Here is a 115,343-nt window from a genome sequence, read left to right on the forward strand (position 1 = left end):
TACCAGTATTGGCAGCTTGGATTAAATTGTCGCCGCACATGAATCCGAATAAAGTCCAAGGACCTCCATCCAAGGAGTACTCGCAAAGCAATTGGTCATTTCCTCCACTTAAACAGGCATTAATTGGAGCTGCGCCACCATTATAGCATTCTTTATTTCCGACAGGATTTACTGAGGAAATAGTTGCTTTATACCAACGTTGCATCGGTTACTTATATCTATTGGTCCAAAATTTAAAAATTCGATACATCACCACATGTGCCCATTGGGTCAGGAATTCCTGAAACACAATAACAGCATCCAAAGCCAGTTGCACCCGCTTCTTTAAATGCTCTATTAATTCCAGAAAATGTTTGTACGCTAAATGTAAATGGCCCTGAACATGAATTAACAGAAGTCACACTCCATGGCTGTCCTCCGGTCATAGTTCCGTTTACAGAATTGGCTGCTTCATTAAAGGTTTCCTGGGTTAAAATAATTTGACCAAGTACAATTGAATTTGTAAGTAATAGGCTAACTACTAAAAAGAGGTTCTTCATACGGTTATCCTAAAAAAAGGAGCTTAGAATCAGCTAAGCTCCTTTTGTATTTTACAAATTAATTACTTTGAGTGTATTCGCTTTGTCAGATTCATTCACTGTAAAGTATAGCGCTCCTTTAGGAAGCTCATTTAATGAGATTGAATATCCATTATTTACATTTTTTTGATAAACAATTTTTCCATTAAAGTCGTAGACAATCATTGTGGCAACTGACTCAACTCCTCTTATCACAACTTCATTGTTCACATTAACTAAAGTTAGATCGCCTTTCACATTAAATTGAATTGTTCTTGTTTCTGAGTAAGTATAACTTCCATTATTATCAATACTTTTCAACCTATAATAAGTCAATCCTTGAAGGGGAGATAAGTCATAATATGAATATTTTTTGATATTCGAACTCGTATTATTATTGGCAACAGCACCTAAATAGTCAAAAGATTTGCCGTCTTTACTTTTTTCTATTTCAAACCTATTATGATTATAATCAGCTGTAGTAGCCCAATTTAACATCGCTCCATTGTTATATTTAAGACATTAAATTGCGTCAAAGTAACCGGCAATGCGATGTTTTCAGATGCAACACAAAGGAGAAAATGAATCAAAAGCAATTGTGCTTAACGCAGAAGGGTCACCAGAGTTATATGTAGCAGGATTTACAATATTAAATTTAGTACCATTCCAGTGCCCTATGACCAATGAAGGTCCTGGTGTGAAGTTAACACCTTCAGTACCTACTACCCATTGTAATTGAAGTTTTAAATCTTTTTGCGTTGATGGATCGAGATCTTCGATTTCCCATTGATATTGTATGCATTTAGTAGCATCAACAGGAACCACACCATTTGACCCAAGAGGTTGTACTCTAACAATATAATTGCCAAAAGCAGATGTTGGTGAGGCAATTAAAGTAGCAGGCATATATAATGTGCTTGTTGGCCCAACAGGATGTAATATCGAAGTTCCAGTATTTACATCCATTATTAGACCTCCTGTAGTAGCTGGAATCAAACCTGTATTATCACAAGTACAGAAGTATCTTGATGAATTATTTCCAGCAACTGTTACGGAAGATGATATATAAAATGTAAATCCGTTTGTTCGCACTTGTCCATTAACAAAAGTTAGAGTTCCTAAACCTGTATGAATGCATCTGAAAGTAGATCGATACCGTTAACATTATTAATCTCCATAGTAACAGTGTCGTGATACTCGCTGAAGAGCCAAAAGTAATTGCCTGAGGACCAGTAGTTTTGCTGAAGATAAGCCTGCCTGATCCGTCCTACGTTTCAGTCAATTTGCCATTTAAACAAGATTACCCTTCAAATCAATAGTTCCCTGGCCTGATGCACCGCTAAAACTATATTTGCAAGTTGCACACAGTTCAAAGTTTCCACCGACCGCTAAAGTCATGGCAGAGCCGATCTGTCTTAAATTAAACTATTTGTACTCAATAATTTGAAATCACCATTTATAGTATTCAAATAGCCAGCAAGATTTGTTTCACCAGTCTGGATAGTATTGTTCCAGTAGAAGTTGTAGAAAGCTTGAGAAAGAGTGTTATTCAAACTAGAAGGAGGAAATTTTAAAATCTCGCAATTGGATCCTGTATTCCAAGTACATAAAGGAATGTTGGGATTAATAACATTATGTTGATATTTTCCACCATTCTCAACTACTATAGTTGCACCTGATGAGATAACTATAGGTGTCGTATTTGAATTGATTAATGTTCCCAAAATATCCAAATCCGTGCCTGTGCCTTCATTAAGAGTCAGAGTACCACCAATTACTTCAATTGTTCCTCCAGCATCTATTGTTAAATTATCTAAAGATAGGGTGGAGGTAATATCGAGCTTATTGCCAGTTCTAACATTTATACTGTTATCAAGGAATGTTGGGGCACTGATTGCATTAATCCAATTCATGTTATCCGAAGAGGATTCCCAATTTGCTGGAGTATTCCAATCACCACAAGAAATCGAACGATAATAAGCAACTGGAGCGCTAGTAGTTGTTGCATTTCCTAATAATGGGGAAGCTTTATAACAATTATCAATAGAATTGTATTCATAAATTGCATAATGGTAGGTAGTGCTTGGATTTAGGTTTGAGACAGATACACTGTTTAAAATTCCATTGTATACAACAAAGTTACCAATGCCTATTTCTGGTATCCCCTGTTCCAAAATAGAATTAGCTCCATAAGTATTGCTAAACTAGAGCCACGTGAAATAGCTCTACTAGCTCGAGCAAGAACTAAAACCTTGTTTCCATTACCTCTAGTCCAGTTAACATTCATTGGAGTTGCATTAAATTTGTAGCACTGAATGACATTGCTTGCGTTGATGGTTGCGCACAAAGCGCTACTGCTGTAGGTGTAAATGAAAATCATCGATTGGTTAATGTGATCTTGCCTACACCTTTAGTTTCGAAAATGCCACTCTTATCAAGAACTCTAAATGCTACATTAGTGAAGTAATAGCTGGCACTTGAAACTGAATGGTATCCCAAATGAGCCTGGATCGGTAGTTGCGTGCCATAAAGTTGCCAAACAAATTGCCGTCAGAGCTACCCAAGTGGAAACTGTAGTGAAGTGTTGAACCTACCCATGATACCATTAAACTTTGGCTTTGAAACTAAGACTAAAATGTTCTCCATAACATGCAATTGCTAGTCATTTCAAGTTGAACTGTCGCATGGTTGAAACAAAACTATCCAGCCTGGCGAATTGTTACTGCTGGTGGACTGACAAAAGAATCTCCTCAACTTGAAGCCACCAAAAACTAACCCATTTAAAGTTATAACAGTTTTAAATGATCCACCGTTCCACTACCAGCATACCGGTATTGTATGCAACAATTGCCTCTATTCGACATTTACTCCAGTTCCACAGTCCATCCTGTTGGTCCAAACCTGAGTACCACCAATTCAATGAGTTGAAGTTTTGCATGTATAAGGACTACCATCGGCAAGGGCAATTTGGGCATAACCCGCAAATTTGTTGAAATAAAAAATAAAATTATTAGTAAATTTCTAATCATTTGTAATGTTTTTTAAATTAAGAATAATAAACCAAAGGTAGAAGGTTAATGTGAACTTAATATTAATTGTGGTAGGTCACTTATTATATCATTTGACATACCGATACGCTGCAAATATATTACAAATAATGCGGATGTTTTCTTTTAAATAAATATATAAATACTTGATATATGTATCGTTATGAAATAGGTATGTTTAAAAATTACTAAAAAATTGAATGCAATTTATAACGTTTATCCACGATCCCTGGATATTCTTATCTCGCCTGCTGTGGTCCGATATTCTTGGTATTTCAGCTTACAATCCCAAAAAAAAGAGCATGAGTTGCCCCATGCTCCCTGGAAATTTATAAAAGTAGTTTAAAGATTGATCTTATAATATGAAGTAATGTTTTGATGCTGACCATAGTGTTGATTAACAATGATATACCATTTATATAAACATTGAATAACTTATTTTACTATAAATAAATTTTTGGCAGTTATCAGCGATAGCTGTTTACCACTAGCGTATTTGAATATTGTGCTTTGAAGTACTAAATATATGCCATCATATGTATTTCTAACACTATTCATAAGGCGCTGAATATCAAAACTCTAATTTCTTAAATTTATTTTTATTTGAATTATAGCTATTTACATATTTAAAAATAAAAATTTATACATTAATAATAAATACAATGGGTATATCATTAATTGATAGCTATATTTGCATTATAAATTTATTTAATATGTATCAAAAATTTACAAATATCCTTCAGGACATCAAAGATTTTCTTCCCGGAGGCCCAAATAAAAAATACATAGCATCCTTCCTCTTCCTCTTCATCTGGATGGCTTTATTCGACAAGAACAGATGGGTCACTCAATGGCAACTCCAAAGATCAATCTACAAGTATGAAAGAGAAAAAGACAAGTTGTCAAATGACATCATACGCACCAAACAAATGACAAAGGATGTCAACAGCGATATAGAAAAATTTGGCCGTGAAGAATATTTAATGACCAAAAATGATGAAGATTTGTTTATCATTGCAGTCGAATAACGGTATCTGAAGATCACTTTAAGTTGTTATATCCTCCTATTTGTTGAGATTACTGCTTGATTGTCATTTAGATATTGTCGTAAAAAAAATATCAAATGTCAGTAATAGTTAACAAAGACTCCAAAATCATCGTCCAAGGCTTCACAGGTAAAGAAGGTACTTTCCACGCAGAACAAATGATCATGTACGGCACTCCAGTAGTTGGTGGTGTGACTCCTGGTAAAGGTGGCGAAACTCATCTTGGCAAACCTGTCTTCAATACAGTTCAAGATGCTGTGAATCAAGCTGGTGCAGATACCTCCATTATATTCGTTCCACCGGCTTTTGCAGCCGATGCTATTCAGGAAGCAGCAGAAGCAGGAATCAAAACTATCGTCTGCATCACTGAAGGTATTCCGATCCAGGACATGGTCAAAGTAAAAGAATACATAAAAGATAAAAACGTACGTCTTATAGGACCGAATTGCCCGGGTGTAATTACTCCGGATGAAGCTAAAGTAGGCATCATGCCGGGTTTTGTCTTCAAAAAAGGTCGCATCGGTATTGTTTCAAAATCTGGTACTTTGACTTACGAAGCTGCTGACCAGGTGGTCAAAGCAGGGCTTGGTATTTCTACCGCTATCGGAATTGGTGGTGACCCAATCATCGGAACTTCAACTAAGGAAGCAATCGAATTATTTATGAATGATCCTGAAACAGACGGCATCGTAATGATCGGGGAGATAGGTGGTAGCCTTGAAGCTGAAGCCTCAAAATGGTACAAGGAGCATGGCACTAAACCTGTAGTTGGTTTTATAGCAGGCCAAACTGCTCCAAAAGGTCGTAAAATGGGTCATGCCGGCGCCATCGTAGGTGGTGAGGATGACACTGCAGCAGCTAAAATGAGAATCATGGGGGAGTGTGGAATACATGTAGTAGTTTCTCCGGCTGATATCGGAAAGACGATGGCGGAAGTGATGGCAAAGAAAGTGTAAGTAAGTTTTTACTTTAAAATATATTATTCCCCTTGGTTTGAGATATTGACCAAGGGGAATTTTTTGTTAATATAGCTCATTTATTGGAGGAATTTATTATTGATATGAAGATGTGAAGTATAGAGAGATTGCTTATGGAGTGCTTTGGTTAAAACCAAAGGCGCGTGAACTTTTTTTCTGTCTGAATCACAGATTGTAGTGATTACTCGGATTACACTGATTATTACCAAGACCATTCAGTGAAATCCTTTCATCTTTTAAATCCCGTCATTGTTGGCAGTCAAGTATGATTCTAATAAAATTTTCATATCGGAGACTAAGTTTTCACTCTTCACTTCCATCTTAGCGTCCTTAGCGCTTCTTCCTCACTTTGCGTGAACTTTTTTTCTGTCTGAATCACAGATTATAGTGATTACTCGGATTACACTGATTATTACCAAGACCATTCAGTGAAATACTTTCATCCTTTAAATCCCGTCATTGTTGGCAGTCAAGTATGATTCTAATAAAATTTTCCTAATGGAGACTAAATTTTCACTCTTCACTTCCATCTTAGCTTACTTAGCGCTTCTACCTCACTTTGCGTGAACCCTTTTTTCTGTCTGGATCACAGATTATAGTGATTACTCGGATTACACTGATTATTACCAACACCTTTCAGTGAAATCCTTTCATCCTTTAAGTCCCTGCCTCTGTAGGCAGGCAAGCGTGATTCTGAATAAATTTGCGCGCAAATCTTCGCTTCTCACTTCGCAAACACACCAAAATGCCACAAAATACCACTCGGATCGTGCACAAAACACTCGCTGCCCCAATCCATCCGCTGAATAGGCACAGTGCGCACTTCTTCATATTTGGCAGGAAGATTCAATACAACCAAGTCTTTCCAGAACTGGTCAAGATCTTCTACTTCCATGAAAACCATCGTATTATCTACCCATTCTTTTAAATATGCATTTTGCAAATAAAAGCCAAAATTCCCAATTGTGAATAATGACATATTATGAAATAAAACGACTTCTTCGAAACCAAGATCTTGATAGAAATTGCGTGAAATTTCAAAATTCTTTGATCCGATGAAGGGTCTGATTGCCTTTGCCTTTATATTCATTGTTTGATGTTTGTTGTTTGTTGTTTGTTGTTTGTTGTTTGTTGTGATGCTTGTTGTTGGTTTTTTTAAAATTTACTTCTTTTTAGACGACTTCGCTCTTTGGTTATATTCTAAACATAGATCAAGCCAATATTCAAAGTCGTTTTTCTTGTCAAATCCATCGGAATGGACATAGCAATAGCCCTTCATCGCCTTACCTTTCAAAATCATTGGCTCGAATCCTGGCTTTTCTGCGATTTCTTCTTCTAATACTGGATCATATCGGCACATCAGTTTTTCTCCACTGATATTAATGCACATTTTTTCATTTACCATAAATCCAAGTCCACCAAACATCTTTTTTTCTTCCACATTGATTTCAGGGAAATTACTTAGATATTCTCTTACCATTTCTGCTAGATTATTATCATATGCCATAAATCAATTTTATAAAAATTAATATAGTATTTCTCTTTTGATCAGAGCGATATTTGATGACCTGATTAGCAAAAAAAACTAACCTCAAATTTCTAACCTCCAACTTTTTAGAAAATAATTAAGGCAATTCATGACCTTCAGATGCATTATAAATCTCAAACCATTGCTCCAAACTCATGTTTATATTTAGCGCGTCAACGGCATGTTGCAATCTCTCAAATTTCCCTGAACCGACGATTGGCATGATTCCTGAAGGGTGCTTTAAAAGCCATGCATAAATGACTTTATCTATACTTTCTATTCCTATTTCATGTGCCACTTTATTCAAAGCTTTACCCAACCTTGCTCCCTTATCGCCCACCTTATTCATTATTTCTCCTCCGGCTAGCGGTGACCAAGCCATTGGTCTGATCTTGTTTTTCATGAAATAATCCATGTTGCCATTTTTAAAATGCTCCAAACAAAGTGGAGATATTTCAACTTGATTCGTGACTAGTTTTTCCTCAAGATGTTCATTCAGCATCTCGTATTGAAGCGGATTGAAATTCGAAACACCAAAATTAATTACTTTACCACTTTCTCTAAGCTGCACAAATGCCCTGGCAACTTCCTGTGGGTCGAAAAAAGGAGACGGCCTGTGCAATAAGAGTAGATCGAGATAATCTGTTCCAAAATTTTGTAGAGAATTGTCCACCGATGAGATGATATGTCTAAAGCTGTAATCATACGTTTTCAACTTTCTTTCAGGGTACTTTTCTGAGACAAGCTTGATACCGCATTTTGTTACGATTTGGATCTCTTTTCTCAATGATGGTTTCAGTCCCAATGCCTGACCAAATAGTTTCTCACATCTATAATCGCCATAAATGTCTGCATGATCAATACTTGTAACACCCAATTCTACAGACTTTTCCGTGAAAGCCAATATTTCCTGAGCATTCATATTCCATTCACGCAATCTCCAATGTCCGTGAATAATTGGGGAAAGTTGAAGGTCAGAAGAAAGTTTTACTTTATGCATATTGCTAATTATCTATTATTTTTTTGTGCTCTAATCTTTATTTCTTTGAATATAATTTAAATTCTAAAGTTTAATATTATCATTTTAATCGTGCCGTTAATTTAGTATTAAAATTTTATCTAAATGTTTTCATTTGCTAAACATTATCATCTGAGTTTCATTCAAACTCCAAACTTCTAACTTCAAATTGAGTGAAGCCAATAGTTTTATAGAAATTTATTGTTCTGAAACTTCCGATATATATTTAGCCACATCTACCATCGTTGCAACCCAAATATTTCCTTCATTCTTCTTAAGATATTCCAAAAGTTTTCGATGCTCTTCAAGATCCACATTCAGCGAATGCTCACCACCCACTCCATGAAAAATAAATACAACAAATGATCCTGCTTTCTCTGCATTTTTAACTTGTTCGATCATCTGTTCGGCCGTCGACCCAATGGCAGCAAAAGCATTTACATTCGACAGATCTACTTTATCCATTGCTAAATAACCTGTTTCAACTCCTCGAGCACACACGAATTCTTGTTCAGAATATTTATAAAACAACGTATCTCTGATCATCAAATCACCGCACGGATAGGCAAAAGTGCGTTCTTTTTTACCATCAATCGCTTCCAAAAGAGTGTTACAAACTTTGATCTCGTGTGTTGCACGATATACGGAATATCTAGTCAGGTCATTTTCGCCTTTTGTCCAATCCCTTCCAGGAAGGTCTCCCGCACAGGGATGGTTGAGCGTGTGATTACCGAGTTCGTGGCCTTGAGCGGCTGCAGCGCGCCATTCTATAATGCGATTGGATACATTGGGTGAAGAGCCAATTAAATAGAAAGTCCCCTTGAAATTGTAAGCATTTAATTGCGGAATAACTTTATCGAGATGTACATTAAGTGCGTCATCATATGTGAGGACTACAGCACATTTTTTGCCATTCCAATTAAGGGTGTTTTGTGCTTTACATTGAATACTTGCCAATAATATAACTAGCAATACCATTGTGTCTTTCATAGTTTTTACAATTCTGAAGTACTTAATTTTATTCAAAATTGATCCATTTATCTGCTGATCTTCCGGACTCGACCACCTTATCTATAAACATCATACCCCTTACTCCCTCTTCAATCCCAGGGTAATCTAACCATTCTTCTTTTGGAATTTCTCCATTCATATTCGCATTGATGGTCAAGAAAAAATTTCTGTAGTGATTTGCAAATGCTTCAAGATATCCTTCCGGATGACCGGCAGGCGCACGTGAATTGTGTGATGCAAAGGATGAAACATAAGGAGTTCCGGTTCGGTATATTTCAGCAGCTTTGTCCGGCCGCATTACTTTAAGCGTATTGGCATCTGCTTGTTGCCATTCAATGCCACCCAGCTCTCCATAAACTCGAATCTTTACATTGTTTTCTTCTCCGGCTGCAACTTGTGTGGCAACTAAAACTCCACTTGCCCCATTGTCGAATTTCAATAAAACTGCACCATCATCATCTAACATTCGACCTTCAACAACTGAATTAATGTCTGCACACAATTTTGAAACTTGAAGCCCTGAGACGTATTCAGCAAGATTAAATGCATGTGTTCCGATATCGCCCATTGCTCCGGCTTTTCCACTTTTTGAAGGATCTGTTCTCCAGGCAGCCTGGGCATTTCCTGAATTTTCGAGCGGTGAACTTAACCAGCCTTGTGGATATTCTACATAGATCTTTCTTATTTTTCCAAATATTCCGGAAAGCACCATCCGCCTGCCTTGTTTGACCATTGGATATCCTGTGTAGGTGTGGGTTAATAACAATGATTTCCCTGTAGAATTGACTTTTTCTGCCAATTGTTTCGCTTGTTCGAGATCAAAAGTGACTGGTTTGTCAATGGCAACGTGAAAACCAAGATCGAGCGCCATCATTGCCGGTTCGAAGTGCATATGATTAGGTGTGACAATGCAAATAATATCCGGGCGTTCATTTTCACACTTAGCGGATTCAATTTCAAGCATGTCTTTATAACTCGTATAAATTCTTTCTTCATCCAAAAATAGATCTCTTCCGGATAGCTTAGCATTTTCGGAATCACTACTCAAAGCGCCTGCTACCAACTCGGCTAAACCATCCATATTAAATGCCAACCTGTGGATACTACCAATGAAAGCATTTCTGCCTCCACCGATCATTGCCAATCTTAATTTTCTGTATTGAGCCATAGTTGGTTATATTATTTTGTAAAATTATCATTAATAAATTTAAAATTCTGATATTAAAATCATTACATTTAAACTTCCATCGAATTAATTATACAATTCTAATACTTTTTTAACATAAAATCAATGCAGTCTACCACACGTTTTCAGTTATCCTCCATGATGTTCCTCAATTTTTTTATTTGGGGAATGTGGTTTGTAACCTTGGGTACTTACTTGATTAAAGGGGATATTGGAGCTACGGATGCACAGTCAGGATTGGCATATGGCACACAATGTTTGGGTGCTATCATCGCTCCATTCATTATTGGTTTGATTGCGGATAAATATTTCGCAGCACAAAAGATATTGGCAGTATTACATCTTGTGGGTGCTGGACTATTGTACTTTATTTCTCAAAATTCTGAATTTAGTTCTTTTTATGTTTTACTCCTTATATATATGGTCCTTTACATGCCGACTCTGGCATTGACCAATTCCATTGCATTGCATCAGATCAGTGATGCGGAGAAGCAATTTTCCGGTATCCGTCTTTGGGGCACAATAGGTTGGATCGCCGCAGGGCAAATCGTTGGCTACATGGCCTGGGAAGCTAATCCTGGTAGTCTGGATATTACCTTTCAAGTTGCAGCTGCCACGTCACTTATTCTAGGAGTTTATAGTTTTTTCCTGCCAAATACACCACCTTCTAAGTCTGGTCAAAACGTTAGTATTAGGGAAGTGTTAGGACTCGATGCATTGAAAATCCTTGCGAATAGAAATTATTTAGTATTCTTTATTGCCTCCATTTTAATATGCATTCCATTGGCTTTTTATTATGGTCTTGCAAACCTTTATTTGAATGAAGCAGGAATGATTGGATCTGCTCAGAAAATGAGTTTCGGTCAAATGAGTGAGGCGATTTTTCTATTTCTAATGCCATTATTTTTTCGAAAATTTGGCATTAAACAAATGTTATTAATTGGAATGATAGCCTGGGTCGTAAGATACCTTTGTTTCTCTTATGGCAACATTGATGCTAATCTTTGGATGTTGTATGTTGGGATTATTCTTCATGGCATTTGCTACGATTTTTTCTTCGTTACCGGCAATATTTATACAGATCAGGAGGCAGGGCCAAAGATCCGTTCGTCAGCCCAAGGTTTGATTACGCTTGCTACCTATGGTATCGGGATGTACATTGGTTTTTGGGCTGCAGGCAAAATTTCCGGTGATCATTCAATTCTGGATGCTACCGGAAAAGTTGTTAACCATGACTGGCAGTCAATATGGATGTATCCAACTGTTTTCGCAGCAGTAGTGACAATTTTATTTCTAATATTTTTTAAAAACCCAAAGGCTAAGTTGCCTCAAACAATATAATATGGAAGAAAATAGCAGAAGGTCGATGTTGAAAAAAATGGCTGCGGGAGGATTGGCATTCGCTGCCGCCCCTTCCTTAAATGCATTTGCAAAGTCAGAAAATGAAGCTTATCAGTTAAAAGGAAATATCAACCATTCTGTTTGTCAATGGTGTGTTTCATTTGTAACATTAGAAGAGATGTGTCAATGGATCAACTCAATGAATGTCAAGGCTATCGACCTTATTAAACCACAGGACTGGTCAATGCTCCAAAAGTATGGCATTGAATGTTCCATGTGTTACACAGATGGAAAAATTAGTTTAACAGAAGGGTGGAATCACACGGAAAACCATTCCTGGTTGATTGAAGATTTTAAGCGATCTATTCCACTGGTTGGAGCAGCGAAATACAAGAATCTTATCTGTTTCAGTGGCAATCGAAATGGCATGGACGATGAAACCGGCATGAATAATTGTGTCAAAGGTCTTAAAGAAATCATGAGCCTGGCAGAAAAGAATAATGTCATCATCCAGATGGAATTATTCAATAGTAAGATCGATCACAATGATTATATGGCAGACAAAAGTGCATGGGGTGTCGAATTGTGCAAAAGAATTGATTCTCCAAATTTTAAATTACTTTATGACATCTATCACATGCAGATAAATGAAGGGGATGTGATCAGGACCATAAAGGATAACCATCAATATTTTGGTCATTATCACACAGCCGGTGTTCCGGGTCGTAACGATATAGATGAAACTCAGGAACTATATTATCCTGCAATTATGAAAGCAATTCATGAGACTGGTTTTACAGGTTTTGTCGCCCAGGAATTTATTGCGAAAGGTGGAGACAATGCTACTAAGTTGACTGCCCTTCAGAAAGGAATTGAAATTTGTGATGTTTGAAAAATTTAAAAACTAATAATATTTATGGCTAACAATACATATGATGCCATCGTCATTGGCTCAGGAATTTCAGGCGGCTGGGCTGCGAAAGAACTGACAGAGAAAGGACTTAAAGTGCTGATGATCGAACGTGGAAGAATGCATGAACATATCAAAGATTACGTCAACGCTTCGAAAGATCCATGGGAATATTCTCATAGAGGTCAACGAACTCAGGAAATGATCAAAGACTATCCTGTATTAAAGCGGGATTATCCTTTAAGTGAATCCGTTCTGGGAATGTGGGCTGATGAAAAGGAAAATCCTTATGTGGAAGAAAAAAGATTCGATTGGTACAGAGGTTATCAATTGGGGGGTAGATCTCTTCTATGGGGGCGTCAGAGTTACCGTTGGAATAAATGGGACTTTGAGGCAAATGCCAAAGAAGGTGTTGCTGTGGATTGGCCAATCAGATATGATGATCTTGCTCCATGGTACAGTTACGTAGAAAGATTCGCAGGTATTCAGGGTTCTAAGCAAGGCCTTGACGTCCTTCCTGATAGTGAATTTCTTCCTGCTATCGACATGAATATCGTGGAAAAGGATTTGGCAGCCAAGTTAAAAGATCACTACAAGGGCAATCGTCACATGTTCATAGGTCGCAGTGCCAATATTACTTTGCCAAAACCTGAGCAAAATCGGGTCAATTGTCAATACAGGAATAAATGCTGGCTTGGATGTCCGTATGGCGCATATTTCAGTACACAGTCTGCAACATTACCCGCTGCCAGAGCCACGAATAACCTCACTTTGGAAGTAAATAAGATAGTAAAGCGTCTTATCTATGACAAGGATAAAAAACGAGCTACGGGTGTGGAAGTAATCGATGCTATTGATAACAAAACATATGAATACAATGCAAAAATAATTTTCGTTTGCGCTTCGTCTTTCAATTCTACCTGGATTCTGATGAATTCAGCGACTGATGTATGGCCGGAAGGACTTGGAAGTAGTAGTGGTGAACTGGGGCATAATGTCATGGATCATCATTTTAGACTTGGTGCAGGTGGCGTCGTGGACGGCTACGAAGAATTTTATGAATATGGAAGAAGACCTTCAGGAATTTATATTCCTAGATATCGCAATATATATGATGATAAACGCGACTACCTCAGAGGCTTCGGTTATCAAGGCGGAGCTGGACGTGGCCGCGGTGTAGAAGTCGCAGAAATGTTAGGTGTCAAATACAAAGAAGCCCTTTGTGAACCGGGTCAATGGAGCATGGGTATGACTGCATTTGGAGAAATGTTGCCTGATCATTCCAATACCATCAAACTTGATAAAAACATGAAAGATAAGTGGGGAATGCCGGTGTTGAGTATGAATGTGGAAATTAAGGAAAACGAACTGAAGATGCGAAAAGACATGCTAGAGGATGCAAAAGAAATGCTCGAAGCAAGTGGTGTGAAGGATGTGTATTCATATGATTCTGGGTATGCCGTCGGACAGGGTATTCACGAAATGGGTACAGCGCGCATGGGTCGAGATCCCAAGACTTCTGTGCTAAATGGCAACAATCAGGTCTGGGAAGCACCAAATGTTTTCATCACAGATGGAGCTTGCATGACATCCTCATCTTGTGTGAATCCTTCATTAACCTATATGGCCATGACAGCTAGAGCAGCGGATTTTGCTGTCAAAGAACTTAAAAAAATGAACTTATAACCTTAGATCATGGAAAGAAGAGAATTATTAAAAATAATAGCAACATTTACCGGAGCAGCTATGATAGGTGGTGATCTGATATTGAGTGGATGTAAAAGCGAAGTTTCAACAGACCTCACTTTTTCAGCAAAAAATTTGACTTTGTTAAATGAAATTGGTGAAACTATTTTACCAAAATCTGATACCCCGGGAGCTAAAGATGCCAATGTAGCAGAAGTAATGAAGACTGTGGTGACGGATTGCTACACACCGGAGAGCCAAGCTGCATTTATGCAAGGAATAGCTCAGATGGATAAAGAAAGTCAAAAGAAATTTTCGAAGGATTTTATGTCTTGTACCCCGGAACAAAGAACTGAGCTATTACTAGCTTTGGAAGAAGAAGCTAAAACATACAATGAAGCTCAGAATAAAAAGGACGATCCGCGCAGAGAAGCATTAAAAAAGGAAGATAAAGAATTCAATTTTGTGAGTTCTCCAAAACATTATTATACGATGATGAAGCAGCTGACTTTGTTGGCATTTTTCTCATCAGAAGAAGGAATGACAAAGGCGCTGAGATATTTGCCTATTCCGGGAAAGTTTGATGGTGCTTATAAGTATGTGAAAGGGGAGAAGGCGTTTTGTTCGTAATAGGCGATAGACGCTAGACATTAGATTCTGGAAGATAGACTTTGAATAAACAAGGGAAAATAATCTGCAATTAATTTTAAATAAAATAAAATGTCAAAAGATAGAAGAGGTTTTATAAAAGACATGGTGTTGATAGGTGCTGGGATGGCCATGCTGCCTTCTTGTTCTATTTTTGCAAAATCAGATGGGAGCTTAAGTGGGCTAAATATACCCGGAATTGAAAATTTTGGACTTCAACTCTATACTTTGAGAGATGATCTTCCGAAAGACCCAAAGGCTGTGCTGAAGACTGTAGCCTCCTATGGCTATAAGGAGATCGAAGGTTACGAAGGTGGCATGGGTCTATGGTGGGGAATGAAGAACAATGAGTTGAAACAATATTTAGACTCACTTGGAATGAAGATGGTTTCCTCTCATTGTGACATTAATAAAGATTTTGACAGGAAGGCAGGAGAAGCTGCGGAAGCCGGTTTGAAATATTTAATTGCTCCATGGCTAGGTCCTCAGAAATCCATAGATGATTTCAAGGTATTTGCAGAGAAATTTAATGAGAAAGGTGCTATTTGTAAAAAGAATGGAATCCGATTTGCATATCATAATCATGATTATTCATTCAAAAAGGTAGATGGACTTTTTCCGCAGGACATTATGGTGGAAATGACTGATCCTACACTTGTAGATTTTGAAATGGATATGTATTGGGTGCACGCTGCAGGGCAAGACATTGAAACATGGCTGAAAAAGTATAAAGGCAGATTTAAATTATGCCATATAAAAGACTATAGTAAACAACCGGGTGAGGATAATGGTAAAAACTCAGTAGATCTGGGCCGTGGTGTAATCGATTGGCCAAAAGTTCTTAAAACAGCGCACGAATGTGGTATGGAGCACTACATAGTAGAACAGGAAGCATATCCATTTGGAAGCCCTCTTGAAGCTGTCAAAGCAGATGCAGATTTTATGAAAAAACTGAACTGATAATTAAGTATTTCTGAAAATTCTACATCAAATTACTTTTATTTTAAAAACCGATTAATGGTGTAGAATTTAATTATGAGTACGAGCTATTATTCTTCAATTTTTGTAATTCACTATTGACCTATTTACAAAATTATTTAGGAATAGAAACAGCAATTTCTAATTAATAACGATTGGTTTGGAAGCCCTTTATTCTCCTTTTGTTATTTGTCATCAATTACAATAATTAATGCTAATTATTAGTTTTTTTATTCAGGTTATAGAATAAAGATATTAGTAGCAAAGTGCTAGGTATTAAAGAGAATAATAACAGTTTATTCGCATAAGTCGATAAATTAAATATCTTAATAATAACAGTTAATACAGTGTACCCAATTGAAATTCCCAATAATAAATAAAAACTCGGTTTCATGTTTGTTGATTTTAGAAGTTTAAAAACTAATTAAAGTTAAATGATGAATAAGGTGTGCAATTATTGGAGTTTCAACTCTTGAAAAGTAGCAATTTCTGCGCATTAAAAATAGATAAATTTCGTATAATTTTGATGGAGTATTATAATTTACCATGACCATGTAGGTAAAACTGATGGACGTTTAAATAATTTTCACGAATAAATTCGTGTTAGATGCAAAGCATCATTCGTGCAATTATCTGCGATGCTGCTACGCGGTAGTGGCTAATAGAATTTTTGTTGTGGTATTAGCCTCAACAAAAAGTATAATATTTAGATTTGAATTACTTCTGTATAAACCTTATCCTTTTGATGGAAATTGTCAAATTCATATAGTTTACTTATACTTTAATAATTATCTCATTGACAAAATTATTTATACTGTTCATACACAGCAAAATAAGTAGAGATTGATATTTTTTTAGCCACGACCGCGTAAGCAGCATCGCAGATAATTTCACGAATTTTCACGAATAAATTTGTAGATGCCTAGCATCACAAGTGTTATTAGTGGTAAAAAATAAATATGAAAAAAGCCCTGTCATTCAACAAGGCTTTTTCTATTGTGTCTCAAAACTCCAAACTCCAAACACCGTCAATACCTATCCCAGAAAAACGGAGGCTGTATCCCGAGGGCACGCAGGTAAACATATGCTTGAGCTCTATGATGAATCTCATTGTCGTATGCATATTGGATAGTTCCTAAATTAGTGTTTTCATAAGCACCAAATGCTTTGTCAACTTTCATAAAATGTTCCGGTTCCAATTGTGGCCATATGTGATTAATGTGTTCAGTTATTTCGTCCCATTTTTTCAGCAAAGCAGTTTTACTTTTTTTCTCCATCAATTCTGTCATTACTTGACTTCCTTCTACAGGATTCCAGACTCCGGTTAGAATACCATTCATGCCTTCTTCAGCTATGATCATGATCTCCTCCACCATTTGGGCAAAAGTCCTCATTCCTCCTATTGAATAAGTAAAAAGCTCTTTTTCAGGAAAAGCATAAATTATTTTTCTGGTCAAATTTCTGTGACCCATCCAATTTGATAAAATTGAATCCGTTGAAATGCTTGCTGATTGTTTAGTTTCTAGTAACATTTTATATTATTTTTGATTATTAATAATACAAATGTAAAGCCCCAAAGTGACAGCCCTATGTCAGGGGTGTTTTAAAAGTTTCGATATTTTTCATAATATTCCTGCATAGTTATTTTGTGCGGTTCAAAATGGCCGGTCAAAATGTCAATTTGTTGCATTCTATCAAGGCGAAAAGTCCTGAAATCATTACGCAATCTACACCATGCAATTAGGTACCAACCCATTTTGGAACTTGTAACCAATGCGAATGGCTCGACATCTCTTTGTGTCACAGATTCATTGTCAGAAATATACTTTAATTTAACAGGGTTAAAATTTGTTAATGCTATTTGGATAGAAGAAAGGATATTACTGATGTTAATTTGGTCATTTCTTTCCCATATGAACACTCTGGAAGACAATAATTCTGCTTTATCCTTAGAATCATGCCTTAATACTGCCCTGATTTTATTAATTGCTTCTTTCAGATCATAGACAAATGATTTATCCTTGTTCAGCGAAAGTAATTGTTCTGCTGTGATCAATGCATTGGCTTCCTTTTCAGTAAACATAATAGGTGGCAGACGATATCCTTCTATGATTGAATATCCTCGTCCTTCTTGCGTTATTATTGGTATTCCTGACTTTTCCAGGGCACGGATATCTCTATATATGGTCCTTACACTTACGCCAAACTTTTCTGAAAGCATCGTCGAGGTGATCAATCTTTTTGTTTGTAATTGTGTGATAATGGCTGTTAGTCTTTCAAGACGCGAACTATCAGTTTTAGGCATGGGGGAGGAGGTTAGAAAGTGAGAAGGTTAGTAAGTTAAGAATTGAAAGTTCGATTTCTATCCCGATTTTGAATATAATCCAATACAGCTTGCTTTGAGGTAAGCCAATTTCTTCCTTCTTTGAATGAATCTATCTTACCTTGTCTTGCGAGTAAACTCACATACTCCTGACCATAGGGTATGTGAGGATCCTCGACTATTTGTGAAACCGGAAGGTAATCTTCGTAGGTATTCGTAAGTGAAGCCAGATATATATCCAGACTCCTTTCTAGTGCCTGAAGTACGAGCAAAAGTAATTTGGAATAATCTCCATTATTTGAATTATTTAGTGCGTCATAGTACTTCTTTCTGTCATTCTTGAGGATGATAGCAGGTGGGAAACCGGCTTGCATCAAAAGCAAATTGAAAATAAGACGCGCAGTTCTGCCATTTCCATCAAAAAATGGATGTATCCAAACAAAACGATGGTGAACGATTGCAGCCTTAATAACGATATCAATAGGATACTCATTTACCCAATTGATTAATTCTGTCATTAAATCATCAATCTTCAGAGCATTTGGAGGCACAAAATTAGCCCCTGAAATCCTAACCCCTGATGTCCTGTAGCGCCCGGCGTATTCTTTCTCAATATTCTGGAGTACCACTCCATTCACAATTAATATATCATGGACATTAAGTAAATGATTTTTATCCACTAGGGATTCAATCATCTCAATTGCTACCTGATGATTGACCGCTTCAAAATGCTCTCGTAGTGACTTCCCTTTTATGGTTATTCCTTCTTCAATGATTAATTTGGTTTCTACCAAAGTAAGCGTATTCCCTTCTATACTATTGGAATTATAGGTCCACTCGAGAGTAAGACTCTCCTTGATACTCTTCAAGGCAATAGATGGCAAAGGGCGCAGTCTGTCAAGAGCAATTTTCTTTGATGAAATACGCTCCAACATCTTGTCTAGACCTTCAAAATTATATGGATATTCCTGCCACCTCATTTTTCTTTTTCACAAAGGTAGTCATTTTTATTTAATATCGGATAGGCTAAAAAAATTTACCATCCGATATTTAAATTTTAGAAATCAGATGTCAGATGTCAGATGTCAGATGTAAGTAATCAGTAATCAGTAATCACTGTCTTGTCCAGAAATCAGATGTCAGATGTCAGAGTCTCTTCAATTATTCACCTTTTTAATAAAAGAGATCAAACCAGCCATATATACTTTTTGATCATCATAGAAACACATGTGACTGCCATTGGGGCATAACAAAAACTGGCCTTGCGGAAGCTGTGTGCTCATCCATCGCATATATTCCGGATCCATGGTGTCATGAGTTGCGTCGATGACAACGGTAGGGGTCTTGATGTTTTTTAGTTCTCCACTTACATCCCAATTGGTCAACTTGCCGGAAATTCCAAATTCAGAAGGACCTTGCATGGAAACATAAAGATCCTGATTGATTTTTGCAAAGGATCGATCGATCGGTTCGGGCCAAACCGGTAGTCTGCAAATGTGCTTGTTATAAAAGTGGGGTATGAGTAAACCCATATATTTCGGATTTGAGAAGTCGTTATTTTTTTCAAGAGCTCTAATGGTATCAAGAACTTTTGGATCCATTAATTTGGAAAGTACTTCATCAGCATATTGGCCATATTTTGGCGCGCTGGCCATCATGTTGGAAATGATGAGTCCTTTGATATTTTGCTGGTATTTAAGTGCGTATTGCATCGCGAGGATTCCACCCCAGGAATGGCCCAACAGGTAGAAATTATTTTTATCAAGTTTAAGCGCCTGTCTCACTTGTTCTACTTCTTCGACATACCTCGCCAAATCGTAAAGAGAGGTATCTTTTGGATTGTCAGAATTTCCGCAAGCCAATTGATCATAATATATGAATTCGATATTTTCCTGTGGCAGAAAGTTTTCGAAGCATTCGAAGTATTCATGTGTAGCGCCCGGTCCACCATTGAGAAGGAGAACTTTCATGGTAGGATTATTGCCAAATCTTTTGGTCCAAACTTTGAATATGCCTTTCGGAGTTTCGATAGGAACCATTGTTATTCCGCCATCTTGAATTCCTGTGTCAATTTTTTCGAAATAAGATACAGAGGAAGTGGTTGTATTTTCTTGTGAATTACTTTTACATGTTGTAAAAAAATATCCTACCACAGATAGAATAAAAAAATATCTAAATTTTACTTTCATAGTTAAATTTAGTTATTCCTTTTGTGATAGAACTATTTTTTATAATATTTATTTCAAGAGCATGTCGATCGATTTTTTAAGAAATTTAGTAAATGAGATTTATCCCACTTTTGATTCATTTTACAAGTTTTAATCTTACTTTTAAGCCTTTCACGACCTAATACAAAATGCACTATTTAAAAAAAGCACTAGCGACTGACATCGATTTTATTTACAACCTGGCGCGAGATATCTGGCAACAAACATACGTGGAAACCATCGGTCAGGAGCAGGTAGATTATATGCTTGATTTATTTTATTCCCCTATTGCTTTAAATGCAGGTCTTGAAAATGGTCATCAACTATATTTGATAATTATAGATGGGCAAAGGTCTGGTTATCTTGATATTGAAAATAGAGGACATGATTATTTTATTCACAAGATATATTTGAAGAATCAGGGTCAGCGGAAAGGTCTCGGCTCCAAAGTGCTGGAAGAGATCATTCAGGAACTAGTCCCACCAGGGTCAGATCTTAGATTACATGTGAACAGACAGAATTATAAAGCAATAAATTTTTACTTTAAAAATGGCTTCACTATAGAAGCATTGGGAGATTTTGATATTGGAAATGGTTATTTTATGAACGACTTCGTCATGAAGCTTTCTTAATTTTATAAAATTTATTTAAATTATTTAACATGAAATATTTTTTAAGTTTCGTCTTACTATTATTTATAACTGGAGTTTTCGCTCAAAACGTGATGTCCCCTGAGTTACTTTGGACACTTGGAAGAGTGAATGGCTCTTTCGTGTATAATAATGGCAACTCAATTTGTTATAACGTAACTACTTATGATCTTCAATCCGGCAAGCGAAGTAATTTTATTTCCAGCATGGGTATTGATGGCAAAAGTGTAAAGTCAATTACTCAAGGTGTTCCTGCTGATAATGCTACACTTTTGGCGGATGGTCAGGTTTTATACACCGTAGAAGGCAAGTTGAAATCTACCGGAACTAATGTTCCCGGTGGCCTTGAAAGCGCTGAAGGACCGATATTTTCTTCCAAATCCGGGAATAGTCTTTGGTCACAATCTGTTAAAATTGATAAAACTGCAGCAGATCTGTATCCTGAATATAAATCGAGCACTGCACGTATATACGATGATTTGATATATAGACATTGGACTGAGTGGGAAGATGGAGAATATAATCATATTTTCGTAGGTATCAAACAGGCAGATGGTTCTTACAAAGCTACAGACATCATGGCTAAGGAACCTTTTGATGCGCCCACTAAACCATATGGAGGATCTGATGAGTACACCTTTAATGCTGCAGGAACTACTGTCGCATATGTTTCTATCAAAAAGTCAGGAAAAGAATATGCTCAGAGTACAAATTCTGATATTTACTTCTACGATATCGCCTCCGGCAAGACAACCAATTTTACACTTGGAATGATGGGATATGATAAAAGCCCCTCTTTTGCTCCAAACGGTACACATTTCGCCTGGACTTCTATGCCTCGGGATGGATATGAGGCGGATAAAAATAGTCTTTGGGTTGCTGATTTAAGGTCCGGAAAAAAAGTAAATATTACACAGAATTGGGATGGAACTGTAGAGCAACTGGTTTGGACCGACAAATCAGATAAGATATATTTTGTAGCTCCTATGAATGGCTTAACTTCTTTATTTGAAGCAAAAATTTCCTATGCTAAGGACGGCACTCCCAGTGCAATTATCCGCCAAATTACTAATGACGAACATGATTATAGTGCCATAGTAGGTGTGGCAGCTGATGGCAATATCATTGCACAAAGAACAGATTTTAATCACGCTGTAGAGATTTATTCTGTCAATCCGACTAATGGAAATGCAGTTCAACTGACCCATGTAAACGATGGAATTTACAGTACTATTGGTTTAAGTAAGGTAGAGCGAAGAATCACAAAAGCTACTGATGGAAAGGACTTACTTTCATGGGTAGTTTATCCACCTAATTTTGATCCTGCAAAGAAATATCCCACGTTGCTTTATTGTCAGGGTGGACCTCAAAGTGCTTTGACACAATTCTACTCATTCAGATGGAATTTGCAGCTTATGGCAGCGAATGGATATATAGTTGTGGCTCCAAATAGAAGAGGAATGCCTGGTTTTGGACAGGATTGGAATGAAGCGATTTCTGGTGATTGGGGAGGCCAGCCCATCAGAGATTACCTTTCAGCTATCGATGATATGGCCAAGGAGCCATATGTAGACAATTCCAGGCTTGGTGCTGTAGGAGCTAGTTATGGAGGATATTCTGTTTATATGTTGGCAGGAAAGCATGAGAAGAGGTTTAAAACATTTATCGCTCACTGTGGACTTTTTGATATGCAGAGTTGGTATGGCGCAACGGAGGAACTTTGGTTTGCAAATTTTGACTTGAAAGGTTCATATTGGCAGAAACCTCAACCTAAAGCGTATACAGATTTCAATCCAATGAATTTTGTTGATAAATGGGATACTCCGATTTTAATCTTTGAAGGAGAAAAAGATTTTAGAGTTCCATATACACAAGGTCTTGAGGCTTATCAGGCGGCACAATTAAAGGGGTTGAAGTCGCGTCTAGTGATTTATCCTGATGAAGGACATTGGGTTTCAAAACCACACAATAGTTTGGTGTGGCATCATGAGTTTTTCAGATGGTTAAAAGAAACATTGTAATCATATAAATTGAATATAAAAAGCAGAGCCATTTGGTTCTGCTTTTTACTTTAGTCAACTTATGTTTATAAGTTTTTGCCAAATTAATTTTCATTCTTCCATATTGTACCTCTCGATAAAAAAATTTCTTTGAGTAACCTTCAGGAAATTAATTAATTAAGTAATATTGATCCTTTGAAAAAATGATGTTAAAAAAATGATTTTTGTCATCAGATTCAGCTACCAATTCCCAATGATGGTTTATATCTTTGTAATACTTCTTTTCACCTCCTGCCGAAATGGAGATGTAATCACTACTTGTGTCTGAAATAATAAGGCCTTCCGAAAACATTGTTGCACGCATGTCAATCAAAGTAAAAGGAATCTCCTGAATGAAAATATTATGAGCGTATACATTAGCAAGGAATTTTTTTAAAGCTAAAATGGAATCAAATACATTCAAATTATTAACGGCAGGAGCGGGTTTTAAATGTAATTCTTTGAATAAGATCCTGCCTAGCGTCAGTCCTGGATAAGGAAATGCTAATCCATACACTTGACTACCTCTATGATAAGTGTCTGGAAGTTTCTGATTGCCAAATGCAAAATCCAACATATATACCCATAGACCTGACTCATGTCCCAGCATCCAGATCTTTCTGGTGAGTAAGCTATCTTCTTTTGTTATTTGGATATTTTTGACTGTCCATCCGTCTTGTATAGGTGTATTCTTGAGTACCAATTCTTTGGCTATAGTTCCTCCAGCTACTTGCCAGAGTTCGAGTTGGGCTGGAAGTGTTAATTGGTCAAATTTCTTTATGTAAGTTGCTATATGACCGAGCCATCTTAATTCGCACTTATAGGTTTGGAGATTTTGGGGGGAGAGATCCATTTCTATCAGCCCTTTCACTTTTCGGGCTGCTGTCGGAATCTGTGTATCTATAAGTCTGGTGGATAATTCAGTTAAGTTCTCTGTGGAGAGTAGATCACTTCTTAAGAGGCCTTGCGAGAGTGCAATATTGATAAAATTAATGATGATCTCAGAGCCGGCCTGCATTTTTTTAATGCGCTCTGGATTGAATTTAAAGTCTTTCCAATGATCTAGATCTAAGCCTGTAAGGCTCATATGATCGTAAGTTCCGCATCTTCTAAGTTGAGAATACCCATTTTTAACATGGCTTTTTCTGAAGCAATCTGTTCGGCATTCTTTTTATTATAATCTTCTGCCTCTGCGATAGCTTGTCCTTCTACCATGACAGCTATTCTAAATCGATCTCTTTTATCGGATTTGTATTTCGATACAAGTTCATAGGTTATTTCTTTGCCATTTTTTTGGCACCATTCAAGCAGTTGGCTTTTAAAATTGTCATCTAATAATTCCAATTCATGAATATTAAGGAATTTTCGAAGGAGCTTGACGACAATAAATCTTCTTGTATAAGTATATCCATTTTCAAGATAAATGGCTCCTATCAATGCTTCAAGAGCATTGCCCAACATAGATTTACTTATATGAGTCTTATTCATAATGGTCATGATCTCATCCAATCCCATTTTATAACCTATAGCATCCAGCGTCTTTCTTTTTACGATCTTTGAACGCATCTTAGTTAGAAAACCTTCATCACCATTTGGGTATTTTTTATAAAGATATTCAGCCACAATTCCATTTAAAACTGCGTCGCCAAGAAACTCCAGCCTTTCATTATGCTGTCTGTGACCATTCACTTGAGCGGAGTTTGACTTGTGCATAAATGCAGTAATATATAAATGAAGATGCACGGGTGTGTATCCTAATATGGCTGATATTTTCTCTGAAAAATGTTTGTCCTTTGACAGATATTTATTAAAAAACCGGAATAATCCTTTCACAATACTTGTTTATTCAGTATACTTTTTAAAAATGATCGATGCATTATGGCCTCCAAAGCCAAATGTATTACTCATTACGAAATTTAGTTCTCGGTGTTGTGCTTTGTTAAAGGTAAGGTTTAATTTCGAATCTATCTCAGGATCGTCAGTAAAATGATTAATTGTTGGTGGAACGTACTGATCTCTAATCGCCAGAACGCTTGCTATACCTTCGATAGCACCTGCACCTCCGAGTAAATGCCCGGTCATAGATTTAGTGCTTGAAATATTTAATTTATAAGCATGTTCTCCGAATATCTTCTTAATGGCTGTAGTTTCAGCGATATCACCAAGTGGTGTAGAGGTGCCATGAACATTCACATAATCAATTGTTTCCGGCGATAGGCCAGCATCATTAAGTGCCATCAACATCACATTCTTTGCACCAAGTCCTTCGGGATGAGGTGCTGTGATGTGATAAGCATCAGCTGTAGCTCCGCAACCCATTACTTCCGCATATATTTTAGCTCCGCGCTTTTTCGCAAATTCGTATTCTTCAAAAATCAGACCGCCTCCGCCTTCTCCTAAAACAAAGCCATCCCTGTTTATATCGAATGGTCGTGATGCTGTCTTATATTCATCATTCCTTTCACTTAATGCTTTTGTCGCACTGAATCCTCCCATTCCTGTAGCAGTTATAGCTGCTTCAGATCCACCTGTGACGATTACATCAGCTTTCCCTAAACGGATGTAGTCAAAAGCATTCATCATAGCATGCGTTGAAGAAGCACAAGCAGAAACAGTACAGTAATTAATACCTCTGAAACCATGCTTGATACTGATATAACCTGGAGCTATGTCAGAGATCATCTTTGGGATCATAAAAGGATTGAATCTAGGTGTTCCATTGCCCAGGGCAAATTCTATGATTTCTGCTTCAAGTGAACGCAGACCGCCGATACCTGAACCCCAAATAACTCCGACCCTATCTAAATCCAATTCATTAAAATCAAGCAACTTACTATCAGCCAGCGCTTCATCGGCACATACCATCGCAAACTGCGTAAAGAGGTCCATCCTTCGGGCGTCTTTTCTATCTATAAAATCATCCGGATTGAAGTTTTTTACTTCACAAGCGAATTTGGTTTTGAATAATGAAGCGTCGAAACGGGTAATGATGTCAGCACCACTAACTCCATTTTTTAATCCTTCGTTGTATGCTTCTAAGTTGTTTCCAATCGGTGTAATGGCACCAAGCCCAGTTATTACGACTCTCTTCATAGATAAAATTTTCTTTCTTTATGGAAGTATCTGATTAAAAGCAACTTCATTTTTTGTATAATTCGCAAATATAATAACAAAATTTGCAAATTTCTCTAATGCCAATTGGAAATGCTTTATCAGACAAAAAATCAACTAAAGTTGGGTTATAAAAAAAGCGGAAGAGTTTTCTCTTCCGCTTACAATATAATTTTTTTTCACAAATTATCTTCCTGCTATTCCTACATTATATAATGCTTTGATCTCAGTATCAGAAAGGCTTTTGTTAAATACTCTGATATCATCCATCTGAGCAGTAGCCATTTTAGACCAATCTGGAGCAGCTGGAGCAGCAGTAAAACCTACACCGGTAGTTGCAAAACTTCCTAGCATTGCCTGGCAGGGAGTTCTCATTACCATTGCTGTAGTATTTTCACCTCTATCGCTATAACCACCTACATTCACACCATTTGCAAAAATTTCAATTTTATGTGTAGCGGCTGTAAATCTTACAGTGATAAGCGACCATTTACCGGCACCTTTGAAGAAGCTACCACCATTATCACTAAATACTGCAATGTTATCCTGTCCATTAGTTGAACCATCTTCTTTTAAAGAAGCATAGTTCGTTTTAATTTCTAATGTGTCAGAACCAGCAGCATGGCGTGATGCTTCAGCTCCGACTGAGAAATTACCCCAGAAATCTGTATTATCTGTAGGGAATAGACCAAAATATTGTTGGAATGAACCTACATTCTTTGCATTCAACCACATAGAAACTGAATAATCGCCAAAACCATTTTTTTGATTTAATGCGTCAATTACAGGATATACCACAGCAGCCTGACTAAGTGAGATCGCCTGACCGATCTGTCCTGTAGTATAAGTTACTGTACCATATGTTTTTGTAGAAGCCGTGTTTGAAATAACTTCTTTGTCATTTCCTTCAAAAGTCCAGTGACCTTTCAAGCTCGTAGCAGCAATCTCATCAGAGTTGTTGTATCCATCAATTGCTGGAAGTTTTTCATCATCCTTACATGATGTCAAAGAAAAAGTTATCGCTAGTAAAAATAAAAAAGATAACTTTTTAAGATCGTTAATAATCATTGTTTGTACGTTTTAAAAATTTTGTTAAATTATAAAATAATTTTAGGTTAATAGCTTAATCTGTATTTATTCAAATCGTATAATGGGCAGTAAATATACTGTTTATTTAAAATCTACTTTGAAATAATTTAATATCCATTGTTTTGAGTTAGCTTACCACCACTCAAGGCGATCTGTAAACTAGGTATTGGCAATAATTCATTTTTGCCTGGAATAAAGTTAGGCTTTATAGCTTGCATCACTTGAGCTGCCCTACCTGTTCTAATTAAGTCAAACCATCTGTCATGCTCCATAGCTAATTCAATTCGTCTTTCGTGGTAGACTGTTTCACGCATCGATGGTTGTGAGGAGGCAATAATATCCGCAAGACCCGCTCTTTGACGGATCATATTGATCAACATAGCTGATTCCCCAGAATTACCTAATTCATTTGCAGCTTCGGCAGCCATTAATATAACGTCCGCATACCTTAAAAGATGTATATTTTTTTGTTTACGATCTCTATTTCCCAGGAAAGATTCCACTTCTTTGTTCTCACTATGATATGCTTTATAATTATAACGCGGATTTGCAACGCTATCCTGACTAGGTATGCGGAAGCCATCAAACAATACAGTGCCGACATGCTGAGGACTTTGGTCGATAAAAATAATTGTTGATTCTTTCCTTTTATCGCCTGCTTCATAGTCATTTACTAGATTTTGTGATGGAGAATTAAAACCAAATCCTAGATCCGTCCACCCCTGAAGGCCACCTACCCTTGGACCTTGCCAAACACAATAATTAGGAACACCATAATCTGAATTATTATATACACCAGTTTGTACTTCGAAAATTGCTTCGTTGCTTCTGTCTCCAACTTGACGCCAGATTTCAGAATAATCCGGAAGAAGTGAATAAGAACCGGAACTAATTACCTCCTGACTCAATGTGTATGCTTCCTGCCAATTTTTTCTTGTTAAATAGACTTTAGCCAACATTGCAGTTGCCGTGCCTTTGGTTACACGCCCTACAGGCATCACCCCTTTTATTAGTAGGTTTTCTTTAGCGAAAGTAAGATCCTCAATAATCAATGCATATATCTCGTCCGGAGTTGCTCTGGTTTGGTATACAGGATCATTATTAGCTTCATAGGCATCCAAAGGCACTTTGAGGACTTTTGGCACCCCACCAAACCATCGAACCAAATTAAAATAATAATATCCTCTGAAAAATCTGACTTCTGCCTGATATCTTAATTTCAGATCTTCGTCTAATTTAGCCGTTTCCAGTGCTTTCAATGCCTGATTAGTCTTAGCTATTCCATTAAAGTATCCTGTCCATAATGCAGCTACAAAATTATTAGTTGGTGTGAGATCGAAATCATCCATGTCCTTCAATCCTTTTTGATCACCAGGTGTACTTCCTTTATCTGAATCGTCAGTAATGATAGTTGTGGCAGCGATCATACTGATGCCATTGATATCTCCAATTCCTCCAAAAGCACTGGAAGCATGAAGACTGGCATAGACTCCTGTGACAAGTTTGTCAGCTACGTCAGGGTCAGAATCTGCTGTAGCCTGGCCTTGAACAGGTACGTCAAGGAAATCTTTGGAGCATCCATAATTCAAAACTGAAACTGCAGCAATGAGGAGTAATAGTTTGTATTTTAATATATATTTAAACATGTTTCTTTATTTTAAGCCTTTAATTAAAATGATACATTAATGCCACCACCTATCGTTCTTGAGGTAGGATATGCATTTAACTCAATACCTGATCTTGTCGGATCTCCCGGTAATTCTGCTGTAAAACCTGAATATTTCTTCAAGGTAAAAAGATTTTGGGAAGTGATAAAAACTCTGGCGCTACTCATCTTTAATCTCTCTATCATTTGTTGAGGAAGATTGTAAGAGAGAGAAACGTTATTAATTCTAATAAAATCACCTGACTCAACAAAGTACGTTGATGCCGGTTGATTTCCAGAATTAGCACCCGGTTCATCCTGAATGCCACTACCTCGTGACCACCTGTTGTATGCCACATCTTTTTCAATATTATCTTCAGCTTGTTGTCTGAATGCTTTTTTGCCATTGTACACTTGATTTCCCGCATTTCCATAGAGGTCCAAGCTAAAATCAAAGTTTCTATATGAAACAGTGAAATTCGCTCCATAATAAACTTTAGGTTGATATGATCCTACGAAAACTCTGTCAAGGTCGTCAATTACACCATCTCCATTTGTATCCTGATATTTAAAATCTCCGGCGATTGAAGCAGGTTGAATAGCTTTACCATCAGTAGTGGTGTAGGCAAGCACTTCTTCATCTGTTTGGAAAACGCCTAATACCTGCAATACATAGAAGGAACCAACTTCCTGTCCATTGTCAGTCTTGGTCGTGTATTGTTGACCTGCTCCAATACCTCCATCGAGGATCGGTTGGCCTCCATTAAGTCCGATGACTTTGTTTTTATTAAAGGTCGCATTTCCTCCGATCGAATATGAAAAATTCTTTTTAGCAACACTTCTATAATTAGCTGCTATTTCTAAACCAGTATTTTTTATTGATGCAGCATTAGTAAGCACCAAGCCATCAGCATCACCTACTACTGAAGGCACATTTACATTGATCAATAGATCTTTGGCAGTCTTGGTGTAGTAGCCAATCTCACCTGTAAGTCTGTTTTTGAGAAAGCCAAAATCCAAACCAAAATCTAGTTCTTCAGTAATCTCCCATTTAAGATTCGGATCTTTGATTTGGGTAATTGCGCTTCCCGGCACAGCGAGCCCTCCTCCAAATGGATAGTTTTGATTGGGTTCGAGTGTCACTACAAATGCATCTGTAGGAACGCGGTCATTACCTACTTTTCCCCAACTTGCTCTCAATTTTAAATTGTCAAGATAATTCACGTCTTTGAGAAAAGATTCATTCGTAAGTACCCATCCTGCTCCAACAGATGGAAAGAATCCCCATCTATTATCCTTTGATAATCTGGAACTTCCATCATATCTCATAGTTCCTGTAAATAAAAATCTATCATCAAAATTATAATTTAAACGCGAGAGGTATGCACTACGGGTCCATTTTTCTCCACCGCCACCATTGGTAGAGGTGTTGGCATCACCCGTGCCTATGTACCATAAGTTTTTATCTGCGGGAACGTCTTGTCTAAATGCTCTGATATTTTCGGCGGTATATTCTTCCGCAGTAGAACCAACAAGTAAAGTAAAAGTATGGGCATCAATTTTCTTATTAAAAGTTACAGTATTATCCCAAACCCATCTGAAATAATTGTCTTTAAATACACTAAGATTGCTTTTTGGGTTTAATTGATTACCTCCTGCTGTAAGGAATGTAACTTCATCATTAAGAAATCTATAGTTGTAGTTTTTATCCGAATATGAAACTAATTCTCCTCCCATACTACTTCTTAAGGTAATCCAGTCTAAAGGTTTTACTTCGAGGTAACCGGTTGCCTGTATTCTATTGCCATATGATCTGGCATTATTATTTTCAATATCAAGTATTGGATTTCCAACATTCTGATAGGATGAAGTATTTCCGTATCGTCCATTCTCTTTTGCTTGAATGATTGGAGCTGCGCGATAAGCGTTGTTGTATGCTGTGCCTAAGTTGACCGTTTTATTGTTGATATTGGAAAAGTTAGTGATTATACCAGTTTTGACCATTTTATTGATCTTAAAATCAAGATTTGTACGAAGATTTAACCTTCTGAATTTGTTGTCAATAACGATACCTTGATCTTCAATATAACCACCACTCAGGAAGTAAGTCATCTTATCTGAACCACCTGACAATGATAGTCCATGACTTTGATACCATGCTCCTCTAAGGATCTGATCATACCAATCAGTACTAAATCCTGGATTAGTAACACTATTGCCTGTAGCTTGTCCAACATAGTTAGCATATTCGCTGCTATTGGCCATTTGAACAAGATCAGTTGCATTTTTATATCCTACAGTGGTATTATAATTTATAGTCATGGCACCACTTGCACCTTTTTTGGTGGTAATGATGATGACACCATTTGCACCTCGGGCCCCATATATAGCTGTCGATGAAGCATCTTTGAGGATGTCCATGCTTACGATGTCATTTGTGTTGATATTGCTGATATCATCCGTAAGAATTCCATCCACTACAAACAAAGTAGCCGTGCCGGCAATAGCTGAACTAACACCTCTTACTCTAACGATAGGGCTGCTTCCCGGTTCGCCGCTGCTGATGATCTGAACACCTGCTGCTTTACCTTGTAATGCTTGAGTGGCAGTCAAAACAGGTTGTTTTGCTAATTCAGCACCTTTAACACTGGAAGTTGCCCCAGTGACATCCACTTTCCTTTGAGTACCGTAGCCAACTACCACGACTTCTTCCAATAATTTTGTATCAGCTTTCAGGCCAATATTGTAAGTACTTTCAGCCGTTACAAAGATTGTTTGACTTACAAATCCAACATATGTAATGGTGAATGCATTCTCATCTGGCTCCAGCGATAATTCGTATTTGCCATCTATATCAGTCACGGTTCCTTTTAATGTGGGAACATATGTCTTAATATCAGTCCCTTGTCCTTTGTAAACCATGATGCTCGCTCCAATCACACCGTCATTTGTGCCACTTTCCACGATGCGTCCGGTAACAGTCCGTTGGGCATGAAGGCTAAGAACCAAAACAAAAAAACTAATTGTAAATATTACTTTTCTCACACAATTTAATTTAAGTTGATTATTAATTTATACCAAGAAACATTCCGTGCATTATTACAACATTGTGAGAAGATAAGAAGAAGAAACTCTGAATTAATAATGATGCGACATTAAACAGTAAAAATCACACGTTTTATTACCAGCTCTATCTCCGTTGTAAAGCGACACGCTTTGTTTTATTGATTACAAATTTGGCGATTTTATTTGGAACCTTATTATTTAAATTTCGTTGGAATAAAAATAAAGCATAAAATTATATTATTTGGAAGAAGTCAAAATTGCTAAAATTAAATACTACTTAATAGAATTCGATACAAAATATAAGTTTAATCAGTTTTAATTTGATAATTGTTTCGATAAAGCTATTATTGTGATGAATTTCAGGATTGAGAAAAAAGTAGCCTGTGAATTAATTAGTATGAAATCTTCGTTATCCTAAAGTAGTTAATTTTTACCTTAGAATGAATTTAATATAAATCAAAATTTAGATTTCCGTTTGAAATACTACCTATACATTTCCATTTGTGCCTTAATAACGATTCTTGTCAGTAGCTGCACCACAGCGAATTACTTTAAAATGCGGGAAAGTGATAAGACTTTCAATGCTTCCTTTTGTGACGGTGACTGCAAACCTGAATTTGAAAGATATTGGATTAAATCTAATAGAGTTCGCTACTGCAGCATGGGAAGCGATACACTACCGACAGTACTTTTTATTCATGGCGCTCCTGCCTCAATATCATTCTGGAAGCCCTTTTTTAAAGATAGTGCCTTACTTTCGATGGCAAAAGTAGTAGCAGTTGATAGGCCGGGATATGGATATTCCAGTTTCGGTAAACTATATCTATCTTATTATGCTCAGGCTAAAATGTTGGCTCCGGTAATTAAAAAATATGGTCAAAAAGGCAAATTGATTTTAGTTGGCAGTAGCTATGGTGGTCCATTATGTGCCTTACTTGCTGCTCAATATCCTGACATAGTCGATGGCCTTTTGTTGATATCTTCTTCCATAGCACCCGGAGAAGAGGCGATATGGGATATTGCAAAGGTGATAGATTCTCCTATTGGTGAATTTTTTCCAAAAGTCCTCCAAGTGGCAACTGCAGAGAAGCTCAATCACAAAAGAATGCTGGAAGAAATAGAAGGGGAGTGGAATAAGGTCCGTTGCCCAACTATTATGTTGCATGGCTCCGCTGATGAGTTGATTTATCCCTCCAATGCAAGTTTCGTCTTTAGTCATTTTAAAAAGGCGAAGAAATCTATTTCTATATTGGGCGGCCTTAAACATAACATTGTGGTCACGAAGCCAGCCATCGTAGTTAAAAAGATTGTAGAGTTGCTGGGGAATCCGATGGTTGCGTGTAAGTGAGAGACCCGTCTATCCTTATTAATGTCATATATCGTTAGAAAAGTTTTTTCTCCTTAAGAATAGAAAAATAAATAATGTCTCCAATGTGATATTCTCTTCTTTGAAGATTGATTAAATAGTCTACCCTCGTATTGTCTTGGGATCAAATTCTCTCCTTACAGCTCTTTGTTGAATAATGGAATTTACTGTTAATGGATGATAAAAAAAGCTACGCATCATCATGGAAACGCAGCTTTTTTTTGAAAAAATTATATTCTGTTCTGGCTCTTATTTTGGTTCGACAATTAGAGTATATCTATTCCTATAATTATTTATATCAGAATTAATTTTTAAAATATTGTCATATATTTCATTATTGTTATTTCCGTTTGCATAAATCATCCTCGTTATTCTTTCATCTCTGCATTTTTCATTTTTATTTGAAATAATACCAAGTGAAAATGGACTAAAGGCAAATACACCTGGCTTAGTAGCTATAAGCCCTAAATTAACGTGAATAATGGTTAAGCAACATTCAAATATACCTCTTTAGAGAGTTCGGTTGTGCTTAATTTAATGCTAGGTTTTTTAGGAAAGAAATGATATGCACAGAGAGCAGAAATCGCATTGTTCAAAAATCCTTGCAGAGCTCTATGTCTGGTGTGCTGTATGTTACATTGGTTTTTCAATTCGTCATTGACACATTCTATTAGTGCTCGTTTTCTCAGCAGCACCTTATCGTTATCAGATAAGTTCATAGACTTCATGTTTTTACGTCTTTTAAAGATCAAGTCTACACCATCATTCCATAGGAATTGGGCTAGTTTGTCAGATATATATCCTCTGTCGCCGAAGAGTTTTCCGAAAACTTCTTTTACCATTACGGAGAGAATGTCTTGATTCCTGTCATCTACATTTGCCTTGGACAGGTAGAAGTTCAACAACTCACCTTTGTCATTAATGATCAGGTGAAGTTTAAACCCAAAAACCAGCCCATTGTGCTTTTAGATTTAGTCGCAAAACCTTTGAAAACCTTGTTCTGCTTTTCTTTTATGTGACAAACATTTAAGGTTGTTGAGTCAATAAAGCTAATTCCGGTGCATGCTCCCAAACATCTGTCTTTCAAAAACATCAACAATGGAACAAAAAAGTCGGTTTTGTGTCTGATTAAATCGCTCATATGTAACCAATCCAGGAAACAGATCTCTCCAATGAACTAAAACCAATTCATTATAGTATCTTTAAAATTGGTATAAGAACTCAAATGAAAGCAAATGTAAATCGTCATCTTTTCTGATAGACACAATGATGATTTTCTATTTCTGAATTTCTTATTTCCAGTTGAAATAGCCCTTTGCACTCAATTTCATCAAATCCTTTGCAAAAATCGTCAACAGTAATGAAAATTTCTATAACTTTTGTGCTTATCCATAGGAGAATTATTTGATTTATATCGTTGTTTGTCAGACACTAATATATTAAATATTCTCCTGTTTTTATAATATTTAGCCTTTTTTCTTATCCATTATTCACGTTAAATTAGCAAAATATCTATCCTTTTCATTTTTGAAAATAAAATGTACAATGTTTTTGTCTAAGAGCTCTACACTGTCTTTGTGAGATATAGGGTTTTGTTCACCATCAAATATTATATGATTGAAATATTTTGCACCTGGGAATTGATATGGAAATGAATCTAAAACCAATTCTGCGCATGTAATTTGGGAAACTAATTCAACATCTTGAATTTTGCTATAGTCACCGGTAAATAAATCGCTTTTGGAAACCTCTGAGGTAAAATATATTATGTCACCTACCTTATATTTAAGCAATTCAGATGAAAGGTAAAATACAGAATCTACTGCTTTCACAGGTGTTTCAATACACTCTTTGCAGCAATTAATAAATAGGACCAAAGGGATAAAAAATAGTTTTTTCATTACTGGATGTTGTAACTGGTAAATAAAGCATTTACATTAGCCTGTTGATTATTACTTAATCTGTTTGCATTCTGTCAAGATTAAACTTTTAAAGGGTTATAGAATCCTAAATATAAATGAGAATAAATTTATTAGCATTATGACATAATAGCCGCAAACCAATAGAAACATTCGTATAAAACACAAGTAAGTTCGTCATAGTGTTATATTATTTCTTTTGATTTAATACTACATACCAAAACTAACATGTCTTCTATTTAATAAAGGTTTCTTAAAGAATCTAAAATCATAATTATGGTATAACTCTAAAAAAATACCCTGAATATTGATATTGACCATATGGGGGTTCAATAATATCCGTATATAAATGATAATGGTTATCTGTATTGCCATTTAATATGGAAAAAGTATATCGAGTTTCACAATCAGATCCTTCATTTATCGTAAGTCCTGCTGAAAAAGGAATATAAAAATAAGATCCAGTATCTCTTGGGATTAGTCCTATTTCCACTACATATTCATCACCAAAATTAGCCTCCAAGCGAAATTGACTATATTTCGCTCTGGCAGTTCACCAATATTTATTTGTTTGCCTTGTATAAAAAAAAGCATCAAACTTTTTTGCAGCATAAGGAAAAGTAGTTGAATCAGTATCTTCTAGAAGCCTGCATGTTATTTGAGAACTTAAAGTCTTATGAGACAAATCCGTTCCTAATGGAAAAATCTCATCAATACCTATTCTCGATTCAAAAACCATAGTATCACCTAATTTGTAAGAAACTTTCTCTGGAATAATTGAATATTTAGATTCAAATTCCAAAATTACTATCTTATCGTCCCCTTCACAGTTTTTACATGTGTCACATGTACTTGCAGTAAATACAAAAAAGCAAAATATACCTATACTTTTTATTATTTTCTTTAATCTAATATCCATATTCTTGAAATAATTCAGATACTTGTACTTGTTGATTATTCGCATTCTGTTGCAGTAATCTATTTCTATATAATAAAGGGTCAGTTATATCATTGTTTAAAGCGTTGAATATCTGTGGAATTGTATAATTTGAAACATTATCGGTTATCGGGTCACTTATATTTTGTATTATCCCTTAGGTCATGCATTAATCCTTTTGGTATCCATCGATCCTCATCATCTACCCAATTGGGGTTGAAAGCTTCCATTGCGTAAGGAAGGAACTTTATAAGAATAAAAAAGGGTTTTCAGCCAAATGGCCAAAACCCTTGTCAATACCGTCGGGGTACCAGGATTCGAACCTGGACCCCCGCTCCCAAAGCAGTGCACCCTCAATAATCACAATTATTCACAATTGATCAAAATATTGCTTGTCAATACTTTACAACATTTTATACCTCCAATATTCAACATTCGTAGTCAATATTTATCAATATTGTTTAACCTAATGTTTAACCTAACCATTATATAATGTACCTTTGATAGTATAATATCTATGCAATATGAAACACACAACTATTAAGCCAGTACTTAAAACTTGGGTAAAGCCAGACTCCAACAATGAATTCGGACTCTATTTGAGACTGACCAAGGATAGAAAGACTAGCTATGTCTATTTAGGCATCAAGTGTAATCAAAATTGTGGAATGCCGATAGTGGTAAAGTTAAGAATGAACATGGCAGTCGATGCTCCTTAATTCAATAATAGACCAGAAGATTCAGGAGTACAGAATTAAAGTACTTTCAAATGTTAACTCTAAAACTGACCAGTCAGTATTAGAAATCAAAGCCGATGTCGAATTTGAGTATACTAACACTTCTGTTGGCATATTACTAACTAATAGGATACAGCAACTGCATGAAGCAGGTAAAATGGGTAATAAAGCAGTTTATAATGATTTACTTAAGAGCCTATCCAAGTTTACGCTCTCTAAGAAAAATATTCCTAAATTGGCGACTCTATCATTTATACAAATAGACTATCCTTTCTTAATTGCTTATGAATCATTTTTATACATGCAGAAAAACACAGCGTCAGGAATATCAATAAAAATGAGAACACTTAGAGCCTTATACAACGACGCAATCAAATTGAAGGTAGTTGACAGGGAGAACTATCCATTTACCTCATACAGCATCTCTAAACGTCTCAAATCTGATGCAAAGCATGTAGCCATCACCAAGCTAAAATTGACAAGATCAAAAGCCTCTCCTTAACTCTGCACTCAGCAAAATTTGAAGCTCAACAGTATTTTTTGTTTAGCTACTATGGCTTAGGGATAAACCTAACTGATATTGCGAATTTAAAGTGGTCATCCATCTACGGCAACAAGATTAGCTACATACGACAGAAAACTGGTAAGAGGATCAACTTCCCCATAACAGACAACATTACGTTAATCTTAGAATATTTTAAACCAGTAGGTGCTATTGATGCTACTTCATTCATTTTTCCTATTCTCAACCAAGACATTCACAAAAGTCCTTCACAGATAAAAGATAGGATCAACAAGGTCAATAAAAGGGTGAATAAAGATTTAAGGTTTAGTAATATGTGATATTAATATTAACTTACACTTCATATCATAAGACACTATCTACACTTAAAGGCTGGACAATCTATTCAGCAATCAAAGAGATAATGGGACACGAAGATGAGGACTACACAGGGTTACCTTGATTCTCTCGATGATGAAATATTCACTGAAGCTGCAAATCTACTTTAATGAAAGACTTTAACAATTTTATATTTGAGACTGTGTACGATTTTTGGAGATACTTTTTAGTGAACGGACACCCCATTTCATTTAAGGTTCTTGAAAGCATTGTTGCTGACGGTGATTATAACCTAGATTTGGTAAACAAATACAATAATTTAAAGACAGAGTATGGCAAAGGTTTTAACAATGAACTAGAAACTGAAATTGTGAACAGGAATGTCAGACATTTGATAGAGATTCAAACAAATGACTTTGCTTTATTCGGAGGCATAGATTTTCGAATCATTCTAAATCGATTTTGATCCATCAACCTATAAACAAATTAGCAACGAGTTGCTTTAGACTTGACTACTACTTTTACAACCATGCGGATTTTAATATCCTACCTGCCGAAAATCTTAACAAACTACTTAGAGAGCTTTCATTTACCAAAATAGATTCAAAAGTTATAGTAATTCATGGAATTTATTGAATCCGAATTAAGTATTTTTTAGGCAGGTCCTGGTTAAAAACAATCTAGATTACGTTGACATCATCAATACTTTTCAGGAAGATATATTTACAGCTATCCAGAAGGAAGATATGACGAAGGATGATATCATCCTTAAAGAGTTTGATTATAACCTAGAAGATCTCAACAATGAAAACGACTACCTAAATTATCTTGGGTTGCGTTTAAAATGACGTCAGAATTCTCTGCTAAAAAATAAGGCAGTTTGTATTGTCAAAATTAAAAGCTGCACTCAAAGCCAGAATAGAAGAAAATAACAATGAACCTAGATTCCACCTAATAATTGGATTGATGATAATTGGAACTCAATAGGGTTAGGGAAAGGAATAATCAAAATTGCTTCAGTCGATCATACTATCAGTGAAAAAATGAAAGTTGAAGATTCAATTGATGCGATGCCAACAAATGAGTCTAAATCAAAAGACCTTGCAAATAAGCAAATACAGACAACAAAAGAAAAATATAAACTTCTCAATGAAAACTTGGAAATAAATGGGTTTCGAGGTCTTCGTTTAGTTAATGCCCTATGTGATGAAAATTACAACAAATTAATATTAAAATTTCATTCAAATGACTTGCCATTTAATATTGCCATGCTTAGTTTTTTAGGATTTATCCAACATCTGGACACTGTTTTTAAAGTGAAATCAAAAAGAGATGCAGCGATAGCATCATGGTTCGATACTAAGGACCGCACAGTTAAAGGTAATATTAACGTATTGAATCCCAAATCTACTGAAGATAGAGACCGTTATACATCTCATTCCCACATAACAAAAGTCACTGAATTCTATGCTAGCATAAAATAGGCAAACATCAGGAGTACTCCTACAATAATGCCCTTAAATGACCCTCTCATATTTGTCCATTAATTAATCCATAAAAATTAAAAAAATGGGAAAAATAACTTTTGAGTCTCTGCCAGATCTGGTAAGTGACATGAATCAAAAAATTGACAGACTTGAAAAATTGATCAGTTCTACTATCATATCTAGTGATGATAGCAACCAGGTATTTGATGTAAATCAGGCAGCCAAATTTCTAAACCTCAGTGTAAATGCATTAAGAGGCAAAATACAGTGTAAGGTTATACCTTATTCCAAATCTGGTAGAAGAATATTTTTCATAAGAGCGACGCTAGTAGAGTGGCTTAAGGGAAGATCTGTTCCTACAGTGGCTGAAATTGAGGGTGATGCGAAAGAACATATAGCCATTAGAAAAAAGGGCAGTATAGGTCAAGATGTTAAAATTTCAAATTACAATTTAAATGCCACTACCAATGAAGGATGAGAATAAATCAAACGAAGTAAAATTTAAAGTGGGCACTCAGTATGTACTGAGACAAGAAGAAGAACCACAATCAATTCCTCCTTATCAATTGAAGACATCAAAAGGATGTCACAGAACATATTCAAAAATGCCAGGAAAATAATGATGAGGTAACAGGAGAAGAATTGCTAAACATGGAAGTAGAGAACGAGCCACTGCTAATTGATCCTATGTTACGCACATCAGGCATTGTTTGCTTAGCTGGGAGCTCAGATACTGGCAAGAGTGCCTTTCTAAGATTTATGGCTATTGCAATAGTTGCAGGTAAAGAAGAGTTTATTGGGTTTAGATTAATATCTAGGCACAAATCAGTCCTGTATGTATCCACTGAGGATTTAGCAAAGGATACAAAAAGGCTTCTCCATATTCAGGCTTACAACGTTGATCCTTCGCACCTACAACGCTTACGATTTATCTTTGATTCAGAGAATTTACTAGCAAAAATTGATAAAAGTTTAAGTAGAAAACCTGTGGACCTCGTAATATTGGATTGCTTTTCAGATATATTTGACTATGATTTAAAAGACACTTCTAAAATTAGGGGATTTTTGAAGCCTTACCATCAGCTATCTCAGAAATTTGATTGTTTATTCTTGTTCCTACACCATAATGGAAAAAGAACTGAATTTCTTGATCCAAATAAAAATCACTTATTGGGTGGCCAGGGATTTGAAGCAAAAATGCGACTGGTGATCCAATTTGTAGCTGATCCAAAGAAATCGAATATTCGACACCTGTGTTTAGTCAAAGGCAATTATTTAGCGTCATCTGCTAAAAAAGAAAGCTATGTTTTAGAATTTGATGAAGAGCACTTATGTTTTAAAAATACTGGAGCAAGATTACCCTTTGGTCACATCAATAAGAAAGAAGATTATGAAGCCAAAAGAAAGCTTCATGACATGGTCTTAGAGCTTAAGAATGAAGGAAATACCTATGATCAAATAGCAAATCAATTAGATATGTCTAACAGGTCCGTACCCTACAAATTATTACAAAAGGGTAGAGAGAATGGGTGGAATACTGATGATACTGATGAAGTGGATGAATCTAAAGATGAAATTCAAGAATAAGGATGTTTAAAAAGTTTCTCGTTTCTAACCCCTTACGTATGAAACGAGAAACACTTTTTTATTTATATGATAAGCCTTAAATATGACACAAATAGGAATCGAGTATTGAGTTGCCCATGTGGTAAAAGTAACCAAGATGGAAAGTTCGCACCGTATATCGGATATATAGATAAAGGCTATTGTTTTAGCTGTTCTAAATCATTCTTTCCTGATTTTGTAAAGCCTGAAATAAATGTTTCCATTTCCAATTTATATAGGGATAAGAAACAGGAAACAACAAAAAACTCTCCCTCTTACATACATCCTGACATACTACAACAAAGCCTTAAGCCCAATATAAGCAACAACCTAATTTCTTTCCTGCTTGGTATATTCGATACTGAAATAGTAAGTCAGCTTATTGATAAATACCGCATCGGTACATCTAAGCATTGGGACGGAGCCACAGTCTTCTGGCGATCGATATTGAAGGCAATGTAAGGACTGGTAAAATAATGCTTTATAACGCCAATAAAGGTCGTAGAGAGGATAAAATATCATGGGCTCACAAAGTACTTAAGCTTCCAAACTTTGCTTTACGACAATGCTTGTATGGAGAGCATCTATTACACCTAGATACTAAACCAATTGCAATAGTGGAAAGTGAAAAAACTGCCATTATAGCTAGTGTCTATTTACCTCAATTCACCTGGTTAGCATCAGGTGGTAAAGCTGGGTTAACAAAAGATAAACTCGAAGTTTTGAAAGGTCGTAACGTTAATCTTTATCCTGACAGGAATGTGCTGAAGGCCGTACTTTTTTACCTTAGATGGGTTTCCAAGAACAGGGGTAATATATTATACTATCTCTTGAAACAGATATCTTAAGGCAACTTTATATGGCACTTGTTTATTAAAAGTGGGGAGTTGCTTTAAGTGCTGGCGAATTATGACAAAGTAATAAGATCCATTTTTAATAAAATACATGATAAACTAATGACAAATACTTTGAAATCGATGGACATCATTAATTTTATAACTTTTACCCCCATCTAATATATTTACTAAATATACATTAGTCCTCTTACGTTTACTCATAGAGTTATCCACAAATGTTACAAATACATTAAAATTGCCATTAGATAGTTTGCGAGCCGTATAATCTAAAAATTGTATTTCATCAATACAATTCAAATTGTAATCATTGATATGTGTCTTTGTAAATCTAATCGCATCATCTGTAGTAACAGAATTTTGTACAGGTTCAGGATCTGGTTTGTTTTGAACTAAGTTTAGCTTTAAGGTCTCTAATTCGCTGATTTTTGCTTCAATGATAAGGTCTTTTGTCTTTATGATATCATTCAATGATGCTATAAGTTGATTTTTACTTTCTATCTCGGCCTTAAGCCTTAAAACGTCTGAGTTTAATATAGCATTCTCATTTTCGTAATTTTTACACGGAACACTAATATAATATACAGAAGAGACAAATCGTATTAGGTTTAAATCGCATATATTTAAAATTAAAACAGTAATAAGAAAATAAACCTAATACTTACTGTAAAAGGCATTGATAGGCATCCCAAAATCCTTTCCAGTTGTTAACAGTAAAATATGTATCATTTATTTCTATTCCAATCACATCAAATTTTGATAATATTTTAAGTTCGTCAGTTGTCCTTGAATATCTAAACATCCCTTCATATGAAATCTCTGTTTTACCTTCATTAGAGAAGAGCTCAGTCTTACACAATTCCACTGCACCGCCCCATAAGAGCATCTTAAATACATCACCATTACCCTGAACTAGGTTAATATATCCATAAACCATTCCAGGCTCAGGGAATGAAGCAAAAATTATTAATAAATTATCATTTCTGTCTGCAATTGCTTTATTTACTCTTATTTCCATAGTGAATTCTTGGCAATTTGGGCATTTTAGAAAATTCCCTAATTTAACTATTTGTGACTTTTCAATAGTTCGTTCTGTATTGTATTTTAGATTACATTGACTATAAGCTACTATGGGAAAATATAATACCATTAATAACAATAATGTGGATTTAATGAGGATTTTCATATAGATTATATTTTTAGCTAGATCGTTTCACTTATTTGTGACTTCACAATGCCACAAATATAAAAAAATACAGTTGTTTGCAACTGATTATTTACAATCACTTATTTCTATCTGCTTGATATTATTTTTCCATCATGGGAAAAAGGATGAGGAAATCTGAGATACCACCTATTGTCAAAGAACTTGGTATAAGAATATTAGAAATAATTCGAGATAAAGGCTTAAAGCCAAGGGAGGTTGCTCACAATGCAGATTTAGATATTGAAAATTTACGTAAGTACATTAAAGGTTCTCAAGAAATGAAGATTAGTACTATGGTGAAAATCGCAGATTCTCTTAATGTGACTGTAATAGAACTTTTCACATTTCCAGAAAGTAAATATTAGTGAAGGGACGTATTAAGACAAAGCAGAAATACTCGAGAATCTGACTTTGGTGGGTTTTATGGATAGTACCTAATCCTGTATGTCCAAGTGACTTTAGGAAGGCAAAGATGGAATGGGTGATTAAAAAATAATCCATTTTCATTACAGCTACGACTTTTTATCCAGAGGGAAAGAAGATTGCAGGGTGATGAATTTTTCAATTTTATCTATCAATGAGAATGAGTCTATCACTATTTTATGATAGCTTTTACCGTGCTTTTTACAAATCTTATTTCCTTCCAGAATATGTCTAGTATATCTTCTAAAATGTGGACGAAGCAAAAAAGCATATGTATTGCTAACCTGCGAAAATAAGTACTTTTTATCTGCTAATTGAGCACTTTCAATTTCACTAAACAAGTTTAATATCCTTTCTAGGATAGAAATAATTAATGTGAATTCAGTCGCATATAAATTATGTTGATATGTACAAATGTGATCTTTTAAAGTCGATCTAACAATATGATATGCCATCCTTTTGCTTCGAATCTCTCAATTTCAACTGCACTACCCTTAACACTAGAGGATTTCTTGGTAATAGTTGAGTAATTCATTGATTGTATGTCTTCTCGAACAATTTTTACTTGATCATTAATATAACTGTTTAGGCTTTGGTATTTAAACTGATCACGTATTTCTTCATTAGCCCGAATTTGCGATCTAAAAGCTAAATAAACTAGTACTGCTCCCATAAAGCCAATGATAGGAGATGTTATTCCACCAATAGCATCACCAATATTAGCAGGATTATCAGCTAAGCCAAAAAAGTTTATAAAAGTAGGAAGGCTAAAAATTAAAGGGCAACAAATGTCAAAAGGGTCCAGCTAAAATTATCCACAAACCCCATTTCCTATCATCAGTGTTTTTTTTTTTCTTGACCCATAAATAATATCCATTAGTGGATTTACCTCATACCCCTATTATGAGTTCTTAATAATTTTATTTAAAATGTAAATATAAGAGAAATATTAACTTTTGTCACTAATTTGGTTACATCGTTCTAAAGATATGGTTCCTAAAATAATAATAATAAAGAAATGATAAGAACAGGCGAAAAATTTGATTATTTCAATCATTATATGAACAATTATACTACATTATTACACTTTCAAAAGATTTAGAGTATTTACATCCCACAAATCTAATCTTTATCATGAAGCCTTTTGCATTCAGAATGTTAGATGTTTTATTGGAAAGCTTAAAAATAAATTTTAGTCTAAAATTGCATTCATTTCTGAATCACACAGAGGATAAATGATATTGTAAGCTTCTGGGTCAGTTGATTAATGAATATCCAGAAGCAGAATGGCAGGTAGATATAGAATTAGGAGAGCTAATGGAGCTTAAAAGAAGTGTGTCTATTGTAAGAAGATCAAAAGAATTTAAAACCATTGAATGGTTTAGGAATAAGATTTATGCTCATGTTGATAGTAATTCAGCTAATACAAACCTCAAGACTGACCTGGACACTATTTTACCTCGATTAAATGAGCTTGTGAGAGTTTTGACAATTTTAGGGCGGAAGTTATTTCAAAGATCTTTAAGTTTCACTCTTCTGGAAATGGATAAGGACCACAACATAGTTCAAGATCTGTCTCAATTTTATGAACTTAGAGATTATATTAATAATTTTAGATACGGACCAGAAAAACATGAATCCTTATCAATAGATACTATTTTGAAGTGCTTTGATAAGTATCCTAAATAATCAGATTATTTAACCTAATATTAACCTAAAAAAGGGTTTCAGACTTTCGTCCAAAACCTATGAATAGTAAGGGGTACCAGGATTCGAACCTGGGACCCCCTGCTCCCAAAGCAGGTGCGCTAACCGGACTGCGCTACACCCCGAATGTGTTTTTTTAGTGGAGAATTCTTCTGGAACCCTCCCGATTCCTTCGAATCGGGATACGCTAACCGGAATGTGCTATATCCCCAAAAAATATAAGAGCGGAGAGAGAGGGATTCGAACCCTCGGTACAGTTACCCGTACGTCAGTTTAGCAAACTGGTGGTTTCAGCCACTCACCCATCCCTCCTTTTTTCACTTTCTTTCTAAGCGACTGCAAAGATAGAGCTTAGTTTCTATTTTCCAAGTTCTGTGATGTATTTTCAAAATCTTTTTTTCTAAAATTCTAAAGTCGTTGATTTTGAACCATTTGTGATTTAGAGAATGTCATTTATATTTGTGAAATCCAAAGGACGAACAATTACCTATATCACATCCCTCAAATAAATCGTCTTCTTCATTTTAACACCATCCCTGATCAGGACCATTTTAATTTTCTTTTTTCGGCTACTTGACAATCGTGAATTTAAATCAGATAAAGTAAATATTCTGATTGTGAGACCATTGAATCGATGGATTATATCACCGGGTAGAATTCCGGCATCTTCTGCAGCTGAACCTTTTATGACATCTTTTACCACATATTCATCAAGGTTTGTTCCGGTAGCGATGATGAATAGGCCGCTCCTGTCAACATCCATTTTTTTGTTGGAGGTACTATTTTTCTTAAGATAGAGCTTTTGATTGGAGAAATCAAGTGCCACATTAAAGTGCGATATGAGTGCATTGCCCATGATACCGTGTTTGTCAGACTCATCGATGTTGAGTTTTGAAGAGTCTAGTTTTTGGTAATGGGTAATAACATTATCAAATTTAAAGTCCTCCATAATTATATTATCTATTCTGCCAATATATCCTTCGATTGGTCCGCCTAGCCCCATGCCCATTGCGCCAGTAAGCAATTTATCCGGGATATCCGATTTGGTCAGAAAGTTGGTATATAATAGCAGTCCGATTGATGCGCCTGTATCGAAAAGCAATGTCGTCGGAAATGGAGGCAGAGATAATGTGGTGCTGATTTCTGGGAGCACATATGGTTTGCCTTTGATCCACTTAGACGGAATTTCTTTGAATTTCAACTTTTCCGGGTTGAATTGCTCAATTGCATATATTTTAAGCAGCGACTTGTCATAATCAAGTTCAATGATTTTATTTCTAAACATACTGTTACCAATGATACCGCTGATCTCAATACCAAAGTACTCGTTCAGTTTAAAAATATTTTCATCCAAAACAATGATATCGGATTTTAATACTTGCTTATTTTCTGTTTCAAAATGTATTCCTGAAGCTACTGTTGCATTGATGGGCATTGAAAGATCTGAACCGAAGATCTGAATCGATCTGATAAATTTGAACTGTAGATATTCGGCAATACCTTTTTCAAAGAATAAGCTGTGCTCAGACCCACTGTCATAAATAAATTTTAAGTTGACAGTAGAATTGATCCTGAAATTAAGGATGATAAAATTGTTTTGTATCTCGAAAGGGATAATAAATTCAGGCTTTGCAGATGGTGGGGCTGCATTCGTACTTAGATTTGTGCAAAACAAAAAGAATATGCTCAAAGCCAAATAAGTAACAAAATTAATATTTGTACGCATTCTATTCATGATTGGCAGCACAATATAAGTCTTAATTTTTTCACATAGACTTATGAAAATTATCTTAATCTCATGGATTCAATCCAGATCAATGTATCCTATCTCCTCTCACTGCAAGATCATTCATGATAGTTTCTTCATAATCCAGAAATTCCTGCCATCTGGCTTTCACCACTTCTTTTTCGCCAAAGAGATGAGCAAGGTCCAGAAACATTCTGTAATGACCGGCTTCTGAGACCATGAATCCATGATAAAACTCTTTTAATTCATCATCATCCAAATGTACTGAAAGTACTCTGAATCGTTCACAACTTCTGGCCTCTATCAAAGCAAATATGAGAAGCTTCTCTACTAATTGGCTATGACGGTCGCCCCCATGACGCTCAAATGCTTTAAGTTTATTGACATAATCATCCCTCCTCTGTGGTCCAAGAAGTAATCCTCTTTTTTTTAGCATCGCCAATACCGCTCTGAAATGTCCCCATTCTTCTGTAACTACCGGAGCTAATTCATCCACTACTCTGATCTCTTCAGGATAAGATTGGATCAAAGAGATCATTGAAATAGCAGCTTTTTGCTCGCAGTAAGCATGATCCGTAAGTATTGCCTGCACTGAGATGGCAGCCAAATCTGCCCATCTGGGGTCAGTCGGTAATTTAAGTCCTAACATGCTTTTTTATTGATTGTCCAGACAGCGAATCTGGTTTGAGAAAAAGTCGATATTTGTGACAGAATATTCTTCATATCCAGTGGACCACACGATCTTAATTTTATCCACGAGTGAATTCATCAAGGTCTTTTGATTTTCTCTGGTAACCGGAAAATTGGCTTTATAGACAGTTAGATTGTTGTTGTTATCTACCTGACCCACATCACTTCCATTGCTGAACAATGTAACCGTCTCACCATTGAGCATTTTGACACTCATGAGAGTATTACTATTCAAATAACCATATTCCGCTCTTGCCATCCTGCTGGCCACTGTGATTTTTAATGTTAATATTCTAATGTCCCCTATAAATTCAACAAAATTGGCCTCACAAGTTACATATGATCTACCCTTAAGATAGGTAGCTACTTCCGGGTCTGTGTAATCAAAGAGGATCTCTTTTTGTAAATCAATTCGTTTTTTCTTAGTATATTCATCTGTTCCTGCAAAAATTACGTTGCATTTGTATTCAGGTGGATTCATCATGACATCTACTACTTTGACAGCTTTGGTGTTTGAGCCTTTTTTATTGGAGTCATTTTTTGCTTTTTTGCTTTCTGACTTTTGAGACTGATTTGAATTATTGTCTAAAGGCATCGTTTCAATAACTTGTTCAGAGATTGCATCACTCTGATTCCGTGATTCTTTTAGAGGTTCGGCAGCTTTAAGAAGTATAGAATCACTGTCCTCATAATATCGCCATGAGCCATCATCAAAAACGACAATTAATTCTCCACTTTTATTTTTTTCAACCACTTGTCCGGAGGCTTGCGCCAACATAAAGAAATATAAAATTGAAAGAGATATAAATTTAAAAGCTATAATCTTCATCCTTATTTATTTTTTGCAATGGCAGAAGAAATGGACCATCATATATGTCATGTTAAGTAAAACGCCGGATCTAAAGGGAAATTATCTGAAACACCTTATTATCCATTATCTGGAAACGCAAACATACTAATTTATTAATAAAAGAACATTGACATTTGTGCAGATACAACCTATAAAGACCGGTATGGAGGTCGATAATATCTTCAGAATATTTTTGTCACAAAAAGTCATTACTTTTGAACTTTCGCATTCATAATAAAACCAAGGCACATAGACCATCTCTTCGAAATAGGATTTTTGACCATACGTTTATGGGATCTACTAGATATACTTATAGTAGCATATATTATATTTAAGGTATATAAGTTGCTCAAAGGCAGTCTCGCTATCTATATTTTTGTAGGAGTCATATTTCTCTTTGCTACTTGGAGGTTGGTTACAGTGCTTAAAATGGACCTACTTTCAACTTTACTGGGGCAATTTGTGAGTGTCGGAGTGATCGCGGTGGTCATTATTTTTCAACCCGAGATCAGAAAATTTTTATTAGTAATTGGCAACAATGCTATGAAAGGGAATTTTCCATTTTTCAAACGATTTCTGAATAAAGTCATAAGAACAGAGCAGGAAGAAAATCCTGTCGTGACACAGATCCATAGCGCCATGGTTAGAATGGCCAAGGATAGGACTGGAGCGCTCATCGTCATCGTAGACGATTTGAATTATCCTGGATTGGAGGACAGCGGCATTGATATCAACGCCAATGTAACTAAACAATTGATCCTCAGTATTTTCAATAAGGAATCTCCACTCCATGATGGTGCGATGTTGATTCAGAAAGATAAAATCCTAAAGGCGAGTTGTATTCTTCCGGTTTCTGACAATATTAATGTTCCTCCAAGTGCAGGACTCCGTCACAGGGCAGCCTTAGGTATAAGCGAAATGAGCAGTGCAAGGACTTTTGTCGTTTCTGAAGAAACGGGAAAGATGTCTTACACTGAAAGAGGACGCATAGAAATGAACATCGACGAAGAGAAGATTCTTCAGTATCTTAGGGAGGCAATGGGGTAGGAGGTAACTAATAATGGACAATGAATAATGAACAATGAAAAATTCTGCCAAGTAATGCAGGTTTAAATTAGAAGTAAGAATTTAGAAATTAGAATGATCAGTTGAAACCGGGTATTTGTTGCTATTGATTACTGAAGAAGTTTTCTATCACAGAGGCTATTTAATTCAAAATTATACATACATATAAATTGATAAGAAATACGAAGATTTGAGACTTGTTAGAGAGAAAGAATTTTACTTATCGTTCTTAATTAAAGATTTATAGAAAATTACTTCTAACATAAAAAATTAAGAGAGTTCACGGAGAGATTTTAATCTTCGACTAAAATATGTGCCCATATGTAAGCTTCCCTTTTATAATGATTTCTGATTTCTGATCACTGATATCTAATTCAAAATTCAACATCCAACATTCAACATTTTCCTACGTCTTCTGCTTCTGCTTCTTAGCTGCCGGGAATAAAACATTATTGAGGATCAATCTATAACCCGGGCTATTTGGGTGTAAGTGAAGGTCAGTAGCAGGATCTCCCACCCGATGCTCATAATCTTCAGGATCATGACCTCCGTAAAATGTCCACTGTCCTCTACCATATTCACCATGAATATATTTGGCCTCGCCAAGTGATTTGTTCTCGCCCATGATCAATACATTTGGTTTCACATATTTTCTCATGAAGGCTGTGGTCTGGCCCATGAAGGCCTTAACAGTTCTTGTATGATTCTGTGTAAGCATAGTTGGAATAGCATCGTACTTAGCGGAGAAATCAAATAATGTAAAATAGTCATTCTCCGGCTCTACAGCTCTATTGCGAGGATCAGTATCTATACTTGAAAATTCGTAGATCATTGGATCTGTGACAAGTGTGAAATTTTGAAAAGCGAAACATTTATCAAAATTCAACTTTGACTGAGCAGCTTGATCCTGACCATCCCCATCAAACATTTCACTGCAAATGTCAGTAGTAGAAGCTGCTTGCGCTATGTCATATGAATCTGTAGCACTGCACATAGCAAACATAAATCCGCCGCCACCTACGAATTCTTTGATAGCATCTGTGACTGCAAGCTTCAGCTTGGATACTTTATCAAAACCAAGACTTTTTGCTAAATCTTCCTGCCTCTTTTGGTTTTCTCTATACCATGTAGCTCCGCGAAAATTGGAATAAAACTTACCATATTGTCCCGTGAAATCCTCATGATGTAAGTGGAGCCAATCATATTTGGTCAATTTGCCTTCTATAATCTCCCTATCGTACACTTTATCAAATGGAATCTCTGCATAAGTAAGCACCAATGTCACCGCGTCATCCCAAGGGTTGATCTCTTCACCTCGTTCATTCACAGTAGGAGTGTAAACAGCTATTCTGGGTGCCTTTTCCATCTTTATAGCTTCCATATTATTTTCCGGATCATTGATGGTAGTCAGAATACTGTTGAACGCTGCATCACTTATGACTTTATAACTTACTCCTCTTGCTTTGCATTCTTTCTCAATACTGGTGCTGTTGGGCAATACAAAGCTTCCTCCTTCATAATTTAATAACCACCACGTCTCGGCTCCTTGCTCCAGCACCCAATAATCCAATCCGTAGGCTTTGAGATGGTCTGTTTGATCTTCATTCATAGGAATAAAGATATAAGAAGCAAAAGTTGTTATATTGCTACCAATAAGAAACGATAGAATAATAAAAAGTCTACTTAGAGCCATTATTGAGTATATTAATTATACTGAATGTAACGACACAGACAGCGAATTTGTTCGGTATCACCTCCTAAGTGAATGTTAATTATTTAAAGTCAGTGATCCTTTGTTAAAATAAGGCTTTATTTTTTATAAAGCTTAGTGTAATATTCTTTAGCCATTCTTCCGGATTCAAACTCAGGCGATATTTCCTGCATTGCCCTTGCTACCACTTTGAACCAACCTTTTGGGTCATTATAATATAGAGGAGTAATCTCATCTTTAATTATTTTGAACAGATTATCCATATCAGCTTTGTCCTGTTCCTCTTCGCTCAGCTTCTCATAATCAACAGGAGGCACTACAAAACCATTTTTGCCATGCTCCACAAATTCCGGAATCCAACCATCCCATGTTGAAAGATTGACACATCCATTCATTGCAGCAGTCATCCCACTAGTGCCGGAAGCTTCCTGAGGTATTCTTGGATTGTTTAGCCAAACGTCACTACCTTGTTTCAAAAGTTTAGAGAGCCTCATTTCATAACCGGTCATGATCGCCACATTTGGATAATTGGAGCAAAAGACAACTAAGTCATTAAACATTTGCACAGCGCCTTGGTCCTTTGGATATGGCTTGCCCGCCCAAATAATCTGAACAGGCATCTTGGCATTGCAGATGATTTCTTTAAATTGTTCAATATCTCTTGTGATTAAGTCTGCTCTCTTATAGCCGGCAAATCTTCTTGCCCAGACTATGGTCAGTACGTTTGGATCAAACCATTTACCTGTTTGATCCGCCAGATTGATGAAAAGTCTCTTTTTAAGTTCCTTTTTTCTTGCATCAAATTCCTTAATATTCTTTGAATTTGCAGCATTATTTAGTTTCTCATCAGCCCAATAATTATGATTTTGGGAATTGGTAATGCTGATGATAGGTGCAATATTTTCATATTTGCCCCACATTTCATTGGCTACTTCCCCATGTATTTTACTTACACCATTTGCCATTTTAGCCATTCTAAGGGCGACGAGTGTATGGTCAAATGTTTCACCTTTAATCCCTGAGATTTCTTTCACTTCCTTTAAAGTCAGATCTTGAAAAAAGCTCATTTTAAACAATTGGTCTATGTTATGCTTCTCATTTCCTGCATCTACAGGTGTATGTGTAGTCAGCACCAGTTTTTCACGAACTGATTGAATATTATGATCTTTGGCATAAAGGTAAAAAGCAGCTGAAAGGCCATGCGCTTCATTTAAATGGTATACTTCAGCACCATAATTGATCTCGTCCAGCAATTTCGCTCCACCTACACCAAGGATTATGCTTTGAGCTATTTTCGTTTCAGGATTAGAATCGTAAAGACAATTGGTAATGGTCTTAGATAGGTAATCATTTTCTTTTACATCTGTGGTCAAGAGGAATAATGGTGCACTGCCAAATCTTTCAGGTGGAAGATACATTGCTTTCACCCAAACCGGATGGTCATTGATGGTTATCTGGAATTGAATGCCGGTATCTTGAAGAAAATTATAGGATTTTTGCTGCCACATGACCCCCATTTTATTGTCAGGGTCCCTAACCTGGTCGTAATAACCATATTTCCAAAGGATACCGATACCTATCATATTCTGCTCTAACTCATAAGCACTTCTCATATGCGATCCTGCTAAGAAACCTAGGCCTCCACTAAAAATTTTGAGCGATTGGTCTACAGCAAATTCCATTGAAAAATAAGCGACTTTGGTCGAATAGGCCTTGGCCGGAGTGAATGGAATTGTATAATTTTTAAATAAATTCATAGGTTTTTTCTTTTAAGAAGGCGCAAATTTATAATATATATTTAAATATGGCCTGTAATTTCAATTAATACAGCGAATTAGATAAAAATGAAGCCTATAGCTCCACATGATCTTTTGAAATTTTAAGCTGAAATATTAAATGAATGGCGCATAAAAAGAGTTTATGCTCAAACATATTATTAAAAAAAATATATAATTTTAATAGTAGCCTGAATTACTACTGTCAGTATAAGTACATTTTTATTATATTTGTATTATAAATAGTTCTCATATGAAAAATCTAAGTTTTGTCCTTGTTATTATTTTGATTTCATTTGGCCAACAAATATCTGCTCAGAGAGCAATCAATCCTAAAATTGGATTTAACTATTCAAGACTTGCCGACGAACCTACAGTTGGTAAAACCAAAACAAAAGGAGGTTTCAATATCGGTGCTGATTTTAGATTTGGTGACAGATTTCAATTTGTTCCGGGTATTCATTACGCTACACACGGGCTAGCATTCAGTGGCTCACAAAGCCCCGATATTGACAATAAAATATCAGTCCATTATCTAAAAGTACCTATAGTTGGAAACTTTAATATTTTTAACAGCGATCTATTCAAGTTAAGAGCCTATGGAGGTTTTGTAACAAACTTTGTTTTAAAAGTCGATGCCAACTCATTTATAAATAAAGATAATTTAAGTCCTATTAATGGAGGAATAAGATTGGGCACAGGTATCGACCTGGGTGCATTGACATTTGACCTTAACTATGAGATAGGAATGTTAAAATACTTCGATAAAGGTGCTGTCCCTGCACTCTTGTACCCTAATAATACCTTTAATAATGTACTAACTCTATCGGTAGGGGTGCGCGTGAATAGATAGTTTTAAGCCTCTTTTTAATAAGGATTGAGGAAACAGATCAATTGAATTTTTGGAAGTTCAATTTTATGTCAAGATGTATATATATAACTAAAGTTTCGACGGTATAAATATATTTTAAAAGACATGTTATTACTCAATCTAAGGGAGAAATTTGAAATTAGAAGCTTTCCCGACTAAAGTAGTGACGGCGGGCTTGCCCGACAAAGTACAACGGAGGCGGGGAAACTTCGATTGTTGAGCACAGCAAATGAAACCAGTTAAATAAATCGAAGAAAATCGAAAATTGAATTAACTATTTAGCAACCAATACTTTAGGGCATTGTATATTTTAATAGTTATATATTTATACTATTGATTATTAATGGCATAATCAACCCCGAAACTTAAGTTAAAGATTAAAACTTTATTTTTTTAGCCAGGACCGTATAAGCAGCATCGAAGATAATTGCACGAATAAATTCGTGTTAGATGCAAAGCATCATTCGTGTTATTCGTGGCTAATAATATTTATTTTTGAGCAAATGCACAAATCAGAGTCTAAAAATTAAATCTGGACAACTCATGTTAAAAGTCTGAAATATAAAAAATCAGTCTTAGTTTTATAGAAAATATTAAATAGCAAAAGTTCGGTTTAAAAACGAATATCGATTCGTAAATAATTTCTTTAAAAATACATATTATATTTTTTCAAGATTTGATTTCACACCATCTACAAGAGCTTTCTGTGCATCAATTTCTGATTGTTTTGCTGCTTGATCTTTTGTATTTTGTTCAATCTTAAGCTTAGCATCGGCAATTTTTTCTTCGGCCTTTTTAATGTCTTTTGCAAGACTTTCATTGGTTCTTACCAAATCTTTCAAATTGCCGTTAAGCTTGTCAAGTTTACGTTCTTCTACTTTTAAAGACTCACTGATTTTAAATCTTTCTATTTCTTTTAGAAAGCCAATCATAATGTCTGAACCGGCTTTATATCTTTCCGGATGTGCTGCATTTGAAAGATATGCTCCACCTAGATCAAACCATGATGCAAATATGATGTCATCACCCAATTTTTCAGCCTTCCCATATACATCTACAGTGTTTTCACTGATGGTAGGTAAACTGGCATTGTCAGTATATAACTCACCTGATTTTTTATTGAATTTGGATTTACCTCCAAATTCATCCATATATTTTTTCCAAATTTTCTCAGCATCGTTCTGCGAAACACCTACAAGTGATACTACAAGAGCATTATTATTTCCCTGAGACATGGAACGTAAACCTTCGGAGACCTGACATTGAGCTGCATAAGAGTAAAGAAAAAAGCAAAAGATGGAAATATGTTTCATATTAATTTTAGTTTTAATTGAATGATAATAAGACGCCAACTATGAATCTAAGTAACATCTAGTTGGAAGATCCTTGGCGTAAGAACTCAAAACAAAATTTATCGATCAAATGTTTCCTTCTATTTTATATTGTTCAAATTATAATTAGCAGAACTATTAAATTAATGTTTTATGAGTTGTGATTATTGAGTTTAAATGCCATGAATATTTAAAGATTATTCTTTTACTAATATATCTTATTTACATTTGTTGTCCTAATTAACATCCATGACTGACCGAATTAAGCTTTTGCCTGATGTACTTGCCAACCAGATCGCTGCAGGCGAAGTGGTTCAGCGTCCGGCATCTGTAGTCAAGGAGTTGATGGAAAATGCAATTGATGCAGGAGCTGATAGCATATCATTGATCCTAAAAGATGGTGGAAAATTACTCATAGCCGTTACAGACAACGGGATGGGAATGTCACCAATGGATGCAAGAATGAGTTTTGAGAGACACGCTACTTCCAAGCTATCTTCTGTTTCTGACCTTTTTGCTATCCAGACCATGGGCTTTCGTGGGGAGGCACTGGCATCGATCGCTGCTGTAGCTCAAGTAGAAATGATCACCAAGAGAGCTGAAGACGAAGTAGCCAATAAGATAATAATAGAAGGCAATAAAATCATTTCACAAGAAGCAGTGCAAGCGCCTGTCGGTACTTCAATTGCAATAAAAAATTTATTTTTTAATATTCCGGCCAGAAGAACATTTCTGAAATCCAATGATGTTGAAAAAAAGCATGCTTACGAAGAGTTCAACAGATTGGCATTGTCTCATCCACACATCAAATTTCAACTTGTTCACAATGACGAACTTATACACCACCTGGAGGCTGCTACCCTGAAGTCGAGAGTGGTAAGTGTCTTCAGGAATGATTTGTCGAAAAGACTATTGGCGGTAGAAGAGATCACTGACAAACTTAAAATTTCCGGGCTGGTAGGTACACCTGAGCAAGCCAGAAAAACAAGAGGAGATCAATATCTGTTTGTAAATAACAGATTTATTAAAAGTGCACTGCTAAATCATGCTATTGTTTCAGCTTTTGATAAGATAATATCTTCAGACAGCTTTCCTTTTTATGTGATTTTTCTGCAAATCGATCCTTCTAGCATCGATGTCAATGTGCATCCGACTAAGCAAGAGATTAAATTTGAAGATGAGCACCTGATTTATAATTATTTAAAATCAGCTGTCAAACATACATTGTCATTCAACCTTGTCGCACCCGCTATTGATTTTGAGAAAGACCAGCATCTGGCTTCAGCATGGAATAATACACAACGATCACCGCACGTACCATTGCATGATTCACCATCAAGACCTAAAGAAAATTATAGAATTCCTGGTGATTTTTATAAGGAGAATGCGGGTAGATGGAAAGATCTTTATGAAAATATAAGCATTGACTCTAATCCGTCTCAGCCGTCCAATCAAGCACTAGTATTTAACAGCAGTATTAATGAAACGGAAACAAAAAGTAACCCCTACAAAGATGAGTTTAGCGACCGGACTTATATTCAGCTTCACAAATCTTATATAATTTTTCAAGTAAAATCTGGTCTAATGATCATTGACCAACAGCATGCACATCAGCGTATTTTATTTGAAAGGTACTATTCCAGAACAAATGAAGCTACTGTTTTTACTCAGACAGATTTATTTCCAACTACATTAAAGCTTGATGTTGTAAAGGCTGATATATTAAAAACAATTCTTGATAAGCTAATTAATGTAGGATTTGATATTGAAGTGGTTGAGCAGTCTAATTTTACAATTCACGGCTACCCATCTTTTCTGGAAGAAGGTGTCAATCTTGAGCACTGGTTTGACGAGATCATAGAAACAGTACAAAATGAGATCGAACCTGATATTGATTTTCATCATTTGATGGCGATGACCTATGCTGACAATTATGCCATCAAACGAGGGAGCGAGCTCAAGAACAGGGAGATGCAGGATCTGGTGGATCAGCTATTCGCATGCAAGGATCCAGCCTTTGATCACAAGGGACAAAGGTGCTTTGGCATCTATACCATTAATGAAATAGAAAATTTTTTAAAATTTAAATAGCGTATGTTACAGATCACGAATGTGGTAAAGCAGTTAATCATTCTGAACGTCATTATGTACGTTTTTTGCAATGTTCTTTTTCCAGATTATGGGGCGATGATGAACCTTTATTTTTATACTTCTGAAAATTTTAGATTTTGGCAGCCTCTTTCACACCTCTTTATGCATGCTAATTTTTCCCACCTCTTTTTCAATATGTTTGGTTTGTATTTCTTTGGAACTTTGATCGAATCAGTATGGGGAGAAGGAAAGTTTTTAAAATATTACCTGATCTGCGGAGTGGGTTCATTTTTATTACAGTGGGTATTCTGGTATTTTACAGCGGGAGATTATATTAATATGGTCTCGATGCTCGGTGCTTCAGGAGCTGTCATGGGTTGTCTGATCGGAACGGCTATGGTTTCTCCAAATATGACTGTACAATTATTGTTTCCTCCTATACCTGTAAAGATGAAGTATTTAGCTGCTTTTTACTTTGTAAGTGATCTTGTCATGGGATTTGGACACGTGGGAAATATTGCCAATTTTGGGCATATTGGCGGTGCTTTGACTGGCTTGGCAATCACTTACTATTGGAAATCTCGTGGAGAATTATACAGGTAAGTAACCGTATTTAACAAAATGCATCATCAATATTTATAATCAAAGATGTTCGATTCGGTTTTTAAAGATATAAGATATGAGCTGACCAGAGGGAATACGCTGACAAAGATCATTCTGATTAATTGTGCAGTATTTATTGCTCTGTTATTGGCAAAAATAATAATTACCACTGTCAATGGAGGTGATTCCAATATTTATTATCTTTTTACAAATTGGATTACTCTTCCAACGTCTTTTGGACAATTGATGTACCAGCCATGGAGCCTCTTTACTTATAGTTTTGTTCATGAAGGCCTGTTACATATTCTTTTTAATATGTTGCTTTTGTATTGGTTTGGAGCTATCGCTGGTGACCTTATCGGGGATAGAAGGATATTTCCTATTTACTTCTATGGAGCTTTTTTTGGTGGACTTTTTGCTGTATTATGTTTGTATATTTTTCCTATTGGCAGTATATCAGGATTTATGGTGCCTGGTTCTTCTGCTTCAGTTATGGCGATACTATTTGCTGCTGCCACCTTGGCTCCTGACTATATGATGAGATTGATACTAATAGGTTCTGTGAGGATAAAATACATAGTACTTGTATTGCTTTTCATCAATGTAATTAGTATTTCGGCAAGCACCAATATTGGAAATTCACTTACACATATAGGTGGAGCATTGACAGGATTCCTATTTATATTTATACTAAGGACAGGTAGAGACCCTTCTTGGATATTCCATAGGAAAAATCGAAACACAGTAATCAAAAAGAGAAGAAAAAATGAGAAATCAAAAATAATTAGCATATTTGATACTGTAAAAAAGCATGAACTCAAGGCTCAGTTCAATAAGGATATCAGATCGGAATATCAGCTAGACCTTATCCTCGAGAAAATAAAAAAAACAGGGAAGGAAAGTCTCACACAGGAGGAGCTTAACTTTTTAGAAAAAATTAGTAAATCGTAAGTTGAAGTATTTTAGAAGGATCTTATTGGTTTTGAATATAATAGCCGCTATGGGTCTATTGCTTTCATATTTTGCACCAGTAATCAACCCTTATAAATACTGGCAGTTCGGAATTCTAGGATTGATGTTCCCATTTATGATCTTTATTAATTTGTTTTTCTCTGTTTTTTGGTTGCTCAGGAAACGATGGTTTGCCCTTATATCGTTGCTGGTAATTGCGATGGGTTGGAATGCATTTAGTGGAATCATTGGTCTCAAATTGCCGCAGAGTTCTGATCCTGATGATAAAGCGATCAGAGTAATGTCTTACAATATTAGAGCGCTATCTAAACTTGCCAATTATCCAACAAAAAGCCCAAAGGAAAATAAGGAGAAGTTTGCCTTCTTCATGGAGGAGAATAAATTGCCCCATATTCTTTGTGTGCAGGAATCTACAATGCCTAACATAAAATTCCTTCAATCTTCAATGGCTTATCCATATTATTGCAGATATCCGGGTTATAACAGCAATACAGCCATTCTAAGTGTTTTTCCAATAGATAATAGCGGTGTCGTCAAATTCGACAAAGGAAATGGTGATTGTGTCTGGGCAGATATCAATTTGGATGGGAAGATCATTCGATTTTATAGTGTGCATCTACATTCAAACACTATAAGTATTCAGGCAGACACGTTGATAAAAATAGATAATATTGAAAAGAATAAAACAATAAAAGGTGTCGAAGGAATGTTTCAGAAATATAAATTTGCTACTAGGGTAAGATACGAGCAGGCAAAGAAAATAAAGAAACATATGGAAAGCTCACCCAATCCTGTAGTCATTTGCGGAGATTTTAACGATACGCCTCAGTCTTTCATTTACCATGTTCTTTCTGAAGGTATGAAAGATACTTTTAAAGAACGCGGTATTGGTTTTGGCACTACATGGGCTGGAAATTTACCAGGATTAAAGATTGATTATATACTTGCCGATCCCTCAGTAAACGTGATAAGCCACGATATTTATCGCCGGCAATTTTCTGATCATTATCCAATTACTACTACCTTACTTTTTCAGTAAGATTTAATTATAGATTTCAGCACCCTACACAATTCAATATATCCATGGAAGAAACCACAAGGTTATTAATAGACAAAAGATTGGAAGTGTTCCAGGAGGGACAAATGTTATTGTTCGACAAACCTTTAAATTGGACTTCCTTTGACGTAGTCAATAGAGTAAGAATTGCGTTATGCAGATATTTCGATGTTAGGAAACTAAAAGTTGGGCATGCCGGTACGCTTGATCCACTTGCTACTGGTCTATTGATCATTTGTACAGGTAAATTCACAAAAAGGATTGATGACATTCAGGCTCAGGAAAAGATATATACTGGAACGATCAGAATAGGGGAGACCACTCCTACTTATGATCTTGAAAGTGAGCCGGATACGACTTATCCAATTGATCATATTAATGAAGAAATGATCGAAATTGTGAGGAAGCAATTTTTGGGACCTATCATGCAGCAACCCCCTATTTTCTCTGCAATAAAGAAAGATGGAAAGAGGTCTTATGACCTTGCAAGAAAAGGAATTGATGCCAAGTTAGAGCCAAGAGCAATTACTATTAATAGTTTGAGTTTTGACACTTCAAGTTTTCCCGATTTAGGATTTGAAGTAAATTGTTCAAAGGGGACTTACATACGATCTCTTGCTTATGATATTGGCTTAGCGCTTGGAAGTGGAGCCTATTTAAAATCGCTACACCGTGCAGGTATTGGTTCATATTCTAATGATGATGCCTGGGTATTGCAAGATTTTTTAGATGAGTTTAAGATTAGCCAAATGCCAAAGGATTTGTGAAAGACTTGTCGTCTGATGGCTCAAAGAAATCTGACGGCATTTAGAGCTCGCATATGGCTCAATGACCTTTAATGCATGTCACCAGCGCATTGGCCGCATTTCTAAAATTCTGACCAATAAAAAATTGAATTAAAAATGACCATATAAAGATTTCGGTTGTAGCTTCATTAGTAATTCCTTATCCTATTGTGAGAATAAGACTAAGTCATTATTTCAAGCTATTGTATCATCGAAGAGTTCTTTAGCTTTTATTATAACATAGTGTTAAAAAACACTAACCAAATTATCTATTGAGCTTCACCGATAAATGTCTAATCTTTCGAATCTTTAGGTATAACAGCATATTCAAACGCCTATCTTGCAAATATTATTCGGGTTAAACGAATTTATAATTCTTAATCCTGTATTTATCAATACATTATTGCTCAAGAATTTTTTTATGGAGTATATAAGTTTATGGATTTTGATTTAAGTTAAATTTTATTTTTAAAAACTCATCATATTATTTTAATAATAAGTTAATCTAACTTACCTTCGCATATAGTAATGTGTACAATTTACACATTATAGATTTTATTTTTGGGACAATAAATTTATAAAGCAAAAGTTTAACGTATGAAGCAATGTTTATTTACAATGCTTGCACTTTTTACCTTTTCTTTTCTACAAGGTCAAAGCACTGTCGAAGGTGCAGTTAAAGACAGTAAGGGAGAACCGGTAATCGGAGCAACAGTTTTATTGACAGGTACTAGTCAAGGTACAGTTACAGATTTTGAAGGGAACTACAAACTTGAAGGTTTGACAGGAACGACCGCTTCACTGACTGTTTCTTATGTTGGTTTCCTTTCTCAGGTATTGGTTGTCGACCTTACCGGAAGATCGGTTAATGCAAATTTTACCCTTCAGGAGGATACAAAAGTTCTTGATGAAGTAGTAGTGGTAGCATATGGAACACGGAGAAAGGAAGATCTGACTGGTTCAGTTACCTCAGTGACTACCAAAGACTTTCAAAAAGGAAATATCGTTTCTTCTGATCAGTTATTGGTCGGAAAAGTAGCCGGTCTTCAGGTCACAAGTGGCGGAGGAGCTGCAGGTGGTGGAAGCAAACTTCGAATCAGAAGTGGCGCTTCATTAAATGCCAACAATGATCCTCTTATAGTAATAGATGGCATCCCAGTAGATGGCAATCAGGTTGCAGGATCTGCCAATTTTCTGAATACTATCAATCCAAATGATATTGAATCTATTTCAGTTCTAAAAGATGCCTCAGCCACAGCCTTGTACGGCTCAAGAGCTTCCAATGGTGTGATAATCATCACAACTAAAAAAGGACAAAAAGGAAAGCTTCAATTCAATTTTAACACGCAGGTTTCTCTAGGTACAATTGCTAAAAAAGTGGATGTTTATACTGGAGACGAAATTCGAAAGATTGTTACTGACATTAATAGTCCTATTTACGTGCCTCTTTTAGGCACTGCTAATACTGACTGGCAAGATCAGATTTACCAAAATGCCTTCGGTAATGATAACAACTTAAGTGTAGGAGGAACTGTCGGTAATATTCCTTTCCGTGCATCAGTAGGTTATCTTAATCAGGATGGTATCTTAAAAACAAATAATTTTAAAAGATTATCAGGTAGTTTAAATCTTACACCTTCCTTCTTAGACGATCATTTGAAAGTAAACATAGCAGTGAGAGGCATGCAAACCAAAAACGTTTTCGCAGATGAGGGCGCTATCGGTTCAGCAGTATCGTTTGACCCAACTAAGCCTGTGTATGCAGAAAATAAATTCGGAGGTTATTATGAATGGCTTCAAAACGAAAATACAGCTTCTCCCCTCGCTACTCGTAATCCATTGGCATTATTGGAGTTGAGAGATAATAATTCTACGGTGAACCGTTTCATTGGAAATGTCCAGTTGGATTATAAATTACATTTCTTTCCTGACCTTCATGTACTTGTCAATGCAGGAATGGATAAAGCTGAAGGTAGCGGTAAAGATGTTTTTAGCCCGCTCATGGCTTCTAACTATCTGACAGGTGGTAGGTCTTCAGAATACAAACAAGGAAAGAGTAATACACTATTGGATGTTTCTTTATTTTACGAAAAATCAATAGGTAAAAACTTTACATTTGATTTATTAGGAGGACATAGCTATCAGGATTTTTATACTAATATCAATAATTATCCTTCTTATTCTGTGGCTGGAGATTCACTTATTTTAGGGACGACGCCTACATTTAAGACAGATAAACCACAATACAGATTGGAATCTTATTTCGGTAGGGTCAATCTCTCGTTTTTCAATAAATATTTGTTGACAGCATCCATCAGAAGTGATGCTTCTTCCAAATTCTCAAAAGAAAACAGAGTTGGATACTTCCCGGCTGTCGCTGCAGCTTGGAAACTACGTGAAGAATTCTTCAGCCAATCCAATGTAGTTTCAGACCTGAAACTTAGATTTGGGTACGGAATCACAGGACAGCAGGACATCGGATCGTATTATTCATATCTTCCAACTTATTCAGCAAGTCAAAGTACCGCTCAGTATCAGTTTGGTGATGCATACTACTCATTTTTACGTCCAGGAGCATATGATTCGAATATCAAATGGGAGACTACAGCTACTACTAACCTAGGTTTAGACTTTGGTTTCGCAGATAACAGAATCTCAGGTTCATTGGACTTCTTCCAGAAAAAAACCAAAGATCTGTTGAGCGTAGTTCCAGTTGCACCGGGTTCAAACTTTGACATTTCATTATTGACGAATGTCGGTAATATGGAGATCAAAGGTGTTGAATTTACTTTAAACACAACACCGGTATTACGTCAGGGGCTGATCTGGAATTTAGGATTTAACATTACATATAATGAATCCAAGATCACAAACTTACTTAGAAATCAAGATGCTTCTTTTGAAGGGATCAATGTTTCTAACATCAGTGGTGGTACAGGTAATACAGTAGGTAAATTTGAAGTTGGTTATTCTCCATATACATTCTTTGTATATAAACAAGTATATGATGCTGCTACAGGAGCGCCTATAGAAGGGCTTTATGAAGATAAAAACCGCGATGGTGTTTTAGATGATAAAGACAGATATTTATATACTAAACCTGCTCCGGATGTGTTATTGGGTGTAAGCACTCAGGTTATTTTAAACAGATTTTCTGTCGGACTAGCCGGTCATGCTTCTTTCAATAATTATGTTTATAATAATGTAGGATCAAATACTGGTACACTTAGGAATATCCAAAATCCTCTGAACTTTATCGGTAACGCTTCTACAGATTATAGCGAGACATCCTTTGCAAATAATCAGTTCCTTTCTGATTACTACATTCAGAATGCATCTTTCTTCAGATTGGATAATATTAACTTAGGTTATAACATTGGAAGTATTTTGAAAGATAAAGCATCTTTGAAAATCAATGCGAGCATTCAAAACGTATTTATTATTACAAAGTACAAAGGGCTTGATCCTGAACTATCAGATGATAGAGGAATAGATAACAATATTTACCCTCGACCTAGAGTGTATTCATTCGGCATCAACCTGGATTTTTAATTTTATAAACAACAAAAAATGCAAAAAATTAATTTAAAATATATTTTTTCAGGTTTGTTACTGAGTTTATTAATAGCATCATGTGCTAACAAACTCGACTTGGCTCCGGTCAATGATGTAACACCCGAAAAGGCTTATTCAACAGCTGCCGGATATAAATCTGTTCTAGCAAAGATATATGCTACTTTGTCTATTTCAGGTAATACCGGTCCTGCCGGATCTCCTGATATAGGAGGTGGTCTTGATGAAGGATCACAGGTTGGTTTTATCCGTAACTTTTTCAACCATCAGGAATTGCCTACAGATGAGGCCGTTGTGGCATGGAATGACCAAACGATTAAAGACTTTCACGATTTAAAAGTAACGTCAAGTGATGTTTTCGTCTTGGGCATGTATGCTCGACCGATTTATAACATTACATTGATCAATGAATACTTAAGAGAATCTACTGATGAAAAGGTTTCCGCTAGAGGAATTTCAGGTGCTGAGGCTGCTGATATTGCAAATTCAAGAGCTGAAGCTAGATTTCTTAGAGCATTCAACTATTGGGTGATGATGGATCTTTTTGGGAAGTCCTCCTTTATTACTGAGGAAGATCTTATTGGAACTAACCTTCCAAAAGAAATCAGTAGAGTTGATTTGTTCAATTATATTGAATCAGAACTGAAAGATATTGATAGCAAGTTAGCTCCTGCACATACTATTGAGTATGGTAGAGTAGATCAGGCAGCAGCATGGGCATTGCTCGCCAGAATGTATTTGAATGCAAAGGTATACACAGGAAATGCTAAATATACTGAGGCTATTACTTATAGCCAAAAAGTGATAGATGCAGGATATACCTTACAACCTGGCTATGCTAAATTATTCATGGCTGATAATGATAAACAAAGGAACGAATTTATCTTTGCTATTAATTGTGACGGTCTGAGAACTAAATCTTATGGAAACACTACTTTTCTTGTGCACGCTGCTTGTGGAGATGATGCTTCAGCTTATGGTGTTGGTTCCGGTTGGGGTGGTTACAGAGCTACTAAAGGCCTAGCTAACTTGTTTTCTGATCTATCCGGAGATAGTGATCAGAGAGCATTGTTCACTACATCGGCTTTTGGTACGTCAGAATCTCAGATTGCAATACCTGATATTGGTGATTTTAAAAATGGTCTTCATGTAGCGAAGTTTGTAAATGTTAGATCTGATGGAGGTGTTACTTCTGATCCTTCTAAAGAATTCGTAGATGCTGATTTTGCAGTATTCAGATTGTCTGAAATGTATCTGATATACGCGGAGTCTGTATTAAGAGGTGGCACAGGTGGAGATGCAGGAACTGCACTTCAATATGTCAATAATATCAGATCAAGAGCATATGGAGGCTCGAATGCCGGACAATGGTCATCAAGTGATATGACGCTTCAGTCATTACTTGATGAAAGAGGACGTGAATTATATTGGGAAGGACATAGGAGAACTGACCTGGTCAGATATGATCAATTGACTACCAGTACTTATTTATGGCCCTGGAAAGGAGGTGTTAGTTCAGGTACTGCGGTTGATAGTAAGTTTAATCTTTATCCTATACCAAGTAGCAACCTTTCTGCCAATAAGAATCTTACTCAAAATGCAGGTTATTAATTTTAATTAAAAAATTATCAAATGAAAAATATATTTAATTTTATCTGCCTTGCTTTATTTACAATGGGATTTCTATCCAGTTGTGAAAAAGATGAAGTGAAAGCAGAGTTTTTAGGGGGCACAGCTCCCGTACTCACCAGTTCTACTGATGCAGTAGATATGAGTTTTGCCAATGCCGACAATATTGGTATTAAATTGGATTGGACCAACCCTGATTTTAAATTTAATACAGGAAGGAGTTCACATAATGTGGTTTATAATCTGGAGATCGATACATTAGGAGCTAATTTTACAAATCCTTTTAAACAGACTATCGTATTTCCTGGAGACTTAGGTACAAAGATCAAGGTTTCTGATCTGAATAACTATATGTTGAACCAATTGCAACTTAGACCTGGTCAATCTCATACCCTCGAAATGCGAGTAGTGGCTTCTGTTAATAATGCTACTTTGACAAAATTAGCTTCTAATTCAGTTCAAGCGACAGCAACGCCATACAAAATACCGCCTAAAGTCAATCCTCCATCTACAGGTCAATTGTTTATAACAGGATCTGCAACGCCGGGTAACTGGCAAACTGCAGGAATGCCTGAGACGGTGCCTTTAAATCAGGAATTTACCAAAGTATCAGAGTTTGTCTTCGAATTGACAATGGATGTAGTAGCAGGAGGAAGCTATAAATTAATCGCAACCAGAGGTGATTGGGGTATTCAATATGGAATAGCTATCAAAAATGACCCTAATGCTGTAAATGGTGGTGATTTCAAAGAGAATGGAGAAGATGTACTTGGTCCGGCTACAGCAGGAACATACAAGTTTGTCTATGATTTCCAACGCGGTAAATACACAGTTACTAAAATTTAAACAATCAAATGAACATGAAAAAAATATATAATTTAATTTTCTTGACCGCTTGTCTTGGAATATTTTTTACCTCGTGTAAAAAATTTGATGACCTGGAGACATTCGGTGATGGTAAGGCAGTAGTCCTTACCAGTTCTTCTGCGGATGTGAAGCCACCTGCTTCAGATTCAGATAATGTAGTATTGACTTTGAATTGGACCAATCCAGGTTATGCTACTGCTGAGGCGAATTACAAATTCGTTATTGAGATTGCAGAGAAAGGTCAGGCATTTGCCAATGCAAGCCAAACCACTGTTGTTGGTGCATTTACACGTGCATTTACTGCTCGTGAATTGAATACAATTTTAGCAGGATTTGGTTACTTATATGATGAGACTCACGACATGGAAGTGCGTGTAGTTTCTTCCTATAAGAATAACAATGAGCGTTATTTCTCTAATGTAGCTGATGTAAAGATGACTGCCTATAAAGGCCCTGCGACTTCCATTGATGCTACTACCATGAACATCATTGGTGAGGCAGCACTTGGATGGGACACAGATGTTCCTTTGAATTTTATTGGAAACAAGAAATTTACCGGAGTTGTTGAGCTGAATTATGGTCAGGAGTTCAAATTAAGACGTGATGCAGGTTCTTGGGATATCAATTGGGGTATAGCTGATGGAGTTGCATTTGAATTAGGAGTACCAATGGCATTGAAACTTGGAGGAGCCAACTTCAAAACGTTAGATGGCACAGGTAGAGCAGCATATTTAATTGAAGTGGATATTAATAATAATACTATGACGGTTTATAATGTAGCTACTACAATGAATATCATCGGCGATGGCGCTCTTGGCTGGGATATGGATGTTCCGATGAATAATGATGGCAATGGTAATTTCTCATTGATCACCAATTTGATTGGAGATAAAGAGATCAAATTCAGAATGGTACCAGGTAGCTGGGACGTCAATTGGGGAATTGCAGAAGGTGAAACTTTTGAAGTTGGTAAAGCATTTCAAATAGCTTATAATGGAGGAAATCTAAAAATTCCTACTGATGGTAAGTATCGGGTGGAAATAAATCTTGGGGCTAATACAGCCAAAATTACTGAAAGTAAATTCCCTGAACAACTATACTTAGTTGGAGGAGGTGTTCCTGCAGGTTGGACGCCACCAAATTCTGCACCTTTTATGAAGTTAGCTGACGGAGTGTTTGAAATTTATACTCCTATTACCGCCAATGGTGAATTTAAGTTTCTTCAAGTCCAGGATTGGGCAGGAGACTGGGGTGATGATGGAAGCGGTGGAGTAATCCAAGAAGGTGAAAGTAATGCAAAAGTAACGGATGAAGGCTTCTACAGGATCAATGTGGATTTCACAACCGGAAAATGGACATCATTGAAAATGGACTGGGGAGTAATCGGAAGTGCCAGCCCGGGAGGTTGGGATGATGAAACTGCTATGTCGAAGTTAGGTAATTATTCATGGACATGGACAGGAGACCTTACAGCCGGTGAGATTAAATTCCGCGCTAATCATAACTGGGATTACAACTTCGGTGACAATGATACCAACGGCAGCCTTGAAGGAGGTGGTGCAAACATCCCTGTAGCAGAGGCAGGAAACTATACAATAGTTATGAATTTAGAACCTTTGGGTTACACATATACTGTGATAAAGAATTAATATTTGATTGTTAGTTAAATTATTAGCTAGGTTGTCGTAAGATAGCCTAGCTTTTTTATTTCTTGAAATAAGATTATATTGTTGCTGAAAAGAATACTTTATGAAAGTTTTTAGTGGAATAAATAGCTTTTACTAAAATAACTTTCAATCAAGTAATTCCTTGCTTTGCTTTAGAAAATGTACTATCTCTTAAAGAACTATTACTTTAATAAAGCTAATTCCAAAAAGATTATATATAAATCAAGTTAATTTCTTACTCTAATAAATACATACCAAAGATCGGTCAACTTCATTTTTTTCGGCAATTATTTTGTTGGAATTCTTGCTGTTATGTTGAGCATAGAAATGGCCTTCCAACTAGGTCTCCCATTAAATGAGACGGTATATTATATCGGTCTTTTTCTGGCACCTGTGATTTATTACACCTATGCCTATAAAAGTATCAACGATTCTACACCTATAGCCAATCAAAGGACTAGATGGTTTCGTGAAAATAAGAAACTCGTTCATTGGAGTCAAGTAGGAATGATTATATTATGTATCGGCATATTTTCTTTTCTAATTTTTAAGCATTTCAATGAAATCATTAGATTACCTCTCATTTACTATTCAATAGGCTTTGGTGTGCTCTTTGTTGGCATATTCTATTATGGACTGATTTCAAAGAAATTATTTGGATTTAATTTGAGAAATAGTGGTTGGACAAAAGCTTTTATTATTGGTTTTGTTTGGGCGTGCTGCGCTAATATATTCCCATTAATCATGTTGCGGATCGAAACTGGGCAAGATTATTTCCATACCGATCTGTGGGTTTGGCTATTTATTAAAAATTGGTTGTTTTGCACCGTGAATGCAATCATGTTTGATATCAAGGATTATCCAAGTGATTCAAACTTATACCTTAGAACTTTTGTCGTTTCATTCGGGCTTAGAAGAACAATCTATTTTATTATTGTGCCACTTCTTCTAGCTGGCCTGATTTCTTTTTGTTTTTTTTCCCTTATAAAACAGTTTTCTATCATCCAGTTTTCCTTTAATCTGATCCCATTTTTATTAACTCTTGCCATTGCATTTTCAATGTTGCGAAGGCATAGCATATTTTATTACTTGATTGTCATCGATGGAGTCATTCTAGTCAAAGCCCTATGTGGAATATTGGGGGTATTATTAACCAGATAACATATGAAAGCGAATTACGATAAGATTGCACCAATTTATGACATGCTAAGCAAACTGGTTTTCAATAGGTCTCAATTATTAGGGCAAATAGAACAATTGAAAAACCTTAGTGACAATCAGCATATACTCATATGCGGTGGTGGATCGGGAAAGATTTTGGATGAAATAAGTATTAGAATGCCAAGGGGAATTCAGATTCTATATTTAGACTCTTCTCAGAAAATGATCGAAATCGCCGAGACGCGCAATCGAGGAAGTAATATAATTGAATTTGTTTGTCAGGATATTCTAGATTTCGAAACTGATAAAAGTTTTGACATCATCATTACTTCATTTTTTTTCGACAATTTCCCTGAAAACAAGGCAATCTGCGTATTCACAAAATTGGACAATTTATTGGTAAACAATGGATTGTGGTTTCAAAATGACTTTACACTTTCATCAAATAAAGGGATTTGGTGGAAATCCATTATGTTAAAGATCATGTATTTATTTTTTAATTTGACAAGTAATCTTGGTAATTATAAGCTTGTAGAAATGGAGTCGGTTTTTGATGCACATTCATATGTATTGATAGAAAAAAACTTGTACTTTAAAAATTTTATTGTGAGTCTTACTTATCGTAAAGTTTTACAATGAAATATGAACCACTGAGATTTTGTGTTTAATTTAATTTTTCCACGATCCTATTTTCGAGATCCATTTTATCTTCATAAAATTTGAATTGATAAATTTATAAGGAGTTTTATCAGTAAATTCATCGTTTTATTCCACCATTCTATCGAAAAGGGGAATTATACCTATCTTCATTTTGTTTTTTGCTAAAATATTAATCAAAATCATATCAGAATGAAACGTTCAATTATTGTTATTATCGTTATTGCAGTTATTGCTTTGATCGCCTATTCTTCCTTAAAGGGAGGTTATAATAATATGGTGTCCAAAGATGAAGCTGTCAAATCTCAATGGTCCCAGGTAGAAAATGTTTACCAAAGAAGGTTAGACTTGATCCCAAATCTAGTGAATACTGTAAAAGGTGCAGCAGATTTCGAAAAAAGTACCTTTACGGCTGTTGCAGAGGCAAGGTCTAAGGTTTCACAGATCACAGTAGATCCAAATGACCTGACTCCTGAAAAGATAAAAGAATTTCAATCGGCTCAGGGAGAATTATCTCAAGCATTGGGTAGATTGATGATGGTCACTGAAAACTATCCTGAACTAAAAGCTAACGCCAATTTCCGCGATCTTCAGGTTCAACTGGAAGGCACTGAGAATAGGATCACACAGGAAAGAAGAAAATTCAATGAAGTAACTCAGGACTACAATACTTATGTAAGGAAGTTCCCTAATAACTTGATAGGAGGAATGTTTGGCTTTGGACAAAAAGGGTATTTTGCCGCTGAGGCTGGCGCAAACAAAGCTCCTGAGGTAAAATTCTAAATAAATTATTTGTGCCGGAAATATTTATTTCCGGCATAATTTAAATCACTGCTCATGGCAAACTTGTTTACTGCAGAAGAGGAAAAAATTATTGTAGATCGCATTGCTTATGTTGAAGCTAATTCTACCGGTGAAGTGCGTATTTATATCGAATCTACATGTCCTACGGAAGCCAAAGACCGAACATTAGATCTCTTTGTAAAGTATGGTGTTGATAAAACGGTTCAGCGCAATGGTGTACTTATTTATATAGCTTATGAGTCAAGAGTCTTTTATATATGGGGAGATGAAGGGATTCATGCAATGGCTGGTCAAAACTTATGGGAAGCAATAATTAAGGAAGTAAAAATGCACTTTGCCAAAGGTGAATATGTGTTGGGCCTTTGTCATGCAATTGATGAAATCGGCTTAAAATTAGCAACATTTTTTCCTCGTGGAGAATCGATATTAAACAATGAATTGCCAGACGACATTATTTATGGCAATCAAGATTAAATAAATGAGATTACTTAAATATATTTCAATTTGTCTATTTTTTGTTAGCTCTATTGTAGTAAATGCACAGAGTGATGCTGACCTTTTTCCGGTCCGTCCGGAACCGGCAGTTTATGTGAATGATTTTTCAAACTGGTTGACAAGCGCTGAAAATAATTTGTTGGAACAGCAGCTCAGAGCCATGAATGATACGACGTCGACTCAGATTATAGTCATCATCAAACCTGACATCGGCGACTTTGACAGATCGTCATATGCTATTGAAATTGGAAATAGATGGGGAGTAGGTCAGAAAGATAAAGATAATGGTATTGTCATGTTGATCGTGACAGCCGGGTCTCAAAGAGGCGTGTTTATCAGTACGGGTTATGGCCTTGAAGGTGCATTGACTGATGTCGTGTCTGCCAGAATTGCACGAGATGAAATGGTTCCTTACTTTAAAGAGGGGAGAAACTATGAAGGTATTTCAAGAGGAATAGATGCAGTAAGTGCCGCTGTCCATGGTGAGTATGATGCAGATTCTAGTGGTGAAGGTGGCCCTATCAATCCTTGGCTTGTCATCATAGGTATTTTCATAATAATTATAATTCTTATGACCATATTTGGTAAAGGAAATAATGGAAGGATGCTTACCGGAGATGGTACTTCATCCGGTGGTGGCTTTTGGGGTGGTGGTTTCGGTGGAGGATTTGGTGGAGGTGGTTTTGGCGGTGGTAGTTCATCAGGAGGTGGAGGCTTTGGTGGTGGAAGTTTCGGGGGCGGTAGCTTTGGCGGCGGCGGCGGCGGTGCGAGCTGGTAATTTATAGAATGAATAATGAGTGATGAATAATGAATAATGAGAACAAGCAGAACTTCTAGGTCTTAAATAACGCCTATTTTTAAAGTATTTACTTCGAATAATAACTACTACCCGGTGACTTCCCCTCGTGCTGAGAGGTGCCGGTAGGGAAATAATGAGAGCAGGCGGTACTTCCAGGTCTTAAATGCAGGCGATTATTTATTTGATAATTGATGACTGTTCAAAGTTGAAGATTGAGTCTCTCTACTTCCTTTCTTCAAAATAATATGATTATATTAAATACGTCAAAATATATGAACAACTACCCGGTGACTTCCCCTCGTGCTGATGCTTGCCCGCGTGAATAGGCGGGGGTGCCGGCAGGCGGGGTGAGATTCACATCCCCATAAAATAAATAAACAACCTCTACAAGTGCTGAACAACAATAGCCTCGGGTGAAACCCGGGGATGCAGTAGTCTCTCAATCACCCCTGAATTGGATTGAACTATTTACCTAAAAAACTAATTTGTTTTTAAATCCAAGTGACTTTAGCTGGTGATAGCATATTTCTTTGATTTGCGCGCATTTTATAATTAGCATTGAATTGTAGATTAATAGCTGTCATTTATCAATATATAATGACTTTTTAATACAAATGAAGTTTACTTTAAATATGCTGTTAAAGTAAAACTTCATTGATTTAATTATTTTGTATTTGAATCGACATATCTAGATTAAAAATTTGGCAACAATGGAACTACTCTTCTGATATAGGATTCTCTAGTCTCTAGTCTCTAGTCTCTAGTCTCTAGTCTCTAGTCTCTAGTCTCTAGTCTCTAGTCTCTGACTTCTGACTACTGACCTCTGATTTCTGATTTTATTCGTACTTTTGCACTCAAAATTATATAGGTTTGGAAGAGACGGATTTGAGGATAAATATTGAGAAAAGTCAATGGCTTAAGGCATTTGAGACCATGTGCACAGCTAAAGGGCTAACTGAATTGTACGAAGAACAATTCAAGACTGTCTCTAAATATGTGCACGCTACCTCAAGGGGTCATGAAGCCATACAGATAGCTTGTGGTATGCAATTACTCCCCAACGATTATGTATTTCCTTACTATCGCGATGACGCAATGATGCTTTCTATGGGAGCAACACCGCTTCAGATGATGTTGCAATTAATGGCTAAACGTGATGACCCATTTTCCGGAGGAAGAGCTTATTATTGTCATCCAAGTTTGAAGGATGACGACAAACCAAAGATCCCTCATCAGTCCTCTGCCACTGGTATGCAGGCCATTCCTGCCACTGGTGCCGCAATGGGTATGTGGTATAAAGAAAAACAAGGCATTTATCAAGGTGATATTCCACCTTTGACCGTTTGTTCTCTCGGTGATGCGTCTGTGACGGAAGGGGAGGTTTCGGAGGCTTTCCAAATGGCTGCACTAAAGCAACTTCCTATACTTTTCCTTGTTCAGGATAATGAATGGGATATCTCAGCATACAAAGATGAAGTCCGCACCTGGAATGCAGCGGAATATGTTCAAGGTATAAAAGGATTGGAATCAATTTCTATCGATGGCACTGACTTTGAAAGCTGTTACAACACACTTAGAGATGTAATTTCCAAAATTCGGACTGAGCGCAGACCTTTCTTGGTTCATGCCACCGTTCCATTGCTCAATCATCATACCTCAGGTGTCCGCAAAGAATGGTATCGGGATGACTTGGATGTGCAGGCTTTGAGAGATCCATATCCTAAATTGGTTAAGGCTATACTTGAAAATGGCGTGATGAGTCAGAAAGAATTGTCTGACTTGGAAGAAAGCATAAAAGCTAACTTATTTGTGTCATTTGAAAAAGCTAAAAATGCTGAAGACCCTCGTCCCGAAGACCTTTATACCCATGCATATGCACCTACAGATATTAATGAGGTGCGGGGAGAGCGCTTAGGAACAAATGAAGAACTCAAAAATATGGTGGACTGTGGCATCTTTGCCATCAGGGAATTAATGGAGAGCCATGATGAATGTGTCTTATATGGACAGGATGTGGGAGGAAGATTGGGCGGGGTGTTTCGTGAGGCAGCTACTTTGGCGCAGCAATTCGGCGATCATCGGGTATTTAATACGCCCATTCAGGAAGCATTTATCGTGGGAAGTACTGTCGGAATGTCAGCAGTTGGTCTCAAACCAATTGTTGAGGTGCAATTTGCAGATTATATTTGGCCGGGGTTAAACCAATTATTCACTGAAGTTAGCAGGTCATGTTATCTTACTAATGGCAAATGGCCGGTCAGTATGGTCCTTAGAGTTCCGATAGGTGCTTATGGAAGTGGAGGACCTTATCACTCTAGTAGTGTCGAAACAATTGTTGCAAATATCAGAGGATTAAAAGTGGTATACCCAAGCAATGCCGCCGACTTTAAGGGACTTATGAAAGCTGCTTATTACGATCCTAATCCGGTGGTGATCTTTGAACATAAAGGATTATATTGGGCGAAAGTAGCTGGAACTGAAAATGCAAAATCTATCGAGCCGGATGAGCATTATCTCATTCCGATTGGACAAGCGTCTGTCCTCTTGCCATTAATTGATGCTGTATCGGATCAGCCAAAATTGACCATTGTTTCTTATGGCATGGGCGTTCATTGGGCATGGAATGCTGCAAAGGAATTCGAAGGTCAGATCGAAATTATTGATCTTCGATCTCTGATACCGCTGGATACTGAGACAATATATGAGTCGGTTAAGAAAACGAATAGATGCCTAGTCATCACAGAAGAATCTGTTGATGGTTCTTTTGCTCAAAGCATTGCGGCACGTGTTCAGGAAAACTGTTTCAAATATCTTGAGGCTCCAGTTATGACTATTGGTTCAGAAAATATGCCGGCAATTCCATTGAATGAAACGTTGGAGAATACGATGTTGTTGTCTTCTGATAAAGTTAAGAAGGTAATTGAGGAAATTTTACAGTTCTAATCTGAATTATCTTCTTAAATCCGCGCCGCATCAATACATAAATATCCACCTTCCAAATAAGGTCTAATTTCCTTTTTTCTATTAACGAGATAAGCTTTTCCTTCTTTTGTAATCTTATTGTGGACAGTCGAAAAAACTTTACTCAGTCTATCACGCTGATCTATTGTACACAAAAGACTTGTGTCTTTGGGCAAGCAAGATATTGTAGCAATAGAATTGAGCAAATGTCGAAATATTTGGGGTTCTCTGTCTCGAATCAAAATTGAATGTAGTTGGATGGTTTTTAGTCTCGATCCCGAAGGAGGCAAATAAGGAAAATAGAAAAAACGGGCTAGTAGAAAATTATAAAATGGCCTAATATATTTCAAACGACTTGAATAAGATTTTACAACAGTTTGCTTGATATCAGACATATCCCAGGTGCCACAAATGCCATAAAGTGTGTCCTCTTTAAAAGCCAAATAATAATCGGACAACTTCAGCCCTTCATAATATGGATCCTCACCAATATTACCAAAATCATAAAACGGATGAAAATCATTTTTTCCAACCTGTGACTGCAGTTGCATCATTTGGTGAATATCCTCTTTGGTTGCTTGTCTGACTTTGATTACAGCATTATTAAGCTCCTTTGTCTTCTTCCACCTGAATATGTAGGTATTCAATGTTGCTATTTCATGATAAAAGGGGATAGAACTGCCATCAAACTTTGATCTTCTGTTGATCATATCTATCATTCTGTAATTATCAGAAAAAACTATTGTGAGAGCAGGCATATTGTCCAGATCTGTACAAACTTCATTTACAAATTTTATGATCCTCAGTAAAATTGTTCCTTTTTGATAATTAGGGTGAATCCTCAGATCACAAAAATATGGTACATAGACCACCAGTCCATCTACAATCGATCTTCTTTCACCCACATTAAATACACCAACGACTTGCTCATTGTCCACGCATAGAAATACTTTTGGAACTTCTGTTTGAATTAATGCACCTTTGAAATAGTTGTCTTCCCGCTCAAGACTCAGCACCAGATCTCCCGAAACAGGAATAGCAAATAATGCCTTAATGCCAGCTTCATATGCTTCATGATATGGCAGAATTTTAATCATTTATATCCATTTCTTTAAAAATACATCTAAAAACCCAAATGGAAATAGGATGGGTAACTTCACATCTCCATCCTTAATTTCTTTTTGTTTTTTGTAATAATTTGATAATTCAATTGTCAATCCAGGGCGAAAATATTTTGTAATTAGTGGTTTCAATTGTCCTGTATTTCTACTTTGTTGATAGTATGGATTTTGCAATAAAAATTCTTCCACAATTGATCTAATTTCTTCAACAAATTTTTCAGATGCTGCTTCGACAATTAATTCATATTGAATTTGGTGATCTGCTTTTACAGGATGGAGAAAGAGCCCTGAAACTTCAAATAATTTGTCAGAAATCAATTTATTAAGAAATGGGTATAAATGAATCGCCGATATTTTTTCACCCGTCATGTCCGTAATTTCTGAGGACTTGCCTATGAAATTCAGATATGGCAATTGTTGTTCATTTGCTGTTACACTTACCACATCACCGGTCACATATCTATATAAACCCCCTCCCGTTGTAAGGATCACCTCATAGGATCTCCCCTTAATTAATTCATGACAACAAAATATTTGGCGTGTTTCGACTTCCCTGAATTCATAAAAGTGAGATGTATAACACAATATATTCCCATCATTAAATGGAGTAGTTACAACGCCTTCTGTGGACAAAAGCCCCTTTGCTTGTATTTGGATTCCTTTTGCATATTTTTTTAATTCAGGTATCCAAAGAGCCGACTGAGCCTCGGTCCAGCAGCTGATTAAAATTAGATTCGGAAATAATTCTTTCCACTGAAGTGAAGTCCCTAGGGTAGAAAGGTATGTTTTTCTTTTTCCGATAAATAGTTGTTATTAAATAAAACTTCGCGATTTTTTAATATAAAATTATGCAGCTGAAGAAAATAGTTTGGACTCCAAACAGATATAAAACTGAGGCTTTCATCAGCTAATAAACGGGAGCATAATTCCATATAAAATTCCTCCGATGATGATGCTCTTATATTCTGGGCCGGAACAGACAATACCATTGACATCAATTTTGCCATCCATGGATTTAAATATTCGGTGTCAGATTCTATCCCGATGCGCAACCCACCCGAGGTAATTCCATTCGATTTCAATGGTGGAGAAATGGACCAATAAGCTTTTCCAGAGAATGCTTCAGGATTTAAACGGTGACTTTCTGTCATCCAAACTGCCAAGGCTTTTTGAAATTCGGATCTTAATGAACTTGTATATGGGATGAATTTGCTGGCTGCTGAAGTGCCCGAGGTGGTTTCCATAAACAAAACCTTTTCCTTTGTAAGAATATTGTTTTCGCCAAGTTTAATCCTGTCAATATAAGAATCAAGCATTGAGTAATCCTCAATTATGGGTACTTTTTCACAAAATTGCTCATAAGAATCTATCCATCGAAAATCGTGATCAATACCAAAAGCAGAATTGGTATTTTGACCAATATATTTCATCAATAATTCTTGTTGAATGTGGGATGCGTTTGAAATATTTTGAATAAAGTATTTATGGTCATTTCGCTGGCTACTGAGCCATAATTTATTTACGATTCGGGCAAAATTTATCATGCTAGTTCAAGTGGGTGTTCCATTCCTTTAAGAATATATTCTCTTGCGGTGCGGATGAGATTGTCCGGATGTAAATGAGCGATGCAGACTAGCTCATCTCCTTTATGAAACTCAGGATTGCGTTCAAGAAAAAATCGAACAAATGGGCTGTTCCTTTTCTTGAAAGTTGCATCTGCCAGCTCTGTATTTAATGCACTATGATAATTGTCAAAGCGGATGATGCCCAAGTCTTTTTTCCAGCTATCTCCATAAAGCTTTGTGGAAGTGATATCGGCTATTTCCGCAAGGCAATCATGATTTTCAGCAGGCAGTGGAGAAGGATAATAATGCTTAAAAAACAAGGGCAGATACATAAAAGTCCTATGACCTTTTGATAACAGATACCAGTACCAGTTTTTGTTATTATCTGAGGCTATCAAACGGCCTATCGTATGGCACCAACCCTTCATTAATATTTGAGTACCCCAATGTTGCGGGTCGATAATAGTATCCCCTGAAAAGATAATGTGATGATCATTTCCTCCGGTTCCAGCAGGATCTACTGCATAAGTTGTGAATCCTTGAATACGATCAGACACATCTTTTATTAAGCCGATTAATTGTTTTTTGTCCAGGTCCTCTTGAAATATTTTGGGTGTAACCTCACTGTAATTGGAAGTCATCAATTCATACATCCGATGAGTTTCGTCTTCTTTTAGGTCCTCTTTTTGCACCAGAATATAATATAAATGGTCGTCTTTTATGATCATACTCTCAATTTAAATCTTTTTCCCAATTCATAACATCCTTTTTTAGTTTCTTGTCTATAAAATGATGCGCCAAATCAAAAAGTGGACGAAACATCTTATGTTCATTCATAGCGCGAAACTGGTATTCGAGCAAATCCTCTCTGTACGAAGGGACGTAATGACTAATATTGGTATAAAATACGGAACCGTCCAAGGATATTTTTTCATTGCATAGTTGTTCATTAAGATACCTTACGTGACCGCCCACTTCGCTGCAGCTCATAGTATTATGTTTCCAATATGGTGCAAATGTAAATGGATTTTTCATGGTATGCAGGCCAAACTTCTGCCTGTTTTCAACATTGAGGACAGGCACATCTTCCACTCTCACGCTGAACGTAGCCAGAAAATGAAAATCTGGTTTGGCTTTTTTCATAAATTCATATGTTTCTCTGATTGTCTCGGCTGTTTCTCCCGGAAAGCCAACGATCAATGAAACTAGACTAGTAATATTGTGTTTCCTACACATTTGAATGGCAATCAGATTCTTATCCACTGTACATTGTTTATTCATCGCATCGAGTAGTTCCTGATTACCTGATTCCAAACCTATCTGAAGATGATTCACTCCCGCTTTTTTCATCAATGCTACAACGTCGTCTTCCAACAGATCATCTGCCCTGGCATAACAAGCCCATTTGATGTTGATATTTTTTTCAATTAATAATTCACAAAACTTGATCAGCCGTTTTTTGGGCATCGTAAATAAAGAATCTAAGCAGATGATGGATTTCACACCGTGATCTGAATAATACTGCCAGTCATCTGCCATTTTCTCCGCACTTTTTACCCTGAATTTATTATCATCAAAGAGGTATGGATAGTTGCAAAAGCTGCACCGGTATGGACAACCTCTTACACTTTCATAGTAAATCTCAGTAAAGCTTTTGTTGTGATATTTTTCAGCAACCCGCCAGTCAGGTGTAGGTAAGTTGTCAAGATTTCTGTCAAGAGGTGAACCGCTGAATAAAAAAATGGTATGATCGTTTTTTAATAATTTCCCTTGGGGTGGGCTGGTCAGTTGCTCATAACCGTTGTACATCCAATCTACAAGATGGGGAACTAAAAATTCACCATATCCTATAGCTAAAATATCTACCATCGGATCCCCTGGCCAGCATTTATATAAACTTCCTGTCAATGCTCCTCCCAGAACGATTTTAACATTGTGCTTTTTGATCCTGGTAAGCAAGGGCATGGCTTCGGAAAGATCATGTAATAAAGTACTTGAGGCAAATACAACGTCACAAGATGAAAGAATGAAGTCGGCTTTTTTAGTGTGGCTAAACAGATCATCATATGTCAATATCTCAAATGGCACATTCAATTTTGACAATTCGTCAGCGAGAACCACTTCTGTAAGTTCCGGTAGATTTTCATTACCTGAGCTAAGGAAATATTCCTTTACTTTTTCGGATTTTTTAGTCATTCGTGACAGTAAGATCGGCTCTGCGCTCAGTAATTTTATCTTTAGCTCCAGCCATCTGTGATTTCCTTGACTAAGTTGAGATATTTGTTTTCTAATGGCATTCCATGCCGAACTTTCATGCACATTAAGTAATCCACCGGTGATGATGCAAATTTTCTTTTTCATAATTATTATTTATACCCAGAATTCAATTTCTTTGGTGATTGGCCCGGGGATTCTATCTCCTTTCTCAGCTGCTTTTCTCAAAGATTCGATATACAAATGCATCGTATCACATTGGGTAGATCTGTAATCTGACTGGCCAAGCTGTCTGATGTTCTCTCCGTGGAGTTTCATGATCCAGACATCCTGGTTGATCACCTTCCTCGTGTATGCATTCAAGCCTAGTCGGGCAATGGGTGTCAACCAACCAAATTTATAAGTGATGAGTGTATAAACGATCGTCGAAAATGGTTTGACCGGCGAACAAGTGCTTGTAATGATAAAACCTCTTTCTTCTTCTCCAAATATATAGTCTACTCTGGTGTTATTGGGCATGTAGAAATTGTCCGTATGTTTCATTGGGAGTTTTTTTGGATTGACGAGACGACCGTTGAAACCTATGGAATCATTGGATTGATCATAAGTCACCAAAACACTGTCGGCTGTGCGCTCCACTGTGGCTCCGATCCTGATTTGTTTTCGATCACGAAACCATCCTTTGTGTACATATATCGTGTGCGGTACATCCATAAAATTTTCAACCAGGTCAGTGACATTATTCTCAAAATGGGTTACCATATAATAACTGTGCCATTTTTCCTGTATCATCATAGGCATAGGGAATGGTTCTTTGTCGGGTGCTGTATCCCTTCCCATCCATATCCAAACCAAGCCGTGAGCTTCTCTTGTGGGAAAATATTCTACTTTTTTCTGAGGAATTCTTTCAGTATGCGGTCCTTCTGAAGGTATCTGAACACATTGTCCACTGCCATCATAAGTCCATCCGTGGTATGGACACACGACACAATCATGCACTATTTTACCTTCACTCAAGGGGGCATTCCTATGGTTGCATTTATCCAATAATGCAACGACACTTCCATCTGATTTTCTCCAGCAGACCAAAGGGATCTCGAATAATTCGACTTTAAGGGTTTTTTCTTTCTGAAATGAAGAGGCGAGTCCGGCAGCATACCAGCTATTCACTAGTTCTCCGGAAGTTTGGTACATATTCATAACTGAAGTTTCATTAAGCAAATTAGTTTTTTTTATTATAAATTTGAATCTTAAACTAAATGTTAGATGTTAGATTGTAAAATTTAGATGGCCCTTAGCAATAAAAAGAAAATTTGTCCTAATCAAAGGAAAATTATGAATCAGTCAACTAAGTACCATCTGCAATTTAACATCATCCTTCTACCATTTTATTGTATCTTCAAAATCATGTATTCATAATTTAATTCCTGTGTCTTTGAATGATTGAAAAATGAGTTTGTGTGCCGGAATAGATTTTGCTACTCTCACCCAATCTGTCCAGAATATTGTATTTTCTTCTGTATCGGCTACTTGATTCAGGTAGTAGAAAGGTACCCATGGAAATTGATGATGAAGCCCGTGTCTTGAGCTGAAATAAAAAAGATATTTTTCAATAAAGAATGGATACCTGACACTTCTTGTATAAAGTGGTTGTTCAATAAATTTTACCGGTTTAATCTGGTCCGTATTTATATCGTTATAATCTAGGTGTGTATGCTGACTTAAAAGCATCGGATCTGAAATAGAAACAAATATAAAAAATGCCAGAAGCCAGATCTTCAAAAATAGAAAACCTAATACTATTGCTGCAGTTAAATAAACTATTACAATAAAACTTATACTAAATACATTGTTGATTTTCTGATTGGCTTTAGGGTAAAGTTTGTTTAATTTATTTAAGCTATAGAAAGTCTGAATAGTATAATTAATCGCAAATATGGGTATCCAGAATTTCCAACAAAAGTTAATTATGGATATTTGATGTGGTTTTAATTCTTCAAATGTAATATCTGGTATGGTAGGGTCAAATTCACGCCATCCCGTCCATTTGTGATGAGATTGATGGATATAATCCCATGGAAAAAATGGAATGAGACAAAATAAAGAGGCAACATGCCCAATGATGGCATTCACTTTTTCATTGGGGAATAGACTCTGATGAGCGAGTTCATGCATCAGAAAAAACCATTGTAACATATTAATTGACAGCAATATTTGTCCACTAATCCAAATCACTATATTATCTGAGAAAGAAAGATAAATTGAAATGGTGGAAAAAGTCAATTGCCAAAGAATGATGCCTATGGATTTGGTGATTGTGAATCTATATTTTTTAGCTTGCATAATTTTAGCAGTTTTATCATAAATAGCATTTAACTCATTATTCATCACTAATTCAATCTTGATTTACTAAATACTACATATCTCAGTGCACTCCAGAAGCCCTGGTGATTAAGTTCTTTTTTAATTTCATTTCTAATTTTGTCAAAAACTTCAGGGAATTTACTCCAATGAAGCTTTGGATATAGATGATGTACCGTATGATAACCTACATTGAAATAAAGTAAATTAAATAGACTTCCTGTGATATTTCGTGAAGAATTCATCTCATTACCGGTTTCGCATTCAAAATGTTGAAGGAAATTAAATGAGGTGAGCACACCCTGTAACATTATAAAAGGTAAAATAACAGTCAATATGCAAGCTATGGGGTCCGCAAAACATAATATTATGTAAATGGACAGAATAATATACATTTCCAATCTCATATATCTTACCAATGGATGATTAACATGCTTTCTCACCCAGTCTGATTTACCCTTGAAAAATGCAAATGGTGTAAAAATGGTATATGCAATAAAAGAATATAATAAACGGCCTTTTCCAGATTGGGAAGTTTGCCCCCAATCTAATTCATTGTTATTGTGGGAATGATGGTTAATGACGTGAATGATTTTGACTGATGATGTTGAAGTTCCTGTTAATAAATTCAATATCTGATCGAAAATAATGTTTGTGATCTTCATTCTGAATACAGAAATGTGGATATGATTATGTTTAATAGAAACTGCTATCATATTTAGAAAAAGTAAAAAAGGCAATGTAATATATATTGGCAAAATTGAACAGTTAATAAAAAACCACACTCTTAATAAAAGAATTATCAAAATTGCACCTAAACTGAAAATATCTTTAGAGTAATTCATAATTTATCTTTGGTTGATCTCTAAATACTTTTCTAATTTAGGAATAGTAATTACTTCTTCTTTCCCATTGTGCCATCTGATCTTTAAAACGACATCACTTAATTTGTTCTTTCCATCTCCCATTCCAAACAATAATCTGGTATCACCCATTGCAGAAAATCCATTTACTAGTCTAACCTCTTTGTATTGGGTCACTTTCTTCCCGTTTGCCATATAAGTTAACCAAACCTTTGTTCCTACAGCATCTTTATTCGTACTAACTCCATTGCCATTGAGTTTGACACCGATCCAGGATTTATTTTTAACTTCATTTTTATAGAAAAATGGAGCGCCAAATTGATTTGTCATGAGAATATCCAGATCTCCATCATTGTCAAAATCCGCCAATATCACACCCCTTGTGTTGGCTTTGTGATCAAAATGTAAAGCTTCAGCTGCGTCCACGAAATTTTTACCTCCAATATTAAGAGAAATACGGTCAGGCTCATTGGCGTAAATATAACAGCCTCTGATGTCAGCCCATTTGTCTGCATAACTGTGGATCTCAGGTCCTGTTCTTGCGATTTGAGCTTGATAATACCAGAAATTCTGTGCTTTGTCCCATTTTTTGTCCCAAATATCATCGACCATTCCGTTGGCCTGAACTACGTCCGTCCATCCATTTAAATCCAAATCGCCCATGGCTGCACCCCAGCCAAAACGATTGGTATTCAAAAGATTATATCTTTGGGCTCGTTCTTTAAAGTCAACAACTTTAGCACCATCACCTGTTTCATTCATCCACAACAAACTCCCTTCTGCCTGCATTTCATGATGGACATTGCTGATGTAAATATCTTCTTTGCCATTGCCATCCAAATCTCCCGCCGAAGCATTCATGCCTTTATAGGTATCCAATCCAATATCACCAAAAAAAGTGCCTTGTTGTCGAACCAAAGATTTTCCATGTTCATTGAGATACCAATCGTCTTTTCCAAAATCATTTGCTATGAAAATATCCGTATAACCATCGTTATTCATATCTAATGTTGCTACTGCAAGGCTCCATCGTGTCTCCTTAAGACCGGAGATCGATTCATCCACGACTTTAAAAGCAGAGGAATCAGCCGTATTTAGCAGCAAATAATTTTTTCCTCCATTATTGGCATTGTGCCAACTCTCATGCATGAAATGAAACATGCGACGATCTCCGTCAAATTCGGGATCTGGCAAGTTGAAAATATTAAGCGGTTGCTTTCTGTCCTTATATTCAGGTAGATATTGATGCAGGGTATTCGTCAGGATCATGTCGAGACGGCCATCATTATTGTAATCAAAGCTGTTGGCTGCCAGGCAGATTGTGTTTTGTTCCTTTAGAAATGGCACAATAACCTCCTTGAAAGATAGTTTTTTGTCAGGAATGATCCTGTTTTCGAACAAATGTGACTTGCCAAATCCGAATCCTATAAAAAGATCTTTGTCGCCATCATTATCATAATCCAGAAAATATGCGAATCCGGGAACACCATGTGCTTTGAAATCAGTCAGGTATCGTTCCAGATCAGGTATGACGACTTTTTCGAAAGCCAAATCACCTTTGTTTAAATATAATTTGCCCCTGCTATCGATTGATTTAAGAGGCTGAGTCATAAAGAGATCAGGCAGCCCATCCATATTGACATCGGCAACTGCAGCCGCATCTCCAACAGATAATATCCACTTAGCAATATGCTGGATGGCCGGATCAGTAGCTTCAAGCACCTGCCCATTTATCCCAGTCAACCCACTGTGCTGCTCAGAAACCGGGACCAAACGCATATCAAGTTCTTGTGATGATAAGGCACTGTGATTGTTATGCCTGAAACTCCAAAATACTGGAATTGCAAAGAGGAAAAGGATCAAATATTTTTTTAAATTTGGTTGTATAATTTCAAATGCACCGTTTTTCCATTGTTCATAATAAATCTTAGAATGAAAATATATGAACCTGACTGTCGCCACGGTCATGCCCGCGAAGAAGAAGGTGTATAAGCTAAACTTCATATGAAAAAGAAAGTCAAGTAAGGCAATGGAAGTGCCTACGATGATTTGTTGAGATTTGGTTGGAGGACTTGTAGCCGGGTCTGTGATCATAAAAAAAGTGAACAGATAAAAAGCAGGAGAAGTCAAAGCACCTACGAATAAGGTTTCAAAAGGAATGATGTGTTGCATGATATAAGCACGCACGGCGGTTTGCAACAAAAAAACTGTTAGGAAAGAAATTATTAGCCAACCTCTATTAATCTTAAAAACAAAAAGTAGAAATGCTCCTGTCATCATGAAATAAAGCATGAACCAGGCGCTTTGGGCACTGCCATACCACTGATAACTTGGTGAAAGAGTGATGTATTCATTGCCTAAGACAATACAGAAAACTATGGCAAACAAGGACGGATTGAAAAAGTGTTTGCCGCGAAGAGTAAATATATATTTGGAAGTGATGCATACGAAAAGTGGTAAAAAAAGATTGTAAATGTCAAATGACCAGTTTAAAATAATGGCCATGGAGCAGCATGATATCATCGCTGAAAGTGGAAATATCTTTTGCTTCCTGATAAGAAGATTCAACACAAGATCAAGCAGTGCTCCTCCGCCTATCAGTAATAAAATATGAAGTGGCTTTCTACTGAAGCCCAGCATTGTCATGCCGAGAATGAGATAGAAAAATAGCAGCATAAAAATTCTCCAACGCATGTCTGACAATGGTGGGGGCCGGAATGATCCTATGAGGTTTTTAGTAAACATAACTTCCATAATTGGTGAAAATTAAATATAAAATTAATCCAAAGAAAATAAAAAAGAAGATATTCAGTCTACTTGTTATCCAGTTAATTTTTCTAAAGGCCGGATCATCGTCAGAGGCAAACCAAATACCATTCTCACCCATAGTCCGCAATCCAACGATCTTGTAAAACATCCACGCATAGACAGAGTCTGTCGCCAAAATGCATAGGATAAGGACTGTGTATAAGAATGCGACTCTATCCCATACAATCCATTCAAAAATATTACCCGACATAAAGTGAAATAGCATCGAAATTATCACTAGAAATGAAACGATATTCATAGCAATGCCCATCGGTGGTCGCCATTTTTTGAAAAAGTACATGATTACAAATTGAAGGATGAACCTAAGTAAAAAAAAGCCACATGCTGCAACCAATACAGGCGTGAGGAGTGTTCCAAAGCAAAGTAAAAGAACGAATGCAGAAAAGAAATAATATTGAAATAGCGCAAAAAATAGCCAAATTGTTTTAGCCTTAGAGATGGCGCCTCCTATGGATTTGTTTCGCCTTTGTTTGTTATAAAAATTAAAGCCGAGACCTATGAATAATAAAATACATAAAATTAGGGTGACAAGCATCTATTTTGATTTTATGATGAGTCAGTTGATTTGGTGATCTTAGACAAAACTACTTTATTATTCCGGATTGTGATCATAAAATTTTACTTACTGCAGTTTCCGCGTTAAAAATAAACTCTAAAAGTTTTGCAATTACTCAATCAAATTCAGAAATTAGTTAACCTGGACTTCTTTGCTTCCAAAATCAAAATAGATAACTTGATGTAGATGGAATGGAGATGAAACTAATTTTTATAATAGATTAAAACTCCATATATTTTAGCCACTACCACGAAGCAGCATCGCAGATAATTTCACTAATTTTCACGAATAAATTCGTGTTAGATGCAAAGCATCATTTGTGCAATTAGTGGCTAATAATTCTTTTTTGGGCGAATGCTCAAATGAGAGTATAAAGTTTAAATCAAAACAACTTATGCCAAATACTTGAAAGTTAAAAATTTAGTTTTAGTTATATGAAAGAAATTAGAAGCTTGCCCGACAAAGCTTTAGCGGCGTCCGGTCAAAATAATACTTTGATGATAGAGTCCGGCAAATGAAATTATTTAAAGAAATTCAATAAACTAAACTAACTATATGATATACAGTTTTTTAACCAATTCTATATAAGGATCATTATATATTTAAATTATAGATTTCAATTTAAAAAGCGACTCCGAAACTTTAATTATTTATTTACAAATGTGAAATTATTACCAATATAAAACTTCTAATTATTACATTTGGAAATATAAAATCGCAGTTCAATATGACTCCAATATTTTTTTCTGATCCATCTTTATTCCGAAAATGGCTTGAAGAAAATCATCAAAAGGAAACTGAGATTCAAGTTGGTTACTATAAATTATCGGCCAGAAAGCCAACTATGACGTGGTCAGAGTCCGTTGATCAGGCTTTGTGTTTTGGTTGGATAGATGGCATCAGAAGATCTATTGACCATGAAAGTTATACCAATCGTTTTACACCTAGAAAATCTAATAGTATCTGGAGTGCCATCAATATCAAAAAGATTGAAGTTCTGACCAAGGCTGGTCTGATGCAACCTTCAGGGATGGATAGTTTCAATCACCGGGATAAAAGCAAAGACGTTAATGAAGGGCGGGAATTTTCACTCGAATTTGAAAAAATATTCAAAAACAATTCTATTGCCTGGGATTTCTTTCATGCTCAGGCTCCATCTTACAGGAAAATAGCAATTCATCTTATAATGACAGCTAAGCAAGAGAAAACGCGTATTTCCCGTCTTGAAAAATTAATAGAGGCTAGCTTGAATAGCAAAAGAATCTTGTAGAGATCTCTATGCTGAATTCCTTCCTCCATTGATGATCCCAAATGCGCACCTAATTATCATTTTCTGATAAGAGTTGCTTAATTCTTCCTCTCCACTATTATCCATTTCTCTCAACTTGCTAAGACCATATTGTTGAATAGTAGCGAGTGGGATCATGATTTTCTCCCTCATTTGTATGGAAAGTTTATCGACTGGATATTCTTCCATAAGTGTTGTGTGATTCCCTAGTAGTAACAAATTTGTGGAGGTTAATTTATATTCAGCATTGATTCTTTGCCAAATATCTCCAAATACAGGATGCTCGGAAATCTCTGAAGTTAGCGGCATAAATGTTTTTATCAATGACATTTCACTATTGTCCATAAGCGTTCTGAAGAACAATGACTTTTTGTAGATCGCCTTCAATTGTTCAAATTGTCCTTTTTCAATGATCGAATTTATTGCTGTGCCTAAGCCATAGAATCCCGGAACATTTTGTTTTATCATATTCCAGGATGCGACAAACGGTATAGCTCGAAGGTCTTTAATAGTTAATTTTTCCACCTTACCTCGCTTTGCCGGTCTGCTGCCGATATTAGCCATCCCAAAATACTTCAATGGGCTTACTTCAGACATATAGTCTACAAAGTTTGAATCATTTTTTAGGGCCAAATATGTTTTCAGGCTGATCTCTGCCATTGATAATATTAATGACTCTTCCTCCTTCGTAAAATTGTTAGATTCATCCTGAAAAATATTGTTGGTCACCCCCGCATTTATCAACTGTTCAATATTAAACCGTGCCGACTCTTTGATACCAAAATTTGTACTGATGGTCTGGCCCTGGATCGTCAATTGAATTTCTTTACTGGAGATTTCCTTGTTCATAGATGCATAGAACTTGTGAGTCTTACCACCACCTCTGGCAGGAGGTCCGCCGCGTCCATCGAAAAACATAACATCAATGCCATATTCCTTTGACATTTTGCTTAATTCTTCTTTGGCTTTATAAATCATCCAATTAGCCATTAGGTATCCACCATCTTTCGTCCCATCAGAAAAACCCAGCATAATAGTCTGTCGGTTTTTTCTTCGTTTTAAATGAGATTTGTAAGATGGCAATTCGTATAGACTTTTCATGACTATTGGTGCTTTAACAAGATCATCTATTGTCTCAAATAAAGGCACAATGTCCATATTTACTTCATTAATATTCCAACCAGAGATCTTAAACAAAGCGAGCACTTCGATAACATTAAGCGCACTCGTGCATTGACTTATGATATACCGGTTACAGGCTTCCTCACCAAAATCTTCCTGTATCTTGCGAATTGTTTGCATTGTAAGAAGCGTATCGCTAAATATTTCATCCTCGAATTGATCAGGTGTAGCATCAAGTTTTTGATCGAGGATGAAATTGATTTTTTGAATTTCAGGCATTTCTTCATAGGATGCATTACTAAAACCATTATACTCCATAATGGTACTTAATAAGCTAGTATGCACCTCATTCTCCTGCCTTACATCGATAAAAGCAAAATGCATTCCGAAACAATGCACCTTGTCAATCAATTCGTCCACATTTTCTATGAAGAGACCATTATTTTCAGTAAATAATATTTCACGAATCAATTTTAATGGACCTATGATATCATTCATAGTCCTGATGGTATTGATCGTCCTTAAAAATGCCTGCTCATAAAGGTCTGATTCAAGTTTGGCGATAATGGTATCAATATTTTTAAAGGTGAGTCTTCGTTTGAGCTTTCTCACATCCCTGTAGTAACATTTGAGAATTGCTATATTAAGAGAATTTGCCACTTTGTAAGTTGTTTCTGCCCTAACAAATGGATTACCATCCCGATCACCACCAGGCCAGAAACCCATTTTTATAATGGGATGATCTGCAGGATCCATGAAAGGCATAGTAGATTTAAATTCGTTTGCAATGCTACCGATAGTGTGATAAAAGACATTTTCAAGAAACCAGATCAGACTGACAGCTTCTTCATATGGACTAGGTTTCTTTTTGTTCAGAAAAGGTGTTTTGCCCAACTGTTGTAAAAGAATATTTATTTGGTCAGTTTGATTGTGTTGAAGGGCCTTAGATAGATCTCCTATTATTCCCAAGACAGAGCCCGGATAGAACTGCGTCGGATGAGCGGTCATAACAAGTCTGACACTGAAGTTTTCAAGAGTCTTTTTTTCGGAAGCTGTGTATTGATGATCACTGAGTTTGTTTTGTAAATGCTTTAAAGTACCTGGCCCACTGATGTCATTAATTCTGTCATATGCCGCATCCTCCAATGCATCAAATAATACGATCTGTCTTTCTATGTATTGAATAAATCTGAACAACAGGTCAAGTGTTTTTTGTTCAGAATCAAAATTTGTTTGGTTCTGAACGAAGGAATTAATGATTTCTTCAGCGTTTTGACCTTGAGCATATCCTTCTTCACAATAATTTTGCAACACAGATAATAACAATCCTGTCTTTTCAATTTTACTGAATGGTAGGGAAAGAAATAGACTGTTATATAGTTGAAATTTGATTGCTATTTCGTTGTGGAAATGTTCTAATGATTTTGGAGAAAATGTAGACATCCTTAGTGTTTTAATTACATTAAGTTCAAAGTTAGCTTTTAATTGATATAATTAAGATTGATTACTTAAATAAAAATCAGTTAGTTATAAAAAATGTCTTTCTTTTTTTACTTCTATACGAAGGAACTTTAGATCGAAATATCTGGTTTAAGTGATTTGCATCCCCGCAAAATTGTGACAAATCCTTCAATTTTATATTTTTAATACCAAACCATCATTAAGAATGAATGGTTAGAGGTTTTATTCCATAATTATTCATCCATTCAATACGAGACTTAATTCAAATTTTAAAAGAAATTTGATGAGCTAAACATCAATTATTTATTATAAATATCTTAACATGAGAAAAAATTACTACCGATTAAACTTTACCCATCTGTCAACATTGATATTGCTTTTTCAATTAGTTTTAATTTCTCAAGCCCTTTTAGCCCAGCCTGTACTCTCACTTTCTGCTTCAGTGATACCTAGTGGTTTAAGTCAGCCAATGCAATTAGTAAATGCAGGGGATAGAACAAATAGGATTTTTATTGTTCAAAAAGGTGGCACTGTCCTCGTCTATAATAGTTCTTTTGTCTTGCAAGGTACTTTTCTTACGGTAACAAATGTAAGTACTGATGGTGAAAGAGGTTTGTTGAGTATGGCTTTTCACCCGGATTATGAAACCAATGGTTTTTTCTATGTTTATTACACGAATAATACTATTGGATCCGTTGGTGATCTGGAGATCGCCAGGTATCATGTAAGCGGAGATGCAAATATTGCTGATGCGGCTTCAAAAGTGGTACTCATTACAATTCCTCATCAGTATGCAAGCAATCATAATGGAGGCCAGTTGCATTTTGGGCAAGACGGATACTTATATCTTTCAACCGGAGATGGCGGTGGAGGTGGAGATCCAAATAATAATTCCCAAAATACAAGCGTGCTCTTAGGGAAAATGTTACGATTTAATGTAAATACCTCACTTACACCACCATTTTATACAATTCCTCCTGGCAATCCATATAGTAACGAGATTTTTGCACTTGGACTCAGAAATCCTTATAGATGGAGTTTTGATAGGTTGACGCATGATATGTGGATTGGTGACGTAGGTCAAAATTCTCATGAAGAAATTAATTATAGGGCGGCAGCTAATACACTTGGAGTAAATTATGGATGGAAGTGTTATGAAGGGAATGTCCCTTATAGTTTAACAGGATGTTTACCCATGTCTAATTATACATTTCCAGTTTTTACATATCCTACAGTAAGTCCAAAAAGTATCACCGGAGGGGTAGTATATCGAGGGACTGATTATCCTCTTTTGAAGGGCTGGTATGTAGCTGCTGATTTTTATTCAGGTATTTTTTACAAATTAAAATCTAATGGTGTCGGTGGGTTTAACACATTTACGCAAAACTTAGCGCCAACGGGGATTGTTAATTTTGGTGAGACAGAAGATGGAGAAGTATATGTGGTATCCAACACAAATAATTCTGTAATGAGGTTAATGGCAACATCTTTTCTGCCTCTTAATTTGATTTCTTTTACCGGAGAAAGAAATACAAAAGGTGTGCAATTGAATTGGGCAACTTCAGCAGAAAAAAATGTCAAAGAATTCGAAATTGAATACAGTTATGATGGAAGTAGTTTTAATTATCTTTCAAACATAACTGCTAATAAAGGTGAAAAAGGAGGTAATTATGGTTATTTACACGAATTGAAAATGAATGGGGATATATTTTACCGGTTGAAGATAGTTGAAAATGACAATGCAGACATTTCCTATTCATCTGTTGTGAGGATAAAAATGAATAATGTAAGTAATGTAATAATTGCTCCAAGTATTGTAAATAGAGGTGAAATAAATGTGAATATTTCACCAGGAAGTTCTTACTCATATTTAGATATTGTAGATATTAATGGAGTGACATTAATGAGAATGGATATTACAGGTCGATCAAATTTATTTACTATTCCACTTGACAACCTTGCCAAAGGTATTTATTTTGTTAGAGTCTCTGGACGTGATGATCTAGTTGTTGAAAAAATTATTGTTCAATAAAAAAGCTAATTTCATAAGGAGCCCGAAAACTTATTTGTCTTCGGGCTTTTTTATTTTCTTAATATTCCTTAAAGGTTATTAAATTAAATGCTTTTAATAAATTTAATTTTAACTTTAATCTATCTAAAAACATTTCAATGAAGATTTTAATATTTATTACGCTCTTAGTTTTTTCAATTGAAACTCAAGCACAAATCACTAATCCTGATTATGACTCTACACTCGTCAAAAAACTAAACGGAGATGAACGTGGAATGAAAATGTATGTTTTTGTTCTTCTTAAAACTGGATCCAATAAAACTACGGATAAGGAATTTATAAATACAGCCTTTACCGGTCACATGAAAAATATGGGTGTTCTTGTAAAGGAAAATAAACTTATTGTGGCTGGTCCTTTTGAGAAAAATGAAGAAGATTTTAGAGGGTTATTTATCTTGGATGTAAATAGCTTGGAAGAGGCTAAGGTATTGTTAGAAACTGATCCTGCCATCAAAGCTGAACTACTTAAGCCGGAAATGTTTCTTTGGTATGGTTCTGCGGCCTTGCCAATGTATCTCCAATTCGCTGATAAACTTAAGAAAAATAAAAATTAATTAAATAAAAATGGAAATTATAAAATTCATTTTTGTTTGTTTTTATGTACTTCTTCTCGACCGTGTAAATGCACAATCAATACCATCTTTTCCCGGCGCAGAAGGTTTTGGGGCTCAAGCTTCCGGCGGTCGTGGCGGCCAGGTTATTTATGTTACCAATTTGAATGCAAGTGGTGCAGGGTCGTTAAATGCGGCTTTACAAATGGCCGGGCCTCGATACATACTATTTAAGGTAAGTGGTGTAATACCTGCAGCTGCTGAAGTGCTTTTTGGAGATGTTACAATAGCGGGGCAGACTTCGCCTGGAGGAATAACGGTGAGAGGTATGATTATTGATGAAGTATATGAACCTGAAGGAACAGGAGACAATATCATTATTCGCCATATGCGCTCCAGACCGCATGATGTAAATTTATATCCCAGTTCCAATTATGTGCTGGATGATGCCTTGCGACTAGATGGCGCTAATAATACGATTGCAGACCATTGTTCCTTTGCGAATGCAATCGATGAAAATGTGCAGATTTCTCAATCCAGCAATATAACCATACAAAATTGCAGCCTTGCTGAAAGCATTGGCGGACATTATGATCTTGGTGGAATGTTATTGAATTATTCAACCCAGGAATTACCTCAGGATAATATTTCGTTGCACCACAATACATGGAATAGGATAGGGGGTAGGATGCCTGAATTATCTTGTGAATCCCCATACTGCAGCGCCCGAAAGTTAAATCTCGAATTATCTGATAATTTACTTTGGGATCCTGCTATTAATATTTGGTATAATTCCAGTATAGATCCCGGTAATGAAAATAATTCGTTTTTTATTAATTTGAATTGGGTTAATAATCAAGGTTTTGCACGAAATACCTTTACGAATGGGCTCATGTCAATTGATCTTTTGCGATTTGGGGGTAATAATATCTATGCTTCCGGAAATAAATTAAATTTATATCCATCATTGAGTGATTATGAATTGTTCTATTGTTGTAATGATTTTAATGAACAAGATAATCATCCGAATACTGATCTTGGTTCAGCTAATTTACTTTCTTCCCGTCATTCTTTTCCATCCATAAATTATATACCTGCCAGTGAATTAGTTAATTATATGGCGAACAATGTTGGAGCTTTTCCCAGAGATCAAATGGATAAAAGATTGAATGCTCCATTAGTTTCAGGAGTTATCGACCCTAAACCAATCGATGGCACAGATTATTACAATGATGCTTTTATAGTAAATAGCAATCCTCCAGCAGCACCCATTGATAGTGATAATGATGGTATGCCAGATTATTGGGAAAATATGCATGGTTTAGATCCCAATGTACAAGATCATAATGGATTGAATCTTTCAATAAGTATTACTGATATTGAGGGTTATACTAATCTTGAATGTTATCTGAATTGTCTTGCAAGCATGCTGGTTTCTGGTCAGACGAGTCCATCGTGCGGAATTTCTCTTGGTCTTAACAATGATAAGAAAAGTGATTTAAAGGTATATCCAAATCCAAGTGATGGTCAATTACTTATAGAATCGAGTGAAGTTAACTCAAGATTAATTGTGAGGGACCTGTTCGGTCAAATTGTATTGGATAAAACAATTAATTCAAAAAAGGATCAATTCGAATTAGGATTGATTAATGGTATTTACATCTATCAAGTCGTAAATAGTGAGAACAAGATAGATAGTGGGAAGTTGATAATTCGTTGATGTTTGAGGTTTGAGGTTTGAGGTTTGATGATTACAATTTAAAGGTTTTACCCAGCAGTTTATGTATGAGAGGTAGATTCTCTACTTCTCTTGGGATGAAAGTTAGATTCTTGCCTTGATTTCGGATGAAACTTAGATTCCTCGCACATCTTGATATGAAACTACAAATAAAAAACGAAGCACAGTTGCCCATGCTCCGTTTTTTTGGAAATAATAATTGAAAAATTATTCTTATTCTGCTTCCACAGCGCCTGAGCCGCCCTTAGCTGAAATTTTTTCTTTGATCTTTTTCTCGATCTCATTCGCAAGTTCGATATTGTCCTCGATAAATTGCTTAGCTGCATCACGTCCTTGTGCGATTTTAGTACTTTCGTATGCATACCAGCTACCTGACTTCTGAATGATGTCCAGTTCAACACCAAGATCGACGATCTCTCCTGATTTAGATATACCTGCACCAAACATGATATCAAACATAGCAACTCTGAAAGGTGGAGCAAGTTTGTTTTTCACAACTTTCACTTTCACCTGGTTCCCTAGAAGATTGCCGTCTTTATCTTTTATTGGACTTCCTGAACGACGGATATCTATACGTTGTGTCGCATAGAATTTCAATGCATTACCACCGGTAGTAGTTTCCGGATTACCGAACATGACGCCAATTTTTTCTCTCAATTGATTGATGAAAATACAGCAACATCCTGTTTTACCGATAGTTCCTGTCAATTTTCTAAGTGCCTGAGACATTAAGCGAGCTTGTAAGCCCATTTTAGAATCTCCCATTTCTCCTTCGATCTCACTTCTTGGCACTAAGGCAGCTACTGAATCAATGACGATGATGTCGATAGCACCTGATCTAATAAGGTTTTCAGCTATTTCTAAAGCTTGTTCCCCGTTGTCAGGCTGAGATATTAAAAGGTTTGCAGTATCTACACCAAGTCTTTCTGCGTAAGATTTATCAAAGGCATGTTCCGCATCGATAAATGCTGCTATACCGCCTCTTTTCTGACTTTCGGCAATGGCATGAATTGCCAATGTTGTCTTACCTGAAGATTCCGGTCCGTAGATCTCTATCACACGTCCCTGTGGAAAACCGCCGGTACCTAGTGCGATGTCGAGTCCAAGAGAACCTGTTGAAATAGCATCTATGTCAACCACCGGCTTGTCGCCTAGCTTCATGATAGTGCCTTTACCATAAGTTTTTTCGAGTTTGTCCAGGGTAAGTTGGAGGGCTTTTAGTTTAGATTCTTGCTCTGTTGACATTGTATTTGTTTTATTAAATTTTGAAAAATGATTAAAGTTTTTGAATGATAATTGTGTTGCAGAAGCATATGTTTCTGCAATAAACAGCAAATATATATAATAAACAATAAATTATTACAAAGTGTTATGTTTATTTTTTCGTCATGTTTTGGACAAGTTATTCGTCATTGTGAATTTTGGCTTGATAATCCTTTGAAAACCCTTTGTTTTATTGCTTTTCAATAGTTTGAAATATTTTATCTTAGATTTACGTTTTTTTAAAAAAAGTTTGAATCGATACATGGTACAAGAGAGAAGTGACAGAATTCCGCTTTTAATGTATTTAGTTACCACGCTTATTATCACACTGTCCCTATTTTTCGTTGATGAAGGTTTTTACTCCTTCAGATGGATGCAAAGTTGGGGCAATTGGTTTGTCTTCTTCATTTATGGAAGCGCTATCTATGCAGGACATTTGGTTGTTTTTTTAATTGCTAATAGGGTATTCAAATGGCGTATAAATAACATGGCAGTAATTCTGATTGGAGCTTCTCTGGCTGTTTTTCTTCTGGCGACATTGATTTTTGCTTAAGTCCACCAAAATGCAGAATTCAATCATATTGCTTTCCTAACCATTTTTATAAATTCACGTTACTCCAGAGATTATATCTTCAAGCTTCAATTAAATAACCCTTTTCTTAACATATAGCCTTTACCCAACCTTATCTTAGATAATTTTTCTATAACTTTGGCCTTTCAAAACTTATAAATATGGCCACACCTCGAAGTGTCGCATTTTATACCCTTGGTTGTAAACTTAACTATTCGGAGACTTCCTCTATTTCGAGGTTGTTCGAAGATAATGGTTATGCCGTATCTGAATTTCAAAACGGTGCAGATGTATTTGTGATTAATACATGCAGTGTCACCGAATCAGCAGATAAGAAATGTAGAAACATTGTGCGTCAGGCATTGAAGAAATCCCCGAATGCCAAGGTTGTAGTCACTGGATGTTATGCGCAACTTAAACCTGAGGAAATCAGCAATATCAAAGGTGTAGATTTGGTACTCGGTGCCGCAGAAAAATTCAGAATCGTAGAATTTGTTGAAAGCATCGGCAACGCTTCATCAAAGGGTATGGTAGCTGCAGGAGATGTGCACGAAGCGAATCAGTTTGTATCTTCATTCTCAATGGGTGACAGGACACGCTCCTTTCTCAAAGTACAGGATGGATGCGATTACAAATGCACTTTTTGTACCATTCCCATGGCTAGAGGCGCTTCCAGAAGTGATACTTCTATGCAAGTCATTCAAAATGCTCAATACATAGCCTCACAAGGTGTCAAAGAGATCGTGTTAACCGGTATAAACCTCGGTGACTATGGCAATGGAACAGAAGTGATTGAAGGCGATAAACCTAAGAAGAATGAATTGTTCATTGACCTTATCCGTCATTTAGATCAAGTAAAAGATATAGAAAGATTCAGGATATCTTCCATAGAACCAAATCTGTTGACGAATGAAATAATAGAATTTGTCGCAGGAAGTGATCGTTTCGTACCACATTTTCATATTCCATTGCAATCCGGAAGCAATAAAATTCTTTCAGGAATGCGTCGCAGATACAAAAGAGAATTATATGCTGATCGAGTAACACAAATAAAAACACTGATGCCACATTGCTGTATTGGTGTCGATGTAATCGTAGGATTTCCTGGAGAGACTGAAGAAGATTTTCAGGAAACGGTAGATTTTCTTAAGGGATTAGACATTTCTTATTTACATGTTTTTACCTATTCGGAAAGGGCGAATACGCTGGCAGCGGAAATGGAAAGCCCTGTGCCAGTGCACATCAGAAGACAGAGAAATGAAATACTTTCTGAACTTTCTGAGGAAAAAAGATTGAGTTTTTATAAGCAACATCAAGGTAATACAAGACCAATGCTTGTCGAACATGGAAGTAATAAAGACTATTTGACTGGATATACAGATAATTATGTCAAAGTAAAAATTCCTTTTGAGGCAAATTTGATTAATAAAGTTGTCTCTGTTGAACTGCAAGGTTTTGACACAGAAGGAAATATTAAAGGTATGCTTTCATCAACAAAAGTAATAGCTTAAAGATGTGTGGTAGAGCTACTTTGACAAAAAATGAAAGTGATATCGAAGAACGATTCGGAGCAACATTTTATACAGAAGACATCGAGCGATACAATCCTATTCCGTCTTTCAACATTGTTCCAACTCATCCGCTACCTTTTATCGGACAGGATGATGACAAGCATATACAAATGGGTCTGTGGGGCTGGAATGTGCCGTTTGGTGCAGAATCAACTAAGCTTGTGATCAATGCAAGATTGGAAGAAGTCGATCTTAAAAAGACTTTTATTCCGAGTCTGGATCATGGCAGATGCATCATACCTTTGGACGGATATTATGAGTGGATACGCAATGATAAACAGAAGATACCTTACCGCATTATATTGCCTGATGGAGAACTATTTTCAGTGGCAGGTTTGGTGAGAGAGGAAGTGGATAGGAATGGAAAATTTGTAAAAAAATTGAGTATAGTTACTGTAAAAGCTACAGATGACATAGCCTTCATCCATGATAGAATGCCTTTGATACTGACAAAGGAAGAAGAAAAGACATGGTTGGATGGTAGTTTTGAACCGGATTGGAAACAATACTATTCAGATCCCGGAAGAACAATAAAAAAGAAATATTACAAGGTCTCAGAGCGCATTAATTCGGTAAAAAATAATGATGCGGACCTCATTAAGCAGGACGATTCACCGATTTATATTCAACAAAGCATATTTGATTAACTAAAATAAATATTATGAATTTAATTAAGATTTTTACCTTTTCTAGTATCACCTTGCTGAGCGCAGGAAGTGTCATGGCCCAAGGTGGCTTTTTCGCTGGTGTAAATGCCTCCGGCAATGCGACCATTGTTGCAAATCAAATGAATTATGGACAGAAAGAAATGGACTATGATGGAGTCACATTTCACCCTTCATTCGGAGTAACGCTAGGTTATGACCTTGATGGTGGCAATCAACTTTCAATAGGAGCAGGTATTCAACAAGGCGGTCAAAAATATAAGGACGGTTATGGCAATGGTGATCAACTTGAGAAAGAAATCAAATTAAATTATATAGCCATACCATTAGCTTATACCCATGTTTTCGGCGGAGCTAAAGATCCAAATAATGGAACTAAATTTTTCGTGACTTTAGGTCCACAATTTAATTTGCTACAAAGTGCAGAGGTAAGTCACACGGTGAATGGTAAGGATGTAACATTATCTGATTTTGCTAATCACATAGCTGGCGGAGGCAATGCTTACCAGTTCAACCAAGCAGAAATATTAAAACTGACCACAAACGGTGAGCCCGCTGACGACAAAGACCTTTTCAATTCAATGGATATTCAGGGCTTTCTAGGTATAGGTATTCAAAGCTATCTTTCTGAAAGTTTATTTCTTACCTTCGAATTAAGAGGTGGTGGATCTATTACTGACATCAATTCTGACGAATGGCAGTTGGACGGTTACAAAGATGGAAAACGTCAGGACTATGAAGCTTCAAGGAACGTATATGGTGGATTGAGGATTGGGTTGAATTATAAATTCTAGACTGAGGTTTGAAGTTTGAAGTTTGGGGTTTGAAGTGTGATGTTTGGAGTTTGTAACTCTCAACTTCTCAACTTCTCACCTCCTCACTTTCTCACCTCCTCACTTTTACAAAAACACATGGGTAAAAAACTTGCATTACTATTTTCATTGATCACGCATCCTTTGCTGATGATCACTTATGCATTGGTTATTTACCTGAAGGTCAACCCATTTGCCTTTGGTGTACCGAATATTGGCTTGAAAATGCCTTTAGTACTCATGGTATTTGTGTTGACCTTTTTTTTTCCGGCATTGGTGGTCTTTTTGTTGAAGAAACTGGATTTTGTTGATTCAATTTCCTTAAACACATCAAAAGAGAGGATCATCCCTTATATTGGAACTGCAGTATTTTTTCTTTGGATGTACATCACTACGCGGAGCAACCCTGAGATTCCAACATTATTCAAATCTTTTGTATTAGGTTCGATTATTTCATTATTTCTGGTATTCTTCGTGAATAATTTTTCTAAGATCAGTGCGCATATGGCGGGTATCGGCGGTATTGTAGTATTTTGTTTTTCAATGATGTATGGGTTAGGCGGCAATACAGATATGACTTCCCTTTTAGGCAATACTTTAGGTAGTCGACCTGTGAACTTGCCATCGATCGCTATATTAGTTGGAGGTCTGGTCGCGACAAGTCGTTTGTCGCTCAAGGCTCATTCATACCAGGAGATCATAGGAGGATTAATAGTAGGAGTTTTGGGGCAGATCATTGCGATGAGGTCGTATTTTTTAAGAAATTAGAACTCAGATGTCAGAAATCAGAAGTCAGAGATATAAACAGCTATAATTTATTCGAATTCATGGTTTGTAACTTCGATTTGTTACATCATTTATAATTTATAATTAAAAATTAACAATTAACACATAACTTCGCATTTCCTTATTTTACACCTATATGGCAGAGAAAGTAAAAACTATTGAGATTAAAAACAGGAAAGCTTCCTTCGAGTTTTACCTGTTGCAACGCTATGAAGCGGGAATGATACTTCGCGGCACAGAGATCAAAGCCATCCGTGAGGGTGCTGCCAACCTTTCCGATGCATTTTGTTATATGAGAGGAGGAGAGATATTTGTGAAGAATTTATTCATTTCTGAATATTCTCAAGGGTCCTATTACAATCACGATGCACGTCGTGAACGTAAACTTTTATTGAATAAAATAGAGATCAAGAAGATCGATCGTAAATTAACTGAAAAAGGATTTACACTTATCCCTGTGCGATTATTCATCAGTGAGAGAGGTTTCGCTAAGTTGGAAATTGCTTTGGCACAGGGTAAAAAATTATATGATAAGCGCGCCACGATTAAGGAGAAGGACAACAGGAGAGAAATGGATCGTATTAAAACCATAAAATAATGTTGTTATCCCTCATCGTTCCCGTTTATAATGAGGAAAAAAATTTAAGTCTCTTTTTTGAGAGGAGTCGTAAGGTTTTAGAGTCTCTATTAATTCCATTTGAAATTATCTTTATCAATGATGGTAGCAAAGATGGGTCTTTAACATTGATGAAATCTTTTTCTAAAAACTACGATAGCATACGGTTTATTGATCTAAGTAGAAATTTTGGGCATCAGATCGCAGTCAGTGCAGGTTTGGATTATGCCAAAGGGGATATAGTTTGCATCATAGATGCTGACCTGCAAGATCCACCTGAACTGATTCGTGTCATGCTAGACAAGATGATGTCTGGATATGAAGTGGTTTATGCCAAGAGAAAAACCCGCCAGGGAGAATCAATTTTCAAGACATGGACGGCCAAAATTTTTTATAGAATACTTTCCCGATTGACGACGATAGAGATCCCTTTGGATAGTGGTGATTTCAGATTGTTTGATAAAAAAGTATTGGATGTGATCCGTCAGATGCCTGAGAAAAATAAGTTTCTACGTGGGCAGATCGCCTGGGCCGGCTTCGAACAAACATATGTTGAATATGACAGAGAAGCAAGACATGCAGGTGAAACAGGTTATGATTTTCGAAAAATGTTGCGTCTTGCGCTTGATGGAATTACTTCTTTTTCTAATGCACCATTGAAGTTGGTGACCTATTTTGGAGTCATAGTGAGTGTATTTGCCTTCTTTGCCACACTATTTGTGCTTTACAGTATTTATGTCATAAAAAGCTTCGTTCCCGGTTGGGGATCCCTATTAATCAGCATTTTATTCATTGGCGGTGTCCAAATGATCGCCATAGGCATTATCGGTGAATATCTGAGTCGTATGAATCAGAACTTGTTGAATAGGCCGTTGTATGTGGTAAGGGAGAAGAATTAATTGAAAATTGGTAATTGAAAGACGAAATCTCATCATCGCTTGAATTTTAAAATTTCTGGGCATAATGAACTGCATTCAGAAGAAAGAATTATTGTACCACTTTATTGCAGTAATTTATTACCGATTACCGTTATCTACGATCTAATCTCTAGTCAAATAATTCCTCGCCGTATCATTCAGCGCACCGATTATAGACATCAATTCTATATACTCATTAGCAATTTTGTCATCTAGTTTGAGTCCTTGCAATCTAAGTTTGATTACAGATATTTCCATATCCATTATTTCCAAAGGTGTGATTTGATCTTTGAGTGATTCGTTTTTTAGCAATTTGAGTATAAGATTATTGTCAAACATTTTCTGCCATTGGTCCTTTGCATCTATTAGTTGTAAGATCTTCGTGCGTTGAAGCATGATATCAGCTTTATACTTTTCTCTCGTGAGCTGTGCATCATTTTTATCCTCATACAATTTTATTGCAGCTTCACTTCTTCTCAGATTATTGTTGGCTCCAATGGGGACGTTTACGCCGAATCTGAATGTAAGGTCATTGCTGGGATTAAATTTTGTTTTTGCCTCTTCTGAAACAACTACCGGGCTATATCCTGCCTGAAAAAAACTGAATATTTGTTTGTTTCTACTTTTTTGATAGTTTAGCTCAGCCATAGATAATTGAGCTTTGTATTTTGTATAAATAACTTCAGGAGATAAAACTACGTTGCTTGTATCCACTGTCAAAATTATGGTGCGTATTTCATCTGAACTAATAAAATGATCAAAATCTACAAATATAGAATCGCTTACATTTAAAAATCCTTTTATTCTCTCATGTTCTTCGTTGACAATATTGGAGTATTCAAATAAGCTGCTTAACAGATCGTTTTTATCATATTCAACATCTACGACATCTTTGAATTTTATATCTAATCCCTGATCAAGCATTTCATTTAATAATGCTGATTTCTTAACCAAAAATGGTTGAAGTTTTGACTTTTCCTTTATAAATATCTCTGCATAATAAAGCTTAACAATGCTTTGATATCTTTCGAAGATGGCTTCTTGCATGAACATGTGATCATTGCTTTTATAAAGATCGGCCTGTGCAGGTTTTAATGCGCGTTGGTATTTTCGCTCTCTAAGACTATTGGGTGAAATTTTAATAGCATAGTAATCTTCATTCCTAAGATATCCATCGAGTTGATTTGGAGTAGCATTGCCATTTATTCCGAGTCTTATTTCTGCCTCCCGTATCAATGGAAGGCTAAAATTTTGCTGATTTATGAATTCGGTGGTGCGTTGATTTACTAATAATTTGCTATCCGCATCAGCAGTATGAATAATACTTTCAATATGAATGCCCTGTGCCGGCACTGAAGTAGATAAATAGAAAATAATTATTATAAAAATAAAATATTTCATTGTCGTTTTAATGCATTTGTATCATCACCTTTTCCCCAATTAGAAAGCCATTTTCTGGAGGTAGATTTATGTAGATCTCTCTTCCCCAGGCTTTTATTTCTGCATATTTTCGCAAACGAAAAGGCAATTCTACAAGCTTATGACTAACACCAACCAATTGAGCACGAGCGGTCACATTAGGTCTGGTAGTAGAAATTAACTGCAGTGTATCGCCCAGATTATATGCTATATTTATTGATTCATGGATAAATCCGGTGATCTTGTTTGGTTCTTTGGGGTTGATTTTTATTAAGTCCTTGAAATCTGTCATCACCTCGTTCTCTGATGCATATACACCCTCTATAAAACCATCATAAGGGGCAAGTAGGACTAATTTGTTACTTTCATCATCGATGAAACGCAGCGCATTGAGCATCTCCTGTGTTCTGGAACCTGAGATATTTATGTTATTTATCTTTTCTGTTCTGAAAAGATTTAGTTGTGCTTTGGTTTGTAATTTAATTTGTTCGATATCATCCTGTAAGCCCTTAATCTCCTGATGCTTGAGACTATTGTTTGATGTTTCTTTATCAGAGATTGCTTTTTTTAAAGTATTTTGAACTTCAATCTCGTTTTGAAGGATTTTTATTTCGCCTTCTATTTCTGTGATTTGGGCCTGCTGCGTTTGTTCGAAAAGCCTGATTTCCCTATTGAGTGAATTATTTTTGGCTAATTGTTCCACCTTAATCTGATTTGAAGCAGTATTCTCTGTTAGTTTTCTTTTTGCTATTGTAGCATCTTCGAAGATCATAAGCGTATCGCCAGTTATGACTTGTTGGCCAACGATAACATAACATTTTTTGACTCGAGCTCTGTAGTCCAATTTTAACATTAGCCCTTCTGTATCAGCAATACCAAATAGCTGACCAGCACTTTGGGTTTGTAGATTTCGGAAGATTAATATGAAAGCAACAAGTGCGATAACCCAGAAAATGTATAAGATATTTACTTTCATATTATAGCAATAGATGGGGTGGTTTGCTCTTATTAATTATTGGTTGTAAAGTCTGAATTTTGTTTGTAAAATCTTCTTACTGAAATTCCTTTTTTTTCGAAACTTTCAAGAAGCATTTTATATTTGGCATCATCTTTAAGAACAACAATATAATCGATCTCCAAAAATGGCGTAGCATCCAACTTATTGTTGTCATTTTTCAAACCGTCCGTTGACCATTTTTTTGCGTATTCCTCTATTATTTGTTCTGCGATTTTAATTTTTAAGGGTTCGTCATTGGTCCTTATTTTTAATTCCCAGATGACATGATTACCCAAAGTGAAAGGAGTAAAACGCAACATAAATGCGACCAGGCAAAACCCTACAGATCCTATAACAGCTGGTATGAAAACAAATGAACCACATGAAATGCCTGCGCTTACTGAGGCGAAGATGAATATAACATCTCTTGGATCCCTAAATGTACTCCTGAATTGGATGATCGTCAATGCACCTAATAAACCAACACCTGCAGATATACTATTATTAGTTGATTGAACTACAGTAGCAGAGATCAGGGCGCTAAGAATAAGTGCCTGGATAAAATTAGTGGTTTTAATATTGTTGGGTGTGGTGTTGGCATAGGTAGCTGCTATCAATACAGATAGAAGGAATGCTAACAAATATGTAAACACTACCATTTCAAAGGTAGGATTTTCAATATTAGAGTATAACGAAAGGAATTCTTGCATAAAATCGGTTGTAATGTATAACCTTTTTATGCTTTTTTAAAAAATATTGACTACTTCTTCTTTCTTTTCTTAGAATCCCTTAATTCCTTCTCTTTTTTCAATTTTTCGGTAACTGCCATTTGCTTTTTATAATAATAGTTCGCTAGCTCTTCAAATTGAATAGGTTTGTCATTTAACTTTCTGTGGTAAGCCGTGATGACACAGTCAATCATGTCGTCAAAGTTGTAGATCTTGCATTTTTGAAACCATGCTGTGAGGCGGCTTCCCTCCTGAATAGACCATCTGGCATTTATATATTTTCCAAAAGAAAAATGGGTTTTAGTGCGCGCATCTTCTTCGGAATAAGCTTGAAACCGTTTCTTTGCACCTTCCTCCATGATCTTGTCCAATTCCATCAAAGCATCGTTCAAATCCTTCGGAATATATTTTCCATCTATCCTGGTAAGCTTGGTCCGACGCTCATATTCTTTGATCTGAGCTGAATCTACCGGAATATTAGATACGACCTGTGAGAATCAAAAGTTGTTGCTAAAATAGCACATAGGCAGAATGCCAAAATAAATCTGTTCATTGTTTTCATGGTTGTCAAGATAACGATGTAAACATATAATAAATTTTGTGGTATTCAGGATGGTTTTCGATTCAGTCGCTTAAATTTATTCATAATCTGATTCTCAAACTCTATCTTTATTTTATAATCAAAATAACAAATGAAAAGTCATAAGGGAATGTTCAGCAGAATGGCCAATTCCAAACGGATAAACGGAAGAACAGAAACGGACACCGGTTTTGGTAATAATGGTTCGGCTATGGGCGATAGAATGATATTGCCCAATGGGAAGCCAAATATCACTGTTGAAGGACGCAGGCACACTTTTGATGGGTATTATCACAGCCTTTTGGAGATATCTGGAATGAAATTTATAGGGGTACTTTTATTGACTATTTTCATTTTGAATATCTTTTTTGCTTTTATCTATTATTTGGTTGGAACCCATCAGATCGCCGGAGCTGTAGGAGTTACCTCAGCAGAAAGATTCGAGGACGCTATCTTTTTCAGCATTCAGACGTTTAGTGGTCTGGGTTATGGTAGGCTCAATCCGATGACTATCACAGCAGGGTGGATATCATCTATTGAAGCCATTGTTGGTTTTATGAGTATTGCTTTATTCACCGGATTATTATTTACAAAGTTTTCTATGCCAATAGCCAATCTGGCATTTGCCAAAAAAGCATTGGTTGCACCATACAAGGATGGAAGGGGATTGATGGTAAGAATTTGTCCTAATAAAGGCAATTTCTTCATAGATCCGGAAGTGGCATTTACTTTAATGATGCCTCAACAAGAAGAAAATGGTAGTATGGCATTAAAATTTTATACACTCAAGGTTGAAATGTCCAAAGTGAGTATGTTGTCAACTAATTGGACTATTGTTCATCACATCGATGAAACAAGCCCCCTTTTCAGTTTAACAAAAGAAGATTTTGAAAATCTTCATGGGGAAGTGATTCTCAATTTTAAGGCGTTTGATCACCTTTATTCTAATCAAGTAGTGACCAGAATCTCATATACATTTGATCAAATCGTCTACGGAGCAAAGTTTGATATGATGTACAAAAGATCAGATGATGGAAAGCGGACGATTTTGATGCTGGATAAATTGAGTGATTTTGAAAGGGTAAAAGTATGATAGTATAATAGTTAACCAGTATGGAAGTATGGAAGTATAGAAGTATTTTCAAAGATGGGCTGTAGGGATAGGTCGAGACCTGTCCACACAGTCCATCTTTGAAAATACGGAATAGATGAAGAATATTATAGTAGATAGTGTTATAGTTTTATCTTAAATATCATGATGGTAGGGAAAAGGCTTGCCCTTGTCCGCAATACTTGGCAAAGTATGCCAATATAAGTATCATATTTTATTACTGTATATGATTAACACTATATAACAAAGTGGTAGCAAGATAACAAGGCTGTGGCTTTCCCTTGTCCGTAATTAAAATTAGAAAGTAAAAATTAGAAATCATAAGCTGGCCCAAAAAAGTACAGAGGCGACGGGAGAAATTCATTGGTAGTGTATCGCAAATACATAGAATTAAAAAAATAGATAAAACTACGATTCAGTTTAAATATATGATAATTAGTAAGATATATAGTTATATTCAAAATATATAAATTTTATATCATTGATAATCAATATTATAGCCAAATTGAAACTTGACTTCTCAACTCCAATACTAATCTACTCTAATACTATCAAACTGGTTAACTCTAATAACTCTAATACTGATCCACTCTAATACTATCTTACTATTCTAAAAACTTGCTTACATTTGAAAAATGAATTTTAATATATTTTGATGAGATATCTGGGTTCCATTGCTACTTCGCTTATTTTGATTTCCCTAATTTTTTTATTGAATAAAAAATGGGGTGCGACACCACCTCTGGGCAAATTACTGAGTCCTACACACGGTTATCTGGAAGATCCGGAACTGTGTTCTATGCCGGATAAAATGACGATAGACCTATTCGGGCTTAGTAAAAAAGTACAAGTATATTTTGACGAAAGAATGGTTCCACACGTTTTTGCAGAAAGCGACAATGATGCTTTTTATGTTCAAGGCTATCTTCATGCTAAGGATCGACTCTGGCAGATGGAGTTCCAAACACATTTTGCAGCAGGTCGCATCAGTGAAATAGTCGGAGCCAAGGCAATGCCGTTGGATAAAGCAAATAGGCGATTGGGCATCACCTACAGTGCAGAGATTGGTCTAAGAGAGATGGAGAAGGATACAACTTCTATTAATGCTATGGATGCATATACTGCTGGTGTTAATGCCTATATAAATTCACTTTCAGAAAAGGATTACCCTATAGAATATAAGTTGCTGGATTACAAACCTGAGGCATGGTCTAATCTAAAAACATCTTTATTGACCAAATATATGGCCAAGGATCTTGCTGCTTATGACGATGATTTTGAAAAGACAGCTGTCCTCGCCACCATGGGAAAAGAAGTGTTTGACCTCATGTATCCGAATAGAGAAGATTCATTAGATCCTATTATACCCAAAGATCTAAGGCCACCATTTTCCAAAGGATTTCCTATTAGCAAAATGGATACAACCTCAGCATATTTTCATCCTGATATGCCTGATCCAATTGTGACTGACAAGCCTGATAAGGATAATGGAAGTAATAACTGGGCACTGGATGGGACTAAAACAGCTACCGGAAAACCAATCTTGTGCAATGATCCGCATCTCAAGCTAGGTCTTCCTTCCATTTGGTATGAGATTCAGTTGACTACCCCGACCAATTCATGTTATGGAGTTTCATTGCCCGGTTCACCCGGTATAGTGATTGGTTTTAACCAGGATATTGCATTTGGTTCTACAAATGCTATGCGCGATGTCCTTGACTATTACAAAATAACTTATAAGGATAGATCTCATGATCAATATCTATACAATGGCAAGTATGTCCCAACTACTAAAAGAGTTGAAAAGTTTATCATTAAAGGTGCTAATACCCAGATAGATACAGTAGTTTACACCCATTTTGGACCAGTCATCTATGATGATAATTGGAGAGGTTTTCGTGGTGGAAAACCCAGAGCAAATCAATCTACTTACTATGCAGTTCGTTGGAAGGCGCATGATGCATCCAATGATCTGCTTCCTTTTCTTCGCCTGATGAAAGCTAAAAATTATGATGATTACAGGGATGCGATTGCTTCTTTTTCTTGCCCTGGACAAAACTTGATATTTGCTTCAAAATCGGGAGATATTGCCATCACCCAACAAGGAACATTTCCTGCTAAATGGAAATATCAAGGCGAGTTTTTAATGGATGGCAAGGACAGCACTTATGAGTGGCAAGGTATGATTCCCGCCGAACAAATGTTGACAATGAAAAACCCAAAGAGAGGTTTCGTTAGCAGTGCCAATCAACTTCCGACCGATCCAATTGGATATCCGTACTATTTAGGTGGTGATTATATATATGAGCGGGGGTACCGGATCAACAGTATATTGAGAGGGTTGCGTAAAGCCACGGTGCAGGATATGATGAACCTCCAAAACGATAATTTTAATACGAGAGCACATCAAATTCTCCCGTTGATATTTGAGACATTGGACAGTATGTCCCTATCAGGAGAAGAAAAAGAGTGGCTTAAATTATTGAAAAACTGGGATAAACTCAATGATGCTGAATCTGAAGGAGCTACTATTTATCAGACACTCATGGACTCATTGGAATACAATATCTGGGGGGATGAGCTTAAAAAGTCAGTTATAGGACTTATGCCGGAGCATAACACCATAGTGCAGGACCTTATGAAAAATAAGAATTTTAAATGTGTGGATAATATTTTTACACCTCAGAAAGAAACATTTGCGGATCAATTAAAGACAAGCTTTGTTTCTATTTTGCCTGCACTAAATCAAATGAAAAAGGAAAATAAATTGAAATGGGGTCTGCACAAAGGAACATGCATTCCTCATTTGATCGATGTGAAACAGAACATGACGTCGCTGAGCAGGCTTGAACTCAATGTAGGCGGTGGAGAAGGTATCGTAAATGCAACTAAGAAAAGCCATGGCCCGTCCTGGAAAATGATCATATCTCTGACTGATACCATCGAAGCTTACGGTGTATACCCTGGCGGCCAATCCGGTCATCCCGGCAGTCCTTATTATGATACAGGAGTAAGTACCTGGGCTGCGGGTGAGTATTTTAAACTATGGTTTATGCGAGCAGATGAGGCTGCGAGCAAGAGGATACTTAGGGCGATAACGTTTGAACCGTAAGTTGCGGTTATCGTTATTGGCTATTGGCTACCAGCTATTAGCTATTGGCTGATAGCTCCATTGTGGAAATAAGATGACTATTCTTCATAGTGAATATAGAAATTTTAGAATAGATAGAACTCTTCTTATAATATTGGACTTTTCGATTACTGATTACTGATTACTGATTACTGATTACTGATGATAAGCTTGAGTTTTTTAATAAATAATTGCAACTTTGCAAGTAAACCAACTGCTTCGAACAATTCATGGATGATACACTATTATTGAAAGAAAAATGGGACAGCCTCCGATCGGAGCAACCGGGTCTAAGGATCAGGTCAGCTGCTTCCATCATAGGTGTATCTGAACTGGAATTACTAATCACTCAACTGGGAAGAGAAGTTACTATTTTGAGACCTGAGTTTAATGAAATATTAATACGTGCAGTTGGTCTGGGTTATGTCATGGCACTGACTCGCAATGATGACTGCGTAATGGAGCGAAAGGGATATTATGCAAATGGTATTCTTGACAAAGCGCTTGTAGGAGTTTTTGTAGGGGAGGCGATCGACCTTCGGATATTTTTTAATCACTGGGCATATGCTTTTGCCTCGATGGAGCAGACAGAAGATAGATTGAAATGCAGTCTTCAGTTTTTCAGCAAGGAAGGAGAGGCCATGCACAAGATTTTTCTGAATGATAAAAGCAATGTGGAGCATTTTCACTTGCTGGTGGATGAATTCAAGTCACCATCTCAGCAATGGGAAGGGATAATCGCTCCAAAACCTGAAAAGGAAGCTGAAATTAGCGATGCGCTTATTGATGTGGAAGGATTCCGACATGAATGGATATCCTTACGTGATACGCATGAATTCTTCCCAATGATTTATAAATACAATCTGACCAGAACTCAGGCGCTTAGGTTGGCTCCAGTCGGAGGTTATGCTGTCAGAGTAGAAGAAAAAACACTCCGAAACGTATTGAAAGATGCCGTCAAAACACAGCTTCCAATCATGATTTTTGTGGCAAATAAAGGCGCATTGCAGATTTTTACGGGGCGGATTAATAGCTTGGTGGATCATAATGAATGGTTGAATGTGCTGGATCCGGAGTTTAATCTGCATCTGATAGAAAGTTCAATCGATCAGTGTTGGATTGTGAGAAAACCGACATTGGATGGCTTTGTCACTTCAGTAGAATGTTTTAACAGCCATGGTGAACAAATACTTCAGGTCTTTGGGAAGAGAAAGCCGGGAGTAGAGGAATTGCAGGAGTGGCGGAAGTTGGTGGAGGTTTATGGGTAAATAGATACGAAATTAGAAATTAGAAATTAGAAATTAGAATGAAGCTCCGATGTATGTGAGCAGCAAATGAAATAAATTAGATAAATTAATAAGATTATAAATTAATTCAACTAATTAATTATCAACAAATAAGCTTGAGTAAATAATTTATAAAATGAAGCAAAATCCTTTTTTCAAATTTCTGGCATTCTTCGCGATCACCTTTGTGCTCACATCGCTCTTTACCTATGTCGGACCGTGGTGGCTCATCATTATCGCTCCTTTGCTTCTAGGCTTCTTCTTTAAGATCACCCAATTTCACGCATTTTTGATGGGTGCTTTTAGTATTATTATTTATTGGGGTTTTCTGGTTATAATTTTATCAAGTAAAGTGGGAAGTTCCATCCTGGAAAGAGTTGCTTATTTACTTCCAATTAATGGGTCTAAAGTTGGGTTGATCATCATCACACTTTTGATAGGTGGATTGCTTGGCGGTCTGGCGGCATTGAACGGTGCTTTTTGGAGAAAGAGTATGAGGTTGGTGTATAAGTGAGGTTAAGGGGTGAGAAGGTGAGGAGGTGAGGAGGTGAGAATTTGAGGGTCGAACTGTTTATGTTGGAAAGCGAGAATTTCAAAATGGTTACTGTAGGGACAGGTCGCGACATGTCCTTACAGTAACCATTTTGAAATTTTATTTTAAGGCGACCCTATCCTGTAGGTATTGTACTTATCGCAAATTTAAGTGAGACCAAAAAATATTTTGGTATTACTCAATTCGCGAAAAGCTTTCGCAATTCGCTTGAGGGAGGCGACCTTTCAGGCCTTTTTGTTATTTTGTTATTGGATTTTTTTCCCTAACTAAAGTCATGGGCTATTGAACGCGAAGACTGAAAAGTCATTATAATTTTTTTCTTTTCCAGAATAATTATTGATTATGTAATTTTGAATACGTTCCCTGACTAATTATTTTGATTACTGATTACTGATTACTGATTACTGATTACTGATTACTGATTACTGATTACTGATTACTGATTACTGATTACTGATTACTGATTGCCTTTTCACATTTAATACACATCCCACATAAAATTTTACTTTCCAGTTTTATCAATTCTCCTATCTTTGGCTATATGAATAAAATGCGCGCCTTAGGCTTGTTTGTGAGTGCTCTTGTATTGGCCATAACCTCCTATATGATGATGCACCGGCCACTATGGGGATTTATTCCACTTTTTAATTACGGTAGCATATTCGCTATTGTGCTGCAATTAAGTTTTAAAGCAATCGCAAAGGATTCAATGCACCAGAGATGGTTAAAACTCTCTTTGTTTTCAGGGGTCCTGCTCACTATTGGTTTTCCGCCAAGCCCTCTATTTGTGGGTATGATCGTTGGATTTATTCCCTTGATGATGGTCGAAAAAGAAATGATTGGCCATTTCAAAAAAGCAAAAACAGGTCTCCTTTTCAAATATCTTTTCTTTGGTTTTTGGTTATGGAACTTACTAACAACCTTCTGGGTTGCCAATACAGCTTATTTCGCAGGCATGGTCGCCAATGTAGCTAATGCGCTGCTGATGACTCTTCCATGGCTGGTATATCATAAATTAACACATAATAAATCCGGTATCTGGAAATATTTTCTACTTGCAGGATGCTGGATCATGTTTGAATATATTCATTCCTTTTGGGATATTTCATGGCCTTGGTTGACGCTTGGGAATAGCATGGCTACTGCATATCCATTGATACAATGGTATGAATACACGGGCTATTTCGGAGGTTCATTGTGGATCTGGATCTTAAATATTGTTATTTTTACTGCGATATTTGCGATACCTTCCGATAAGAGGAAATGGGTGGGAATCAGCGCTGCTGTGCTGATCATACCATGTCTGATCTCCATTTTAATGTATTTTGGGTATAAAGAAAAAGGTGAAGCAGTCGATGTAACTATCATCCAACCAAATTATGAGCCTCACTATAAGAAGTTTGACATTCCTGAAGAGGTGCAAATAGAAAAGATCATGGCGCTTTCGCAATCAAATATCGATGATAAAACGGATCTGATTATATATCCTGAAACAGTATTCGATCCAGTTAATTTGGATGACCCTTATGGCACCAATCCCGCGATTCAGAAACTTCATACCTTATTTGGACAAGCACCAAATGCACATATTCTAGCTGGAATAGGAGGTTACCATACTTTTCGGGAAAGACCTGATCGTTCTACGGTAAGAGCGCAGGGCGAAATGTACTATGAATTATACAATGCAGCGCTGATGCTGGAAAAAGATAGTTCAAAAATTCAGGAATACCATAAATCAAAGTTTGTTCCCGGTGCCGAATTATTTCCTTTTAAGCATGTGCTTCCATTTCTTAAACCTTTGGTTAAAAAGCTAGGGGGAACTTATGAAGGCTTTGCTCCACAAGATGCTCCATCCAATTTCACTTTTGGGAATAAGTCGATTGCACCTATTATCTGTTATGAAAGCATATATGGCGGTTGGGTCAGCGGATATGTCGATAAAGGCGCAGGATTGCTTGCCATTGTAACTAATGATGGTTGGTGGGACAACACACCCGGGCATTTACAGCATTTGGCCATCGGAAGATTAAGGGCTATTGAAAATAGAAAAGACATCGTAAGATCTGCCAATACAGGTACTTCGTGTTTTATTAATCAACGAGGTGATACCAGAATGGAGACGGAATATGAAGTGGATGCTGTGATCCGGGACAAGGTATATTACAATGAAAGCAAAACGCTTTACAGTAAATGGGGTGATTACATTGTATATTTAATTGGGTTAATGACGTTGGGACTGATTATTTTTTCTTTTATGCCACGTAGTCGAAAACTTTGACCTTATATATAGTTGTTAAAAGAAGTAAATTTTTACCTTTGAATCGTGATATATAAAACGCATCCTAATCCGGAGTCCATGGTTGAAGTTAAATTGTTTTCGTGTGCAGCATCAGAATATCTTTCTGAAAAAATCAGTGACTATTATGGTCAGCCGCTTGGCTCGAGGACTATCAGCAGATTCAGTGACGGAGAAATTCAAACTGTGATCAATGAATCAGTCCGTGGAGCTTATGTCTTTTTCATACAATCTACTTTTCCGCCATCGGATAATTTGTTCGAACTACTATTGTTTATGGACGCTGCAAAGCGCGCTTCAGCAGGTTACATCACTGCCGTAATACCATATTTTGGATATGCCCGTCAGGACAGAAAAGACAAGCCAAGAGTCCCGATTTCCGCTAAAATGATCGCCAATATTCTTCAGGCGTCAGGCGCTGATCGTGTGATGACAATGGATCTGCATGCTGAACAAATTCAGGGATTTTTTGATATTCCTGTGGATCACTTGAAATCTGAGGCGATCTTCATGCCCTATATCCAAAGTCTTGATCTTGCTGATGTAAAGTTCGCTTCGCCTGATGTAGGGGGAGTTAAGAGGGCAAGAGTGTATGCTAAATACTTCAAAAAAGACCTTGTAATTTGTGATAAATATCGTGAAAAAGCGAATGAAGTAGCTGGGATGACGGTCATTGGAGAGGTGGAAGGTGCTGATGTGATTCTGGTAGATGACTTAGTGGACACTGCCGGTACTTTGTGTAAAGCTGCCGACGCATTATTAGCAAAAGGTGCTAAGAGTGTTCGTGCACTATGCACGCATCCGGTCTTATCCGGTAAGGCTTATGAAACTATTGAGAATTCAAACTTACTTGAATTGATCGTGACTGATACTATACCTCTAAAACAAAAGTCTTCCAAAATAAGAGTGCTTTCCACAGCAAAATTATTTGCCAGAGCGATTCGCAATACTCACGAACATAGATCTATCTCTGCATTGTTTGTAGAGTAATTAAG

101 protein-coding genes, 2 tRNA genes and 2 pseudogenes (1 of these 105 cut by a window edge) are annotated in these 115,343 nt (G+C 36.3%); 55 read left to right on the forward strand and 50 right to left on the reverse strand.

All coding sequences use genetic code 11. The features are described 5' to 3' along the window. From IPI15_RS01365 to IPI15_RS01390, 6 genes are all read right to left on the reverse strand, one after another. Positions 1-205, reverse strand: partial view of an autotransporter outer membrane beta-barrel domain-containing protein gene (locus IPI15_RS01365; RefSeq protein WP_287418914.1) — the beginning only. The gene continues 3,029 nt to the left of window position 1, outside the view; the window shows 205 of its 3,234 coding nt (coding positions 1-205); the start codon lies at positions 203-205; its stop codon lies off the left edge, out of view. Between the two features lie 28 nt (positions 206-233). Continuing rightward, positions 234-539 carry a hypothetical protein gene (locus IPI15_RS01370; RefSeq protein ID WP_287418915.1) on the reverse strand — a complete coding sequence of 102 codons (306 nt, stop codon included), beginning with the start codon at positions 537-539 and terminating at the stop codon, positions 234-236. A gap of 51 nt (positions 540-590) precedes the next feature. Continuing rightward, entirely contained in the window at positions 591-1,055 is a 465-nt protein-coding gene (locus tag IPI15_RS01375) for a T9SS type A sorting domain-containing protein (RefSeq protein WP_287418917.1), read from the reverse strand. A gap of 60 nt (positions 1,056-1,115) precedes the next feature. Next, on the reverse strand, positions 1,116-1,649 hold the full coding sequence (locus IPI15_RS01380; RefSeq protein ID WP_287418918.1) for a hypothetical protein: 534 nt from the start codon (positions 1,647-1,649) through the stop codon (positions 1,116-1,118). A 323-nt stretch (positions 1,650-1,972) separates the two neighbouring features. After that, the gene (locus IPI15_RS01385) at positions 1,973-2,731 is read right to left on the reverse strand and encodes a hypothetical protein (protein WP_287418919.1); all 759 of its coding nucleotides are present in this window, start codon (positions 2,729-2,731) and stop codon (positions 1,973-1,975) included. 623 nt (positions 2,732-3,354) lie between these two features. Then, positions 3,355-3,477 carry a hypothetical protein gene (locus IPI15_RS01390; protein WP_287418920.1) on the reverse strand — a complete coding sequence of 41 codons (123 nt, stop codon included), beginning with the start codon at positions 3,475-3,477 and terminating at the stop codon, positions 3,355-3,357. Positions 3,478-4,317: 840 nt separating this feature from the next. Here IPI15_RS01390 and IPI15_RS01395 point away from each other — a divergent pair. Together IPI15_RS01395 and sucD are read left to right on the forward strand one after the other, a co-directional pair. Then, positions 4,318-4,632: an FtsB family cell division protein gene (locus tag IPI15_RS01395; protein ID WP_287402728.1), complete on the forward strand. Its 315-nt coding sequence runs from the start codon at positions 4,318-4,320 to the stop codon at positions 4,630-4,632. Between the two features lie 95 nt (positions 4,633-4,727). After that, positions 4,728-5,606: a succinate--CoA ligase subunit alpha gene (gene sucD / locus IPI15_RS01400; protein WP_287402730.1), complete on the forward strand. Its 879-nt coding sequence runs from the start codon at positions 4,728-4,730 to the stop codon at positions 5,604-5,606. Positions 5,607-6,351: 745 nt separating this feature from the next. Here the strand turns inward: sucD and IPI15_RS01405 are convergent. The 5 genes from IPI15_RS01405 to IPI15_RS01425 all read right to left on the reverse strand — a co-directional run bounded on the left by IPI15_RS01405 (position 6,352) and on the right by IPI15_RS01425 (position 10,352). Further along, positions 6,352-6,717 (reverse strand): VOC family protein, encoded by a 366-nt coding sequence (locus IPI15_RS01405; protein WP_287418922.1) that lies wholly within the window; start codon positions 6,715-6,717, stop codon positions 6,352-6,354. A 72-nt stretch (positions 6,718-6,789) separates the two neighbouring features. Further along, positions 6,790-7,134 carry a TfoX/Sxy family protein gene (locus IPI15_RS01410; RefSeq protein ID WP_287418923.1) on the reverse strand — a complete coding sequence of 115 codons (345 nt, stop codon included), beginning with the start codon at positions 7,132-7,134 and terminating at the stop codon, positions 6,790-6,792. Between the two features lie 118 nt (positions 7,135-7,252). Continuing rightward, positions 7,253-8,155: an aldo/keto reductase gene (locus IPI15_RS01415; RefSeq protein WP_287418924.1), complete on the reverse strand. Its 903-nt coding sequence runs from the start codon at positions 8,153-8,155 to the stop codon at positions 7,253-7,255. 216 nt (positions 8,156-8,371) lie between these two features. Beyond that, the gene (locus IPI15_RS01420) at positions 8,372-9,199 is read right to left on the reverse strand and encodes a polysaccharide deacetylase family protein (RefSeq protein WP_287418925.1); all 828 of its coding nucleotides are present in this window, start codon (positions 9,197-9,199) and stop codon (positions 8,372-8,374) included. Continuing rightward, on the reverse strand, positions 9,192-10,352 hold the full coding sequence (locus IPI15_RS01425) for a Gfo/Idh/MocA family protein (protein ID WP_287402741.1): 1,161 nt from the start codon (positions 10,350-10,352) through the stop codon (positions 9,192-9,194). The genes IPI15_RS01420 and IPI15_RS01425 overlap by 8 nt, the downstream gene beginning before the upstream one ends. A 123-nt stretch (positions 10,353-10,475) precedes the next feature. Here IPI15_RS01425 and IPI15_RS01430 point away from each other — a divergent pair, with 123 nt between their 5' ends. The 5 genes from IPI15_RS01430 to IPI15_RS01450 all read left to right on the forward strand — a co-directional run bounded on the left by IPI15_RS01430 (position 10,476) and on the right by IPI15_RS01450 (position 15,915). Then, positions 10,476-11,711 carry a nucleoside permease gene (locus IPI15_RS01430; RefSeq protein ID WP_287418926.1) on the forward strand — a complete coding sequence of 412 codons (1,236 nt, stop codon included), beginning with the start codon at positions 10,476-10,478 and terminating at the stop codon, positions 11,709-11,711. A gap of 1 nt (position 11,712) precedes the next feature. Then, positions 11,713-12,603 carry a hydroxypyruvate isomerase family protein gene (locus IPI15_RS01435; protein WP_287418927.1) on the forward strand — a complete coding sequence of 297 codons (891 nt, stop codon included), beginning with the start codon at positions 11,713-11,715 and terminating at the stop codon, positions 12,601-12,603. Positions 12,604-12,627: 24 nt separating this feature from the next. Beyond that, positions 12,628-14,307 (forward strand): GMC oxidoreductase, encoded by a 1,680-nt coding sequence (locus IPI15_RS01440; RefSeq protein ID WP_287402745.1) that lies wholly within the window; start codon positions 12,628-12,630, stop codon positions 14,305-14,307. Between the two features lie 9 nt (positions 14,308-14,316). Then, positions 14,317-14,937 carry a gluconate 2-dehydrogenase subunit 3 family protein gene (locus IPI15_RS01445; RefSeq protein ID WP_287418929.1) on the forward strand — a complete coding sequence of 207 codons (621 nt, stop codon included), beginning with the start codon at positions 14,317-14,319 and terminating at the stop codon, positions 14,935-14,937. A 90-nt stretch (positions 14,938-15,027) separates the two neighbouring features. Beyond that, positions 15,028-15,915, forward strand: a complete 888-nt coding sequence (locus IPI15_RS01450) for a sugar phosphate isomerase/epimerase family protein (RefSeq protein ID WP_287402749.1) — start codon at positions 15,028-15,030, stop codon at positions 15,913-15,915. 1,046 nt (positions 15,916-16,961) lie between these two features. On the opposite strand, the gene IPI15_RS01455 is transcribed toward IPI15_RS01450, so the two are convergent. From IPI15_RS01455 to IPI15_RS01470, 4 genes are all read right to left on the reverse strand, one after another. Beyond that, positions 16,962-17,465, reverse strand: a complete 504-nt coding sequence (locus IPI15_RS01455) for a DinB family protein (protein WP_287418930.1) — start codon at positions 17,463-17,465, stop codon at positions 16,962-16,964. A gap of 71 nt (positions 17,466-17,536) precedes the next feature. Next, entirely contained in the window at positions 17,537-18,238 is a 702-nt protein-coding gene (locus tag IPI15_RS01460) for a helix-turn-helix transcriptional regulator (protein WP_287418931.1), read from the reverse strand. 35 nt (positions 18,239-18,273) lie between these two features. Beyond that, positions 18,274-19,236, reverse strand: coding sequence for a Fic family protein (locus IPI15_RS01465; protein ID WP_287418933.1), 963 nt, complete (start codon positions 19,234-19,236; stop codon positions 18,274-18,276). A gap of 177 nt (positions 19,237-19,413) precedes the next feature. After that, positions 19,414-20,445: a proline iminopeptidase-family hydrolase gene (locus tag IPI15_RS01470; RefSeq protein WP_287402757.1), complete on the reverse strand. Its 1,032-nt coding sequence runs from the start codon at positions 20,443-20,445 to the stop codon at positions 19,414-19,416. Positions 20,446-20,612: 167 nt separating this feature from the next. Here IPI15_RS01470 and IPI15_RS01475 point away from each other — a divergent pair, with 167 nt between their 5' ends. Together IPI15_RS01475 and IPI15_RS01480 are read left to right on the forward strand one after the other, a co-directional pair. After that, on the forward strand, positions 20,613-21,095 hold the full coding sequence (locus IPI15_RS01475; RefSeq protein WP_287402758.1) for a GNAT family N-acetyltransferase: 483 nt from the start codon (positions 20,613-20,615) through the stop codon (positions 21,093-21,095). Between the two features lie 29 nt (positions 21,096-21,124). Further along, positions 21,125-23,134, forward strand: a complete 2,010-nt coding sequence (locus IPI15_RS01480; RefSeq protein WP_287418935.1) for a S9 family peptidase — start codon at positions 21,125-21,127, stop codon at positions 23,132-23,134. A gap of 148 nt (positions 23,135-23,282) precedes the next feature. Here IPI15_RS01480 and IPI15_RS01485 read toward each other — a convergent pair whose 3' ends face one another. The 6 genes from IPI15_RS01485 to IPI15_RS01510 all read right to left on the reverse strand — a co-directional run bounded on the left by IPI15_RS01485 (position 23,283) and on the right by IPI15_RS01510 (position 32,042). Further along, the gene (locus IPI15_RS01485) at positions 23,283-24,239 is read right to left on the reverse strand and encodes a hypothetical protein (protein WP_287402761.1); all 957 of its coding nucleotides are present in this window, start codon (positions 24,237-24,239) and stop codon (positions 23,283-23,285) included. After that, the gene (gene rnc / locus IPI15_RS01490) at positions 24,236-24,985 is read right to left on the reverse strand and encodes a ribonuclease III (RefSeq protein ID WP_287402763.1); all 750 of its coding nucleotides are present in this window, start codon (positions 24,983-24,985) and stop codon (positions 24,236-24,238) included. Before rnc ends, IPI15_RS01485 begins: the two co-directional genes overlap by 4 nt. A gap of 9 nt (positions 24,986-24,994) precedes the next feature. After that, the gene (gene fabF, locus IPI15_RS01495; RefSeq protein ID WP_287418936.1) at positions 24,995-26,245 is read right to left on the reverse strand and encodes a beta-ketoacyl-ACP synthase II; all 1,251 of its coding nucleotides are present in this window, start codon (positions 26,243-26,245) and stop codon (positions 24,995-24,997) included. Between the two features lie 204 nt (positions 26,246-26,449). Then, the gene (locus IPI15_RS01500; protein WP_287418937.1) at positions 26,450-27,331 is read right to left on the reverse strand and encodes a hypothetical protein; all 882 of its coding nucleotides are present in this window, start codon (positions 27,329-27,331) and stop codon (positions 26,450-26,452) included. A 128-nt stretch (positions 27,332-27,459) separates the two neighbouring features. After that, on the reverse strand, positions 27,460-28,998 hold the full coding sequence (locus IPI15_RS01505) for a RagB/SusD family nutrient uptake outer membrane protein (RefSeq protein ID WP_287418938.1): 1,539 nt from the start codon (positions 28,996-28,998) through the stop codon (positions 27,460-27,462). Positions 28,999-29,021: 23 nt separating this feature from the next. After that, positions 29,022-32,042 carry a SusC/RagA family TonB-linked outer membrane protein gene (locus tag IPI15_RS01510; RefSeq protein ID WP_287418940.1) on the reverse strand — a complete coding sequence of 1,007 codons (3,021 nt, stop codon included), beginning with the start codon at positions 32,040-32,042 and terminating at the stop codon, positions 29,022-29,024. A gap of 496 nt (positions 32,043-32,538) precedes the next feature. Here IPI15_RS01510 and IPI15_RS01515 point away from each other — a divergent pair, with 496 nt between their 5' ends. Then, positions 32,539-33,411, forward strand: coding sequence for an alpha/beta fold hydrolase (locus IPI15_RS01515; RefSeq protein ID WP_287418941.1), 873 nt, complete (start codon positions 32,539-32,541; stop codon positions 33,409-33,411). A gap of 503 nt (positions 33,412-33,914) precedes the next feature. On the opposite strand, the pseudogene IPI15_RS01520 reads toward IPI15_RS01515, so the two are convergent. The 3 genes and pseudogenes from IPI15_RS01520 to IPI15_RS01530 all read right to left on the reverse strand — a co-directional run bounded on the left by IPI15_RS01520 (position 33,915) and on the right by IPI15_RS01530 (position 36,267). Continuing rightward, positions 33,915-34,818, reverse strand: a pseudogene (locus IPI15_RS01520) (IS982 family transposase). A 101-nt stretch (positions 34,819-34,919) separates the two neighbouring features. Then, positions 34,920-35,330, reverse strand: a complete 411-nt coding sequence (locus tag IPI15_RS01525) for a hypothetical protein (protein WP_287418943.1) — start codon at positions 35,328-35,330, stop codon at positions 34,920-34,922. Between the two features lie 571 nt (positions 35,331-35,901). Continuing rightward, entirely contained in the window at positions 35,902-36,267 is a 366-nt protein-coding gene (locus tag IPI15_RS01530) for a hypothetical protein (RefSeq protein ID WP_287418945.1), read from the reverse strand. A 542-nt stretch (positions 36,268-36,809) separates the two neighbouring features. Between IPI15_RS01530 and IPI15_RS01535 the strand changes: the two genes are divergently transcribed. From IPI15_RS01535 to IPI15_RS19735, 9 genes and pseudogenes are all read left to right on the forward strand, one after another. Continuing rightward, entirely contained in the window at positions 36,810-37,004 is a 195-nt protein-coding gene (locus IPI15_RS01535) for a hypothetical protein (RefSeq protein ID WP_287418947.1), read from the forward strand. Beyond that, positions 36,994-37,524 (forward strand): phage integrase SAM-like domain-containing protein, encoded by a 531-nt coding sequence (locus IPI15_RS01540; protein WP_287418949.1) that lies wholly within the window; start codon positions 36,994-36,996, stop codon positions 37,522-37,524. The genes IPI15_RS01535 and IPI15_RS01540 overlap by 11 nt, the downstream gene beginning before the upstream one ends. A gap of 38 nt (positions 37,525-37,562) precedes the next feature. After that, positions 37,563-37,865 carry a site-specific integrase gene (locus tag IPI15_RS01545; protein ID WP_287418951.1) on the forward strand — a complete coding sequence of 101 codons (303 nt, stop codon included), beginning with the start codon at positions 37,563-37,565 and terminating at the stop codon, positions 37,863-37,865. Positions 37,866-38,032: 167 nt separating this feature from the next. Beyond that, the gene (locus IPI15_RS01550; protein WP_287418953.1) at positions 38,033-38,329 is read left to right on the forward strand and encodes a hypothetical protein; all 297 of its coding nucleotides are present in this window, start codon (positions 38,033-38,035) and stop codon (positions 38,327-38,329) included. A 577-nt stretch (positions 38,330-38,906) separates the two neighbouring features. Then, positions 38,907-39,347, forward strand: coding sequence for a hypothetical protein (locus IPI15_RS01555; RefSeq protein ID WP_287418954.1), 441 nt, complete (start codon positions 38,907-38,909; stop codon positions 39,345-39,347). Between the two features lie 85 nt (positions 39,348-39,432). Beyond that, a complete protein-coding gene (locus tag IPI15_RS01560; protein ID WP_287418956.1) occupies positions 39,433-39,828 on the forward strand; it encodes a helix-turn-helix domain-containing protein in 396 nt (131 codons plus the stop codon). Beyond that, the gene (locus IPI15_RS01565) at positions 39,818-39,970 is read left to right on the forward strand and encodes a hypothetical protein (protein WP_287418957.1); all 153 of its coding nucleotides are present in this window, start codon (positions 39,818-39,820) and stop codon (positions 39,968-39,970) included. The genes IPI15_RS01560 and IPI15_RS01565 overlap by 11 nt, the downstream gene beginning before the upstream one ends. Before the next feature lie 31 nt (positions 39,971-40,001). Continuing rightward, a complete protein-coding gene (locus tag IPI15_RS01570) occupies positions 40,002-40,937 on the forward strand; it encodes an AAA family ATPase (RefSeq protein ID WP_287418959.1) in 936 nt (311 codons plus the stop codon). Between the two features lie 66 nt (positions 40,938-41,003). Next, a pseudogene (locus IPI15_RS19735) lies at positions 41,004-41,803 on the forward strand (DUF6371 domain-containing protein). A gap of 105 nt (positions 41,804-41,908) precedes the next feature. Here the strand turns inward: IPI15_RS19735 and IPI15_RS01585 are convergent. Then, complete coding sequence (locus tag IPI15_RS01585; RefSeq protein WP_287418964.1) at positions 41,909-42,280, reverse strand: hypothetical protein; 372 nt, start codon at positions 42,278-42,280, stop codon at positions 41,909-41,911. Positions 42,281-42,470: 190 nt separating this feature from the next. After that, positions 42,471-42,995 (reverse strand): hypothetical protein, encoded by a 525-nt coding sequence (locus IPI15_RS01590; RefSeq protein WP_287418966.1) that lies wholly within the window; start codon positions 42,993-42,995, stop codon positions 42,471-42,473. A 134-nt stretch (positions 42,996-43,129) separates the two neighbouring features. Here IPI15_RS01590 and IPI15_RS01595 point away from each other — a divergent pair, with 134 nt between their 5' ends. Together IPI15_RS01595 and IPI15_RS01600 are read left to right on the forward strand one after the other, a co-directional pair. After that, positions 43,130-43,381, forward strand: coding sequence for a helix-turn-helix domain-containing protein (locus IPI15_RS01595; protein ID WP_287418968.1), 252 nt, complete (start codon positions 43,130-43,132; stop codon positions 43,379-43,381). A gap of 1,318 nt (positions 43,382-44,699) precedes the next feature. Beyond that, on the forward strand, positions 44,700-45,128 hold the full coding sequence (locus IPI15_RS01600) for a hypothetical protein (RefSeq protein ID WP_287418969.1): 429 nt from the start codon (positions 44,700-44,702) through the stop codon (positions 45,126-45,128). 68 nt (positions 45,129-45,196) lie between these two features. Here IPI15_RS01600 and IPI15_RS01605 read toward each other — a convergent pair. The 5 genes from IPI15_RS01605 to IPI15_RS01625 form a co-directional block, all read right to left on the reverse strand. Then, positions 45,197-45,271: transfer RNA gene (locus IPI15_RS01605), tRNA-Pro, on the reverse strand. Positions 45,272-45,371: 100 nt separating this feature from the next. Next, positions 45,372-45,458, reverse strand: a tRNA-Ser gene (locus tag IPI15_RS01610). A gap of 175 nt (positions 45,459-45,633) precedes the next feature. After that, the gene (locus tag IPI15_RS01615; RefSeq protein ID WP_287418970.1) at positions 45,634-46,872 is read right to left on the reverse strand and encodes a PDZ domain-containing protein; all 1,239 of its coding nucleotides are present in this window, start codon (positions 46,870-46,872) and stop codon (positions 45,634-45,636) included. 88 nt (positions 46,873-46,960) lie between these two features. Beyond that, positions 46,961-47,542 (reverse strand): MiaE family protein, encoded by a 582-nt coding sequence (locus tag IPI15_RS01620; RefSeq protein WP_287402779.1) that lies wholly within the window; start codon positions 47,540-47,542, stop codon positions 46,961-46,963. 6 nt (positions 47,543-47,548) lie between these two features. Continuing rightward, positions 47,549-48,412: a hypothetical protein gene (locus IPI15_RS01625; RefSeq protein WP_287402782.1), complete on the reverse strand. Its 864-nt coding sequence runs from the start codon at positions 48,410-48,412 to the stop codon at positions 47,549-47,551. A gap of 297 nt (positions 48,413-48,709) precedes the next feature. On the opposite strand from IPI15_RS01625, the gene cdaA reads away from it, so the two are divergent. Beyond that, positions 48,710-49,480, forward strand: a complete 771-nt coding sequence (gene cdaA / locus IPI15_RS01630; protein WP_287402784.1) for a diadenylate cyclase CdaA — start codon at positions 48,710-48,712, stop codon at positions 49,478-49,480. Positions 49,481-49,904: 424 nt separating this feature from the next. On the opposite strand, the gene IPI15_RS01635 is transcribed toward cdaA, so the two are convergent. Continuing rightward, positions 49,905-51,191, reverse strand: a complete 1,287-nt coding sequence (locus tag IPI15_RS01635) for an asparagine synthetase B (protein ID WP_287422768.1) — start codon at positions 51,189-51,191, stop codon at positions 49,905-49,907. Between the two features lie 116 nt (positions 51,192-51,307). Beyond that, positions 51,308-52,966 carry an alpha-glucan family phosphorylase gene (gene glgP, locus IPI15_RS01640; protein WP_287402790.1) on the reverse strand — a complete coding sequence of 553 codons (1,659 nt, stop codon included), beginning with the start codon at positions 52,964-52,966 and terminating at the stop codon, positions 51,308-51,310. Between the two features lie 271 nt (positions 52,967-53,237). Here glgP and IPI15_RS01645 point away from each other — a divergent pair, with 271 nt between their 5' ends. Beyond that, the gene (locus IPI15_RS01645; RefSeq protein WP_287418972.1) at positions 53,238-53,837 is read left to right on the forward strand and encodes a porin family protein; all 600 of its coding nucleotides are present in this window, start codon (positions 53,238-53,240) and stop codon (positions 53,835-53,837) included. A 677-nt stretch (positions 53,838-54,514) separates the two neighbouring features. Here the strand turns inward: IPI15_RS01645 and IPI15_RS01650 are convergent. Further along, complete coding sequence (locus tag IPI15_RS01650; RefSeq protein ID WP_287402793.1) at positions 54,515-55,168, reverse strand: hypothetical protein; 654 nt, start codon at positions 55,166-55,168, stop codon at positions 54,515-54,517. A gap of 267 nt (positions 55,169-55,435) precedes the next feature. Here IPI15_RS01650 and mutL point away from each other — a divergent pair, with 267 nt between their 5' ends. The 15 genes from mutL (at position 55,436) to IPI15_RS01725 (ending at position 75,289) form a co-directional block, all read left to right on the forward strand. Then, entirely contained in the window at positions 55,436-57,277 is a 1,842-nt protein-coding gene (mutL, locus tag IPI15_RS01655) for a DNA mismatch repair endonuclease MutL (protein ID WP_287402796.1), read from the forward strand. A 3-nt stretch (positions 57,278-57,280) separates the two neighbouring features. Continuing rightward, positions 57,281-57,880: a rhomboid family intramembrane serine protease gene (locus tag IPI15_RS01660; RefSeq protein ID WP_287402799.1), complete on the forward strand. Its 600-nt coding sequence runs from the start codon at positions 57,281-57,283 to the stop codon at positions 57,878-57,880. Positions 57,881-57,925: 45 nt separating this feature from the next. Further along, positions 57,926-58,831, forward strand: coding sequence for a rhomboid family intramembrane serine protease (locus tag IPI15_RS01665; RefSeq protein WP_287402800.1), 906 nt, complete (start codon positions 57,926-57,928; stop codon positions 58,829-58,831). Position 58,832: 1 nt separating this feature from the next. Then, the gene (locus IPI15_RS01670; RefSeq protein WP_287402802.1) at positions 58,833-59,891 is read left to right on the forward strand and encodes an endonuclease/exonuclease/phosphatase family protein; all 1,059 of its coding nucleotides are present in this window, start codon (positions 58,833-58,835) and stop codon (positions 59,889-59,891) included. A 44-nt stretch (positions 59,892-59,935) separates the two neighbouring features. Then, positions 59,936-60,676 carry a tRNA pseudouridine(55) synthase TruB gene (gene truB / locus IPI15_RS01675; RefSeq protein WP_287402805.1) on the forward strand — a complete coding sequence of 247 codons (741 nt, stop codon included), beginning with the start codon at positions 59,936-59,938 and terminating at the stop codon, positions 60,674-60,676. A 615-nt stretch (positions 60,677-61,291) separates the two neighbouring features. Continuing rightward, positions 61,292-64,246: a SusC/RagA family TonB-linked outer membrane protein gene (locus IPI15_RS01680; protein WP_287418973.1), complete on the forward strand. Its 2,955-nt coding sequence runs from the start codon at positions 61,292-61,294 to the stop codon at positions 64,244-64,246. Positions 64,247-64,264: 18 nt separating this feature from the next. Further along, positions 64,265-65,878, forward strand: coding sequence for a RagB/SusD family nutrient uptake outer membrane protein (locus IPI15_RS01685; protein ID WP_287418974.1), 1,614 nt, complete (start codon positions 64,265-64,267; stop codon positions 65,876-65,878). 21 nt (positions 65,879-65,899) lie between these two features. Beyond that, complete coding sequence (locus tag IPI15_RS01690; RefSeq protein WP_287418976.1) at positions 65,900-66,742, forward strand: SusE domain-containing protein; 843 nt, start codon at positions 65,900-65,902, stop codon at positions 66,740-66,742. Positions 66,743-66,756: 14 nt separating this feature from the next. Continuing rightward, positions 66,757-68,412 (forward strand): SusE domain-containing protein, encoded by a 1,656-nt coding sequence (locus IPI15_RS01695; protein WP_287418977.1) that lies wholly within the window; start codon positions 66,757-66,759, stop codon positions 68,410-68,412. Positions 68,413-68,742: 330 nt separating this feature from the next. After that, positions 68,743-69,591: a UbiA prenyltransferase family protein gene (locus IPI15_RS01700; RefSeq protein ID WP_287418979.1), complete on the forward strand. Its 849-nt coding sequence runs from the start codon at positions 68,743-68,745 to the stop codon at positions 69,589-69,591. Between the two features lie 3 nt (positions 69,592-69,594). Further along, on the forward strand, positions 69,595-70,230 hold the full coding sequence (locus IPI15_RS01705) for a methyltransferase domain-containing protein (protein ID WP_287402815.1): 636 nt from the start codon (positions 69,595-69,597) through the stop codon (positions 70,228-70,230). Positions 70,231-70,440: 210 nt separating this feature from the next. Further along, on the forward strand, positions 70,441-71,031 hold the full coding sequence (locus IPI15_RS01710) for a LemA family protein (RefSeq protein WP_287402817.1): 591 nt from the start codon (positions 70,441-70,443) through the stop codon (positions 71,029-71,031). Positions 71,032-71,085: 54 nt separating this feature from the next. After that, positions 71,086-71,526: a TPM domain-containing protein gene (locus IPI15_RS01715; RefSeq protein ID WP_287402819.1), complete on the forward strand. Its 441-nt coding sequence runs from the start codon at positions 71,086-71,088 to the stop codon at positions 71,524-71,526. Positions 71,527-71,530: 4 nt separating this feature from the next. After that, entirely contained in the window at positions 71,531-72,325 is a 795-nt protein-coding gene (locus IPI15_RS01720) for a TPM domain-containing protein (protein ID WP_287402821.1), read from the forward strand. 954 nt (positions 72,326-73,279) lie between these two features. Further along, on the forward strand, positions 73,280-75,289 hold the full coding sequence (locus IPI15_RS01725; protein ID WP_353738760.1) for an alpha-ketoacid dehydrogenase subunit alpha/beta: 2,010 nt from the start codon (positions 73,280-73,282) through the stop codon (positions 75,287-75,289). Between the two features lie 14 nt (positions 75,290-75,303). Here the strand turns inward: IPI15_RS01725 and IPI15_RS01730 are convergent, their stop codons facing one another. From IPI15_RS01730 to IPI15_RS01775, 10 genes are all read right to left on the reverse strand, one after another. Next, a complete protein-coding gene (locus IPI15_RS01730) occupies positions 75,304-76,404 on the reverse strand; it encodes a hypothetical protein (protein ID WP_287418980.1) in 1,101 nt (366 codons plus the stop codon). After that, complete coding sequence (locus tag IPI15_RS01735) at positions 76,405-77,061, reverse strand: GH3 domain-containing protein (protein WP_502711639.1); 657 nt, start codon at positions 77,059-77,061, stop codon at positions 76,405-76,407. It lies immediately after the preceding gene. 134 nt (positions 77,062-77,195) lie between these two features. Beyond that, the gene (locus IPI15_RS01740) at positions 77,196-77,972 is read right to left on the reverse strand and encodes a GH3 family acyl-acid amido synthetase (RefSeq protein WP_287418981.1); all 777 of its coding nucleotides are present in this window, start codon (positions 77,970-77,972) and stop codon (positions 77,196-77,198) included. Then, on the reverse strand, positions 77,969-78,721 hold the full coding sequence (locus IPI15_RS01745; RefSeq protein ID WP_287402829.1) for a hypothetical protein: 753 nt from the start codon (positions 78,719-78,721) through the stop codon (positions 77,969-77,971). The genes IPI15_RS01740 and IPI15_RS01745 overlap by 4 nt, the downstream gene beginning before the upstream one ends. Positions 78,722-78,725: 4 nt before the next feature. Then, a complete protein-coding gene (locus tag IPI15_RS01750; protein WP_287418983.1) occupies positions 78,726-80,354 on the reverse strand; it encodes a B12-binding domain-containing radical SAM protein in 1,629 nt (542 codons plus the stop codon). A gap of 9 nt (positions 80,355-80,363) precedes the next feature. Beyond that, complete coding sequence (locus tag IPI15_RS01755; RefSeq protein ID WP_287418985.1) at positions 80,364-81,428, reverse strand: aromatic ring-hydroxylating dioxygenase subunit alpha; 1,065 nt, start codon at positions 81,426-81,428, stop codon at positions 80,364-80,366. Between the two features lie 192 nt (positions 81,429-81,620). Further along, the gene (locus tag IPI15_RS01760) at positions 81,621-82,595 is read right to left on the reverse strand and encodes a fatty acid desaturase family protein (protein ID WP_287402835.1); all 975 of its coding nucleotides are present in this window, start codon (positions 82,593-82,595) and stop codon (positions 81,621-81,623) included. Positions 82,596-82,597: 2 nt separating this feature from the next. After that, positions 82,598-83,326: a fatty acid desaturase family protein gene (locus IPI15_RS01765; protein WP_287402836.1), complete on the reverse strand. Its 729-nt coding sequence runs from the start codon at positions 83,324-83,326 to the stop codon at positions 82,598-82,600. A gap of 90 nt (positions 83,327-83,416) precedes the next feature. After that, positions 83,417-86,185, reverse strand: coding sequence for an FG-GAP-like repeat-containing protein (locus IPI15_RS01770; protein ID WP_287418986.1), 2,769 nt, complete (start codon positions 86,183-86,185; stop codon positions 83,417-83,419). Then, positions 86,166-86,795 carry a hypothetical protein gene (locus tag IPI15_RS01775; RefSeq protein ID WP_287418988.1) on the reverse strand — a complete coding sequence of 210 codons (630 nt, stop codon included), beginning with the start codon at positions 86,793-86,795 and terminating at the stop codon, positions 86,166-86,168. The genes IPI15_RS01770 and IPI15_RS01775 overlap by 20 nt, the downstream gene beginning before the upstream one ends. Positions 86,796-87,543: 748 nt before the next feature. Between IPI15_RS01775 and IPI15_RS01780 the strand changes: the two genes are divergently transcribed. Beyond that, positions 87,544-88,086, forward strand: coding sequence for a YdeI/OmpD-associated family protein (locus tag IPI15_RS01780; protein ID WP_287418989.1), 543 nt, complete (start codon positions 87,544-87,546; stop codon positions 88,084-88,086). Positions 88,087-88,092: 6 nt separating this feature from the next. On the opposite strand, the gene IPI15_RS01785 is transcribed toward IPI15_RS01780, so the two are convergent. After that, on the reverse strand, positions 88,093-90,669 hold the full coding sequence (locus IPI15_RS01785; RefSeq protein ID WP_287418990.1) for a phosphoenolpyruvate carboxylase: 2,577 nt from the start codon (positions 90,667-90,669) through the stop codon (positions 88,093-88,095). A 340-nt stretch (positions 90,670-91,009) separates the two neighbouring features. On the opposite strand from IPI15_RS01785, the gene IPI15_RS01790 reads away from it, so the two are divergent. The 3 genes from IPI15_RS01790 to IPI15_RS01800 all read left to right on the forward strand — a co-directional run bounded on the left by IPI15_RS01790 (position 91,010) and on the right by IPI15_RS01800 (position 95,029). Continuing rightward, positions 91,010-92,719 (forward strand): PQQ-dependent sugar dehydrogenase, encoded by a 1,710-nt coding sequence (locus IPI15_RS01790; protein WP_287418991.1) that lies wholly within the window; start codon positions 91,010-91,012, stop codon positions 92,717-92,719. 137 nt (positions 92,720-92,856) lie between these two features. Beyond that, a complete protein-coding gene (locus tag IPI15_RS01795) occupies positions 92,857-93,312 on the forward strand; it encodes a YciI family protein (protein WP_287418992.1) in 456 nt (151 codons plus the stop codon). A gap of 10 nt (positions 93,313-93,322) precedes the next feature. Then, positions 93,323-95,029: a T9SS type A sorting domain-containing protein gene (locus IPI15_RS01800; RefSeq protein WP_287402847.1), complete on the forward strand. Its 1,707-nt coding sequence runs from the start codon at positions 93,323-93,325 to the stop codon at positions 95,027-95,029. A 231-nt stretch (positions 95,030-95,260) separates the two neighbouring features. Here the strand turns inward: IPI15_RS01800 and recA are convergent, their stop codons facing one another. Beyond that, positions 95,261-96,292, reverse strand: a complete 1,032-nt coding sequence (recA, locus tag IPI15_RS01805) for a recombinase RecA (protein ID WP_287418993.1) — start codon at positions 96,290-96,292, stop codon at positions 95,261-95,263. 280 nt (positions 96,293-96,572) lie between these two features. Here recA and IPI15_RS01810 point away from each other — a divergent pair, with 280 nt between their 5' ends. The 7 genes from IPI15_RS01810 (at position 96,573) to IPI15_RS01840 (ending at position 102,230) form a co-directional block, all read left to right on the forward strand. Beyond that, positions 96,573-96,863: a hypothetical protein gene (locus IPI15_RS01810; RefSeq protein ID WP_287418994.1), complete on the forward strand. Its 291-nt coding sequence runs from the start codon at positions 96,573-96,575 to the stop codon at positions 96,861-96,863. Between the two features lie 179 nt (positions 96,864-97,042). Further along, positions 97,043-98,392 (forward strand): tRNA (N(6)-L-threonylcarbamoyladenosine(37)-C(2))-methylthiotransferase MtaB, encoded by a 1,350-nt coding sequence (gene mtaB, locus IPI15_RS01815; RefSeq protein WP_287418996.1) that lies wholly within the window; start codon positions 97,043-97,045, stop codon positions 98,390-98,392. A gap of 2 nt (positions 98,393-98,394) precedes the next feature. Further along, positions 98,395-99,099, forward strand: a complete 705-nt coding sequence (locus IPI15_RS01820; RefSeq protein ID WP_287418998.1) for an SOS response-associated peptidase — start codon at positions 98,395-98,397, stop codon at positions 99,097-99,099. A 14-nt stretch (positions 99,100-99,113) separates the two neighbouring features. Next, entirely contained in the window at positions 99,114-99,911 is a 798-nt protein-coding gene (locus IPI15_RS01825) for an outer membrane beta-barrel protein (RefSeq protein WP_287418999.1), read from the forward strand. Positions 99,912-100,028: 117 nt separating this feature from the next. Further along, a complete protein-coding gene (locus tag IPI15_RS01830) occupies positions 100,029-100,697 on the forward strand; it encodes a hypothetical protein (RefSeq protein ID WP_287419000.1) in 669 nt (222 codons plus the stop codon). 154 nt (positions 100,698-100,851) lie between these two features. After that, the gene (gene smpB, locus IPI15_RS01835; protein WP_287402858.1) at positions 100,852-101,313 is read left to right on the forward strand and encodes an SsrA-binding protein SmpB; all 462 of its coding nucleotides are present in this window, start codon (positions 100,852-100,854) and stop codon (positions 101,311-101,313) included. Then, the gene (locus IPI15_RS01840; protein WP_287419002.1) at positions 101,313-102,230 is read left to right on the forward strand and encodes a glycosyltransferase family 2 protein; all 918 of its coding nucleotides are present in this window, start codon (positions 101,313-101,315) and stop codon (positions 102,228-102,230) included. The genes smpB and IPI15_RS01840 overlap by 1 nt, the downstream gene beginning before the upstream one ends. Positions 102,231-102,371: 141 nt before the next feature. Here IPI15_RS01840 and IPI15_RS01845 read toward each other — a convergent pair whose 3' ends face one another. Genes IPI15_RS01845 through IPI15_RS01860 form a run of 4 tightly spaced genes read right to left on the reverse strand, consistent with a single transcriptional unit; the run spans position 102,372 to position 105,784 of the window. Continuing rightward, positions 102,372-103,649, reverse strand: coding sequence for a hypothetical protein (locus IPI15_RS01845; RefSeq protein ID WP_287419003.1), 1,278 nt, complete (start codon positions 103,647-103,649; stop codon positions 102,372-102,374). Between the two features lie 7 nt (positions 103,650-103,656). Then, a complete protein-coding gene (locus IPI15_RS01850) occupies positions 103,657-104,643 on the reverse strand; it encodes an HlyD family secretion protein (RefSeq protein WP_287419005.1) in 987 nt (328 codons plus the stop codon). Positions 104,644-104,675: 32 nt separating this feature from the next. Beyond that, positions 104,676-105,374 carry a DUF4956 domain-containing protein gene (locus IPI15_RS01855; RefSeq protein ID WP_287402864.1) on the reverse strand — a complete coding sequence of 233 codons (699 nt, stop codon included), beginning with the start codon at positions 105,372-105,374 and terminating at the stop codon, positions 104,676-104,678. Positions 105,375-105,424: 50 nt separating this feature from the next. Next, the gene (locus IPI15_RS01860) at positions 105,425-105,784 is read right to left on the reverse strand and encodes a DUF6794 domain-containing protein (RefSeq protein ID WP_287419006.1); all 360 of its coding nucleotides are present in this window, start codon (positions 105,782-105,784) and stop codon (positions 105,425-105,427) included. A 300-nt stretch (positions 105,785-106,084) separates the two neighbouring features. Between IPI15_RS01860 and IPI15_RS01865 the strand changes: the two genes are divergently transcribed. From IPI15_RS01865 to IPI15_RS01890, 6 genes are all read left to right on the forward strand, one after another. Next, complete coding sequence (locus IPI15_RS01865) at positions 106,085-107,065, forward strand: ion channel (RefSeq protein WP_287419008.1); 981 nt, start codon at positions 106,085-106,087, stop codon at positions 107,063-107,065. Between the two features lie 730 nt (positions 107,066-107,795). Next, positions 107,796-110,195: a penicillin acylase family protein gene (locus tag IPI15_RS01870; RefSeq protein ID WP_287419010.1), complete on the forward strand. Its 2,400-nt coding sequence runs from the start codon at positions 107,796-107,798 to the stop codon at positions 110,193-110,195. Between the two features lie 248 nt (positions 110,196-110,443). Then, positions 110,444-111,481 (forward strand): hemin-degrading factor, encoded by a 1,038-nt coding sequence (locus tag IPI15_RS01875; RefSeq protein ID WP_287402871.1) that lies wholly within the window; start codon positions 110,444-110,446, stop codon positions 111,479-111,481. 154 nt (positions 111,482-111,635) lie between these two features. After that, the gene (locus tag IPI15_RS01880) at positions 111,636-112,013 is read left to right on the forward strand and encodes a hypothetical protein (protein ID WP_287402873.1); all 378 of its coding nucleotides are present in this window, start codon (positions 111,636-111,638) and stop codon (positions 112,011-112,013) included. Positions 112,014-112,593: 580 nt separating this feature from the next. Then, positions 112,594-114,330, forward strand: a complete 1,737-nt coding sequence (gene lnt, locus IPI15_RS01885; protein ID WP_287419012.1) for an apolipoprotein N-acyltransferase — start codon at positions 112,594-112,596, stop codon at positions 114,328-114,330. Between the two features lie 78 nt (positions 114,331-114,408). Then, positions 114,409-115,338 carry a ribose-phosphate pyrophosphokinase gene (locus IPI15_RS01890; protein ID WP_287403058.1) on the forward strand — a complete coding sequence of 310 codons (930 nt, stop codon included), beginning with the start codon at positions 114,409-114,411 and terminating at the stop codon, positions 115,336-115,338. Positions 115,339-115,343 lie beyond the last annotated feature (5 nt).

It is taken from the genome of Candidatus Brachybacter algidus, assembly GCF_016707225.1.
In the GTDB taxonomy this organism is placed as follows: Bacteria; Bacteroidota; Bacteroidia; order Chitinophagales; family Saprospiraceae; genus Parvibacillus; species Parvibacillus algidus.

What these genes read in the sequence shown, in the direction of transcription:
- IPI15_RS01450 (WP_287402749.1), top strand. Translation starts at nt 15,028, where the DNA reads ATGTCAAAAGATAGAAGAGGTTTTATAAAAGACATGGTGTTGATAGGT.
- IPI15_RS01475 (WP_287402758.1), top strand. Translation starts at nt 20,613, where the DNA reads ATGCACTATTTAAAAAAAGCACTAGCGACTGACATCGATTTTATTTAC.
- mutL (WP_287402796.1), top strand. Translation starts at nt 55,436, where the DNA reads ATGACTGACCGAATTAAGCTTTTGCCTGATGTACTTGCCAACCAGATC.
- IPI15_RS01790 (WP_287418991.1), top strand. Translation starts at nt 91,010, where the DNA reads ATGAGAAAAAATTACTACCGATTAAACTTTACCCATCTGTCAACATTG.
- IPI15_RS01485 (WP_287402761.1), bottom strand. Translation starts at nt 24,239, where the DNA reads ATGAGCCTTACAGGCTTAGATCTAGATCATTGGAAAGACTTTAAATTC.
- IPI15_RS01560 (WP_287418956.1), top strand. Translation starts at nt 39,433, where the DNA reads ATGGGAAAAATAACTTTTGAGTCTCTGCCAGATCTGGTAAGTGACATG.
- glgP (WP_287402790.1), bottom strand. Translation starts at nt 52,966, where the DNA reads ATGAATTTATTTAAAAATTATACAATTCCATTCACTCCGGCCAAGGCC.
- sucD (WP_287402730.1), top strand. Translation starts at nt 4,728, where the DNA reads ATGTCAGTAATAGTTAACAAAGACTCCAAAATCATCGTCCAAGGCTTC.
- IPI15_RS01845 (WP_287419003.1), bottom strand. Translation starts at nt 103,649, where the DNA reads ATGAAATATTTTATTTTTATAATAATTATTTTCTATTTATCTACTTCA.
- IPI15_RS01650 (WP_287402793.1), bottom strand. Translation starts at nt 55,168, where the DNA reads ATGAAACATATTTCCATCTTTTGCTTTTTTCTTTACTCTTATGCAGCT.
- IPI15_RS01740 (WP_287418981.1), bottom strand. Translation starts at nt 77,972, where the DNA reads ATGATAAATTTTGCCCGAATCGTAAATAAATTATGGCTCAGTAGCCAG.
- IPI15_RS01505 (WP_287418938.1), bottom strand. Translation starts at nt 28,998, where the DNA reads ATGTTTAAATATATATTAAAATACAAACTATTACTCCTCATTGCTGCA.
- IPI15_RS01810 (WP_287418994.1), top strand. Translation starts at nt 96,573, where the DNA reads ATGGTACAAGAGAGAAGTGACAGAATTCCGCTTTTAATGTATTTAGTT.
- IPI15_RS01635 (WP_287422768.1), bottom strand. Translation starts at nt 51,191, where the DNA reads ATGGCTCTAAGTAGACTTTTTATTATTCTATCGTTTCTTATTGGTAGC.
- mtaB (WP_287418996.1), top strand. Translation starts at nt 97,043, where the DNA reads ATGGCCACACCTCGAAGTGTCGCATTTTATACCCTTGGTTGTAAACTT.
- IPI15_RS01415 (WP_287418924.1), bottom strand. Translation starts at nt 8,155, where the DNA reads ATGCATAAAGTAAAACTTTCTTCTGACCTTCAACTTTCCCCAATTATT.
- IPI15_RS01710 (WP_287402817.1), top strand. Translation starts at nt 70,441, where the DNA reads ATGAAACGTTCAATTATTGTTATTATCGTTATTGCAGTTATTGCTTTG.
- recA (WP_287418993.1), bottom strand. Translation starts at nt 96,292, where the DNA reads ATGTCAACAGAGCAAGAATCTAAACTAAAAGCCCTCCAACTTACCCTG.
- IPI15_RS01820 (WP_287418998.1), top strand. Translation starts at nt 98,395, where the DNA reads ATGTGTGGTAGAGCTACTTTGACAAAAAATGAAAGTGATATCGAAGAA.
- IPI15_RS01800 (WP_287402847.1), top strand. Translation starts at nt 93,323, where the DNA reads ATGGAAATTATAAAATTCATTTTTGTTTGTTTTTATGTACTTCTTCTC.
- truB (WP_287402805.1), top strand. Translation starts at nt 59,936, where the DNA reads ATGGAAGAAACCACAAGGTTATTAATAGACAAAAGATTGGAAGTGTTC.
- IPI15_RS01460 (WP_287418931.1), bottom strand. Translation starts at nt 18,238, where the DNA reads ATGCCTAAAACTGATAGTTCGCGTCTTGAAAGACTAACAGCCATTATC.
- IPI15_RS01865 (WP_287419008.1), top strand. Translation starts at nt 106,085, where the DNA reads ATGAAAAGTCATAAGGGAATGTTCAGCAGAATGGCCAATTCCAAACGG.
- IPI15_RS01535 (WP_287418947.1), top strand. Translation starts at nt 36,810, where the DNA reads ATGAAACACACAACTATTAAGCCAGTACTTAAAACTTGGGTAAAGCCA.
- IPI15_RS01435 (WP_287418927.1), top strand. Translation starts at nt 11,713, where the DNA reads ATGGAAGAAAATAGCAGAAGGTCGATGTTGAAAAAAATGGCTGCGGGA.
- IPI15_RS01725 (WP_353738760.1), top strand. Translation starts at nt 73,280, where the DNA reads ATGTGCACAGCTAAAGGGCTAACTGAATTGTACGAAGAACAATTCAAG.
- IPI15_RS01795 (WP_287418992.1), top strand. Translation starts at nt 92,857, where the DNA reads ATGAAGATTTTAATATTTATTACGCTCTTAGTTTTTTCAATTGAAACT.
- IPI15_RS01830 (WP_287419000.1), top strand. Translation starts at nt 100,029, where the DNA reads ATGGGTAAAAAACTTGCATTACTATTTTCATTGATCACGCATCCTTTG.
- lnt (WP_287419012.1), top strand. Translation starts at nt 112,594, where the DNA reads ATGAATAAAATGCGCGCCTTAGGCTTGTTTGTGAGTGCTCTTGTATTG.
- IPI15_RS01665 (WP_287402800.1), top strand. Translation starts at nt 57,926, where the DNA reads ATGTTCGATTCGGTTTTTAAAGATATAAGATATGAGCTGACCAGAGGG.
- IPI15_RS01730 (WP_287418980.1), bottom strand. Translation starts at nt 76,404, where the DNA reads ATGATTAAAATTCTGCCATATCATGAAGCATATGAAGCTGGCATTAAG.
- fabF (WP_287418936.1), bottom strand. Translation starts at nt 26,245, where the DNA reads ATGAAGAGAGTCGTAATAACTGGGCTTGGTGCCATTACACCGATTGGA.
- IPI15_RS01595 (WP_287418968.1), top strand. Translation starts at nt 43,130, where the DNA reads ATGGGAAAAAGGATGAGGAAATCTGAGATACCACCTATTGTCAAAGAA.
- IPI15_RS01695 (WP_287418977.1), top strand. Translation starts at nt 66,757, where the DNA reads ATGAAAAAAATATATAATTTAATTTTCTTGACCGCTTGTCTTGGAATA.
- IPI15_RS01780 (WP_287418989.1), top strand. Translation starts at nt 87,544, where the DNA reads ATGACTCCAATATTTTTTTCTGATCCATCTTTATTCCGAAAATGGCTT.
- IPI15_RS01555 (WP_287418954.1), top strand. Translation starts at nt 38,907, where the DNA reads ATGAAAGTTGAAGATTCAATTGATGCGATGCCAACAAATGAGTCTAAA.
- IPI15_RS01760 (WP_287402835.1), bottom strand. Translation starts at nt 82,595, where the DNA reads ATGAATAATGAGTTAAATGCTATTTATGATAAAACTGCTAAAATTATG.
- IPI15_RS01775 (WP_287418988.1), bottom strand. Translation starts at nt 86,795, where the DNA reads ATGCTTGTCACCCTAATTTTATGTATTTTATTATTCATAGGTCTCGGC.
- IPI15_RS01570 (WP_287418959.1), top strand. Translation starts at nt 40,002, where the DNA reads ATGGAAGTAGAGAACGAGCCACTGCTAATTGATCCTATGTTACGCACA.
- IPI15_RS01480 (WP_287418935.1), top strand. Translation starts at nt 21,125, where the DNA reads ATGAAATATTTTTTAAGTTTCGTCTTACTATTATTTATAACTGGAGTT.
- IPI15_RS01715 (WP_287402819.1), top strand. Translation starts at nt 71,086, where the DNA reads ATGGCAAACTTGTTTACTGCAGAAGAGGAAAAAATTATTGTAGATCGC.
- IPI15_RS01590 (WP_287418966.1), bottom strand. Translation starts at nt 42,995, where the DNA reads ATGAAAATCCTCATTAAATCCACATTATTGTTATTAATGGTATTATAT.
- IPI15_RS01565 (WP_287418957.1), top strand. Translation starts at nt 39,818, where the DNA reads ATGAAGGATGAGAATAAATCAAACGAAGTAAAATTTAAAGTGGGCACT.
- IPI15_RS01465 (WP_287418933.1), bottom strand. Translation starts at nt 19,236, where the DNA reads ATGAGGTGGCAGGAATATCCATATAATTTTGAAGGTCTAGACAAGATG.
- IPI15_RS01825 (WP_287418999.1), top strand. Translation starts at nt 99,114, where the DNA reads ATGAATTTAATTAAGATTTTTACCTTTTCTAGTATCACCTTGCTGAGC.
- IPI15_RS01770 (WP_287418986.1), bottom strand. Translation starts at nt 86,185, where the DNA reads ATGGAAGTTATGTTTACTAAAAACCTCATAGGATCATTCCGGCCCCCA.
- IPI15_RS01425 (WP_287402741.1), bottom strand. Translation starts at nt 10,352, where the DNA reads ATGGCTCAATACAGAAAATTAAGATTGGCAATGATCGGTGGAGGCAGA.
- IPI15_RS01525 (WP_287418943.1), bottom strand. Translation starts at nt 35,330, where the DNA reads ATGAAAAAACTATTTTTTATCCCTTTGGTCCTATTTATTAATTGCTGC.
- IPI15_RS01405 (WP_287418922.1), bottom strand. Translation starts at nt 6,717, where the DNA reads ATGAATATAAAGGCAAAGGCAATCAGACCCTTCATCGGATCAAAGAAT.
- IPI15_RS01370 (WP_287418915.1), bottom strand. Translation starts at nt 539, where the DNA reads ATGAAGAACCTCTTTTTAGTAGTTAGCCTATTACTTACAAATTCAATT.
- IPI15_RS01660 (WP_287402799.1), top strand. Translation starts at nt 57,281, where the DNA reads ATGTTACAGATCACGAATGTGGTAAAGCAGTTAATCATTCTGAACGTC.
- IPI15_RS01690 (WP_287418976.1), top strand. Translation starts at nt 65,900, where the DNA reads ATGAAAAATATATTTAATTTTATCTGCCTTGCTTTATTTACAATGGGA.
- IPI15_RS01445 (WP_287418929.1), top strand. Translation starts at nt 14,317, where the DNA reads ATGGAAAGAAGAGAATTATTAAAAATAATAGCAACATTTACCGGAGCA.
- IPI15_RS01685 (WP_287418974.1), top strand. Translation starts at nt 64,265, where the DNA reads ATGCAAAAAATTAATTTAAAATATATTTTTTCAGGTTTGTTACTGAGT.
- IPI15_RS01375 (WP_287418917.1), bottom strand. Translation starts at nt 1,055, where the DNA reads ATGTTAAATTGGGCTACTACAGCTGATTATAATCATAATAGGTTTGAA.
- IPI15_RS01615 (WP_287418970.1), bottom strand. Translation starts at nt 46,872, where the DNA reads ATGCGTACAAATATTAATTTTGTTACTTATTTGGCTTTGAGCATATTC.
- IPI15_RS01550 (WP_287418953.1), top strand. Translation starts at nt 38,033, where the DNA reads ATGAAAGACTTTAACAATTTTATATTTGAGACTGTGTACGATTTTTGG.
- IPI15_RS01720 (WP_287402821.1), top strand. Translation starts at nt 71,531, where the DNA reads ATGAGATTACTTAAATATATTTCAATTTGTCTATTTTTTGTTAGCTCT.
- IPI15_RS01470 (WP_287402757.1), bottom strand. Translation starts at nt 20,445, where the DNA reads ATGAAAGTAAAATTTAGATATTTTTTTATTCTATCTGTGGTAGGATAT.
- IPI15_RS01440 (WP_287402745.1), top strand. Translation starts at nt 12,628, where the DNA reads ATGGCTAACAATACATATGATGCCATCGTCATTGGCTCAGGAATTTCA.
- IPI15_RS01785 (WP_287418990.1), bottom strand. Translation starts at nt 90,669, where the DNA reads ATGTCTACATTTTCTCCAAAATCATTAGAACATTTCCACAACGAAATA.
- IPI15_RS01410 (WP_287418923.1), bottom strand. Translation starts at nt 7,134, where the DNA reads ATGGCATATGATAATAATCTAGCAGAAATGGTAAGAGAATATCTAAGT.
- IPI15_RS01395 (WP_287402728.1), top strand. Translation starts at nt 4,318, where the DNA reads ATGTATCAAAAATTTACAAATATCCTTCAGGACATCAAAGATTTTCTT.
- IPI15_RS01855 (WP_287402864.1), bottom strand. Translation starts at nt 105,374, where the DNA reads ATGCAAGAATTCCTTTCGTTATACTCTAATATTGAAAATCCTACCTTT.
- smpB (WP_287402858.1), top strand. Translation starts at nt 100,852, where the DNA reads ATGGCAGAGAAAGTAAAAACTATTGAGATTAAAAACAGGAAAGCTTCC.
- IPI15_RS01625 (WP_287402782.1), bottom strand. Translation starts at nt 48,412, where the DNA reads ATGAAGATTATAGCTTTTAAATTTATATCTCTTTCAATTTTATATTTC.
- IPI15_RS01540 (WP_287418949.1), top strand. Translation starts at nt 36,994, where the DNA reads ATGCTCCTTAATTCAATAATAGACCAGAAGATTCAGGAGTACAGAATT.
- IPI15_RS01680 (WP_287418973.1), top strand. Translation starts at nt 61,292, where the DNA reads ATGAAGCAATGTTTATTTACAATGCTTGCACTTTTTACCTTTTCTTTT.
- IPI15_RS01850 (WP_287419005.1), bottom strand. Translation starts at nt 104,643, where the DNA reads ATGAAAGTAAATATCTTATACATTTTCTGGGTTATCGCACTTGTTGCT.
- IPI15_RS01840 (WP_287419002.1), top strand. Translation starts at nt 101,313, where the DNA reads ATGTTGTTATCCCTCATCGTTCCCGTTTATAATGAGGAAAAAAATTTA.
- IPI15_RS01750 (WP_287418983.1), bottom strand. Translation starts at nt 80,354, where the DNA reads ATGAAAAAGAAAATTTGCATCATCACCGGTGGATTACTTAATGTGCAT.
- IPI15_RS01700 (WP_287418979.1), top strand. Translation starts at nt 68,743, where the DNA reads ATGTTGAGCATAGAAATGGCCTTCCAACTAGGTCTCCCATTAAATGAG.
- IPI15_RS01530 (WP_287418945.1), bottom strand. Translation starts at nt 36,267, where the DNA reads ATGGATATTAGATTAAAGAAAATAATAAAAAGTATAGGTATATTTTGC.
- IPI15_RS01645 (WP_287418972.1), top strand. Translation starts at nt 53,238, where the DNA reads ATGAAAAATCTAAGTTTTGTCCTTGTTATTATTTTGATTTCATTTGGC.
- IPI15_RS01705 (WP_287402815.1), top strand. Translation starts at nt 69,595, where the DNA reads ATGAAAGCGAATTACGATAAGATTGCACCAATTTATGACATGCTAAGC.
- IPI15_RS01880 (WP_287402873.1), top strand. Translation starts at nt 111,636, where the DNA reads ATGAAGCAAAATCCTTTTTTCAAATTTCTGGCATTCTTCGCGATCACC.
- IPI15_RS01745 (WP_287402829.1), bottom strand. Translation starts at nt 78,721, where the DNA reads ATGATCATAAAAGACGACCATTTATATTATATTCTGGTGCAAAAAGAG.
- IPI15_RS01455 (WP_287418930.1), bottom strand. Translation starts at nt 17,465, where the DNA reads ATGTTACTAGAAACTAAACAATCAGCAAGCATTTCAACGGATTCAATT.
- IPI15_RS01890 (WP_287403058.1), top strand. Translation starts at nt 114,409, where the DNA reads ATGGTTGAAGTTAAATTGTTTTCGTGTGCAGCATCAGAATATCTTTCT.
- IPI15_RS01500 (WP_287418937.1), bottom strand. Translation starts at nt 27,331, where the DNA reads ATGATTATTAACGATCTTAAAAAGTTATCTTTTTTATTTTTACTAGCG.
- IPI15_RS01875 (WP_287402871.1), top strand. Translation starts at nt 110,444, where the DNA reads ATGGATGATACACTATTATTGAAAGAAAAATGGGACAGCCTCCGATCG.
- IPI15_RS01620 (WP_287402779.1), bottom strand. Translation starts at nt 47,542, where the DNA reads ATGTTAGGACTTAAATTACCGACTGACCCCAGATGGGCAGATTTGGCT.
- IPI15_RS01430 (WP_287418926.1), top strand. Translation starts at nt 10,476, where the DNA reads ATGCAGTCTACCACACGTTTTCAGTTATCCTCCATGATGTTCCTCAAT.